The organism is Arthrobacter sp. GQ119, from assembly GCF_059759125.1.
In genome coordinates this window covers 168,978-282,116 of sequence record NZ_JCAXEA010000002.1, presented here as the reverse complement: position 1 = coordinate 282,116, position 113,139 = coordinate 168,978, and the positions used below count along the sequence as shown (strand labels likewise).

The window sequence follows — 113,139 nt, the reverse complement described above, 5'->3', positions numbered from 1 at the left end:
GAGTGCGCCAGCGGCGATAACAGCGAGTGCCGCGTGGCGGCCGAAGCGGAGTGCCTTCACTGGGTGTACCCCTTCCAGGGTTTCTGATGCGATCCGGACCGGAGACGTCCGAATGGGGGATGCGTACGTTCTGTACCTTCATTCAAGGTATGGGTCTGAGGTAACGCGCAATGGGGTCCAAGGTGAACGGAAGATTAACGACGGCGGGATTTTGACTTACATATGCTGGGTCTCCATTGCGTTAGCTGCGCCACAGTCGTAGTGCACCAGCCATGTGGCACGATGTCCCGTATGGAGACCCCCGGACGCCTGGACGCCCACCGTCTGGCCGGCGGCCCGACGGACGCGGACATCGATCTTTACCGCCGGCTGAGCGCCGACATCGCGGCCGGCGTCGCCGTCGTTTCCACCACGCTGCGCAACCGCGACTATGCCGCCACAGTGAGCGGATTCCTCTCCGTCTCCTACGAGCCGCCGACGATGCTGGTCAGCCTTTACGCGGAGTCACGCATCGGCGAGGCCGTTGAGGAGGCGGGTACCTGGGCGTTGAGCCTGCTGTCCGGCAGGCACCGGGGGGCAGCGGACTGGCTCGCGAGTCCGGGGACGCCCCTGCAGGGACTGCTTGCCCAAATCCCGTTCCGGCGGGGCCCCGCCACCGGATCAGCGATCCTCGACGGCGCCCTGGCCTACTTCGAGCTGCGCACTGTCGCCATCCATTCCGCCGCCACCCACCTGCTCGTGGTGGGAGAGGTTCTCGCCATGGGCAGCGGCGCTTCCCCGGCAGAAGCCCCCGATCCGCTGGTTCATTTCGGCTCCGGGTACCGCCATTTGGCACCCTGAATGATGGACGATTGAAGCCTGGACATCGACGAGGGTCAACGAGCACTGATTGAGGAGTAGAACATGGTTCCTGAAATCAACATCTGGGCGGTCCTGGTGGCAACGCTGTCGACCATGGTCGTGGGGTCGATCTGGTACACGCCCAAGGTCTTCGGCAACTACTGGATGCGCACGGCCAAGGTCACGCCCAGCGGCGAGGGAAAAGACGCGATCAAACCGATCCTGATCACTCTCGTTGTCAGCTTCGTCAGTGCCCTCGTTCTTGCCGGCTCGGTTGCCATCGCCCAGGAATTCTACGGGGGCAGCTTCCTCGCCAATTCAGTGATCACCGCCGTCATACTTTGGGCAGGATTCACCGCCGCCCGCTTCATCACGCACGACGCCTTCGAAGGCCGGCCGGCCGGACTCACCATGCTGAATTGCGCCCATGAGCTCGTGACATACCTGGTCATGGCCCTGGTCATCGGCCTGTTCGGCACCTAAGCGCGAAGCTTGAAGCGCGAATGTGCAGCTAATGCCCGCAAATCTCCACTTTGAGGTCATTGCGTGCCAGTTCGCGCCGTACCGGTTCGCGCCAGCCACGCGTACGCAGTCGCGCCACCAGCGTTGCGGCGAGGAACGCCGTCGTCATTTCCAAAGCGATAACCAACAGCATGACGACGGCGGCGGACTCCCCCGCGCCGCCCGCGGACCCTGCCAGGCCGCCCGCCGGAGCGGCCGCCGCGTGGCTGTGGGCTGACCGGCCCGACGCCAACAGCAGGAAGGTATGGACCGCCGCCATTCCGACGGCGGAGGCCATGATCCGGTGGAGCGCCGCGACGTTGCTGCAGCGCCAAAGGTGCAGGGCGCACGGCAGGCAGACCGCCACCATCGCGAGCATCAGGGCACTGAGCCATACCGCGTGATGGTTTCCGGCCGCAAACCACACGTGAGCGATACAGGACGCGGCCGTCACCAGGGCGCAGACGCGGGAGTGGAGCATGCCGCCCAGGACAGTTGGCGGACTCATGCCCGCAAGCAACGCAGCATGATCAGCCATGGCAGTGTCCGCCGGAGGGCCGGGCAGAGGCCGGAACATCCAGGACCGGGCTGCGGTCAAAGAATCCTTCGGGGCGGAGCTTGAACCCGACGGTGTCCACGGGCATGATGGGCCAGTCCTCGACGCGGGGGAAGTGGGTGAGCCCGAACGTGTGCCAGACGACGATGTCCTGGCCGTCGATGTCGCGGTCCTGGGCGACGTAGGCGGGCAGGCCGGCACCGCCGGAGTGCTGGTTGACGAAGTCGCCCGTCGGGTAACGCTCGTCTTCCGAGTAGCGGGTGACCCACAGGTCCTTCGTGGCGAACGCGGCCCGGCGGGCGATGGAGGATTCCGGATCGGCCTGCAGGGTGGGCTGGTTGTGGGAGTGCAGTTTGTAGCCCACCGGCTCGCCCAGTCGGTTGCGGGATTCGGGGTTGGAGATGATCCAGGTCCGGCCCGCCCTGGCGTCGGCCTCGCGGGCACCTTCGGACTCGCGGGCCAGCACGGTGCGCTTGCGGGAGAACGCGTTGCCCCGTTCGTTGCCGGGGCCCATGGCCTGGCGGACCACGTCCTCCTCCTCGACGCGGTTCGTGAATCCGTCGATTGCCATGTCCAGGCGGGCGCTGAAGATGTGCTGGTGGAAGGGTGCCCCCAGCCCCGGCGCGAGCTGGGAGATGTTGTCCGAGCCGCCTTCCGGGAAGGCTGATGTGAAGACGACGCCGGTGGCCTTGGCTTCGAATTCGATGGTGCCGTCGAGGTAGAGGTACCAGTAGAAGCCGTAGTCGTAGTTGCCGATGGTGGTGAAGAAGGAGATCACCAGACGGCGGTTCCGGCGGGTGTAGTTGATGCCGGACCAGAGATCGCTGTGCTTGGACAGGATGCCCCAGTCCTCCTCATGCATGCAGATGCCGTTGCGGATTTCGCGGGGGTTGCCGAAGGCATCGCTGATGACCGGGCTGAGGTAGGTGATCTCGCCGAGGCAGTCGCAGCCGAGCTCCAGGGAGTTGGCATACTGGCCCACCAGGTACTCCCCGGTGTCAAAGTAGTTCTGCCAGGACCGGATCGGGGACGGGTCTCCATACGGAACCACCATTTCGGCGATGGAGGCCCGGTTGATGATGGGACGCAGCCGTTCCCCGTCCCGGAAGGCGAGATTATGCAGCACCACGCCTTCGCGGACATCGAAGCCGACGTCAACGCTCCACTTTTCCCACTCGACATGGTTTCCGCCGGTGACGGTGAAACTGGGGCCCTCGGGCTGGGTGATGCTGATCGGCTTCTGGGTGGCCCGCAGCGGTCCGGTCAGTTCCGGATCCGTGTAGTTGCCGTGCTCGGCGGGCACGGGGAAGATGCCGGTGTCGACCACCTGCGTGACTTCCTTGTTGACCACGTCCACGTAGGCGACCAGCCCGTCTACCGGGTGGGCCCAGGCGCTGTCCTCGGGAAACTCCTGCACGAAGGCCAGTCCGCGCAGGATGCGCCGACCCTTTTCCTCCGGATACTCGAACACGCCGGCCGACAGCGGGGCCACGCGGACCTTGTTGACGTTCAGGTTCCGCGAGGCGAGCGCCTTCAGCCACCGTTCATCCGAGGCCAGGAGCTGCTCGACGACTTCGAATTCCTCTTCAAGGACGGGAAGCTCGCCGGTGGCGGCAGTGTCCAGTTCGACGGCGGAAATCACCTCGCGCGCCGCAAGCGAGACCGTGACGTCGATTGGCGCCGCGCCCGATACGTCATGGAGGAATATCCGGAACCGGCGGTCCGCAGTTTCGGCACCCGCGCCGCGCACCGGATCCAGCAGGCCGAGGTAGGCGGTGCGCTTCTCCGGGCCAAAGAGCCCGGCCGCACGAAGAATGCTTTGCACATCGGTGATTTCAGCGGCCGTTGCCAGGCGGTACGGGGTGGCTACATCTGTGAGGGAGGGCGTCATGGCGGCCTTCTGTCCGGGACTCTTGGCGGGTCGGGTTTTTATTTTCTATAGTTGTAGAGAATAACCGTACGTAAGATGAGTCACAAGGGTCTTGCGCCAAAAGAATTTCCTGGGGAGCGGCTGCGTGCCAAAGATTGTTGATCACGACGAGCGCCGGCTGGAGCTGGTGGACGCCACCTGGCGGATCATCGCCCGGCTTGGGATCGAAGGTGCCACCATGCGCGAGATCGCAACCGAGGCAGGGTTTGCCAACGGTGCCCTCAAGCCCTATTTCCCGACGAAGGACACCCTGCTTACTTTCGCCTTCGGCCATGTCTTCAACAGGACGAACGAGCGCATCGCGGAAGTCACCGCCGGGAAAACGGGCATCGCAGCCCTGAGGGCATTTGCCCTCGAGGTGCTGCCGCTGGACGAGGAGCGCGTCCATGAGGCGCGCATCGTGATTCCCTTTTGGCAAAAGGCCATCATCGACGCAGAAAAGGCGGCCATCCACAGGGACTCCATGGACCAGTGGCATGCCGCCATCCTCGAGCACCTTGCCCAGGCGAGGGAGAACGGCGAGGTAAGCTCCGCCGTCGGGGACCGCGCCATTGCCGGAAGCCTGCTGAACATGCTGCTGGGCGCCCAGATAGCCGCGGCGCTGGCCCCGGAGGGGCAGGTGGACCGCGGCCTAAGCGACGACCTGGAAGGCTTTCTGGCACTACTCCAGGCCGGTCCATAATTTTTTTCAACATATGTGGAAAAAAGATGACAGGAGCGGCGCGGCGGCGCTAACCTGAAATGACTGTGTCCCAGGACACAGCATGGGCACTCCCATTCAGATGGCCTCCCGGCGTCAGGAACACCATGTCTGCAACCACAACCCGCCCCGCGGGCCACGACCTCAAAACCACTGTGGCCACCTCGTTCGACCACTGGCGACACCTCGTGGCGGAATCCTTCGTGCCGCTGGCGGCCGAGACCGGTGACGCCGATGCGTTCCGCGGCAGGATGCGCTCCCGTGTGGTGGACCGCATGTGCATCGTGGAGGTGTCGGCCACGGGCCACACCGTCCACCGGACGCCGGCCCTGCTGGCGCAGTCGGACCAGCGCTACTTCAAGCTCAACCTCCAGCTGGAGGGCACCGGCCTCCTGGTCCAGGACAGCCGCGAGGCCCTGCTGCGCCCCGGCGACCTGGCCATTTACGACACCAACCGCCCGTACACCCTGGCCTTCGAAGACCAGGCCAGGGTGCTGGTGGTCATGTTTCCGCACGATTCACTGTCGCTGCCCTCCGACTATGTGGGGCAGCTTTCGGCCGTGCGGCTGGCCGCCGGCCACGGCCTGACGAGCATAGTGGGGCCGTTCATCACCCAGCTCGCCGCGAACCTTGAAGCCCTCAACGGTCCCAGCGGCACCAGGCTGGCGGCAAACGCCCTGGACCTCGTCTCGACCATGCTCCACTCGGAGCTGGACGTGGCCCAGGACCGCATGAAGCCGCAGACGCTGCTCGCAACCTCGGTCCGCGAATACATCGAAGCAAACCTCGCCGACCCGCAGCTTTCGCCGGCCAGCATTGCGGCGGCCCATTTCATTTCCACCCGCCACCTGCACAACGTCTTCCAGGAATCGGGCACCACGGTTGCCAGCTGGATCAGGAGCCAGCGGCTGGAGCGCACCCGGCGGGATCTTCGTGACCCGCTGCACTCCGGCATGCCGGTGAGTGCCGTCGCCGCCCGCTGGGGCTTCGTGGATGCTGCGCATTTCAGCCGCACGTTCCGCGACGCATATGGCCAGTCCCCCAGCGACTGGCGCCGGGGCGCCTGAATCCCGGCAACCCCGCGCAGCCCTCGGCAGCCTGACCAGCCTGACGCCCCCGCAGCCTTACAAGCCCCGCAGCCTTACAAGCCGCGCAGTTAGCTCCGATCCAACGGATTGCGACTGACGCTCTCAAGGAAGTTCCACCGCACGCCAGTAGCATTTCATATCGTGACCGAAACATTTCACGACATGAAATACAGCCCCGCAGTGGCGCGCCCTAAGGACGCCAGGCCGTGACCCACATCTGCCTTCTTCTCTCCGGCGCCGCGCTCCTGATCAACGGACTGGCACTGCTGGGCACCCTCCCCCGCCGGGACGCCGCCGTCTTCAGTTTGTTGACCGGAAGCATCCAACTGGTCCTGGCCGTCATCCATGTGAGTGCCGCCGGGGTGAGTGCCGGCGGTGGAACGCAATCGCTTCTTGGCGCGTCCGGGATGTTCCTCTTTGGACTGACCTATGTGTACGTGGGATTGGATGTCCTGCTGGCGCTCGGGTCCAAGGGACTCGGCTGCTTTTGCGGGCTGGTGGCCGGTTGCGGCCTCTTTCTTGCTGCCTCCTGGTCCGGCCAGGATCTGCTCCTGGCCGTCCTGTGGGTGTGCTGGGCCTACCTCTGGCTGCTGTTCTTCCTGCACCTGGCCCTCGGCTTCGAACGGCTGGGACCGCTCATCGGCTGGTCGCTGGTCCTCACGAGCCAGGCTTCGGCCACGGCGCCGGCGGTCCTGGGTATCACCGGCCAGTGGCCGGGAGATCCGACGGCGGCGGCGGCAGCGGCGGCGGCATCTCTCCTTGCGCTGTTGCTGCTGGGGCTGTTGCTGCTGGCCGGCGGCCTCGCCAGGCGCGGGCGGCGAATTGCCGCCCGCGCCGCTATCGCCGTCGCTACCGCCGCCGCTACCGGCGACAGCCCCTTACCCGGCCAGCTCAGGCTCTAGGATCCGGACCCGCTTCTCCACCCCGATCTCCACCAGCACGCCGGCGAGGAAAATCACGGGAACAGCCGCCAGCAGCCCCGTGGCCGTTTCTGCACTTCCCCCGATGAGTGAGGTGAAGTTGCTGACCACCAGGTAGAGGACCCATGCCAGCAGCACGGAGGCGAGCGCCGGGGCGATGAGGGTCTGCCAGTGCTGTCCGGCCACCCGCTCCCGGCGGAAATAGCCGACGACGGCGAGCGAGCACAGCATGTACAGCACCAGCAGGGCCGCGACGGCGAGGCCGCTGAACCAGGAGAACAATGTCAGCACGGGGTCCAGTCCCAGCAGCGCAAAGGGCGCCACGAGCAGGGCTGCAACGATGGTCTGGATCCAAGCCGCGGCTGCGGGCGCGCGGTGCCTGTTGGTCCGGGCCACGACGGCCGGCATGGAGCCGCGCAACGCCAATGAATGAAGGTAGCGGTTGATGCCGTTATGGAAGGCAATGATGCCGGCCAGCAGGGAGGTCACCAGCAGGACTCCGGCGGTGACGCCCGCCCACGGTCCGAACAGTTCCACGATGGGGCCTATCACGAAGGACGTGGCGTCGCCCGATTCCAGGGCGGCTCCCGCAGCGGCTACCACCTGTGAAGGTCCGTAGAAGCTGACCAGCATCCAGGTGATGAAGGAGAAGAAAACGGCGATGATGCCCACGGAGAGATAGGTGGCCCGTGCGACCGTGCTGTGCGGGTCCTTGGCCTCAGCGGAGTAGATGGCCGTGGATTCAAAACCGAACATGGAGGCCACGGCAAACATGATGGCAACGCCCGGAGCGCCGCCCGCAATGGCCTCCGGCGCAAACGAGGCGGCGATGTTCAGGCCCTCGGGTCCGCCGCCGCGGAAGAGGACTGAGAAGCCAAACATCACGAGAATCGCCACTTCCAGGCCCACCAGAACAGCCAGCACACGGGCACCAAGTTCGATGTTCATGGAGCCCAGTACCTGGACGCCGGCCATGGTCACGAGTGCGAGCAGCCACCAGGGGACAGCGATCCCGGCAGATGCCAGCAGCCCGGAGAAGGCCGCCCCATACAGCCCGTACATCGCTGCCTGCACGGTGCTGTAGGCCAGCAGGGCAAGCCATGCCGCGCCGGCGCCGACCTTGCGTCCGAACGCCGCCGTGACATAGGCGTAAAAGGCGCCGTTGGTCTGCACCTTCCGGCTCATGGCGACGAAGCCGACGGCGAAGATAACAATGACGAGACCGACGATGAGATAGGCGCCCGGGGCGCCTGCACCGTTGCCGAGCGCGGCGGCCAAGGGGGCTGCTCCGACGATTCCGGTCAGCGGGGCCTGCGCGGACAGGACGAAGAACAGGATGCCCAGAACTCCGATGCTTCCTGCGCGCAGGGCGGTGGAGTGCTCCTGGCGGGAACCTGGTTCTGCGGTCCGGGATTCGGGATTCGAAATACTCATTGGATCCTTCTTGTCGGTCATGAGTGCGGATGTTGTGAGGCGCTGCGAAACGCCTGCCGTGCCGGGCTTCTTTGTCCGTGGCTTAGCTGATGTGGGGGCGCCTGTGAGATGCGCCATGAAATCCAGAATGACACCGGAACCCGGCTGTGCCTTGTCGTGCAGCGATCAGTTGTTGTCCCTGAGCGCAGTCACGCCCGGGGCTGCTGGGCTTGCCAGCAGGGACGCAGCATCGTGGGCAGCTTCCATGCCGCTCTCGATTGCGCCGTCAATAAACCCGCCCCAGCCGTTGGCTATATCGGAGCCGGCAAACAGGACCCTGCCGTGGGCCGCCTGCATGGCGGGGAGGCAGGTCGAGAGGTAGCCGGTCCGGTGCATGGGCCAGGTTTCACCAGACAGCGGGTCATCCACCCAGTTGTGGCTGGCCACTGCAGCAACCTCGGCTCCCGGCACGAGGCGGGTGAGCTGTTCCTGGACTGCGGCCGGATTCTCGACGTCGATCTTTGAAGCGTCAGGGCCGAAACCGACGCCAATCGTGTCGCCGTCGAGCGCGTATTCGACCTGGAAGAAATTCAAGGGCCACTCGGCGCCCCCCAGCGCAATGAAGGGGGCATGTTCGCCGCGGAGCCTGAACCAGACCTTCGCACCCCGGGAGACCTGGCCCAGGCTGGAGCCTTCTGCTTTGGCCGCGGGCAGCGGCGGCTCGAAGGCCACTGCCTTGAGGGCATGCAGCGGAACGGTGACAATCGCCGACCGGGCCAGCACCGTCCGCCCGTCCGTACTGCGGACGCTGACCACGCCGGCGTCTTCCGCGACAGTTTCCACGGTGAAGCCATGCTCGATGCCGGCCCCGGAATCCGCGAACATTGCAGCAGCCAGGGCGGCAGTGCCGCCAACGATCTTGTAGGTGGCGCACGCTTCGAAGTTCACCGCCCAATCGCCGTTGGTCAGGGCAACCCAGCGCAGGGCCTGGGTCAGCGCCGCATTTTCCAGCGGCCCGTTGAAGTTCAGCGCCCAGAAGGATTCGAGGATGTCCCGCGGCGCTCCGGCAGGGAACTGTTCACGGATCCTGTCCTGGACGGACACGTCGTCTATCGCCTTGAACTCGTCGCGTGCCAGTGGGCGGAAGGGCTCCGGGAAATACTTGCGCGCGTCCTGGACGAACTCTCCGTTTGTCTGGCCAATGAGTGCGAGCAGCTCATCCGGCCCTCCCTCATGGCGGCGCCCGTCCGCCCACCAGAACGCCCGTTCCGGCTCGGGGCTGGGCGTGGTGTCCAGCCCGTAGCGCTTCAGTTCGGCCCAGACATACGGCTGTGTCCAGTGCACCCAGGTGCCGCCGATTTCGAGGTCCCGTCCCAGGCGGTGGTCCAGCCAGGTCCGCCCGCCGATCCGGTCCCGTGCTTCGACGATATGGACCGTGAGCCCCTGCCTGCTGAGCTCGCGGGCGGCGGTGATCCCGGCGAAGCCGGCGCCCACCACGACGACATCGTACAGTTCGCGTTTCATCGCGGCCGCCTAGGAGTACACGAAGAATTCGACGGTGGGCGCAAGGACGGCCCATCTGGTGCGCGCGCCCTTGTTGAAGGACGCGGCGCCACCTGCAGTGAGGTCGTAGGTGTCCCCGCCCTCCACTTCGATCCGCAGGTGGCCCTGGATGATGGAAATCGTTTCGTCTGCGTGGATGGCCAGGTCAAACGGCTCCGGCGCCTCCGCGGGCGTCACATGCCAGTAGCCGCAGGCGAGCGAGGGGCGGTCCCCCTCCCCGAAGCGGCGGACCCACTGGACCTTGCCGAGTTCGAAGGGTTCATTCTTGTTCGGGTCGAGGGCAGACGACGTGGTGAAAGCAGGGGTTTCTGACACTGTGGCTCCAGATGTGCGGGGACCCGGCGTTCCGGCCGGGCAGGTTCGGGTTTCCAACGGAGGTGGCGGGTCGGACTGCAGGAACAGTGAGCTGCATCACCACCGGTCCAGAAATCTAAGCAAACGCTTAGTTTTAAGTCAATAGCCCCTCGAAAAGCCGGGAGCACTGGCTAGACTCGGCATATGAAGCCCTCCGCTGCACCTGCCCCGCCGTCCAAATACGGGACGGGAAAGGAAGCGCTGCTCCGCGCCGCCGTCGCCGTGGTGGCCGCGAAGGGGCTGCGTGGCCTCACGTACCGCTCGGTCGCGGAGGCCGCCGGCGTGAACAATACGCTGGTGGCTCACCACTTCGGCTCCCGCGACGCCCTGATCGCGGCGGCCCTGGACTGGGCTGCCGAGCAGTCGATCAGTGCGTCCAAGCTCCGTGAAGCCGCCGCACTCGGCCATTCCTTTACCGAGTCACTTCTGGAGTTGCTGCTCGCTGAACCGGAACTGCAGGTCTTCCAGTACGAGATGATCCTGGAGGCGCGCCGGCGGCCCGAGCTCGCCGCGGCGGTCTCCGCCCTCTACGAGAATTACGTCAGCGCCCTGGCCGACAGCCTGACTGCTTCCGGGCTGACGCATAACGTCCAGGTAGTAGCCCGGACCCTGTTTGCTTGCCTTGATGGCCTGGTTCTCCAGTATCTGGCCGGGGTGGACCGCGCCATCATCGCCGCGTCGCTGGAAGAAGTTCACGACGTGCTGCTGCTCCGGACCGGCGCGGACGGGCGGGCGTAGGCGGCGCCCTCGGCAGCTGTTCGCCTGAGGTCAAGAGCCGTTCGCGGATACACAAGACGGTTCAGGACCAGCCGGGCAGACTCGAGACACAGCCTCCGGCCACGCTGGCCGTGCGCACCACCTACTCGAAGTGGAGTACCCATGGAAACCTACGACGCCCTGCTGGCCTCGATCACCCCGGCCGCCGGCGCGACCCGGACCATCCTTGACCCCGCCACCGGCACCGTTGTCGGTGAAGCCCCCGTCCACACCATTGAAGATCTCGAGGGGGCTATCGCCGCCGCCCAGGCAGCCCAGCCGGCCTGGGCAGCCCTGGGCCACGACGCCCGGTCCGCGGCGCTGCTCAAAGCAGCCGACGCCGTCGAACGGTCCGCCGAAGAACTCGCCCGCCTGCTCTCCCGCGAGCAGGGCAAACCGCTCAACGGCCCCAACGCCCGCTTCGAAGTCGGCGCGTGCGCCGCCTGGCTGCGCGCCGCAGCCACCACCCCGCTGGCACCGGAAACCGTGGTGGACGACGGCCAAACGTACGCCGAACTGCACTACCGCCCCATCGGGATCGTCGGCGCCATCGGCCCCTGGAACTGGCCCATGATGATCACCATCTGGCAGATCGCCCCCGCCCTGCGGATGGGCAACGCCGTCGTGGTCAAACCCTCCAAGATGACCCCGCTGTCCGTCCTGGCGCTGGCCAAGGTCCTGAACGAGGAACTCCCCGAAGGCCTCCTCACCGTCGTCTCCGGCGACCGCAAGGTCGGTGCCCGCCTGGCCGAACACCCCGCCATCGGCAAGGTCATGTTCACCGGCTCCACCGACGCCGGCAGGGAGATCATCAAATCCTCTGCGGGCACCGTCAAACGCCTCACCCTCGAGCTCGGCGGCAACGACGCCGGCATCGTCCTGCCCGACGCCGACCCCAAAGCCATCGCCCAGGACCTCTTCTGGGGCGCCTTCATCAACACCGGCCAGACCTGCGCCGCCCTCAAGCGCCTCTACGTCCACGACGACATCTACGATGCCGTCTGCGAAGAGCTCACCAAGGTTGCCGCGGCCATGCCCATGGGCCTCGGCCTCGACGAGAACAACGTCCTCGGCCCGCTGCAGAACAAAGCCCAGTACGACGTCGTGACCCGCCTCGTCGAGGCCGCCCGCGACTCCGGCGCACGCGTGCTCGTAGGCGGCAACCCCGACCCCGACCAGCCCGGCTACTTCTACCCCACCACGCTCGTCGCCGACATCGACAACGACAACCCGCTCGTCGCCGAGGAACAGTTCGGCCCCGCGCTACCGATCATCCGCTACAGCACCGTGGACGAGGCAGTGGAAAAGGCCAACGCGCTCGACGTCGGACTCGGCGCCTCCGTCTGGTCCCCCAACCTCCCCGAGGCCCGCAAGGTCGCCGCCCGCATCCAGGCCGGCACCGTCTGGATCAACAAGCACGGCGCCGTAGACCCCCGCGTCCCCTTCGGCGGCGCCAAGCAATCCGGCTACGGCCTGGAATTCGGCGTTGAGGGCCTCAAGGCCGTCGCCGTTCCCCAGGTCATCAACGGCTAAGGAGCCGCCCAGCCGGGCAACACGAGGACACCACATACCGGAGCCGCCGTCGCAAAAGCGATGGCGGCTTCTTACTGCCGGCACAATGCGACGTTAATCACATGACGGACCGGATGCAACGGCGCGGCAGACAGGACGTTTGCGCAGGTCACTGGTGGATAGGAGTGGCTGCCGACCCCTGCGGCTCCGAACCGGCCGGTTGGACGCCGGCTTGCGGCCTTTATTACGAATTAGTAACGTAACTGACTGCCTGGCCCGGACATCGGGCCCCGGACGCCCGATCTTTGGGGCCGGATGCGACGAGCGGCACAAGGTTGCTCGGGTCCCCTGACAGGGACTACAAGAAGCTTCAGGCGCGCGTCACCACTTCGATGTGGCTGCCGCGTGCGCCTGTTTACGCCCCGGAGGGGTTTTTTTGTTCAACAAGAAACTAGCCACAGTAATTACGGTTGGCGCGCTGTCCCTGACCGGATGCAGCCTTGCCCCCACAGGCATCGGGGCTTCAGCCCCTGACGCCTCAAGCGAGGGACTTTCCGCCCAGGCCGCGCCGGCTTCCACGGGCGAGGCCACCGCCCCGGCAGTCAAGGCTGCTCCGAAGCCAAGCACCAAGGCTCCGGCCGCCAAGGCTCCCGCTGCCAAGCCTGAGCTGGCACCTGCGAGCGCACCGGAGCCGGCAGCTGCCCCGGCCGCCGCACCCCAGCCGCCGGCACCGAAGCCGGCCCCCAAGCCGGCACCGGCAAAGGCGCCCGTGGCCCCGCAGGGCAAGGCCGTACCCGCTGCCAACGTGGCGGCAGCACCCGCTGCCGGCGACGGGAAGCAGGCCGCGACCACGCTGGGCTGGGGTCCTGTTGTGGCCGGTGACGAATTCTCCAACACCGGTGCGCCGGATCCCGCAAAGTGGGGCGTCTACGACAGCGCCGGCCACGCCGGGAACGGCATCCGCAGCCCCAAGGCATGGTCAGTGGCGAACGGTGTGGCCACAGTTACGGGCGACTCAGCCGGAACCACCGGAGGCATGTCCGCAAAGTTTGCACGGCAGAAGTACGGACGCTGGGAAACCCGTATGAAGACGAACGCCCGGGACCCGCAGTACCACCCGGTCCTGATCCTCTGGCCCACCAAGCCGTCCTCCACGTGTGACGAGATTGACTACGCCGAGGGTGGCAGCAAGACCTCCAAGATCAAGTTCTTCCTGCACTACGAATGCGGCGGCTCGAACTTCCAGACGCAGTCGTCCTACGCCGTTGACACCACGCAGTGGCACAACTACGCGGTCGAGTGGACTCCAGCCGGCATCACCGGCTACGTCGACGGAGTGAAGACCTTCACTGACACGGACCCGGCACACCAGCCCTCCGGCGCCATGCAGCAGACGCTGCAGCTTGACTGGTTCCCCGACGGCGGTGCCCCTGCCACCTCGCAGATGCAGGTCGATTGGGTCCGCGTCTACAAGTAGGCCGGCACAGTACGAGGCAGCACTGCCAAAGCAGCATTACCAAAGCAGCAGAAAGGATGCCGGCGCCCGTCAGGGGCGCCGGCATCCTTTTGTTGGAATGACAGTTAGTGCGTCACAGCCGGCTCAGCCTGCTCCTCCGTGTCTGCTGCAAGGGAAACGCCCTTGGTTTCCTTGACCAGGGTGACTCCGATGAACGAAATTACACAGAGCCCCATGATGTAGAGGCCAATGGAGCCTGACCAGCCGGTCTCCTTGAACAGTGCTTCGGCGAGAAGCGGAGCGAAGGCGCCGCCAAGAATCGAGCCGAGGGCGTAGCCGATTCCGATGCCGGAGTAGCGGACGCTGGCGGGGAACATCTCCGCGTACATGGCTGACATCGGTCCGTAGGAGAGGCCCAGGCCGACGGTGAGGATGAAAATCGCCGCGCCGTAGGCCCAGATGTTGCGGGTGTCGATCAGCAGGAACATCGGGATCATCCAGGCGAAGATGAGCACGTAGCCGATCTGGAAGGTCCGGACCCTGCCGATCCTGTCCGAGAGCGCACCGCCGTACAGCGTGAACACGAGCCACCCGAACGAGGCGAGCAGCGTGGCCAGCAGTACGGGCGACGCTTCCATCTTCAGGGTCTTCTGCGCGTAGGAGGACAGGAAGGCGATCACGAGGTATCCGGCGGCGTTGTTGCCGATGAAGATGACAGCGGCCAGGACGACCTGCACCTTATTCGTCCGCAGCAGCTGTGTGAGCGGCGTGGCCGACTCGCGCTTGCGCTCGACCATTTCCTTGAAGACCGGGCTTTCCGACACCGCGGACCGGATGAAGTAGCCGAGCACAATCAGGGCGACGGACAGCAGGAACGGTATCCGCCATCCCCATTCCAGGAACTGCTCCGGGGACATGGAGAGCCGGAGCAGGAAGAGCACCAGCGTCGCCAGGATCATGCCGACCGGAACACCGATCTGCGGGTAGGCGCCCCAGAAGCCGCGCTTGTTCACAGGCGCGTGTTCCACTGCCATCAGCGCTGCGCCACCCCATTCGCCGCCGGCGGAGAATCCCTGCAGAATGCGCAGGACCATCAGCAGGACCGGAGCCCAGACGCCGATCTGGGCATAGGTGGGGAGCAAGCCGATCAGGGCAGTGGACGCACCCATCATCACCAGGGTGAAGACGAGCATGGCCTTCCGCCCGACCCTGTCACCCAGGCGTCCGGCGATCACCGCGCCCAAGGGCCGGAAGAAGAAGCTGACACCGATGGTTGCCCACGAGACGAGCTGGGCCAGGCCGGGACTGTCGGTGTCCAGAGGTTTGAAGTAGAGGCTGGCGAAGACGATTCCCGCTGCCTGCGCGAAGATGAAAAAGTCATACCACTCAATGGTGGTGCCGACCATGGTGCCGGCGACGACACGGCGGTCGTCCTGGCTCATGCGCTGGCGGCGCGGGGGTGCACCCGCGGTTTGGGACGATGACATTAAAACTCCTATGTTTTAGCGCTGCCGCTCAGGCGGACCGCAGCCGGTCTGGCAGGAGGGGCGCGAAGAATGCGGCGAGCTCTGCAGTCGCCGTCAGGGGCAGGACGTTTGCCACATACTGGTCCGGGCGCACCACCACGACGACGCCGCCGCGGTCGATGCCGCGCAGTTCGAAGATGTCGGACGCCGGGTCGGTGGCGAAGACCTTCTCCAGGTAGGTCAGCTGGAACGGGCCCACCTGCGGCTTGAAGGCCGCCGGAACGGCATTGATGTCGATGTTCGTGTGGTCCTGCTGGTAGATCACCTTCACGTCGAACCATGCGTCAGCGTCAGCGCCCGACGGCGTGGCCGCCAGCGGTGATTCCGGCGAGTTCGCGAGCCACTCGGCGAAGTGATCGGTGGGCGTCCCCGTACCCTGCTGTCCCCTGCCCCGCTGCCCCGTAACGGGGGCTGCGGCGTCGGCGAAGACGTAAATCCGCCACCGGCCGTCGGCCTTGGCCTGGTGGCCGAGGTGCAGCGGGTTGGTGTCGCAGACCCGCACAACGGGCGCGGACTTGAAGCGCTTGCCGACCGGGAAACCGGTGGCCCGGCCCTGGTGCGTGGCCTCGGCTACGATCATCGACGGTGCGTATTCGGTCATGAAGCCCGCGGGGAACTCGGCGGTGCGCACGTAAAAGTCCTCCAGTTCGGAGGGGTTCTCAAACTCCTCCGGCTTCTTCGCCATGAGCGTCGACCACACCTTGTCGAAGTCGATGAGGTTCTTCGCCACCACCTGGCGCTCTGCGGAGTAGGTGGAGAGCAGGCTTTCCGGGCTCCGGCCCTCGAGCACGTGGCCCAGCTTCCAGCCGATGTTGAAGCCGTCCTGCATGGAGACGTTCATGCCCTGGCCTGCCTTGGCGCTGTGAGTGTGGCAGGCGTCGCCGGTGATGAAAACGCGCGGCGTGCGGGTGCCGAGCTCCTCCGGGAGGACGTCGTCGAACCTGTCGGTGAGTCGGTGGCCCACCTCGTACACGCTGTGCCAGGCGACGTCGCGCACGTCGAGTGTGTAGGGGCGGATGATGGCGTTGGCCTTGGCGATGATCTGCTCGATGGTGGTCTTGCGGACGGCCCCGTGGTCATCTGCCGGGACCTCGCCAAGGTCGACGTACATCCTGAAGAGATGGCCGCCCTCGCGCGGGATCAGCAGGATGCTGCCGCCGTCATGCGACTGGATGGCGCACTTGAGGCGGATGTCGGGGAAGTCCGTGGAGGCCAGCACGTCCATGACGCCCCACGCATGGTTGGCCTGGTCGCCGGCCATGGTGCAGCCGATGGACGTGCGGACCTTGCTGCGGGCGCCGTCCGCGCCGACGACGTACTTGGCCCGAACCGTCCGTTCCCGCCCCTCGTCGGGGCCGGCGGTGTGGGCCAGCGTCACGGCGACCGGGTACTCGCCTTGCCCGGTGACCTCCAGTCCGCGGAACTCCAGTCCGTAGTCGGGGGTCATCCGGGTGGGTGACATGGCCATGACCTCGGCGAAGTAATCCAGCACGCGGGCCTGGTTGACGATGAGGTGCGGGAATTCACTGATGCCCGCCGGATCGTCGAGGGTGCGGGCGGTGCGGACGATGTTCGCGGGGTTCTCGGTGTCCGGCTTCCAGAACGCCATCTCGGTGATCCGGTACGCCTCGGCAATGATGCGCTCGGCGAAGCCGAAGGCCTGGAACGTTTCGACGCTGCGGGCCTGGATGCCGTCGGCCTGGCCGATGGCCAGCCGGCCGGGCCGACGCTCCACGATGCGCGTGGTGATGCCCGGGAACTGGGACAACTGGGCGGCAGCAAGCATGCCGGCGGGGCCGGAACCCACGATGAGCACGTCCACTTCGTCGGGAAGCTGCGCGGGCCGGTCGATGCCGACGCCGGCGGCCGGCTGGACTCGGGGGTCACCGGATACGTAACCGTGGTGGTGGAACTGCACGGGCTTTCCTCACTTCACTGTGTGGCTGTCTGTCGCCGCCAAAGGCTGATCGATATTAGAATTCAGAGTTCTATATTCGAAATACGGGATCTGAGTCACCACTGTACGGCAGATGTGACCAGGACGACAAGTGCCTGAATTTTGGGCCTTAGGGCGTTGACGGATTCCACAATCCGGGCCATAGTGTTTCGTATACGATTTCGTACTCGATGAGGAGTAACTCTTGGAACAGGTCAACGACCACCTCCTGGCCGCGGCCCGCAAGGTCATCGCGGTGCACATCAACTACCCCAGCCGGGCGGCCCAGCGCGGCCGCACGCCGGAGCAGCCCTCCTACTTCCTCAAGCCGCCGTCGTCGCTGGCCCTCGGCCCGGCAGCAGCCCCGTCAACCGTGGAGCGGCCGGCCGGTTGCGAACTGCTCGGCTATGAAGGCGAGATCGCCCTGATCATCGGCAAGCCTGCCCGCCGCGTCGGCCTCGAGGACGCCTGGAGCCACGTCGAGTGGGTCACCGCCAGCAACGACCTGGGTGTCTACGACCTCCGTTACGCGGACAAGGGCTCCAATCTCCGGTCCAAGGGCGGCGACGGCTTCACCCCGGTCGGCCCGGGACTGATCCCCGCCGACGCCGTGGATCCCGCCAAACTGCGCATCCGCACCTGGCACAACGGCGAACTCGTCCAGGACGACACCACCGGGGACCTCCTCTTCCCGTTCGCCCGGCTCGTGGCGGACCTGTCCCAGCTGCTGACCCTCGAAGAGGGGGACATCATCCTGACCGGCACACCGGCGGGCGCGTCCGTTGCCAAGCCCGGCGACGTCGTCGAGGTTGAAGTCAGTGCCGCCGGTGCAGAGGACGGGGGGCTGACCACCGGGCGCCTCGTCACCCGCGTGGAGGAAGGTTCGACGCCGTTCGCCGACTTTGGCGCCCAGCCCAAGACGGATGACCTGCAGCGGGAGGAAGCCTACGGCTCGCGGGAAGCGGCAGGTCTCGCCGCCGTCGGGCATGACCAGGCACCGGCGGCGCCGGCCCTCTCCCCCGTGCTGAAGGCGAAGCTCGAAAGCGTCTGCACCGCAACCCTGTCCTCCCAGCTGCGCAAGCGCGGCCTGAATAACGTCAGCATCGACGGCCTGCAGGCTACCCGGCCGGAGAAGCGCGTGGTGGGCCTGGCCCGGACCCTCCGCTATGTGCCCAACCGCGAGGACCTGTTCAAGGCCCACGGCGGCGGTTTCAATGCCCAGAAGAAGGCCATCGACTCCGTCAACGAGGGCGAGATCCTGGTGATGGAGGCCCGCGGAGAAAAGGGCACCGGCACCATCGGCGACATCCTGGCCCTGCGTGCCCAGGTCCGCGGCGCCGCAGCCATCATCACCGACGGCGGGGTCCGTGACTTCTCGGCCGTGGCCGCCATGGACATGCCCACCTACTATTCCAACCCGCATCCGGCCGTTTTGGGCCGCCGGCACATCCCGTGGGACACGGACATCACCATCGCCTGCGGCGGCACCACAGTGCAGCCCGGCGACATCATCGTGGCCGACTCGGACGGCATCCTGGTCATCCCGCCGGCACTCGCCGAGGAACTTGCCGACGATTCCATCGCCCAGGAACGCGAGGAAGTGTTCATCGCCGAGATGGTGCAGCAGGGCCACAGCGTGGACGGGCTCTACCCGCTGAACGCGGAATGGCGTGCCAAGTATGAGGAATGGGAAGCAATGGGAAGCAGGCAAGGCCAATGACTGAGACCGCCACCGCCGCAGGCAGGGCGACTGCCACCGCCACCGGCAGCAAGTCCGAGCAGGCTTACAAAGCCGTGAAGGGCCGCATCGTCGACGGGACGTACTCCCCCGGCTATCGCCTGGTGCTGGCCAAGATCGCCGACGACCTGGGCGTCAGCGTGGTCCCGGTCCGAGAGGCAATCCGCCGCCTCGAAGCAGAGGGGCTGGTGAAGTTCGAGCGGAACGTCGGCGCCACGGTGTCCGGGATCGATCCCACCGAATACCTCTATACAATGCAGACCCTGAGCATTGTCGAGGGCGCGGCCACCGCACTGTCAGCTCCACTGATCGGCGAAGCGGACATCGCCCGTGCCCGTGCGGTGAACGAGGACATGCGAGCCTGCCTGCAGCACTTTGATCCGGTCCGGTTCACGCAGCTGAACCAGGACTTCCACAGCGTCCTGTTCGAGCACTGCCCCAACCCGCACATCCTGGACCTGGTCCATCGGGGCTGGAACCGGCTGGCATCCCTGCGGTCGTCCACGTTCCGCTTCGTCCCCGGCAGGGCGCACCAGTCCGTGGACGAACACGAAGCCCTCCTGAAACTCATTGAAAGCGGCGCCGACGCCGACACCATCGAAAAAGCAGCACGGCTCCACCGCAGCGCCACCCTGGACGCCTATTTGGCCTCCGCAAGCGACCACCAGACCCCACAGCAGTAAGGAAGAAAACGATGACGTTCGCTGCCGAAGCAACCAAGACGCACTACATCCCCGAAAACCTGCCCACCCACATCCAGCACTACATCAACGGCAAATTCGTTGATTCCGTGGGCGGGAAGACCTTCGACGTCCTGGACCCGGTGTCCAACACCAACTACGCCACCGCCGCGGCGGGCCAGAAGGAGGACATCGACCTCGCTGTCGCCGCCGCCCGCGAAGCGTTCACCAGCGGCCCGTGGCCGAAGATGAAGCCGCGGGAACGCGCCCGGGTTCTGAACAGGATTGCCGACGCCGTCGAAGCCCAGGAAGCGCGCCTCGCCGAACTCGAAACCTTCGACACCGGCCTGCCGATCACCCAGGCCAAGGGCCAGGCCCTGCGCGCGGCGGAGAACTTCCGCTTCTTCGCGGACCTTATTGTGGCGCAGTTTGATGACGCCATGAAGGTCCCCGGTTCACAGATCAACTACGTGAACCGCAAGCCGATCGGCGTCGCCGGGCTCATCACCCCCTGGAACACGCCGTTCATGCTCGAATCCTGGAAGCTCGCCCCCGCCCTGGCCACCGGCAACACCGTGGTCCTCAAGCCCGCCGAATTCACCCCGCTCTCGGCCTCGCTCTGGGCCACCATCTTCAAGGACGCCGGGCTCCCGGATGGTGTGTTCAACCTGGTCAACGGCCTCGGCGAGGAGGCAGGCGACGCCCTGGTCAAGCACCCGGACGTCCCGCTGATCTCCTTCACCGGCGAGACCACCACCGGCCAGACGATCTTCCGCAACGCCGCCGCCAACCTCAAGGGCCTCTCCATGGAGCTCGGCGGCAAGTCCCCCTGCGTCGTGTTCGCCGATGCCGACCTTGACGCCGCGATCGATTCGGCCCTGTTCGGTGTCTTCTCCCTCAACGGCGAGCGCTGCACCGCCGGCTCCCGCATCCTCGTCGAGCGCGCCATCTACGACGAGTTCTGCGAAAAGTACGCGGCCCGCGCGAAGAACATCGTCGTCGGCGATCCGCACGACCCCAAGACCCAGGTGGGTGCACTCGTCCACCCGGAGCACTACGAAAAGGTGGCCTCCTACGTGGAGATCGGCAAGTCCGAAGGCCGGCTGCTGGCCGGCGGCGGGCGCCCCGAGCACCTGCCCGAAGGCAACTACATTGCCCCCACCGTGTTCGCCGACGTCGCCCCCGACGCGCGGATCTTCCAGGAGGAGATCTTCGGCCCCGTCGTCGCGATCACCCCGTTCGAGAACGACGACGAGGCGCTCGCCCTGGCGAACAACACAAAGTACGGCCTGGCCGCCTACATCTGGACCCAGAACCTGACCCGGGCGCACAACTTCTCCCAGAACGTCGAGGCCGGCATGGTGTGGCTGAACAGCCACAATGTCCGCGACCTGCGCACCCCGTTCGGCGGCGTCAAGGCCTCCGGCCTGGGCCACGAGGGCGGCTACCGCTCCATCGACTTCTACACCGACCAGCAGGCCGTGCACATCACGCTCGGTTCCGTCCACACGCCGAAATTCGGCGCGTAATTCCAGACCCCCTTTCAACGAAGAGAGAATCCCATGAATAACGTCATCCCCAAGCCCTCCGTCCCGGCCCCGGACATCGTCCGCTGCGCCTACCTCGAACTGGTGGTCACCGACCTGGCCAAGTCCCGCGCGTTCTACGTGGACCTGCTGGGCCTGCACGTCACGGAAGAGGACGAGAACACGATCTACCTGCGCTCCTTCGAGGAGTTCATCCACCACAACCTGGTGCTGCGCAAGGGCCCCGTGGCCGCTGCCGCAGCCTTCGCCTACCGCGTGAAGTCCCCGGAGGAAGTGGACGCCGCTGAGGCCTACTACAAGGAACTGGGCTGCCGGACTGAGCGCCGCAAGGACGGCTTCACCAAGGGCGTGGGCGACTCCGTCCGCGTCGAGGACCCGCTGGGCTTCCCGTACGAGTTCTTCTACGAGGTGGAGCACGTGGAGCGCCTCACCCAGCGCTACGACCTCTACTCCGCCGGCGAACTGGTCCGCCTGGACCACTTCAACCAGGTCACCCCGGACGTCCCCCGCGGCCGCAAGTACCTGGAGGACCTCGGCTTCCGCGTCTCCGAGGACATCAAGGACTCCGACGGCGTCACGTACGCCGCATGGATGCACCGCAAGCAGACCGTGCACGACACTGCGCTCACCGGCGGCAACGGCCCCCGCCTGCACCACATCGCGTTCGCCACGCACGAGAAGCACAACATCATCCAGATCTGCGACAAGATGGGCGCCCTGCGCATCTCCGACCGGATCGAACGCGGCCCCGGCCGGCACGGCGTCTCCAACGCCTTCTACCTCTACATTCTGGACCCGGACGGCCACCGCGTGGAGATCTACACCCAGGACTACTACACCGGCGACCCGGACAACCCCACCGTCACATGGGACGTGCACGACAACCAGCGCCGCGACTGGTGGGGCAACCCGGTCGTGCCGTCCTGGTACACCGAGGCCTCCCTGGTCCTGGACCTCGACGGCAACCCGCAGCCCGTTATCGAGCGCACCGACGCATCCGAAATGGCCGTGACCGTGGGCGCCGACGGCTTCTCCTACACCCGTAAAGAGGAAGGCGCGGCCGCAGGCACCGATCCAGTGGGCTTCAAACTCGGAGCCCAGGTCTAGCCTGACAGCATGGCCGGTCCCGCACCGCAGGTGCGGGTCGGCCGCCTGCCAGCCAACACCGACCCGCAGGACCACTGAGGAGCGCATCAATGCTTGACCCGAAGACAATCGAGGCGATCGCCGACGAACTCGTGGAGGCCGGCCGGTCCCGGACTCCGATACCCCGCCTGACTGCCCGTTATCCGGACATGACGGTGGAGGATTCCTACGCGGTCCAGCAGCTGTGGCGCCGCCGCAACGAGGACGCCGGCCGCAGCCTGGTGGGCCGCAAGATCGGCCTCACGTCCAAGGCCATGCAGGCAGCCACCGGCATCACCGAACCGGATTACGGTGCCATCTTCGATGACATGGTGCTGGAAACCGGCTGCTCGGTGGAGTGGGATCAGTACACCCACCCGCGGGTGGAAGTGGAGCTGGCGTTCGTCCTGAAGGACAGCCTCAAAGGACCCGGCTGCACCATCTTCGATGTCCTGAACGCCACCGACTACGTGGTTCCGGCACTCGAAATCCTCGATTCCCGCATTGAGATGGAGGGCCGGACCATCGTGGACACCATCTCCGACAACGCAGCCATGGGCGCCATGGTGGTGGGCGGCCGGCCGGTGAAGCCGGACGCCGTGGACCTCCGCTGGGTCTCGGCCATCCTCTACAAGAACCAGACCGTGGAGGAAACCGGAGTCGCCGCAGGCGTCCTGGACCACCCGGCCAACGGCGTGCACTGGCTGGCCAACAAGATCGCCGCCCACGGCGACAGCATGAAGGCCGGCGACATCATCCTCGCAGGGTCCTTCACCCGGCCCCTCTGGGTGTACAAGGGCGACACCGTCCACGCCGACTACGGACCGCTCGGGAGTGTGACATGCCGCTTCGTCTAGGAGACACCTTCCGCGACGCCCTCGCCGCGGCCAACCGTCCGCTGGCCGGGATGTGGGTGTGCTCGGGCAGCCCGCTGGTGGCCGAGATCTGTGCCGGGTCCGGCCTGGACTGGCTCCTGGTCGACGCCGAACACAGCCCCAACGGCCTCGAATCCATCCTTGCCCAGCTCCAGGCAACCCACGGCTACCCCGTCCACACCCTGGTCCGCCCGCCCGTGAATGACGTGGTGGTGATCAAGCAGTACCTGGACCTCGGCGTGCAGAACCTGCTGATCCCCATGGTCAATTCCGTATCGGAGGCGGAGGCGGCAGTGGCCGCCACCCGCTACCCGCCCCAGGGGGTGCGGGGCGTCGGGTCCGCGCTGGCCCGCGCGGCCCGCTGGAACCGGGTGCCCGATTACCTCGCCCGTGCCGCGGAGACCATCAGCGTCACCGTACAGATCGAATCGACCGCAGCCGTGGATGCGGTGGAGGACATCCTGAAGGTCGACGGCGTGGCCGCCATCTTCGTCGGCCCCTCCGACCTTGCCGCCTCCATGGGGCTGCTGGGACAGCAGGAACACCCCGAAGTGCGCGCCGCCGTCGAACACTGCCTGGCCGCCGCAAAAGCGGCAGGGAAGCCCGCCGGCGTCAACGCCTTCGCCCCCGCCACGGCCCGCGCCTACCTCGACGCCGGTGCCGCCTTCATCCTGGTGGGCGCCGACGTCGCCCTGCTGGCCCGGGGCTCCGAAGCCCTCGCCGCCGAGTATGTACAGCCGTCCGACGGCGACACTCCGGCCAGCTACTGACCTGCCGACAACAAATCCTAAGGACTCCTCCCTATGACCGTTTCCGCGATCTCCCCTGCCATCTCACCCGAGCGTGAAGCCGCACTCCTCGCCGCTGTCCCCACCGGCCTGCTGATCGGCGGGCAGTGGCGGGACGCGTCCGACGGCGGCACGTTCGACGTGCATGACCCCGCCACCGGGGAGGTACTCGCCACCCTCGCCTCCGCCACCAGCGAGGACGCCCTCGCCGCGCTCGACGCGGCGGAGGCAGCCCAGGCGTCGTGGGCGCGGACCGCACCCCGGGTGCGGGCCGACATCCTGCGGCGCGCCTTTGACCTGGTCACCGCACGCGCCGAGGACTTCGCCCTGCTGATGACCCTGGAAATGGGCAAACCGCTGGCCGAAGCCCGCGGCGAAGTGACCTACGGGGCAGAGTTCCTGCGCTGGTTCTCCGAAGAAACCGTCCGCGACTACGGCCGCTACCTCACCACCCCCGAAGGCAAAAACAAGATCCTCGTCCAGCACAAACCCGTCGGACCCTGCCTGCTCATCACCCCCTGGAACTTCCCGCTCGCGATGGCCACCCGAAAAGTAGCCCCCGCCATCGCCGCAGGCTGCACCATGGTCCTCAAACCCGCCAAACTCACCCCGCTCACCGCCCAATACTTCGCGCAGACCATGCTGGAAGCCGGACTACCCGCCGGCGTGCTCAACGTCGTCGCCTCCTCCAGCGCCTCCGGGATCTCCGGGCCGCTGCTGGCAGATCCGCGCCTGCGGAAGGTTTCCTTCACCGGCTCCACACCCGTGGGCAAGCGCCTCATGGCAGACGCCGCGCAGAACGTGCTGCGGACCTCCATGGAGCTGGGCGGAAACGCGCCGTTCATCGTCTTCGAGGACGCCGACCTCGATGCCGCCGTCGAAGGCGCCATGGCCGCCAAAATGCGGAACATGGGCGAAGCCTGCACCGCCGCCAACCGCTTCCTCGTCCACGAAACCGTCGCACAGGAGTTCACCGCCAAGTTCGCCGCCGTCATGGCCGACCTGGCCACCGGCCGCGGCACCGACCCCAACACGCAAGTAGGCCCGCTCATCGACGCCGGCGCCCGCGCCGACGTCCACGCCCTCGTGGCTGCCGCCGTCGACGCCGGGGCAGTTGCCGTCACCGGAGGTGCCCCCGTGGACGGGCCCGGGTACTTCTACCAGCCCACCGTGCTCGGTGACGTGCCGAACGGTGCCGCGATCCTCCGGCAGGAAATCTTCGGCCCCGTCGCCCCCGTCACCACCTTCGCCACCGAGGCGGACGCCATCCGTCTGGCCAACGCCAGCGAATACGGCCTCGCCTCCTACCTCTACAGCGCGACTTCAACCGCCTCCTGCGCGTGGCCGAACAGATCGAATTCGGCATGGTCGGCTTCAACGCCGGCATCATCTCCAACGCCGCCGCCCCCTTCGGCGGCGTCAAGCACTCAGGCCTTGGCCGCGAAGGCGGCACCGAAGGCATCGCCGAATACACCACCACCCAATACATCGGCATCGCCGACCACAGGGCCGGCAAGGCATAACCGGTGCGGGCCGGGGTGGCGGCGACAGGAGGCGGCCATGACTGAGGGCGAAGCGTTGGCAATTCGGTTCAACGAATGCATCAGTGCGAGGGACGTGGAGGGGCTCGCCCACCTGATGTCGGAGGACCACACGTTCGTCGATACCGCCGGCACGGAGATCGCCGGACGGGCGGCGTGCCTGGATGCCTGGCGCGGTTTCTTCGACGCTTTCCCGGGATACCGGAACGTCTTCGAAGCCGTTACGACGAATGGTCATGTGGTCGCTATTACCGGGCAATCCGTGTGTCCCGGCCATCCCGAACTGGAGGGGCCTGCACTCTGGACAGCTGTCATTCAAGGCGACCAGCTGTCCCAATGGCGCGTCTATGAAGACAGCCCGGAAGCACGCCGTGGCTTGGGCCTGGGAGGCGACTGACGTTTGCCCAGGAAACGCCAGTCGCCAGCGCGGTCGGTAGTCGCCCCAGATAGCTACGGGTTCGCCGGGTACGTTCTCGTTGACGTCTATGCCCAGTCCCGGGACGTTCGGGGGAAGGACCCCTTCCCGGTGAATACTTCATCGACACCCGGAAGGCGCCACCGCGACATCGCACGCGCCGCCGGACTGACGATAAGTGTTCAGGGCGCCTGTCAGCCAGGGAGGCGGCGATGCGCTCGGCATCGAGCGCATCGTCCCCCTTCGCTGTCGAGGGCTCCGATCTTGATGGAATGGCCGAGGTATCCGCGGGCCCGGTGTTCGGCAACCCTACGGCGCATGTCTTCAGGGGCACCCGCGTAGATGGACGAAATCATGGGAGGCGATGTAAGTCGATCCGAAAGGGGTGCTTCCACCCCAACCATGCGTTCCGTCGTCGCAGGTGATCCTGACGATGGACGAGTCGAACGACTCCTTGAAAAGTTCGATGCGTGAGATCTTCACCGCGCGGCCTCCGTTTTGTTGGTGTCGAGCGTTGAGTTTGCGGGCATGACGGACGGTGGGAGGAGGACCAGCTTTCCGGTGTGCTTCTTGGTGAGGAAATCCTGCTGCGCCTGTGAAATCTCAGACAGTGGGTACGTCTTGGAGACCACGGGACGGATCTCGTTGCGCTCGATGTACCCCACGAGGTTTTCGAACACTTCATCGTCCTGGAAAGTACATCCCAGAAGGCTCAGATCCTTCAGGTACACGGTCCGCAGATCAATCTCGACGAGCGGGCCACCGATGGCTCCGGCAATCGCGTACCGGCCGCCCGGGCGCAACAGTTCCAGAAGATCCGCGGTTTGGGATCCGCCCACGATGTCGATTACGACGTCGACGGAGCCCTGTCCCAGCGCGCTGACCGGGTCCGTTCCTCGCTCCAGCGTCAGGTCAGCGCCTTCGGCAAGGACGTCGGCCGCCTTGGCCGGGGAGCAGACTGCGATCACAGTGGCGCCGCGGCGTTTCGCGAGCTGGACGGCGGCGAGACCGACTCCGCCAGATGCGCCCGTCACCAATACCCGCTCCGCCCCGACGCCGGCGCGATGCATCATGTTTTCTGCCGTCGAATAGGCACAGGGAATGGCGGCCAGCTCCGCATCGCTCCAGTCAGACTGCACAGCGTGGGTCTCACGGTCCGGCGCGACCGCGAACTGGGCGAACCCGCCGTCGCAGTCGCCCCCCAGTGTCCAACATTCGAAGGGACGGTACCCTACATAGCTGCGCAGCATGTTCCGCACGAGGACCCGCTCCCCGATCCGTTCCCCGGAAACGCCCTCACCGACAGCGGCGATGCGTCCGCATACGTCCGCACCTTGGATCCGGGGAAATGCCATGGCCTCACCCGACCACGCCGCATCGGCAGTGGTGATTGTCGGAAACCCATCCGTGCCGCCGGCATTGGTATCGGAGGCCACAGCCTTGGAGTACCACCCGATCCGCGTATTTATATCGGTGTTGTTGATAGCCGCGGCGGTGACTTCGATCAGGACCTCACCTTCCCCCGGGCGGGGTACAGGAAAGTCGGTCCGGTAGTCGAGCTTATCCAGGCCGCCATGGCCTGTGAGCACCGCAGCTGCCATAACTTCAGGTAAAGACATTTGGCTCCGTTGCGTAGAGGGTCCACAGTGACCTGTTTGTTGGTTGCATGACGAAGTCGTGATGCGACTCGCTCGTCTTAACGCTCGTTCATTAAATGAACGCTATGGTCAAAACAATGATAGCTGGGACACCGCGTCAATAGTATGCCAAGATGACGCGCCTCCTGCCAGTCACCTATTGACGATGTGACCTCTGCCACTCTATTCTTTTGTTCAGAAGGTAATCAGCTCGTTCAGAAATTGAACGTATAGAAAGCATATCGATGAACCAAATGAGACTCTTCGCATTCGACTTCACTGGTCCGGCCCATCTGTCAGCCGGCCTGTGGAGGCACCCCGATGATCGCGGCAGCCAGTACAAGTCCGTGCAGTATTGGGTGGAGTATGCGTGCATGCTTGAACAGGCGTGTTTCGACGGGATTTTCTTCGCCGACAACGTCGGATATCACGACGTCTACCGCGGAAGCGTCGACGCTGCCCTGAAAGACGCGGCACAGATTCCGGCGAACGACCCTTCGTTCGCTATTCCCGCCATGGCCGCGGCGACGACGCATCTTGGGTTCGGGGTAACCTCCACCACTGCATACGACCACCCGTACTCGCTGGCGCGGAAGTTCGCCACCTTGGACCACCTCACCGACGGGCGAATCGGCTGGAACGTTGTCACGTCGTACGCTGACAGTGCCGCCAAGAATCTCGGAACCGGCGTCCAGCCCGCCCATGACTACAGGTACGAAGTGGCCGAGGAGTTCATCGAGGTGGCCCTCAAGCTATGGGAGGGCTCCTGGGAAGAGCAGTCGGCTGTCGCAGACGCCGCCTCCTCCACCTATATCGACCCGGAGCGGGTCCACGCTATAGAGCACTCCGGCAAGCACTTCAGCGTGCCAGGCATCTTCTTGTGCGAGCCGTCACCGCAGCGCACCCCTGTGATTTTCCAGGCCGGCGGTTCCAGCCGCGGCGTGGCCCTGGCGGCGGCCACTGCCGAAGCCGTCTTCATGAATGCCACCTCCAAGCCCGGACTGAAGCAGCAGGTCGATAAGCTCCGCGAGCAGGCCGCGGATGCCGGACGGAATCCCACCCACATCGCCGTCCTGCAGATGATCACCGTCATCAGCGGGCCCACGGATGCCGACGCCGAGAAGAAGTACGAGGAGTACCGCGAACTGGTCTCCTACGAAGGCGCCATGGCCCGGTACAGCGGCTGGAGCGGGCTGGATATGTCCACGTTTGATCCGGACGTTCCCCTGCGCCATGTCAAGACCAACGCCGGCCAGACCATGGTGGACATCTTCTCCAAAATGGATCCGGACAAGGAATGGACGCCGCGCGACATTGCGGAGTACATCGGTATCGGCGGAACCTCGCCTGTCATTGTGGGAGGGCCCGAGAAAGTAGCCGATGAACTGACCTCCTGGATGGAGGAGACAGGAATCGACGGCTTCAACGTCGCGCACGCAGTCAAGTACCAGGACATCAAGGACTTCACGGACTATGTTGTCCCCGAACTCCAGCGCCGCGGCGTCATGCGCACGGGCTACGAGGGGTCAACACTCCGCGAACACCTCTTCGGTGCCGGCCAGTCCCGGCTTGCCGACGATCACCCCGGAGCCGTCTACCGCGATTCCCTTTCAGCCAAAGCCCTCCAAGGAGAACGGTCATGAGCGTCACCGCATTGGTAACCCCTCCAGGAGTCGACCCCACTGCCTACCGCCAAGTATTCGGACTTCTTCCCACAGGAGTCGTGGCGATCACCGGCCTTGCCAACGACGGGAAGCCCACGGGGCTCGTCGTCGGGACCTTTCAGTCCCTGTCCCTGGAGCCAGCCTTGGTCACCTTCTGCGTCGACAAGTCCTCCAGCACCTGGCCCGCACTGCGCTCCCTGGGAAGATTTACGGCCAACATCCTCTCCACAGCACAACTCAGGGTCTGCAGGACGCTATCACGCAAGGGCGAGGACAAGTTCCAAGGCATCGACTACGAGGAAAGCACCTTGGGCACCCCGCGGATTCTCAACTCCACAGCCTGGATCGATTGCAAGGTTCTCTCCGAAGTTGTCGCCGGTGATCATTACATGATTGTGGGCGCAGTGACGGCGATGGAGGCCGGAACAGGCGACGCACTCGTGTTCCGGGGTGGAAAGTTCGGCGAATACACCCAATGGCCCTCTCCCGCACTCACCGAAAAGGCCTAAGCCGTGAACCCCTGGAACCCCGACGACGAAGTCAGGAGCAACCCGTGAACGCCATGCATCTCGAAGCACCTACACACGATCGCAAGGACGCTATGAATTCTGAAGCCCCCTTCATCAAGGTGGAGCACCTCACCAAAATCTTCTATCCTCCGAGGGCCAGATCCCTGCTTTCTCGCAAGTCTTCCCCTCAGAACGGATTCAGGGCCGTCAACGACGTTTCCTTCGAGGTCAAGCGTGGGGAGATATTCGTCATTATGGGCCTGTCTGGCTCCGGGAAGTCGACGATTATCCGGATGCTGAACCGGCTCATCGATACCACGGAGGGTTCCATCGTTATCGATGGTAACGATGTTGGAGCTCTCGACCCGGCTAAGCTCCGGGCGTTCAGGAACGAAACCATCAACATGGTGTTCCAGCACTTCGGGCTTTTCCCCCATCAATCCTTGTTGCAGAACGTAGCATTCGGTTTAAAGGTGCGCGGCGTGGACAGGCAAACGCGCGAAGCAAAAGCCACGGAGGCCCTGAACCTTGTCGGATTAGGTGACCGGACACACGCAATGCCCGATCAGTTGAGCGGCGGCATGAGGCAACGCGTCGGCCTGGCGCGGGCGCTGGCAACGGACGCCGAGATCCTGCTGATGGACGAGCCTTTCAGTGCCCTTGACCCGCTCATCCGACAGGACATGCAGCAGTTGCTGATCCAACTGCAACGCAACTTCAAGAAGACCATTGTGTTCGTGACGCACGACCTGGACGAAGCGATGTACCTCGGAGACCAGATCATGGTGATGAAGGAAGGCAAGCAGATCCAGCGCGGGACTGCGCTGGACCTTCTGGAAACCCCCGCCGACCCCTATATCGAAAAGTTTGTAGCCGAAGTGAACCGCAGCAAGGTCCTCCATGCCGGCATGCTGGCAGAGCCCTTCTCCGGGGCGGACCATGAAGACGGCTGCAACACGGGAGCGCCGCCCGTCATGACCACGGACGACGCCTCATCGCGCGTAAAGCACGTCACCACCACCACAGTCATTGCCGATCTGCTGCCGGTGTTCGCCGCCGGTTTCGATCGGCTCCATGTCACCGATCAACAGGGTCTGGTCGTCGGCCAACTCACGGCGAAAAAAGTCTTCGCCGCACTCTCTCCAAAGGAGTCTGTCCATGAATCTTGATGTTGGAGGGTGGTTCGAAACCCTCATTGATTGGTTCTTGGCAAACCTTGGCTGGTTCTTCGACGGTGTTGCCTGGCTGACCAGCCAAATAGTTGGCAGCGTTGAATTTGCACTCATCGTCCTGCACCCGCTGGTAATAGTTGCGCTGCTGACCGCCGTGGCTGCATTCATGACCCGAAGCCTGGGGATCATCATCTTCTCGGCCATCGCCTTCCTACTCATCCTCTCCATGGGACTATGGCTCGAAACGATGGCCAGCCTGGCTATCGTGCTCGTTTCGGTCGCTGCTGCCCTCCTGATCGGCATCCCCTTGGGGATCTGGGCGGCTCTGAGTTCCTCCGTGAGCGCCATCATGCGCCCGATCCTGGACCTCATGCAGGCCATGCCCGTTTTCGTGTACCTCATCCCGGCCGTGTTTTTCTTCGGAGTGGGAACGGTGCCCGGCATCGCAGCGACCATCGTTTTCTCCATTCCTCCCGCCGTACGCCTGACCGAGCTCGGCATCCGTCAGCTGGACCATGAACTCCTCGAAGCGGCCCAGGCCTTTGGCGCCAAGAAGAGCCTGATCCTGCGCGATGTTCAGCTTCCCCTGGCCTTCCCATCAATCATGGTCGGCGTCAACCAGGTCATCATGCTTGCGCTATCCATGGTGGTCGTGGCCGGCCTTGTAGGAGCAGGAGGACTGGGAGGCGTCGTTGTCCAGGGCGTCGCCCAACTGGACACCGCCCGAGGCTTCGAAGGCGGCCTCGCCGTCGTCATCCTGGCCGTATACCTGGACCGTGTTACCGGTGGCGCAAGCTCGCTGCCGGGAGTGCTCCGCAAGAGCAAACGGCTCCGGAAGGAACGCGCTGCGGCCAAGGCCGCACCGCGCATCAGTGCCGATGCAACCGCTGCGGTTCAGTAGCAACCAACCCAACACCATTAGGAGGCCATCTTTGAAAAACATGATCAAAACTGCAATAGCCTGCGCTGCCGTCGTCGTCAGCGTCGGCGCTTGCTCCGGGGTCACCCCCGGAGGAAGCGGAGGAAGCGACGGAAGCGACAAGACTGTCAATTTCGCCACTGTTCCCGGCTTCGACGATACCGTTGCAGTTACCGGCCTATGGTCAGTGCTCCTGAAGGAAAAGGGCTACACGGTCAAAACCACCAGCGTGGATCTGGCAGCCGGATTCTCAGGCATCGCCCGCGGCGACCTGGACGGCTACCTCAACGCCTGGCTGCCCTCAACGCACGAGGCCTACATTTCGAAGTACAAAGACGACCTCGTGATCCCGGAGAAGCCGTATTTCGACAACGATCAGAACGTGCTCGCTGTCCCGGATTTCGTCGAGGAAAATACGATCTCCGATCTGGTCCGGAACGCTGACAAATACGAATCCAAGATCATCGGGATCGAAGCCGGCTCGGGCGAAATGAAGATACTCCCGGACGTCCTCGGAAAGTACGAAGCCAAGGACAAGCTGGCGATCATCGAAGGCAGCACGCCCGCTGCCCTTGCCGCACTCAAGAGCGGCGTCAACAGCAAGAAGCCTGTGGTTGTAGCGCTCTGGACCCCGCACTGGGCCTTTGCCTCCATGCCGATCAAAGCCCTTGAAGACGACCGCCAGGGCTGGCCGAAGCCCGATGGCTCCTACGTCGTGCTCTCCAAAGAATTCGCTGAGAAGCACGCAGACGTGCGCGGCTGGATGGAAAACTCCAAACTTACTGACGAGCAGTACGCCTCCCTGATGCTGGCAGTCAGCGAAGCGAAGGATCCCGCCGAAGGAGCCAGCAAGTGGCTGGAGACACCTGCGAATCGGGAAGCAGTGGATGCATGGTTTAAGACCGGCGCATAGTCACTCGAGCGCCAAGAAAGTCCGTAGCACGCCCGTCAGCGTGCTGCGGACTTTTCTGTTCGCCGCAGAAGTACCTTGCATGGGCTCCACTACAGGCGGTTATCCTCGGCCGGCACGGTCTTAATGACCGATGGCTTGTCGGCGCTGCAGATCATGACTCGACCGCGGCCGGCGTCCTGAATGATCCAGAGCACGCTCCGGTCGGCGGCAATCATGTCGATTCGCCCGGAGCTTACTCGGCCGTCTTTGTGGAGCACCCTGACCGCGTCGTTCCGTGCCAGCCTGGACCAGTAAGGGCTGGCAAGGTAGGCGGGTGGGAGCCTCGGCGGGCTCGTCTGATGACGGGGTATGTGTGCATGTCCTGGTCCTGGATCGAACGGCGAGCGATGGAGAAAGAAGGCTCGGACGCGGTCGGCAAGTGAAGAAGCCGCTTGTCACGGAGGGTGAAATGGGACACAATAGAAGAACGTTCATTCTATGAACGTTACGTTCAATTTATACCCGGCAAGCCAAAGGCGGTTTCCGGATCCCTGGAAATCTTCACTGGAACCGCAGGTTCCCAGCTGTACCTGAGGAGCACACCATGAGCACCGTTCACCGAATCCTTTTCTGCGCCTTCGGACATTCCCGCCGCACGCACGGTGTTGGCCACCAGACTCTCGAGCAGGCCACCAGCACGCATCAGCTCAATAGCACTCCCGGCGTGCTCACCTGCGCGCCGTGGGCCGGGCTTTACTTCGAGGACAGTTACCCGGCCTACCCGGCCTAAGCAGGCGACGGCGACTGCGGTCAGCAAGGACTTAAGAGTCCATCACAGGCCGTTGGTGCGAGTGGCAGCGGCGGGACTGAACTTCGCCGGGACAAAGACACTTTCGAAGGACCTTGGACGCGCTGCGCGTCCGCGGCACTCTGGTGCTCTTCGGGGGCGCTTCAGGGCATCTGAACAGTCAAAGTCGACGAATCACTCCTGCAGGAGCTGGAGTGCGCCTGGCCGTCGAGGCGCCTGTGCTTCCTCTCCCGAAACGCCGCTGACGCCCCTCCCAAGCCTGCAGGGCATTCGGGGAGGGGCGTCAGCGACGGTCAGGGATGCGCGTGTTACCGCGCTTTGTTATGCATGACGTGCTTGGTGCGCGAGTAGTCATCCAAGGCGTAGGCCGACAGATCGCGCCCGTAACCGGAGCTCTTGAAGCCGCTCCACGGCATCTCATTGGCCAAAACCAGGTGGGAGTTGATCCAAACTGTGCCTGCGTCCAGGCGCGAGGCGATATCGTGGCCCAACTGCGGATTCTGGGTCCATGCCGAGGCGGCGAGGCCATAAGGCACCTGGTTGGCCCGTGTGACTGCTTCTTCTTCCGTAGCGAAGGTCTCGACGGTCACGACGGGTCCGAAGATCTCCTCGAGTGTGCAGGCCGCGCCCTCCGGGACCTCAGTCAACACTGTCGGGGCGATGAAGTAGCCCGGTCCTTCGAGGGCGCCGCCACCGAGGGCGGCCTTCGCGCCGGCAGCCCTGGCGCGCTCGAGGTGGCCCAGCACGCGTTCGTAGTGGGCTTTCGAGATCATCGGGCCCATTTCGACGTCGGCGCCGGCGGTCGGCTCCCCGACCACCAGGGTTGCCACCTGCTCGACGAGCAGCTGTGTGAAACGCTCGGCGACGGACTCGTGGACCAGCACACGGCAACCGGCGCCACACTCCTGGCCGGAGTTCCAGTATCCGGCGGCGCGCAGCGACTCGGCTGCGGCGGCCAGGTCGGCGTCCTCGAAGATCACTACCGGCGCCTTGCCACCCAGTTCCAGGTGCACGCGCTTGACGCTCTCCGCAGCCGCCCGCGCCACGGCGCGGCCGCTGTTGACCGAGCCGGTCAGCGCGATCATGTCCACGTCGGGGTGCTCGGACAGGCGTGCGCCGATCACCGGTCCAAGCCCGGTGACGACGTTGAAGACACCTGGCGGCAGCAGATCCGCAGTCAATTCAGCGAATTTCAGCGTGGTCAGCGGGGTCTGTTCCGAGGGCTTGAGCACGATCGTGTTGCCCGCTGCGAGGATGGGTGCGATTTTCCATGCTGCCATCAGCAGGGGGTAGTTCCATGGGGTCACGACCCCGACGACTCCCAGAGGTTCGCGCAGGATGACCGAGAGGTGGTCCTCTGCGTACTCCCCGGCTGCCAGGGAGGTTGTGGCACGGACTGCCCCGGCCATGAAGCGGAACGAGTCGATGGACCCGGCGATGTCGTCCTCGGCCACCATCAGGGGCTTGCCGGTGTTCAGTGCTTCCAGTCGGGCCAGCAGGTCTGCGTTCTCGGCCAGACGGTCGGCAATGGCCAGCAGGATCTCTGCGCGCTTCTTGGGCGTGGTGCGGCCCCAGGCCTGCTTTGCCTCGAGCGCCGCGGCAACGGCGGCGTCGGCGTCGGCGGCGGTGCCCTGGGCGACCTCGCAGACAGTAGCCTCGGTACAGGGGTCCACCACGGCCTGCGTCTCATTGGAGGTTCCTGCCCGGAACGCTCCGGCGATGAAGTGCTGGGCCGGCGGCAGTGCGTCGGCGGCCAAAAGCGAGGATGGTTCGTCGGCGCGTCGAACGGTGCCGGAGGTGGTCGTTGCTGTAGACGTCATAGTCTGTTACTCCTCAATAGTTGCTGGATGGTGAAAGGGTCGTTGTGCTGTGGCTGTCGGCCCGGACTGACCACCGGACCTGCGGCGGCCGGCGTTCGGGCTTTCAGGCGTAAGCCGCCTGCAGCTGGAGTTCGTTAATGAGCTCCTCGATGCGGGCCAGGGACGCAGGGTCGAGGTCCGCGGTGGGCCGGCGGGGCGTGCCGACAGGAAGACCGAGCGCTTCCAGGCCCGCCTTAAGCGCGGGCACGTAGGGCGCGGAGACGATGGCACTGATCAGCGGGTAGATGCGGTTCCACTCTTTTCGGGCAGCGGCGAAGTCACCTGCGGCAACGGCCCGCTGGACGGCCACGATCTCGCGCGGCACGAGGTTGGCGGTACCGGCCATCACTGCGGTGGCCCCTTCCACCAGGGCGGCCAGGACCAGGCTGTCCGATCCGATGATGGTGGTGATGTGCTCTCCGTGCTCGTGGATTAGCTGGGTGGCCTGTTCCATGTTGCCGCTGGAGTCCTTGACATACCGGATGTTCTCCACCTCGCGGCCCAGTTTCCCCACTGTTTCGGGGTCGAGGTTGACTCCAGTGGCTGACGGGTAGTTGTAGAGCATGACCGGCAGCTCCACAGCCTCGGCCACGGCGCGGAAATACCCGGTGGTCTCGGGCAGTGTCAGCGGCTCGTAGAAAGGGGTGACCAGCATGAGGACGTCGGCCCCGCGTTCCTGCGCGTGCCGGGACAGTCGGATGGCTTCGGCGGTGCTGGTGGCCCCGGTCTGCGCCACGACCGGCACCCGACCGGCCGCCTGGCCAACGACCGTCTCCACGACCAGGCGTCGTTCATCCGTGCTGAGCGCGGCAAATTCACCAGTGGAACCACACGCCACTACGCCGTCGACTCCCCCGTCGATGGAACGGTCCACGAGCAGGCGCAGTTTTGGCTCGTCGATGCTGCCGTCGGCTGTAAATGGAGTGGCGAGGGCGGTGAGCACACCGCTGAGCTGTGAGGACATAAGGCTTCCTGTCTGCTGGTGGTGGGACGGGCCAGATCGTGAGGTAAGAACTGAGGATGTTTCACTGGCGCCGTCGCGCCATGTTTCCTGCGCTTGGCACTCGGTCCACCGGTGGCTGTTGCCCTACGGAGGTCGCCCAGCCCGGGGCCCAGCCAGATCGGATGGTACTAAGCGATGTTCATTTCTTGAACACTTCGCTCAATTATTGCCCAGGGCTCGCTGTCGCGCAAGGGTCTTTTGTGGCGAACGCCCAGGAAGGGGACGTAGATACGCCACCGAAATTCCTCCGAAACCAAAAGGAAATGCAGCGAGGGGGCCGTGCCTTGCGCGCATACTGTGCCCCATGGCATACTAAATCCACGTTCACTGCTTGAACGTCACGTTCAAAGTGGCTCGCGTTGGAGCCCATCGTCATTCAGAGGGATTGCTTCAGAGAGGAAGCCTCATGACCATCGCCCACAGCGTTCTGTCGATCTCCTTCGGCCGCATACGCAGCACGACCTCGGCGACCCAGCAGGCCCGACACTCAGGGGAACCCTCCGCCTACGTGGCGGCCGGCGGCCTGACCTGCTCGCCATGGGAAGGCCTTTACCTTTACACCGGGGAATCCGAGACCCGAGAGTCAGCAAACCTTCCCAATCCGGAACTTGAGCGCTTCCTGTCAAGTCTTATGTTCGGCGAATAGGGCTGGCTCCACCGTGGCGGGCGGGGCAGAACCGCCGGGGATGTTGCCGCCAGGAGGCCACAGGTGGAAACCGCAAGCGCCTCCTTTGACAGTGATCGGCGTTATACCTAAAATTGAATACGACGTTCAATATGTGAAGATTTACTCGGGCTTTGGTCTGCCACGGGCACCGCACCTATATGTCAGCGCTGCCCACATCAGCAGTTACCCACCTTTAGGAGAAACAATGCCGCTTACCGGACATTCACTGATCGCCGGACAGCAGGTCGCCGGCGAAAATGGGACCACCTTCGGATTCAACCCGGCCACGAATGAACGGCTCGAGCCCGCCTACACGCTGATCACCGAAGACCAGCTCAAAGAGGCAACCGCTGCCGCGGCCGAGGCTTTCCCGTCCTTCAGCACCCTGGACCCCGAAACCCACGCCGGCTTCCTGGACGCGATCGCGGACAACATCGATGCCCTCGGCGAGGAACTCATCGTCCGCGCCGGCCAGGAAACCGGCCTGCCCGCGGCACGGCTGCAGGGCGAACTGGCCCGCACCACCGGCCAGCTGCGCCTCTTCGCGACCGTCGTCCGCCAGGGCGACTTCCGCGGCGTGCGCGTCGACCCCGCGCTCCCGGACCGCACCCCGCTGCCCCGCGCCGACATCCGCCAGCGCCAGATCCCGCTCGGCCCCGTCGCCGTCTTCGGCGCGAGCAACTTCCCGCTGGCCTTCTCGACGGCCGGTGGAGACACCGCCTCGGCCCTGGCCGCCGGCTGCCCCGTCGTCTTCAAGGCCCACAACGCCCACCCCGGCACCGGCGAACTCGTCGCCCAGGCAGTCGTCAAAGCCGTCAAGGACGCCGGGCTGCACCCCGGCGTGTTCTCCCTGATCTACGGCCCCGGCGCCAGCATCGGCCAGGCCCTCGTCTCCGACCCGGCCATCAAGGCCGTCGGCTTCACCGGCTCCCGCGCCGCCGGCGTCTCGCTGATGCAAGCCGCCGCGGCCCGCCCCGAGCCGATCCCCGTCTACGCCGAGATGTCCTCACTCAACCCGGTCTTCGTCTTCCCCGGCGCCCTCAACGGCTCCGCCGAACACATCGACACCGCACACATCGACGCGTTGGCCCAGCAGTATGTCACCGCAGTTACCGGCAGCTCCGGCCAGCTCTGCACCTCCCCCGGCCTGCTCTTCGCCCCCGCGGGCGAGGCAGGAGACAAACTCGCCGCCGCCGTCGCACGCGCCGTGTCCGCCTGCGCCGGGCAGACCATGCTCACCGCAGGCATCGCCGGATCCCGGAACGCCGGCGCCGAAGCGCTCGGCGCCGCAGCCGGCGTCGATCTCGTGGGCCAAGGCACCCAAGGAGGCACCGAGAACGCCCCCGCGCCGGCCATCTTCGGCACCGAGATCAACACCTTCGTCTCCAACCACGTGCTGCACGAGGAAATCTTCGGCGCCGCGTCCCTGGTGATCCGCTACTCCACCACCGAGGAACTCCTCACCGCCATCAGCCGGCTCGAGGGCCAACTCACCGCCACGCTGCAGCTCACCGAAGAGGACTACCCGACGGCGGCGCCCCTGATCCCGGCGCTGGAGCAGAAGGTCGGACGCATCATCGTCAACGGCTGGCCCACCGGCGTCGAAGTCGGCCACGCCATGGTCCACGGCGGCCCCTTCCCCGCCACCTCCGACACCCGCACCACCTCCGTCGGAACCCTCGCCATCAACCGCTTCCTCCGCCCCGTCGCCTACCAAAACCTCCCCCAGGAACTGCTCCCCGCACCCCTCCAGGACACCAACCCCTGGCACCTGAACCGCCGCGTCGACGGCACCATTGAGAAGGCCGAAGCCAAGGTCTAACGAGAACGCTGCTGTGAAGGGAGCGGCGGAGAAATCCGCCGCTCCCTTCGGCGTCCCTCCGGCAGCCCGAAGGGCTTAACGACCGGCAGCCAGCACCCTTTTCAACAGAAGGGGAGCTGGCTGCCAGAACGCGCCTGCCAGTGCTGGCCGGAGCCGGTGGGGGCTTTATGCCTGAGAAACCATCTGATGGCGCATTTCGCCTATGCCCCGCACATAAGTGACCAGTTCGTCTCCGGGCGCCAGGAACCGCTGAGGTACGCGGCCCACTCCCACTCCAGGTGGAGTGCCGGTGAAAATGACGTCGCCGGGAAGCAGCGGCGTGACCTTGGACAGGCGCTCGATGATCTCAGGGACGGAAAAGACCATGTCCATGGTGTTGCCGATCTGGACTTGTTCGCCGTTGATGGCACAACCGAGCTCGATGTTGTCAGGGTCCTCGAACTCGTCAGGCGTGACCACCAACGGCCCGATGGGACCGAAGCCCGGGAACGACTTCGCGAGGCTGTACTGGGGTGCCGGCCCGGAGGCCTGCATGGTGCGTTCTGACAGGTCCTGCCCGACGGCAAGACCTGCGACGTGGCTCCACGCCGTTTCCTGGGGGATGTGCCGGCCTCCGCGGCCAACGACCGCAACCAGTTCCACCTCCCAGTCCACGGTCCCGGGTGGCAGCGTGACCGTCCCGTAGGGTCCGGTCAGGGAGCTGACAAACTTTGTGAACACCGTGAGGTCGTCAGGCACGGCCAGCGAAGCTTCCGCTGCATGGGCGGCGTAGTTGAGACCGACCGCAAAGACCTGGCGCGGCTGCGGTACCGGATTGCCAAAATCCTCCGGCGCAACCTCTGACAGCGCCCTTCCCGTTGCCGACTCCAGTTCGCCAGCGACCTCTTTGAGTTCATCCCAGCGTCCGTAGCATTCCTGGATGCTGGGGCTGAACTTGCCTTTGGTTTGAAGCGAGACGTCGATAACCCGGTCATCGGGGGTGACGAGCATCAGCCTGTTGGAGATGTTGGCCAGACGCATGGGGGTCCTTCCGTTGAGGGGACTCGAGTCGGTTGGTAATCACTGTCTACATAGGTGTGGCCGGCCCTTCCGGACCGGCCACACCGCTACAAATTGCGCTTAGGCAGATACGTCAAATTCGATGCTGCCCCAGCCGTCAAAGATGCCGGACCAATGGCCTGCTTCTCTCATTGGAACTGCCTTAAGGCAACTGCCGGGCAGGATGACCTGTCCGGGTTCGAACTCCACGCCGTATTCCGCCAAACGATTAACCAGCCAGGCCGTTGCGGCAAACGGGTTGCCAAGAATGTTCCTGGTGTTGCCGGATATCACCTCACGGTCATTGAACCGCAGAACGCCGCGGGTATTGCTCAGGTTCACCTCGGTGACCCGTCTGGGGGTGCCGCCCAGCAGGATGGCACCGGTTGAGCCGTTGTCCGCCAAGGTGTCCGGGAGGCTGATGGCCCAGTTCTTGACCCGGGAGTCAATAACTTCGATCGCGGGCAAGACGTACTCGATGGCATTGATGACGTCCGCAACGGTGGTGTTGGGACCGCGGAGGTGCCGCTTCAGCACAAACGCGGGCTCAAGTTCAACGAACGGCTCGATGAATTTGCCCAGCTCGAGCGTGGTGCCTTCGTAGGCGAAGCTGCTCGCAAGCAGATGACCGTAGTCCGGCTGGTCAAGACCGAAGGCGTCCTGCATGACCTTTGCGATGTTCCCTAGCTTGTAGCCCACGAGACGGTCCCCGTTGGCGAGGGCGTGATCAACGTTGATCTTTTGCACTTCGAAGGCGCCGTCAACGTCCAGGGCAGGCCAAGACTCGGTTGGCGCGGCAATGGATTCGCCCTGAAGCCGGGCAGTGCGGAGGGTACCCGCAATGTCCCCGAGTGAGATGGTGGACATGGATAAAGTTCCTTTCGGCTCTTTCCCGGGGCGCTGGTAGGACGTCATTGTGTCAACCTCGCCGATCCGGGTGGTTTAAAGATGTCTGCAGGGTGCTCCCCCTACTTACCGGCGCCCAGGTGCCAGATACCGAGGGCCGAAAGAAGTTCCCGGGGGTCCCAGATGACCCATTCTTCGGCTAGTTTCCCGTCTTCGAAGCGGAGGAAGGACGCACCGGACACGGTGACGCTCCGGCCGGTGGCGGGTACATCCATGAAGGTGCCCTGGTGCGTGCCGCGGGTCTGCCAATGGATTGCTACCCTGTCGCCGTCTTCGATAATCTGCAGGATCTCGATCTCTGAATCCGGGAATGCTGTCTGCATTGCCTCGATGGTCTTCCGCAAACTGGCGTAGTCTTCGGTCCCGGACTTGGACCGGCGGATGTATCCGGGGGCGAGGATTCGTTCGAAGGCGGCAAGGTCGCCGTCCCCCCAAGCGCCGTTCCAAGCCTTGAGAATTGTTTCCTGCCTGGTGCTCATGATGCGCTCCTTGTTACTTCGGGGGTGGGGATTTCGATGGGCAGGTACTGGCCGAACTTACCGCCGCGGAACAGCAGGGCGTCGCCGCTGCCTTCGGTCATGTTGGTGACTGCGCCTACGACCATGTAGTGGTCGCCGACGACGACTTCTGATGTGACGACGCAGTCGATATAGGCTGTGGCGCCGTCGAGATGGGGGGTGCCGAGGGGCCCGATGGTGCAGGGCAGTCCTTCGAACTTCTGGGGGCCTTTGCGTGAGAGCGAACGGCAGATGCTGATCTGGTCCTCGGCGAGGATGTTTGCGGTGAAGTGCTGCAGTTTGCGGAGCTTGGGCCAGGTCGAGGATGACTTGTCAACGCAGAACATGACCAGCGGGGGCTCCAGCGACAGGGACTGGAATGTTCCGACGACCAGGCCGAGTTTCTCGTCGTCGTCGTTGACGCCGGTGATGGCCGTGACTCCGGTGGGCAGCTTGCCCAGGATCTGGCGGTAGTAGGCGGGAGTGATATCCGTTGCCGGAGTTTCGTCCGTGGCTGGGGTGATATCCATGATGGTTTTCCTTTTGACTTTGGTGCGGGCGTCGATGCCCGGTTTACGAAGAAGGGATGGGACTAGTGGGTACTCATGGTTGACTCTTCACTCTTCAGCAGCTCTATATGGATATTCCGGCTCACACGCAGGCCGCTTTCAATGGCGCCGTCAAAGAAGCCGGCCCAGATGTTGGCGATGTCGCTGCTGGCGAAGTGCAGTGCGCCTTCGCTGGCCTGCTGTTCCCGGTGGTACTTGGTGAGTTGGCCGGGACGCTGGATCTGCCAGGTCTCCTCCGCGTATGGGTCTTCGCCCCACTTGTGTCCGGTGACCTCGAGGACTTCCAGGTCGTCGCGCCATACCCTGATGGCGTCCTGGACCTGTTCAGCGTCGGTGACGTCGATGCGGTTCGCGTCGGCACCGAAGCCGACCAGCACGGCGTCGTCCTCTCCGATGAATTCGGTCCGGATCACCGAGAGGGGCTTGTCCTGGGCAGAGTAGGCGAAGAACGGCTTGATGGGTCCCTTCACGCGGATCCAGGCCTTGACGCCCTGGGAGGCGGTCTTTTCCCGGCTGGCGGCGAGCTTGCCGTCGGACAGGGCGGGCTGGACATCGAGCTTGTGCAGGACGTTCTGCGGCAGGGTGATGACGACCTTCCCGGCGTGGATTTCCTGACCGTCGCCGTAGCTGACCGTGGCACCCTCGCTGGTGTGGCGGATGGCGGTCACCGGAGTGTTGAGGCGGATGTCGGCGTCGGCATCTGCAGCGATGGCCTTCACCAGCGTGTCGTTGCCGTCTTTCAGACGGAAGATCGCCGAGGCCTCGTGCATCAGGTGCCAGTGGCCGGACGAGCCGGCGGTCCAGCGCAGGGCGTTGACATAGGCGCACTGGTCCAGGGGCGCGTTGAAGTGGCCAACCCAGGCGGCCTCGTTCGCGTTCCGCTCGTCCTGGGAGAGATCCAGCTTTTCCAGCATTTCCTGCAGGTTGTACTGGTCGACTTCGGCGAGATTCTCCACTGTCAGCGGTGCATCCGGGCGGGGCAACCACTTCATGGTGTCTTCCAATAGCCGGGTCATGCCGGGATCGATAAGCTTCATGAAGTCGTCCAGGTTGCCGCGGCGCACCTCGTCGCCCGCCAACCAGTACGTTTCCTCCGAGCGCGGGCCACGGGAGACTTCCAGTCCGTAGCGGGTGACCTCGGCCCAGACATGGGGCTGGGTCCAATGCAGCCAATTCCCGCCGAGCTCCAGGTTCTGGCCCAGGCGCCGCTCGGTGTACAGGCGGCCGCCAAGGCGGTCGCGGGCTTCCAGGACGACGACGTCGTGGCCGCGGTTGCCGAGCTCACGGGCAGTGATGAGGCCGGCGAGACCTGCACCGATGACGACGACGTCAGTTTGTTCAGTCATTGAAGGATCCTTAAGTGAAATTCCGTTGGGCGGCGCGTTAGCTGGCAGCGTCGCTGAGGTGCTTGGCGCGCTGTGCCGTTGCCGGGTGGCCTGCCAGTGTGTACTTCTGGCCGAAGAGTTTCTCCCGCAGGGTCACCGGCTCCTGGTTCTCCGTCCGCGCCGGGGCAACGATGCCCTGGGCGCGCAGTTCGGGAAGAGCGAGTTCGATGAACTCTTCCCAGCTGCCTGGCTTGGTGGTGTAGCTGAGGTTGATGCCGTCGATGTCGGCCTCGTCGCGCCAGCGGGCAAGTTCAGCGGCGACGGTCTCCGGGGAGCCAATGATGGTGGCGCCGGTCCCGCCTACGGCGAGGAATTCCGCGATCTGACGCGGGGTCCAGTCCCGGTCCGGGTCGGCCTTGGAGAACATGTCCACCATGGACTGCCCCGCCTTGGTTCCGACGGACCGCAAGGGGGTATCGAGGTCGTACTCGGACATATCGATGCCGGTCCAGCCGCTGAAGCGTGCCAGGATTCCGTCGATTGGTGCGGTTTCCACGGCCTTCCGGTACTTGGCCTGGGCTTCCTCATCGGTGGGTGCCACCACAACGGTGAGCAGGATGACCACCTTGACGTCCCGGGGGTCGCGTCCGGCGTCTGCCACGGCCTGGCGCAGCTTGGCCACGGTGCGCTTCGCACCCTCCACGGAGGTGCTCTGGATGAAGACGGCTTCGGCGTGCTTGCCACCGAATTCCATTCCCCTGGAGGACGAGCCTGCTTGGAACAGCACCGGGGTGCGCTGGGGGGAGGGCTCACACAGGTGGAACCCGGGCACCGTGAAGTGCTTGCCGGAATGGTTGATCCGGTGCACCTTTTCGGGGTCGATGTACGTTGCCGATCCAGCGTCCCGAACCACAGCGTCCTCTTCGAAGGAGCCCTCCCAGAGCTTGTAGACGACGTCCATGTACTCGTCGGCCATGTCGTAGCGCTCCAGAGGGGTGAGCTGCTGTTCCTTTCCGAGGTTGCGGGCAGCGGCCTCCGAATAGGAAGTCACGATGTTCCAGCCCAAGCGGCCGGAGGTGAGGTGGTCCAGGCTGCTGAACTTGCGGGCAAGCAGATAGGGCGGTTCATAGGTTGCGGAGCAGGTGACGCCGAAGGTGAGGTGCTTCGTCACAGCGGCCATGCCGCTGATCAGCACCGTCGGGTCGTTGATCGGGAACTGGGCGGCGTCGCGCAATGCAGCATCCCCGTTTCCGCGGAAGACATCGTGGTAGCCGACGTTGTCGGCGAAGAAGATCCCGTCGAAACCGGCATCCTCGAGCTTCCGGGCGATGCCCGTCCAGTACTGAAGATCCGCATAGCGGTGACCCTGATCGCCGTCGTTCCGCCAGGACCCCGATGTCAGGTGGGACGGAGCGAAGACGTCAAAGGCAAAAAGACTCAAAGGTGCGTTTTTCATGGCAGCGGTGCTTCCTTGGACTCGCGCCGAACAGTACGACGGCTGGATTGATAGATAGCTCAAAAATGAACACTGCGTTCAATTTAGAGTGTTGCGTTGCTCACTGTCAAGACTCGCGCAGAGGGGCCATCGCCCAAAGGAGCGCGGCAGCGAAAGCCCAGGGATTTCTCCGCCACGTTTTGAACGCCCAGTTCGCTAAACCGACAGGGCCTAGGATGGAAGTTGCAATCGAGAGTCATGGCCATGCGGCCCTAACCGAACGCAGAGTGGGAGCGGAAATGGCAACGGGAGAAACCGAGGCACCGGAAGCAACACCAACAGGCGAAGAAGCCGCCACGGCCCAGGAGCCCTTTGACCTCATCAACAAATCCGTAGTCAAGGCCACTGTGCTGCTCAGGGAACTCGGACGCCACCGGGAAGGGATCAACGTCACCGAACTCGCGCAATCGGTAAAGATGTCACGTCCGACAGCCTTCCGCCTCCTCCTCAGCCTGGAGCAGACGGGCTTCGTTGAACGCGAAGACAATCGCTACAAGCTCGGATGGCAGCTGGCGCACCTGGGCAGGCTGGCCGATCCCTATGCCGGCGTTGTGGCCAGGATCCAGCCACTTTTGGACGAGTACGCCGAGAGGCTCAAGGAGACATTCAGCTTTGTCATGGTGCGCGGAGAATGGGACCACGAGGTGATCGCCGAAGCCTCCGGCTCACGCTATCTCAGGTCACATCTGTACCTGGGTGGAAGCTACCCGTTGCACGCCAGCGCCACGGGAAAGCTGATTCTCGCCGAACAGAGCGACGAGAAAATCGCAGCGCAGCTGCCTAAGAAACTGGAACGGTTCACGGGGAAGACCATTACCAGCCGGGACGCACTCCTCAAAGAGGTTCGCCAGGTCCGGGAGCAGGGCTACGCAATCCTCGACGACGAACTGGAAGAAGGGCTCTTCGCAGTTGGCTGCCCTGTCCGAGACCCTTCCGGCGCGCTCATCGGCATTTTGGTGATCAACGGACCAACCCAGCGTCTAAAGTCGGACCAGCTGCCGGCCACCATCGACGAGGTGCGCCAAGGCGCGGACGAGGTCGCCAAGATCCTGGCCTAATCCCACCCGGCTACATCCTGGTCAGCGAGGGGTGGGCGTGATGCTGCCTTGAAGCTGCCTCAGGCAGCGGCGCGCGAGGCTTTTGCTGAGCCCGGTGCGTCGGGCGAGTTCGACAGGGCTCGTTCGCGGCGCGCCGTTACGCTGCTCCATTTCTAGGAAAGTGGCGACCCGCTGGACCGCCCAAACGGGAAGCGGTGCTTGCGCGTTCACACTTGGGCCCCCATCTGAGAGTCACTGAAGGCGGGCGCGACAAGCCAGGGATAATACCGGAGCGCCCACTCACGGGTTCGCGCGACGTCCGAGTGCAACTGTTCGACGAGGCCCTCAACCGTGGAAAACGCCTGCTGGCAGCGCAGATGCTCGAAGAGATGTACACGGAGGCGCCGTCCGTAGAGGTTTATGTTGACGTCCAGAAGGTGTGCTTCAAGCAACCGATGACCGTCCTGGGGGTAGAATGTCCGACGCATTCCGATGGATACGGCAGCAACGACAAAGGCGTCGGAGCCGGTCTCTACGAGGCCCGCCCATACTCCGTCGGCAGCCGGAGACGCGGCAATCGGGATATTGGCGGTGGGGAAACCCAGCGTCCGGCCGCGCCGGTCACCGGGCTCCACAATGCCTTCTACGACATACACCGTTCCTCCTTGAGCAGTCACATTGCGTTCGATTAATGAACGACATGTTCAGCTTATATGGTAGCGGCTCCTATTCAGGGCGGCCTGGAGGATTCGCCGCAAACGACCGGTAGACATAAAGTGCCCGCGACCCTGTCAGACGACGACTGGTGCGCAGTCGTCGTCCAACAGGGCCACGAGCCTTGAGCGGCCTATGCCAGGCCGGCCTTAGTGCGTGTAGCCTGCTGCTGCCTCGGTCAAGGTCTTACCCTTGGTTTCCGGAGCCAGCCACTGGGAAAGTGCGGCGCCGGCGAGGGCGACGGCAGCGGCAATCAGCATGGTGGGACCGGAACCCAGGCTCTCCATCGACATCGGCAGCAGGAAGATGCCGATGCCGGCTCCGACACGACTGACAGCTGCCGCGAAACCCGTTCCGAGCCCTCGAATCTCGGTTGGGAGGACCTCACTGGGGTAGACGCCCGTCAACGAGGTGTACATCGCGTTGAAGAACGAGAAGACCAGGAACAGGATGAGCACAACGACGGCGGGCGCTCCGGCCCAAAGGCCGATGAGTCCAAGGACAACGGCGCACAGCCACTGCGGTGGGACGGTCAGAACGCGGCGGCCTGCCTTGTCGATCAGCAGGAATGCGACGACAACCCCGGCCAGGGCGACGGCGGAGAGTCCGACGCCGCCGGCGAGCCCGCCGGCCAGACCGTATTGATTCAGCACGCTGTCGGCGAAGGTGGCGATCGCGAAGTACGGTGTCACGGCGCAGAACCAGAATCCGGAGATGAACAGGGTGGAGCGCCAGTACTGCTTGGAGAACAGCATCCCGAAGCTGCCTTTGCGGACGTCCTCGTGCTGGACGTCGTCAAGAGCGTCGTCGGGCAGGTATTTGGTTGCGAGGGCGCGGGCCTCATCCTTGCGGCCGACGCTCCACAGCCAGCGCGGCGATTCCGGCATGCCGAGGCGGCCGAGGAACAGGGCAACTGCGATGAAAGTGCTCGTACCCAGGATAAAGTGCCAGCTCAGGTCTGTGTACTCGCTGAGCAGGTGGCCAATCAGGAATGCGAGCATGAAGCCGGCGTACCAGGCGATCTGCATTGAGGCCATCAGACGGCCTCGCAGATGCGTGGGAGCGAATTCGCTCATCAGGGGCCACCCAACCGCATACTCAGCGCCGATCGCAACACCCATCAGCAGCCGCACCACGACCAGCCACACTGGTGAGTCAATGAAAAACTGCATGCCCGACGCAACCGCGAACAGACCAATATCGAACATGAATATTGACTTTCGGCCCCACTTGTCGGCGGCCCAGCCACCAAGGGGTGAGCCGACCAGGATGCCGATGAGTGCGGCGGCAGCGATTAGACCCTGCCACAACACCGTGAGCTGCAGATCCTCAGCCATCGTCCCGGCTACTGGTCCGAGTATGCCTAGAACATAGCCGTCCAGGAACATGCCACCGATCAGGACGATGACCATTCTGATCATGAAGCGTCGCTTGCCTGCAGCTGAGGCAATACCCGGATGAGAAGTTGCGCTACCTATGGCTGACATATTGTCACATCCCCATAGTCGGGTACATGGATTCCGCCTTATTCGCGGCACTGAGAAGTTGGCGCTTGTGCATGATTTGACCTCCCGGTCAGTCAGGGCATTGGGCGTGCAATGAGCGATGGGGCATGTAGTGCAGATCGAAGTCCATCCAGTGCCCCCAGGCGCCGTTGCCCGCCCAATACGACAATGAAGTTGTTCTTTTTGGTTAGGCAGGCGGCCTGATCGTGACGGACCTCACATAGATCTCGGTACCGCGCATCCTGCCACCGTTCCGTTCAAGAAGCGAACATCGTGATCAAAATATGACACTCCCTCACAGGCGGGTGTCAAGGCCAGGCAAGCAAAATGACGCGCCGTCGTCGCCAGATTGACAGTGACGGAAATTACACCTAAATTTGAATGCGACGTTCATTAGCTGAACGTTCCAATAGATGGTCGAGGAGATAGGTGCCACCTGCCGGAGTCATCCCCGCGACCAGCAAGGAAGCGGGAGCGCAAATGGCAGCGGTACAAGATGCAGCACCGGAGGAAGCGTCAGAAGACGGCGAAGCGTCAGCTACACCAGAGCCACTTGACCTGACCAACAAGTCCGTCATCAAGGCCACGGTGCTCCTTAAGGAACTCGGCCGCCACCGCCAAGGCATCACGGTCACCGAACTCGCGCTGGCGGGTGAAATGACGCGACCAACAGCCTTCCGCCTGCTCCTTAGCCTGGAACAGACAGGCTTCGTCGAGCGCGTGGACAACTACTACATGCTTGGGTGGCAGGTGGCCCGTTTAGGAAGGCTGGCCGATCCCTATGCAGGCGCCGTTGCAAGGATTCAGCCCGTCCTGGACGAATTTGCAGCCACGCTCAATGAGACACTCAGCTTCGTTATGGTGCGCGCCGAAGGGGACCACAAGGTGATCGCCGAAGCCTTGGGCTCACGCTACCTGAGCGCATCCCACCAGTATCTTGGTGGAATCTATCCACTCCATGCCAGCGCAACGGGGAAGCTGATTCTCGCTGAGCAGGGCGACGATAGAATCGTAGCTGAACTGCCTGAGAAGCTGGACCCCCACACCCCGTACACGATCACCAGCCGCGACGCACTCATCCGTGAACTGGGCAAAGTCCGGGAGCAGGGCTACGCAATCCTCGACAACGAGCTCGAAGAAGGACTCTTCGCGGTCGGCTGCCCGGTCCGGGATCCCGCCGGCGGACTCATTGGCATTGTGACGATCAACGGGCCCACCCAGCGCCTCAAGTCGGACCAGCTGCCCGAAACGATTGAGGAACTGCGACAAGCCGCAGACGAAATAGCCAAAGCCCTGGCTTAACCGCGGCGGCCGGTCTGACTCCGAACCGCCACTTCCGTCGCATTCGCCGTCAGTACTCCCCGGCTTCGCTTGGCCCGGAGGCTCTGACTGTTGCGGCTGCTGGGACAGCAGGAGCACCCCGAGGTGCGCGCCGCCGTCGAACACTGCCTGGGGCAAAGTGACTCCGGCCGAAGCGGCAGTCTCCGCTGGTGGGGCAGAATGGACTGCATGACCCTTACGACGTTCGCCCTTGTCCGCCACGGCCAGACAGACTGGAATGCGGAACGCCGGCTGCAGGGATCCACCGACATTCCACTCAACGACATCGGCCGCGGCCAAGCACGCGACGCCGTCGCCGCCCTGTCCGGCTATGAGTGGGATGCGATCGTGTCCTCGCCGCTGAGCCGTGCCGCGGAAACCGCGGACCTGATTGCCGCCGGGCTGGGGCTCACAGTGACCCGGCGCGTGCCGGAGCTCGTGGAGCGCAGCTTCGGACCCGCGGAGGGCCTGCAGGCCGGCCCGGAGCTGGACGCCCTGCGCGTCGCGGGTGGTTTCCGCGGCGCGGAAAGCGAGGACGAGGCAGCCTCCCGTGGGTTGGCCGCGCTGGAATCACTGGCCGATGAGTTCCGCGGCCGCCGCGTCCTGGTCGTCGCCCACGGCACGCTACTGCGCGTGGCTCTCAGCCGCGCCACCGGCCGCACGCTGGAAAGCATCGACAACGCCGTACTCAACCTGGCCCACCACCACGCAATTGACGGCTGGGAGCTCGAATACTTCAACGGCGAGCCGGTGCTCGCTGCCGTCCAGGGCTGACCGGAACTGTTCCGGGATTACGTCCAAAGGGATGTCTGGTCCCGCTTCTCCCCGCCGGCGACGGCGCCGGCATCAGCTGTCACTCCTACTTTTCCTTTGTGTCATGTCAGCGCGGTGGCGTTGGCAGGTGACCCGGTACCCCCGGTGAGATTCAGGGGTTTGACGCTGATGAAGGCGTCCCAGTTCCCGGTGGTTTTCATGTGCCGGCTGAGGGGTCCAAGCCGCCACAGTTCGCCCAGGGGCATGCCGAGTTTGGCGAGGAGTTGCTGGTGCATCATGCCGTGGTCGTTCGTGGCGGAGCGAAGGAACGGGCTTTCGGGCACGACGGGCAGGCACTCCAGGGCGAAATTGTCGGCGGCGATGAGTGCCAACTGGTTGTCCCAGGCCCAGGCGACGAAATCCTGTGATTGGGCGATGCCAGTGGCCCGTCGGCTGTCGCGGGTCCGTTGTTTTTCCTCGAGTGTCAGGGCCAGGAACCATTCGCACCAGCCGGTGTGGAGCATGAGGATGTCACCCGGACGGATGCTAAGGGACTGGGCCTCGATGGCTACCTGGATCAGGTCAAGGTTGAGGGGTTCCCCGGCCGCATGGTCTATGGGCACGCCCACACCGTTGCGGTATCCGTCGAGGTCGACCAGCACTCCCCTGCCGACGATGGGCGTTTCTGCCCATTCCTGGATTCCGAGGTCCGGGGTGCCTTCCCTGATCCGGTCGTCCGGCGTGCCGTTGTAGAAGCCGACGTCGTCCGCTCGGCGGTGCCGGAGCCCGTCGATCTGTGTGGATCCCTGAAGGTAGTACCCGTCCAGGTAGTCGTCCCGGTGGGCCGGGTGCGAGGAGTAGATAGTGTGGCGCGGGGCTGTGCGTTTGAGGGACATGCCGGGATCAAAGGCGTCGACGGGGTAGTCGAGGCCAAATACGGTCCCGGTCCTGATGCAGTTCCGGGCCTGAAGTACGGCGTTCTGGCTGATGAAGGACGGTGTCCCGCGGTCCGGTTCGGAGAACAGCCCCCACGAGGTCCCGGCGAGCCGGCCCTCCCGTGACAGCAGGTCCGCGAATGTCGGGTAGCTGCGGACACCCGTGGTGTCTGTCATCGTGTCGTCGCTTCCTGGGGCTGCCCTTGCGTCTGGTGGCGCTTGTAGCTGAGAAGGAAGCCGGCGATCGCGCAAATGGAGGCCGCGATGCACATCGGGGTCTTGATGGCTTCGTTGAAGAATTCAAGCCAGTCGCCCTGGCCGGCGATCAGGGCGAGGGCCTGCCCCGTGATGAACAGCACTCCGCCGAGGAGGAGGGCTGAGAGGGTCAGGACGAAGAGGATTTCCAGGGCTCTTCTGGTCGGGTGCATTGTCGTGGCTCCTCTATCTCGGCAGGACTAGATCGGCAGGATGCCGATGATGATCAGCACACCGATGGCCAGCAAGGGCATGGCGTAGTGGGTGAGTAAGCGGGCGAAGGTCTTGAGCGGGTCAACGTCAGCAATGCCGCAGGCGACATACAGTGGCGCCCCGCCGGGTGGGACCGCTGCTTCGCAGGACGAGAACACCAGTACGGCGACGGCCGCCGTCGTCGCAGGGACGCCGGCAGCGACGAGGGTGGCGACGCCGACGGTTCCCACGGCGGCCATGGTGGCGGTCGCCGACAGCGGGGCGGCGACGGCGATGACGATCAGCCCGATCAGGATGGCCAGCAGCCAGAGGGGCAGGTTCATCTGGCTGAGCAGCGACGTCATCTGCTTGGGCAGGCCGGTGGCCGCGAGGGCGTTGGCCCCGGCGAAGGCGAAGACCACTGTCACCCCAACCACACCGAACCTCGGGGCGGAATTCTGCAGCAGCGACCACCAGGCGCGGCCGCTGCCCGGCAGCTGTTTTCTGCCCAGCAGGACCCCGGTGATGATGAGGACCACCGGGATCCAGACGATGACGCTGACGGACTTTGCGACGTCCCCTCCGGTCCAGTCCGACAGGGCGGCGGCAATGGCGCCGGAGGTGATGATCAGCGGGATTGCCACGACGACGAACAGCAGCAGCGTGGCCCAGCCTCGGCCGAACGCTGCCTTCACCGGCAGCCGGTGCGCGGCATCCAAGGGGGTCATCCCGCTCTTGCGGATCAGCAGCCAGGTGACGATCAGCCGGTGCAGGAAGCACCACAGTCCACCGATGAGCAGCGGCAAGACGAGTTCGTTGATGTCCAACAGCGGGCCGACGGTGGCGGATCCGACGAGGACGAACATCGAGGCACTGAAGGGGAAGGTGATGCCCATGCCCGCGTTTCCGGCAACCAGCGTCGCCGCCGCGGGCTTGTCGAGGCGGGACTTTTCCATCCAGGGAATGGTCACGGAGCCAACGGTTGCGGCGATGGCTGCCTGGTTGTGGACCACTCCTCCGAGTCCGGCGGATGCCACGGTTGAGACCCAGGCGGGCCCGCCTTTGACGCCACCCATCAGGGAGTTGAGCAAGTCGATGAGCCTGTCCAGCACGCCGGTTTTGTCGAGCAGGTAGCCCATGAAGACGAACGCCATGGTGGCGTACACGATTTCGTCGGTCACGGCAGAGTAGAGAGCCGTCCATCCCGTCTGTGCCGCGGCTGCCCCCGTGAAGGGAAGAACCACCAGGAAGCCGAGGATCATGGCCTCCCCGACGCTGCGTTTGAGCAGTGTCGTCCAGAGCAGGATGACGGCCAGATAGGCTCCGAGGGCCCAGATGCCGATCATGTTGCCGCTCCTGACGGGATTTGTGTGGATGAGGGGTTTACCGTGTGGTTCCTCTTCCTGATTCTGCCGGATGACGGGGTCAGCGCAAGGCCGGCGCCGCCTGCGAGGTTTCAGCGGCGATGCGGGTAAGCGCGGCCGCGGAGGCTGTGGTCATCTCGGCAGGCACTCCGAGATCCGACAGGTAGTTCGCTGTGTCCTGCATCTCCTTGGAGCGCCGCAGGGAGTGCTTGGCGGTTCCGGTGAGGAACCTGTCGATGACTGCCTGGCCGTCGCCGGCGAGCTGTCGTGCGATCTGGGCGCGGATCCAGTCCTCCAGGCCTGCAGCCCGGCCGGCGGTGACGGCTTCGACGACGACCGATGCCACGCCTTTCATCAGGACGCTGCGGAGCAGTTTGTGGGCCATGGCGGCCCCGGGTTCCCCGTCGGCGATTTCGACGTCGGCGCCGAGCGGGGACAGTAGATCAGCGACGGCCCGGGCTCCGGGTCCGCTGACCATCAGGGGCGTCCTCACGCCCTGGGTGGGGACGGGGCCGAGGATGGCGACGTCTGCGAAGAGCGCCGGGCTGGGCAGCTGCCCCAGTTCCTGCATGGCGTGCGGCGAGGAGGAGGTGAAGTCCGCGTAGCAGCTGCCGGCCGGGAGGACCGGCAGGCATTCCCGGGCCACGCTTCGCGCGGCGGCCGCTCCGGTGAGGACCAGGACGATGTCCGCGCCGGTGCAGGCTTCGGCTGCGCTTGCGGCCCGGATCACGTCGGCCGGAGTGGATGGTGCGACGGGATCGAATCCCGTCACACTGTGGCCTGCGGCCACGAGGGCGGCCGCATAGGTGGCTCCGGCCTCACCGAGGCCGATGACGGTGCACGCTGTCATTTGTCGTGTGTCTTTCTTGCTTAGTGGCGGTCGGCGACAATGGCCGCCCGGCGGTTGGTTTCGTCGGCGAAGACCGCTTCGGCGGCGTCTGCGACCTGGGCTGCCTGTTCCCTGGGGATGACGACGACGCCGTCGGAGTCGCCGATGATGACGTCGCCTGGGAGGACGGGGACGCCTCCGAAGGAAATGGGGGTGCCCAGTCGGGAGGGGCCGTTCTTGTACGGACCGGCAGGGGTGATGGCGCGGGCAAAGACCGGCATGCCGATCTCGCCGAGGGCCTCGGCGTCGCGGGCTGCCCCGTCCAGGGCGAACCCGGCAAGGCCAAGGTTGATGGCGCGTTCGCCGATGAGTTCACCCAGCAGGGCCCGGGATTCGTCCCCGCCGCCGCAGACGACAATCACGTCACCGGGGCGGGCGAGCTGCAGTGCACGGTGGATTCCCTGGTTGTCCCCGGGCCGGGTCCAGACGGTGAACGCGGGTCCGGCGAGGCGGGCGCCGGACCAGATGGCCTGGATGGCCGAGTCTGCGACTCCGAGCCGGTCCATGGCGTCGCCGATATTGGCGGCGGGCAGCTTGGCGAGGCGGTCGATCACGTTCCGGTCGGGGCGGGGGAAGTCGGCGTCGATGTCTTCAAGGACGGGAGTTGTCATGGTGGGGTTCTTCCGTGGTGGTGTGGCGGGAGGACGGTTAGTCTTTTTTCTGGACCAGCGGGAGGACCTTCTTGAAGTCATCCTCCTGTCCGGCCCAGAACGTCTCGTAGTCCTTGCCGGAGAGGTAGCTGGTCTGTAGGCCGAGGTCGTTCATCTTCTGGACGACGGCCGGGTCCTCGATGGCCTTCTGGAGGGCAGCTTCGAGCTTCTTGGCGACGGCGTCAGGCAGTCCGGCCGGTGCGGAGTAGCCGCGGGCGGTTCCGGCTTCCACGTCATAGCCGGATTCCTTGAAGGTGGGGACGTCCGGCAGCGAGGGTGAGCGTTCGGCCGTCATGATGCCCAGGACGCGCGCCTTGCCCTGTTTGGTCAGGTCGTTCACGTCGCTGACGTTGGCCACGAGGATGTCAACGTGCTTGCCCAGGAACGCGGTGGTGGCCTGGGAGGCGCCTTCGGAGAAGTGCACCGGGGCGAATTCGGCGCCGGTGGTTTCCTGGATCTGGGCCAGGGCGAAGTGTTCGCCGGTCTGCAGGCCGGTGGTGCTGGCGGTCATCGACTTCGGCTGGGCCTTGGCGGCGTCAAGGAGTTCCTTGAGCGACTTGTACGGGCTGTCGGGCTGCACAGCGATCACAGCGGGGTCGATGACCTGCCTGCCCAGGGGCTGGAAGCTGGCGCGGGTGTATTTGGCGCCGCGTGCGGGATCCAGGGGTGAGACGACGACGGATGGGGAGCCGGTCGCGCCAATGGTGTAGCCGTCCGGCTTGGCGCTGGTCAGCTGGGTGTAGCCGATCTGCCCGCCGGCTCCGGGCTTGTTGATGACCTCAACGTTGGTGCCGAGTTCCTTCTCCAGAATGGGCTGGACGAGCCGGGCTGCGGTGTCCACGGCTCCGCCGGAAGAGAACGAAACGATCAGGTCGATCGACTTGCCTTTCCTCGGGAAGTCATCCCCGGCGGTGTTGGCGGCGCCAGCGTTGGCGCCGCAGCCAGTGAGGGCGATGAGGGCTGCCGCGGCGAAGGCTGCTGTGATGCGTGTGCGGGTCAAGGTTCTTCTCCTTTGAAGGGGTGAATTTGAAGGGGTGAATCAGGTCTGGGGACGGATTTTGGTATGGGGTGGTTTAGGTTTCGGGGTCTTCGTCCAGCGCCTTGGGCTTACGGAGCTTGAGCAGCGGACTGAAGATGATCAGGACCCCGATGCCGATCAGCACCATGGAGATGGGGCGGTTAACGAAGATGCCGAAGTCGCCTTGGGAGATTTCGAGGGATTCACGCAGGGACCGTTCCATGAGGGGCCCGAGAACGAGGGTGAGCACCATCGGGGCGAGCGGGATGTTTAGGTGCCTCAGGGCCAGGCCGAGGAGTCCGAAGCCGATCATGACGAACACATCGAAAACGCTGAAGTTGATCGTGTAGGCACCGATGACCATGAAAAGCAGGATCAGGGCCGTCAGGATCGATGCCGGCACGCGGAGGATAGAGGTCCACAGACCGACAAGGGGGACGTTCAGGAGCAGCAGGAGCAGGTTGCCGATGAAGAGGCTGGCGATGATCGCCCAGGCGATTTCGGAGTTCTCGGTGAACAGGGTCGGCCCGGGGGTGAGGCCCTGCTGCAGGAACGCCCCCATGAGCACGGCGATCGTCGGCGAGGCCGGGATGCCGAGCGTGAAGAGCGGAATCAGTGCGGCGTTGGCGTGGGCATTGTTGGCTGTTTCCGGCCCGGCGACACCTTCCACTGCCCCCTTGCCGAGTTCGTTGCGGTGACGGGAGAACTTCTTCTCGGCACCGTACGCAAGCAAGGACGACACTGAGCCGGTCATGCCCGGGATGAGGCCGAGGCCGAAGCCGATGCCTGTGCCGCGGGCCATCGACGGTGCGCTGCGCCGCCATTCCGTCCGTGACGGCAGCAGGGACCGCAGGCCCGGAGCGTGCACGGTGCTGGCGTGGGGGTCTTTGCGGTAGGACAGGATCTCCGAGAGCCCGAAGACACCGACGATGACGGCGACGAAACTGACCCCATCGAGGAGCCTGTCCATGCCGAAGGTGAAGCGGGGGGCGCCCGCCACGGGGTCGATGCCGATCATCGAAATCAGCAGGCCCAGCGCTCCGGAGATGAGGGCTTTGACCATCGACCTGCCCGCCAGGGCAACCAGCAGGGAGATGCCCACGACCATCAGGGCAAAGAACTCCGGCGGGCCGACGAGCAGTCCAAGGTCCCCGAGGGGTTTGGCGGCGGCGACCAGTCCGAGCGTGGCGATAGTTCCGCCGACAAAGGATCCGACGGCGGCGATGGTCAGGGCGGCTCCTGCCCTGCCGATCTTGGTCATGGCGTAACCATCGATGGTGGTGATGGCGGACGCCGCTTCGCCGGGAGTGTTCAGAAGGACGCTGGAGATCGTTCCCCCGTAGGCGGTGCCGTAGAAAATGGCGCACAGCATGATGATTGCCCCGGTCGCATCCAGGTTCATGGTGAGCGGGATGAGCAGGGCAACGCCGGCGACGGGGCCGATGCCGGGCAGCACGCCGATGATGGTGCCCAACAGGCAGCCGAGGAAAGCGAAAATCAGGTTCTGCCAGGTCATGGCGGCAGCGAAGCCGCCGAGCAGTTCGTTGAGTGTATCCACGTCTAGAGTCCGATCAGGTTCAGCGGAAGGAGGGCCGAAACGGGCAGCGAGACGTTCAGGCCGTAGTTGAAGGCGTAGAACGCGCCGACGCTACCGGCGAGGGAGATGATCAGTGATGACACCCAGCTCCTGTGGCCGCGCAGCTTCAGGTGGTACATCAGGAACAGGAACATGCTCAGCTGAAAGCCAAGCAGGTCCATGACCGCGGCAAGGATGGCCAGGCTGGCCACCACGGCGATCACGAGGCCCCGGTCAGCGCCGTGGGCTGATTCACTGGGGCACCGCAACTCCTGGATGAGCCATATGGTCGACATCGAAACCAGTACACCGCCCATGGCGAACGGAAACAGCCCGGGCCCAGGTCCCAGCGACGTCCACAGTCCCAGCTCGGTCGAATTGATCAGCACGTAGGTGCCCACGGCGACGAACGCACCGATACCTACAAGCACAGACGGAGCGACACGGGCGGCGCGCTCGGGCTTAGTCACTAGTGACTCCGTTGTCATCATTTCCTTCTTACGTTCCATGGTTCTTCATTTCATACAATGAAAGAATATTGCGTCTGAAGAAATAGTGACAGGAGACACAGTCGCTGTCAAGCGCAAGAAAGTTACATACAATGAAAGAATGACGCTGACTTCCACGCACTCAGCCGGCTCTGCCGAGGACGGCCCGAAGGCCGCCAACATGCGCTCCCTGTCCAGGGCATTGGAGGTCTTTGCCGAGCTCCAACGCGCGGAACGGCCCCAGCGCCTCAGCGACCTGGCCAGGACCTGCGGCATGAGCCCGCCGACCACGCTGCGAATTCTGCGGGTCCTTCAGGAATTCGGCATGGTCAGCCAGACCGACAAGTCCTACCGGATCGGGCCCGCGGTCCTGCCTGCTGCCCGGAGCTACCTGGAGAACGACCCCCTCGTCGTTGCCGCCCGGCCCATACTTCAACAGGTGGCATCCCAGACAGGTCTCACGGCGTCTCTGTATACGAGGCTTGGGCTTGAAAGAATCCTGGTCGCACGCGTAGACGGCGACTCGCCCCTCCGGTACGACCTGCCGCTGGGTAAGCGGCTCCCCCTCACGGTCGGAGCGGCCGGCAAAATCCTGCTGGCCTCAGCCTCCGGGGAAGAACTGCAGCAGGTTGTGGCCGCCGCCGTCGCAGCCGGCCACGAAAAGCCCACGTTTACGGCCGAGGAGCTTCGCTCACGCCTGCCTGAACCGGACGTCGACTACGCCTATTCCGCGGACGAGCGCGCCACCGGTGTGCTCTCCGTCGCCGTTGCCGTACCCAACAGAGCAGGCCGCCCCAGCGAATCCATCGCCCTGACCAGCCCTGTAGAGACAGCCACCGAAGCCGGCCTCAAGGCCGGCGTTCCGGAACTCCGGCGCGCCGCCGGCAGGCTCTCGGAACTGCTGGAAGGATCTGTCTACTAATCTGCGTGGCGCTGCCTCGCTGGAAATCCGAGACAGCTCCGGCAATAGACTGAAGCCATGGCCCAGACAGGACTCTCCGCAAGCAGACGGTTCCTGCGCGGAAGGATCCGCACAGGCATAGTGCGGAGCCGCAATTCATTGATCCCGGCCATCCAGATGACGGTTTGCGCGGTGGGCGCCTACGCGTTCGCGGAGTACGTCCTGGGGCACTCCGGTCCCCTGTTCGCCGCGACCTCATCCCTGATTGCGCTGGGGTTTTCGCGTGACCCTCGGCTGCGGCGGGTGATCGAAGTGGGGCTCGGCTGCACCATCGGCATTGCCGTGGGTGACCTGCTGCTCCACTGGCTGGGCGCCGGAATCTGGCAGGCCGCCGTCGTGCTTCTGTTTTCCATCCTGCTGGCCCGCTTCCTGGACAGCGGCACCATCTTCACCACTCAGTTGGGGCTGCAGTCACTCCTCGTGGTGCTGCTGCCGGCACCGCCCGGCGGGCCGTTCACCCGCAGCATCGACGCGGTGGTTGGCGGGATATTCGCGTTGCTGGTCACCGTCCTGATGCCCAAGGATCCGCGGCGTGAACCGCGCAAGGACGTCCGCAAGCTGCTGCACGAGCTGGCCGAAGTGCTCCGGGAATGTTCCTCGGCACTGATTGAAAGCGATTCCACCCAGGCATGGCATGCTTTGGTGCGCGGCCGGAACTGCCAGCCGCTCGTGGACGGCATGCGGCAGTCCCTCCGGGCATCGGGGGAGGTGGCGACCCTGGCGCCGGCCTACCGCAGGCACCGGGACGAACTGGACCGGCTTGAGCAATCACTGGACTTCATCGACCTCGCGCTGCGCAACAGCCGTGTCTTCGCACGCCGGCTGACCAGCGCCATCAACCACGCCGCCCTGTCCGACGAAGCCATCGGAAACATTGCCGAGGTCCTGCAGGAGACGGCTGCCGCCATCGATGAGCTCTCGCTCGGGCTCGCGGAAGTCAACGACGGCGTCCGCCGCACCCACCTGCGGACGGCCCGGGCGGACCTGAGCGCCATCGCCAGCCGGCTGCATCCGCGGAAGCTGCAGGTGGAGCGCCTTGAGGGCGAGACCGTTGTCATGCTTTTCCGGCCGCTGATGGTGGACCTGCTCGAAGCCACCGGCGTCGATTCCCGCGAGGCCCGCGACATCCTTCCGCCGCTGTAGCCCCGAACTGGAATGTCATACCCGCCGGATAGTGTGGAGCAATGGCTACAAAGACTTCCCGGGCCACCAAGGCGCCGGGCTATAAGTGCGCGGAATGCGGCTGGACCACGGTCAAATGGGTGGGGCGCTGCGGTGAGTGCCAGGCCTGGGGCACCGTTGAGGAAACCGGCACCGCAGTAGCGCGCACGACGGCGGCCACCTCAGTTCTGGAACCGGCCCGCCCCATCGCCGAGGTGGACGCCACCACGGCGGCTTTCCTTCCCACGGGTGTGGACGAACTGGACCGCGTTCTGGGCGGCGGAGTGGTGCCCGGCGCCGTCATCCTGCTGGCCGGGGAACCCGGCGTCGGCAAGTCCACCCTGCTGCTGGACGTCGCCGCCAAATTCGCCCGCACAGGCCAAAGCGTCCTGTACGTCACCGGCGAGGAATCCGCGGCCCAGGTAAAGCTGCGCGCCGAACGGATCGACGCCATCGCGGACACCCTCTACCTGTCTGCCGAGACCGACCTCGGCCAGGCCCTGGGCCAGGTGGAGAAGGTGGAACCGAAGCTGCTTGTGGTCGACTCCGTGCAGACGCTGAGCAGCGCCGACGTCGAGGGAAGTTCCGGCGGCGTCTCCCAGGTCCGCGAAGTGGCGGCCTCGATCATTGCTGCCGCCAAACGCCGCAACATGACCACCCTGCTGGTGGGTCACGTGACAAAGGACGGCTCCATTGCCGGCCCGCGCCTGCTGGAGCACCTCGTAGACGTCGTGTGCCAGTTCGAAGGTGAGCGCCATTCACGGCTCCGGCTCCTCCGGGCGGTCAAGAACCGCTACGGGCCCACGGACGATGTGGGCTGCTTCGACCTCAACGAGGACGGCATCCTGGGCCTGGCCGATCCGAGCGGGCTCTTCGTCACCCGCACCAAGGATCCCGTGTCCGGCACCTGCATCACCGTCACCATGGAGGGCCGCCGGCCGCTGCTCGCCGAGGTGCAGTCGCTGCTGGCGGAGAGTCCCAATTCGCAGCCCCGGCGGGCAACAAGCGGCCTGGACAGCTCCCGCGTGGCCATGCTGCTGGCAGTGCTGCAGCAGCGCGCCGGCTGCCTGCTGCACAAGGACGATTCCTACGTGGCGACCGTGGGCGGCGTGAAGCTCAGCGAGCCCGCCACGGATCTTGCCGTTGCCCTCGCGGTAGCGTCCGCCAAGGCCAAGAAGCCGCTGCCGCAGCGGCTGATCGCCTTCGGCGAAGTGGGGCTGGCCGGCGAGGTGCGGCCGGTTCCGGGCATCAACCAGCGCATCCAGGAAGCACACCGGCTGGGCTTCACGCACGCCGTGGTCCCGGCCAGCCACAACGGCCCTGGGCCCATTCCCTCGGGTTTCTCGGTGCGGGAGGTCGGCCACCTTGCCGAGGCTCTGAGCCTCTTGATCAGTTAAGGGCCTGCTGATGAGGGAGCGCACTTAAATGTCGGTACCCGGTGGCAGACTCTGGCTATGGATGGCATTCAGGAATCCCGGCTGAAGCTGCAGAGGCGCCACATGGCGCTGCCGGTGCCGCTCTCCCAGATGACACCGCTGTCCCCGGCGCGTTGGTCGATAGTGCCGCCGCCTCCTGCACCTCCGTGGAAGACCTTATCGCCGCAGCCGGGTCGCTGCGGCTGGCCGCCGACGGTGCCGGGCTGATCGACCAGCTGCGCGGGCTGGAGGAGCTGAAGTCTGCGGTCGCGGGAGTGCAGGCGAGGATCGCTGTGGCTTTCGATGCCGCCCAGCGCCGCGTCCAGGCCGACCTTGGGGCGCCCGCAGCCGAGCAGGGCCAGGACGTCGCCGCGCAAATCGCCCTCGCCCGGCACGAATCCCCGGCCCGCGGCTCCCGGCTGCTCGGCCTGGCCAAAGCCCTACTGACCGAGATGCCGCACACCCTGGCCGCCTTGGAGACTGGGCCGGCTGAATGAATGGCGCGCCACCCTGCTGGTGAAAGAAACGGCCTGCCTGTCCGCGGCGGATCGGTGCGCCGTCGACGACGAGCTCGCCGCCGACACCGGAACCTTCGACGGTTCAGGCGATAGGGCGATCGTTGCCGCGGCCAGGGCTGCCGCGTACCGCAGGGATCCGCGCTCCGTGACCCAGCGGGCCAGCCACGCAGGGACCGAGCGGTGTGTCAGCCTGCGACCGGCCCCGGACGCCATGACCTACCTGACCGCGCTGCTGCCCGTCGCCCAGGGCGTCGCCGTCTACGCGGCGCTCAGCCGGCAGGCCGATACACTGTGCTCGGACGGGGATGAACGTTCCCGTGGCCAGATCATGGCCGACGCCCTGGTCGAATGGACCACCGGCGCCCCGGGTGGGATCAGCGGGGTCGAGATCCAGCTCGTCATGACCGACCGCACCCTCTTCCGGGCCGACAGCGAACCGGCCCGCCTCACCGGCTACGGCACCGTCCCGGCAGGCTGGGCCCGCACCCTGATCCAGACAAGTGAGGCTACCGGCGGTCAGGAACCCAACGATGGCGGGAGCACCACGGGCCAGGAACCCGACCCGGGCGGGGCCACCAGCCGCCAGGCACTCAAGGTGTGGCTCCGCCGGCTCTACACCGCCCCCGGGACCGGTGAGCTGGTAGCGATGGACTCCCGCGCACGGCTCTTCCCGGCAGGATTGCGCCGGTTCATCCAGGCCCGCGATGACACCTGCCGCACCCCGTACTGCGACGCCCCGATCCGCCACCACGACCACATCATCCCCTGGCACGGCGGCGGGACCACCACCCTGGCCAACGGCGCCGGTCTGTGCGAAGCCTGCAACCACACCAAAGAAAAACCCGGGTGGAAAGCCATCCCACGGCCCGGCCCACGGCACACCTTCAAACTCCAGACACCCACCGGCCACACCTACCACTCCACTGCACCCCCGCTCCCCGGAACCAGCGCCGGAACCAGCACCGGCGCCAGCATTACCGAGCCGTCAGGTCCGTCCGACCAAAATGGCGCGGCGCAAGCAGGGAGATTGCAGCGGCCCTATCGCCGCCGCAGAGTTCGGCCGCGGGCGAAGCCGGCGTTACTGATGACCAGCTGACTTCACCCAGGGACGCGCATCCTGACCAAGCGCGGGCGTCTGATGGCGAGCGCGGCCGTCTGATGACACCGCGCGCGTATGATCACACCGCACGGATACGGGCTTTAGGCGCGGGTTACCGCCAACGCCACGCTGTGCCCGCCGAAACCGAAGGCGTTGACGAGTCCCGCCGTCGCAGTGCTGCCGTGCACGGTTTCGGTGAGGACGTTGAGGTCCACCTCGGGGTCCAGACTGCCGATGTTGTACGTTCCGGGCAGGTCGCCGGTCCTGAGGGCCTGGAGCGCGGCGATGGCGCCAAGCGCACCGGCGCCGCCGAGAAGGTGACCGGTGAGTGACTTGGTGGACGTCACGGGCACCCCGTCTCCGGTCACGGCTCTGATGGCCTGCGCCTCGAGGCGGTCGCCCACCGGCGTGGAGGTGGCGTGGGCATGAACGAAGCCGATGTCCGTGCCGTTGAGGCCGGCGGAGGCGAGCGCTTTCTCCATGACGCGGCGCTGCATGTCCGGGTCTGCCGCCACGATGTCACTGGCATCCGAGGTCACCGCAGCCCCCGCCACCGCACCGAGGATCCCGGCCCCGCGGGCCCTCGCGTGCTCCTCGCTCTCGAGCACCAGGATTGCGGCGCCTTCCGCAAGAACGAAACCGTCGCGCTCCCGGTCGAAGGGACGCGACGCTCCCTGCGGATCGTCGTTGCGCGTGGAAAGGGCACGGATCTGCGCGAAGCCGCTGATGATGAGGTCATTGATGCACGCGTCCACGCCGCCGGCAATAACGACGTCGGCCGCTCCGGACCGGATCATCTCGGCACCCTGCGCAATCGCTTCGGCGCCGGACGCGCAGGCGCTGACCGGCGTGCGCGCGCCGCCGCGGGCACCAAGGTCGATGGAGACCCACGCGGACGGGCCGTTGACCATGAGGCGCGTCAGAGTATGCGGCGAGACCTTCCGCGGGCCATTGCTGTCCAGCTCCCGGGTCTGGGCGAGGGTGGTGTCCAGTCCCCCGTAGCCGGAGCCGATAACCACGGCGAGCCGTTCGGGGTCGACGTCGGGCGTTCCGGCCTGCGCCCAGGCCTCCCGGGCGGCGACGAGCGCGAGCTGCCCGCAGCGGTCCATCCGCTTGAACTCGCGGGTGCTCAGAAGCGCACCCAGGTCAGCCGTGACCCGGCCTGCGATCCGTACCGGAAGCCGCTGCGCCCAGTCCTCGTCGAGCACCCCGATGCCGGACGTCCCGGCCAGCATCGCTGTCCAGGTTTCGCCCACTGTGGACCCGAGCGGGTTGAGCGTGCCCATGCCGGTAACCACGGCCTTGGGAGAAACGGCCCTGGGAGAACCTGCAGACATGACACACACCTTGCTTCCTGGAACTGGAACTGAGTCCCGTGGGTATTCGGATCGGAACCGCTTGCTGACTGCCGCCGCTATTTAGCGGGATTGTGCGTTCCGATCGGCACAAGCGTGAGGTCAGGATGGTTCTTCTCAATGCGGCGCAGCGCCCACACGTCGTTGAACAGGGCGAGATACTCGCCGTCGGACCGCAGCAGCACCTCAGCGCCGATCACATTGGCCAGGGCCGGCATGGCATCCGCCGTCGAAATCCGTGCCATGGAGTACGGCAGGCGCTCGAGGCGCATCGGTGCGCTGAAGTCGTGCGCCATGCGGTCCTCCACCACCTCAAACTGCATGGGGCCGACGGCGGCAAGCACCGGCGCCTGGTCGCCGCGGACGTCGGAGCGCAGCACCTGGATGACGCCCTCGTGCTCGAGCTGCTCGATGCCGCGGCGGAACTGCTTGAAGCGGCTGGGGTCCTTCGAACGGGCCACCTGGAAATGCTCGGGCGCGAACAGCGGGATGGCCGGGAACTCGACCGGCTCCTCAAGGAAGAGGCTGTCCCCCACGCGCAGCGACGAGGCATTCACCAGGCCCACCACGTCGCCCGGGAAGGCCTCATCAATGACCTCGCGTTCGCGGCCGAACACCTGCTGGGCGTACTTCGTGGCAAAGGACTTGCCCGTGCGGGTCTGGGTGACCACCATGCCGCGTTCGAACACACCGGAACAGACGCGGATGAAGGCCACGTGGTCCCGGTGCGCCTTGTTCATGCCCGCCTGGACCTTGAAAACGAACCCTGCGAAGGGCGACTCCACCGCACGCGGCTGGCCGTCCACGTCCGGACGCGGCGCAGCGGGCGGGGCGAAATCGACGAGGGCGTCCAGGATCTCCTTGACGCCGAAGTTCAGCGCTGCGGAGCTGAACAGGATGGGCGTGGCCTTGCCGGCGTGAAAGCTCTCCACGTTGAATTCAAGGTTGGATTCGATGACGAGTCCGGCTTCGTCGACGGCGTCTGTCCAGTTGCTGCCCTGGCTCTCCGCCGCTTCCTCCGGAGTGAAGTACTCGGTCAGTGCGATGCTGGCACCGGCGTTGTTGCGCTGGAATCGTGCAAACCGGTCATTCCGCAGGTCCCACACCCCGCGGAAGTCGCCGGAGATGCCCACGGCCCAGGTCAGCGGCATGGGCTGCAGGCCCGTGCGTTCGGTGATTTCGTCCATCAGCGCCAGCGCATCCAGGCCCGGGCGGTCCCACTTGTTGATGACCGTGATGATTGGCAGGTTCCGCTGCTTGCAGACCTCGAAGAGCTTCATGGTCTGGGTTTCCAGGCCCTTGGCGGCGTCCACGAGCATGACGGCGCAGTCGACAGCAGCCAGCACGCGGTAGGTGTCCTCGGAGAAGTCGGCGTGGCCCGGAGTGTCCAGCAGGTTGATCACAGTGTCGCGGTAGGAGAACTGGAGCGCGGCGGAGCTGATGGAGATGCCGCGGTCCTTCTCCATCTGCATCCAGTCCGAGACCGTCTCTTTCCGGTTGGACTTGCCGCTGGACGCGCCGGCGGTGCCGATCACCTTGGCATGCAGGGCCAGGGCCTCAGTCAGGGTGGACTTGCCGGCGTCAGGGTGGGAGATGACAGCGAACGTCCGGCGCCGGGACGCCTGCTTGTGAATCTCGTGGACCCGGGCGGGGCTGAGGACTTCTTGGGACACGGTGCTACTTTCGCTGGGATCCGCGGAGGACCCTGGGTGTGGAAATGGAAAACTTTTGAACCGGATTCCTGGAAACAGTGCTCTGGAGTCTGGAAGGCGGGCGGCAGCTGGGCGCGCAAGCCAAGGGTTCAAGTTTATCGCAGGGGCGGAAGCCGGACGGAAGGCGGACGAAAATGGGGACTTGCCGGCCGCCGTCGGACGCGTTCCCGAAGCCCTTCCCGCAGGTCTCAAACAGGCCACTTTGAGGCTTGTTCCTGCGGTTGTTGGGGTAATCTACGTCTAGGATGGTGCCTGCGGGAAACCGAGTACTTTTTGATCCTGCCGGCGGACTCCTGAAAACCGGCATACCTGCAGGCCCCACCTGCACCTTTGAAGGGAATGTCTAATGCCTCGCAGCCCTGAAGAATCGCTGAAAGCGACTTTGGGGAGGGTGGCCCCGGGAACCGCCCTGCGGGACGGGCTGGAACGCATTCTCCGCGGCCGCACCGGCGCACTCATCGTCCTGGGCTCGGACCGGACCATCGACTCGATCTGTTCGGGCGGCTTCGACATCGGCATCGACTTCTCCCCCACGAGGCTGCGCGAGCTGGCCAAAATGGACGGTGCCATCATCTGCGACAAGGACGCCGGCAACATCCTCCGCGCCGCCGTTCAGCTGGTCCCGGACCCGAGCATCGAAACCCAGGAATCCGGCACCCGGCACCGGACCGCGGAGCGGGTGGCCATCCAGACCGGCGTCCCGGTGATCTCCGTGAGCCAGTCCATGCAGATCATCGCGCTCTACGTGAACGGGCTGCGGCACGTGCTCGAAGGCTCGGAGAAGGTGCTGGCCCGCGCCAACCAGGCCCTCGCAACGCTGGAACGCTACCGCTCCCGGCTGGACCAGGTCACCAGCTCGCTGTCGGCCCTGGAAATCGAGGCCATGGTCACCGTCAGGGATGTGGCTGTCACCCTGCAGCGGCAGGAGATGGTGCGCCGTATTTCCGAAGAAATCTCCCAGTACGTGCTGGAGCTCGGCGAGGACGGCCGGCTCCTGTCCCTGCAACTGGACGAGCTCACGGTGGGCCGGGGCCCCGGCAGCGACATCATCATCCGCGACTATGCCGGGCCCAACGCCTCTCCCGAGGACATCGACGGCGCCGTCAACGCGCTCCTCAGCCTTGGCCCCACCGAACTGATCGACCTCAGCAAGATCGCCGGAATCATCGGCTTCGCAGGCGGCGTGGAAACGCTGGACGCCGTGGTGCAGCCGCGTGGCTACCGCCTGCTGTCCGGGCTCAAGGCTGTGCCCAAGGCTGTAGCGGACCGGCTTGTGGACCACTTCGGAGGGCTGCAGCACCTGATGGCCGCCACCATCGACGATCTCATGACCGTTGACGGCATCGGCGACCAGCGCGCCCGCACAGTCCGCGAAGGCCTCAGCCGGATGGCCGAGGCCAGCCTGCTGGACCGCTTCCTCTAGTCTTCCCATCGATTGCTCCGTAACTGCCCTTTTGGGCCGCCATAAGGGCAGTTACGGAGCAATCGATTGTGGGTGGCGTCAGCTCAGCTGGAAGACGGCCGGCGGGCTCACTTTGGGGCCGAGTTTGGCGATGAACACGTAGTAACCCGCGCCCACCCCGTCCGGGATCTCCTCGCAGCCCTGCACAGATCGGTTGCGCGGCCAGGGAAAGTTGGCCGTTTCGCTCTTGCCGGGGGCGATCGTCCTGACGAGGTCGTCGCTCTCGGCCTGGCAGTCCTTCGACGAGAAGACCCGGTCCGAACCGCTCGTCACCAGGAACTCCATCTGCGAGGTTCCGATGTTCACCTTGCACGGGAGCTTCCCGCCGTTGGCCACTTTGAGCGTGAGCACCGGCTTCTCATCCGGACCGTACGCGGCTTTGTTCGTGCCCGCCGTGACGGTCACGAGTTTCTGGTCGCACGTGGGTGAGGCCGACGCCGTGGCGGAGGGAGTCGCCGAGGGCGAAGGCTGGCCGCTGGGGTTGGCTGAGCCGCCCGTTCCGGTGGAGGAAGCCTGCTCGCTTGAGGGGTTCAGCGCGCCGGATACCGTGGCAATGCCGCCGGCCGTCAGGCCCACAACCAGCAGCAGCGCTCCCCCGGCAAACTGCCGACGGCGGCGGTAGACGGCGGCGCTCGGCCTGCGGACGGCACCGTGCTGGCCTGAGCTGGGCTGGCCTGCGCGGGGCTGGCCTGCACCGTTGGATGCGTTCCTGCCGGCCGGCTTCTTACCTGGCTGTGCCTTGCCTGAAGGCGGTTTACCAGACTGCGTCTTACCTGAAGGCGGTTTTCCTGACGGTGTTTTCACTGCTTCGTTCCCCATTGTGTTTGCGTTGTTCCTAGGCTAGGGAATGGCTTGTGTTCCCCTGCACCACCACGCCGACCATGGATTAACCATGTCCAATTCGTTGCCCAATTTTCAGTGACAACTATCAGCTTGGCTTACTAAAATTGAATCCCGGTTACCACTTATCGGGGTCGAGTAGGAGAGGACCACTGATGGTAGATCATGTGTCTGGCGGTCACCTTGAACGCGTCGTACTGCCCCTGACGTTTGGAAAGCATCAGAGCCAGGGAGCGGAGTTCACTGTGCTGGCAGTGGAAATCTGGAATACCGGCATCGTGGTGAACCTGCATTTGGCGTCAACCAACGGAACCGAACCGCAAACCCCGGACATCGTCGTCCAGGACCATTTCGGTACCGAGTACAAGCTGGACGAGGTCGCCACGGTAGCGTCCCGGCAACTGCAGTTCTTCTCGCCGTCCATCCCCGAGGGAACGCGGAGCCTGACCATCCGGTCTGTGGATCCGGACGGGGCCAGCTTCGTGGTTACCCTCGCCGTACCGCCTGCGAACGGCCGCGGCGGCGAAACCGTCCACGGACATGTCAAGCGCCTCCGCCCGAGGGTGGAAACCACCCCGGACCTGCAACAAGAGGCCAGCTGACCGCAGCGGCCGGACTTCACCGGCCGGGATTTCAACTACAGTATTGGCATCAAAACCACTACTGATGACTCCGCCGCACCCGCGGGTGCCCGCCCGGAGCTGACCGACATCCACGAGTCCGTGCTGGGCTGGTTCGCGGCCGAAGCCCGTGACCTGCCGTGGCGCCTTCCGGACTGCTCGCCCTGGGGCGTCCTCGTCAGCGAAATCATGCTCCAGCAGACTCCGGTGGTGCGGGTTCTGCCCGTCTGGGAAGAATGGCTCCGCCGCTGGCCTGAACCCGCTGATCTTGCCAGCGAACCTGCCGGGGAGGCCGTCCGCGCCTGGGGCCGCCTCGGTTACCCCCGCCGCGCCCTCCGGCTCCACGCCGCAGCCGCAGCCATTGGACAGGATCACGGCGGAAAGGTGCCGGCCGACTACGCCGACCTGCTCGCCCTTCCCGGCGTGGGCAGCTACACGGCTGCCGCCGTCGCTGCCTTTGCCTTCGGCCGGCGCGAGACCGTGGTGGACACCAACATCAGGCGCGTCCATGCCCGCCTCTTTTCAGGAACGGCACTGCCGTCGCCGGCCCTGACGGCCGCCGAGATGCGTCTTGCGGCACGGCTGTTGCCGGACGACGCCGGAACTTCCGTCCGCTGGAACGCTTCGGTCATGGAGCTGGGTGCCTTGGTCTGCACGGCGCGAGCGCCAAAGTGTTCTGCATGCCCGGTGCGCGAAAAGTGCGCGTGGCGGGCGGCCGGCGCGCCGCCGCCGTCGTACACGCCGAAGGGGCAGGCCTGGCACGGCACGGACCGGCAGGTCCGCGGAGCCGTGATGGCCGTCCTGCGGCTGGCAGACACCCCCGTGCCCGCCGAGATGCTGCAGCGGGCACCCGCCGACCTCGGCTTCGAGCCAGCGGGAATGGGGATCCCGCTCGCCTCCCTGCACAGGCTGAACCCGGCGCCGGAGCAGCTCGAACGGGCACTGGCCGGGCTGCTGAAGGACGGCCTGGCAGAGCTGCATCAGGGCGGGTATCGGCTGCCTGGATAGCGGGCTTTTCCCGGCAGCCGGATTGCCGGGAAAACGGTCACATTTCGGGAGTCACTGACTGCCGGCCATAACGATGTCTGCACCACTTTCGGCCGGGGAGGACCGCCTGCACGGCCCCGGAACTACCCTAAATTATGGGCAAGCCAGGGGTACTTTTAGCCACAATTGCGACGACGGTGCTTCTCTCCGGATGCCACATGTTCCAAGTGGCGTGCCCGGCAATTGCCCAGGCGTCAGGGGTGTCAGTGACGGTGGCGGCCAGCTACGCCCCGGCAGTGAAGGCCCTCCACCTCAAGGCGTGCCAGGACGGAATATGCAGGGAAGCTGACCTGGAGCTGGTGCCGGGCAGCATTTCGGTGGACCAGGGCTGTGTGCCGTACGTTCCGAAGCCGTACGTTCCTGAGCCCGGCATCCCGAAGTCAGGCGTTCCAGGACAAGTCGACCCGGGGCAAGGCGTTCCTGAGCCCGGCGTCCCAAACCAAAGTGTTCCTGAGCCCGGCATGCCGGAGTCCGGCGGCAGCGGACACGACCGCGTCTGCTCAGCCACGGCATCCCCGGACGGGACCAAGCGGGCAATGCTCATGCTGGATACCTTGACGGAGTCGCCGATGGACGTGACGACCACGGGAACTTCCATCGACGGAAGTCCCCTGCCAATGCGCACGCTGCGCTTCACTCCGAGGGGCGACTACCCGTTCGGCGAGCCCTGCGGGCGGTTTATCTCCGCTTCCGTGGTGCTGGATGAGGCCGGGCTCCGGCCGGACCGTTAGCCTGCCAGACCCACCGGGATGCAGCGGTCCGGCCGTCAGGGCTCCCCAAAGCCCGTTCTGACCAGACCGCCCACGTATTCGACCGCGCGTTCGGCATCCGGACCGGACGCCTCGACATGCAGGACCGTGCCCTTGCCTGCCCCGAGGGTCATGAGCCCGGTCATCGAGGCCCCGTCCACACCGTTCACCGTGACCTCAACGTCCATTCCGGCCAGGCCTCCGGCGATCTTGGCCGCCGGCCGGGCATGCATGCCCGCCAGGTTGATGAGCTCGAAGTCGCCGGTCGCGTCCGGCCGCGGGTGGCCGTCAGCAGCAATGATGCCAGCACCTTGTCCCGGGACGGCAGCATCCGGCAGCCCCGGGCCGCCGGGGTGAGCTCCGGCCTGGGCGTGCTCCTCCTTCAGGCCGTGCTCCTCCTTCGGGGCGTGCCCCTCCTTCGGGCCGTGCTCCTCCTTCGGGCCGGGGGCCGGGTAGCCGCGGGCGGCCTCGGCCGCCCGCCGGACAGCGTACACGCTGGCGCCGCCTTGGGCCGCCACGGCCGCCGCGACGAGGCCCTCCACCACCGGTGCATCCGCCAGAAGAACCGTGGCGGCATCATCGGCAAATTCCAGGGCCGATTCGGCCGTCATCACCGCGGATCCCAAGTCGGTAAGCACCACGACGCCATCGCCTCCGGATGCCGCCTCGAGTGCGGCCATCACCTTCTCCAGGCTGGTGCCGATGCGTCCGTCCGACGTGCCGCCGGCCGGCAGCATCGTCACGTCCGGCGCCATCTGAGCCGCAAGTTCCACTGCTCCCTCGGCGATCTTGTCACTGTGGGAAACCACAACGATCCGCACCGTCACGCCGCGGCTCCGGCCGCCGCCCGTAGGATCAGGGCGCTGGACGCCGCGCCGGGGTCACGGTGCCCGGCGCTTCTCTCCCCGAGATAGCTTGCACGTCCCTTGCGGGCCACGAGCGGATCCGTGGCCACAGCGCCAGCCTCTGCTGCCTCTGCCGCCGCGATCAGGACCGACAGCGTGTCGCCGTCAGCTGCTGCCGCCAGGGCCGCCTCGACGGCCGGGGTCCAGGCATCCACCATGGTCTTGTCGCCGGACTCGGCCTTCCCCCGGGCGACGATGCCGTCCCGCGCGGCGGCCAGCGCCGCCGCCAGCGTCGGAGCATCGATGTAGGCCGCATCGCCGAGTGCCGTCGCCGCCCGCAGGAACGCCGTGCCGTAGAGGGGGCCGGCGGCACCGCCCACCTTGGACATCAGGGCCATGGCGGTCAGCTTGAGCGCAGCCCCGGGGGTGTCCGGCGGGGTTTCGGCCAATTTGTCCAGGACAGCCTGGAAGCCGCGGTCCATGTTCTCCCCGTGGTCGGAATCCCCGATTGCCCTGTCCAGTTCAATGAGCTCCACGCGGTGCTCAGCCATGGCCTGTGCGGACAGCGTCAGCCATTTGACGGCCCACGTGACGTCGAGCCCCACGTTATACCCCCCATCGCAGGGCAGCGGTGTGGACGGGCGCATCCCACAGGGCGGTGAGTTCGTCGTCCAGCCGGAGGACCGAAATGGAGCAGCCCTGCATTTCGAGCGAGGTGATGTAGTCACCCACGAGCGAACGCTCCACCTTGGCGCCCCTGTCGGTAAGAACCTGGGCTGCCCGGCGGTACACGATATAGAGCTCGCTCAGCGGTGTGCCGCCCATGCCGTTGACGAACAGGAGCACCTTGTCCCCGGAGGCGACGCCGAGGTCGCCCAGAATCGGTTCCAGCAGGCGGTCGGTGATGGCATCCGCGGCCTCCATGGCAATCCGGTGCCGGCCGGGTTCACCATGGATACCGATGCCGATCTCCATTTCATTGTCCTCGAGGTCGAAACTGGGCGATCCGGCGTGCGGCACAGTGCAGGCCGAGAGGGCCACGCCCATGGTCCGGACGTTCTGGTTCACCCGGTTCCCGACGGCGGCAACGGCGTCAAGGTCATCGCCCCGCTCGGCAGCGGCGCCGGCGATCTTCTCGACCAGCACCGTGCCGCCCACTCCCCTGCGGCCGGCCGTATAGAGGGAGTCCTCGACAGCGACGTCGTCATTGACCAGCACAGTACGGACGTCAACTCCTTCCGCCTGGGCCATCTCGGCTGCGGTCTCAAAGTTCAGGACGTCACCCGTGTAGTTCTTGACGATATGGACCACCCCTGCGCCCGAGTTGACCGCGAGCGTGGCCGGGATGATCTGATCGGGCGTCGGCGAGGTAAAGACGGCGCCGGGCACGGCAGCGTCGAGCATTCCCAGCCCGACAAAGCCCGCATGAAGCGGTTCATGCCCGCTTCCGCCGCCGGAGACGAGGCCCACTTTTCCCGCGACGGGAGCATCCCGCCGGGTCACATACTTCGGGTCTGGATGAACGGTCACAAGGTCGGCATGGGCAAGCCCAAATCCCTCCACTGATTCGTCCACCACAGCGCGCGGGTCATTGATGAGCTTTTTCAAGGCCGGGCTCCTGGGGGCTCTCGGTGCTTCGTCTTGGACATCGATCAGGATGTGCTTTGACCCTACTACCGGCTCCCGCCTGGCGGTAGTTGCCGCCGCAGGTCCCCGGTTGCGCCGATAGCGGCGGGAACGGCGGAAGGGCCAGCCCCCAAAAACTGTCCCTTCCGCTCCCCAAACATTTTATCCAGCAAGTGTACAAAAAGGAAGGGCTGGAAGGGCTGGAAGGGTTGGAAGTGGAACCCGGCTATTTCCCCAGGAGCATCCCAGGGGCCGTGGCAGGATTGTCGGCCGCCTCGCCGGCGGCACGGATGACTTCTGTTCCATCAGCCCGGAGATCCGTGAGGTCGTCCGCAGCGAATCCGTCGTCGGTGATAAACACGTCGAGCTCCTGCAGGCGCAGCACGCGGTATTTCGCAAAGCTGCCGTACTTGCCGCTGGAGGCCATCAGCACCGTGGAGGTCGCAGTCTCGTGCGCTGCCCGTTTGGCTTCGATTTTCGCCTCCACCAGCATCGTTATTCCATGCCGGCCGTCCCAGGAACTGCAGGAGAGGAAAGCAATGTCCAGGGACAGTTCCTGCAGTGTGAGAGCGGCAAGCCGCCCGATCGTTGACTGGTTGTCGGAGTCGACGCGGCCGCCGATGCAGATGAGGTCCGTGCCCGGGTGGTCAAGGAATGCCTGCACGGTCTTGAGTTATACGATTCTAGAATCCGCGGAACATTGGTGCATAGGAAAGCCCGGGCCGCCCCCAAAGGGGCAGCCCGGGCATGGAGCTACTGGCCCCGCATTGCTGCAGGACAGTCGGTGCCTACAGGATCTTGATCATCCGCGTGTTGCCGAGCGTGTTCGGCTTGACCCGCGCGAGATCCAGGAACTCGGCCACGCCTTCGTCATGGGAGCGCAGCAGTTCCGAGTAGACCTGCGGATCCACTGCCGACTGATCAGCCATCACCTCGAAGCCGTGCCGCTTGAAGAAGTCCACCTCGAACGTCAGGCAGAACACGCGCGAGACGCCGATGGCTGCGGCTTCCTCGAGGAGGCTTTCCACCAGGGCGTGGCCCACCCCCCTGCCACGCCAGCCGTCGGAGGCGGCGAGCGTGCGGACCTCCGCGAGGTCTTCCCACATAACGTGCAGGGCGCCGCAGCCGATCACTTCGCCGCTGTCCGACTCTGCAATGCGGAATTCCTGGAGGCTTTCGTAATAGGCCACCGTCTCCTTGGCCATCAGGATCCGCTGCTCGGCCAGGGGCGCCACGAGTCTCTTGATGGAGGCCACATCACTGGTGCGGGCGGGGCGGATGGTGAAGGAGTCGGTCACAGCCCCATCTTACGGCGGAGGCGTGGGACGTCCCGGCAGGCACTCTCACCGGGCCCGTACACGCCGAAGCCCCGCCTGCTCCCTTTCGGGCGCGGGCGGGGCTACTGGAGTGCGGCTGGAGCCTAGGCGCTCGGTGCGATCTCCGGGATACGCGGCTTGGCGTTGCCAGCGAACGTGAACTTGGCATCGTCTCCCTCGCCGTCCACGTCGACCACCACGATGTCGCCGGGGTGCAGCTCGCCGAACAGGATCTTCTCGGAGAGCTGGTCCTCGATCTCGCGCTGGATGGTGCGGCGCAGCGGCCGGGCACCCATGGCGGGATCGTAGCCACGGGTGGCCAGGAGAACCTTGGCCTCCTTGGTCAGCTCGATGCCCATGTCCTTGTCCTTGAGCCGCTTCTCCAGGCGCGTCACGAACATGTCCACGATCTCGATGATCTCGTCCTGCGTCAGCTGCGGGAACACCACGACGTCGTCAACACGGTTCAGGAACTCGGGCCGGAAGTGCTGCTTGAGCTCCTCAGTGACCCGGGCACGCATCCGGTTGTACCCGGTCTGGGTGTCCGTGCCGGACTGGAAGCCCGTGGCGACACTCTTGGAGATGTCCCGGGTGCCAAGGTTCGTCGTCATGATGATGACGGTGTTCTTGAAGTCCACCACCCGGCCCTGGGAGTCGGTCAGGCGTCCGTCTTCCAGGATCTGCAGCAGCGAGTTGAAGAGGTCCGCGTGGGCCTTCTCCACTTCGTCGAACAGAACCACGGAGAAGGGACGGCGGCGGACCTTCTCGGTCAGCTGCCCGCCTTCTTCGTAGCCGACATAGCCCGGAGGGGCACCGAAGAGCCGCGATACCGTGTGCTTCTCGGAGTACTCGGACATGTCCAGCGTGATGAGGGCGTCCTCTTCACCGAACAGGAATTCGGCCAGGGCCTTGGCGAGCTCGGTCTTGCCGACGCCGGTGGGGCCGGCGAAGATGAACGAACCGCCGGGGCGCTTCGGGTCCTTCAGCCCCGCACGGGTGCGGCGGATGGCCTGGGACAGTGCCCTGATGGCCTCGTCCTGTCCGACAACCCGCTTGTGCAGCTCGTCTTCCATCTTCAGCAGGCGCGAGGACTCTTCCTCGGTCAGCTTGAACACCGGGATGCCGGTCGAGTTCGCGAGGACTTCGGCAATCAGGTCCTCGTCAACTTCGGAGATGTCATCCATCCCGCCGGTCTTCCAGTGGCGTTCCTTCTCCGAGCGCTCGGTGATGAGCTTCTGCTCCTTGTCGCGCAGCGCGGCAGCACCTTCGAAGTCCTGCGCGTCAATCGCGGACTCCTTCTCCATCTTCAGCTCGGAGATCCGCTCGTCCATCTCCTTGAGCTCCGGCGGAGCGGTCATGCGGCGGATGCGGAGGCGGGCGCCGGCTTCGTCGATGAGGTCGATCGCCTTGTCCGGCAGGAAGCGGTCCGAAATGTAGCGTTCGGAGAGGTTCGCTGCCGAGGCGAGGGCGCCGTCGGTGATGGTGACGCGGTGGTGCGCCTCGTAGCGGTCACGCAGGCCCTTGAGGATCTCGATCGCGTGGGCGACGGAAGGCTCCTTGACCTGGATCGGCTGGAAGCGGCGCTCCAGCGCGGCATCCTTCTCAATGTGCTTGCGGTACTCATCCAGCGTGGTGGCGCCGATGGTCTGCAGCTCGCCGCGGGCCAGCATGGGCTTCAGGATCGAGGCCGCATCGATGGCGCCTTCGGCGGCACCGGCACCCACGAGGGTGTGGATCTCGTCGATGAAGAGGATGATGTCCCCGCGGGTACGGATCTCCTTGAGCACCTTCTTCAGGCGCTCTTCGAAGTCACCGCGGTAACGGGAGCCGGCCACGAGGGACCCGAGGTCCAGCGTGTACAGCTGCTTGTCCTTGATGGTTTCGGGAACGTCGCCGCGGACGATCGCCTGGGCAAGTCCTTCGACGACGGCCGTCTTGCCGACGCCGGGCTCGCCGATCAGGACGGGGTTGTTCTTGGTACGGCGGGAAAGGACCTGCATGACGCGTTCCATTTCCTGCTCGCGGCCGATCACGGGGTCCAGCTTGTTCTCGCGGGCGGCCTGTGTGAGGTTCCGGCCAAACTGGTCCAGGACGACGGAGCCCGCGGGAGTGCCCTCGGCCTGGCCCTGGCCGACGCCGGCACCGGTGGTCTCTTTGCCCTGGTATCCCGACAGCAGCTGGATGACCTGCTGGCGGACCCGGTTGAGGTCGGCGCCGAGCTTCACGAGCACCTGGGCCGCAACGCCCTCACCCTCGCGGATGAGTCCCAGCAGGATGTGCTCCGTGCCGATGTAGTTGTGGCCAAGCTGCAGGGCCTCGCGCAGCGAAAGCTCCAGCACCTTCTTTGCGCGCGGGGTGAAGGGGATGTGGCCCGAGGGAGCCTGCTGGCCCTGGCCGATGATCTCCTGCACCTGCTCGCGGACGCCGTCGAGCGAAATGCTCAAGGATTCAAGAGCTTTGGCGGCAACGCCCTCACCCTCGTGGATCAGACCCAAGAGGATGTGTTCGGTACCAATGTAATTGTGGTTCAGCATGCGTGCCTCTTCTTGGGCAAGCACAACTACGCGACGGGCACGGTCCGTAAATCGCTCAAACATTTCGCCACACTCCTAGCTACGACGTACTTTGATGCTACGTGGGGGAGGTGCGACTTGGGGAGCTTGTTCGCCACAGGGGAAACCGTACCGGTTGCGCAGAGCCACAATCCACCCGCTGGAAGCAGCTCCAGGCGGGCAGGAACTCACGGTTTCGGCCCGCCGCGGGGCCCCGGAGTCCTAAACGCACCCGCCGCGGACCGGATTTGCCAGGCCATTCCACAATTTCCGCCGCTGAGCTCCCGGGGAACAGGAGCTAATGGGCGCTTTCCTCATGCTTCCCCCGGAAAGTTCTGCCGCAGGTCCGATTCCTGCTTCTCACGTGAATCAAGGGGACAATGAGATTCGTGGGGGTTAGGAGTTTCCTGGCCGGGAAAAATCTTCCTCAAAGGCATCGAGCGCAATAAAGGCTTCGGCGGATGGATTGCGTGATTAAAGGGCGGCGCCCCCGGATTACACCGGGGGCGCCGCCCATTAATGCTCAGAGCCGCAGAAATCTAGGCATTTGCCTTTTGGTACGCTTCCTGGATTTCAGCCTGGATGCGGCCCCGGCTATTAACCGTGTAGCCGTGGTCCCTGGCCCATTGGCGTATCTGCGCTGAGTCCTGGCTCCGTCCGCCGCTTGCCCTGGTGCGGGAAGGGCGGCCGCCGGACGTCTTGCGTCCGGCGGATACAAAGCGTTCCAGTGCAGAGCGCAGTTCTGAAGCATTGGCCGACGACAAGTCAATTTCATAACTGACGCCGTCGAGCCCAAAACGGACGGTTTCGTCCGCCGATCCCCCATCCAGATCGTCCACGAGGACGATATTTACTTTCTGTGCCATCAAAATTCTCTCTTTTGGAAAGGGACGTGTGATCAGATAAGCAGGATGTTTCCACCTAAAGTATCTCCCCGATTAAGGCAACGCGTCAAAACATGTATTGGTTCCTTGGGGATGCCGGAGAAGAAATGGCCGCGGCTATTTGTCTGATTCGGCCGAAGGTCCCGAAGTATCTGCCGGCGGAAATGCCTGCAGGTTGCCCTGCTGCGAATCCGGCACGGCCCCCGGGTGCGATTTATCCTGCTCGACGGCCTGCCCGGCAGCCTGAGGCTCAGCAGTCTGAGCGGGGCGCGCGTCAGCAGCAGAGCGCGCATCGGCTTCTGCCTGCGCCTCTGCCTCGGCCTGTCGTTCGGCCTTGTCAGCGTTGAAGATCGACTTCATGGCGAACCAAAAGAGCAAGCCCACCACCAGGGAAGGCAGAAGTACGGCTACGTACTCCACGGTCAGTGGCCCTCGGGCTTCAGGAGCGGGAACAGGATGGTCTCCCGGATGCCGGCGCCGGTGAAGAGCATCACCAGGCGGTCGATGCCCAGGCCGATGCCGCCCATGGGAGGCGCACCGTACTCGAGGGCCCGCAGGAAGTCCTCGTCCAGCTGCATGGCTTCAACGTCACCGGCGGCAGCGTGCCGGGACTGCTCGGTGAGGCGTTCGCGCTGGATGACGGGGTCGATGAGTTCGGAGAAGGCGGTGCCGCGCTCCATGCCGCCGATGATGAGGTCCCAGGCCTCGATCAGCCGGCCGTCCTCACGGTGCGGGCGGGCCAGCGGCTGGGCCGACGGCGGGTAGTCGTAGACGAACGTGGGGTTCAGCAGCGTGGGCTCCACGATCTCGCCGAAAAGTTCCACGGCGAGCTTCTCGGCGTCCCACTTGGGGTCCACCTTGACCTCGTGCTTCTCCGCCACGGCGCGCAGCTCGTCCAGCGGCGTCTCCGGGGTGATCTCCTGGCCCACAGCCTCGGACAGGCCGGGGTATACGGATACCCAGGCCCAGTCGCCGTCGAGGTTGATCTCGCCGGCCTCGGTCTGCAGGATACGGCCCGCACCCACCGCGTCCGCGGCGTCGAGGATGATCTCCTTGATCCGGTCGGCCATGACGAACTGGTCCGCCCAGGCCTCGTAGCACTCGAGCGTGGTGAATTCGGGGCTGTGGGTGGAGTCGACGCCCTCGTTGCGGAAAACGCGGCCCATGTCGTACACGCGGTCGATGCCGCCCACCACGGCGCGCTTGAGGTACAGCTCGGTGGCGATGCGCAGGGTCATTTTCTGGTCGAACGCATTCATGTGCGTCTCGAACGGGCGGGCCAGGGCGCCGCCGTGGACGAGCTGCAGGATGGGCGTCTCCACCTCCACGTAGCTGTGGCGGTGCAGGCTTTCGCGGATCGAGCGGGTGATCGCGGCACGCGTGTAGACCATCTCGCGGGCTTCGTCACGCACCATCAGGTCCACGTAGCGCTGGCGGACCCGGGTCTCCTCGTTCAGCTCGGCGTGCAGAACGGGCAGCGGGCGCAGCGCCTTGGAGGCCATGGACCAGGACTCCGCCATCACGGAAAGCTCTCCGCGGCGGGAGGAGATGACCTCGCCCTTGATGAACACATGGTCGCCGAGATCAACGAGGGCCTTCCAGTCCGCGAGCGCCTCTTCGCCGACGTTGGCCAGGCTGAGCATGGCCTGCAGCCGGGTGCCCTTGCCGTCGACGCCGCCTTCCTGCAGCGTGGCGAAGCACAGCTTGCCCGTGTTCCGGACGAACACCACGCGGCCGGTCACGCCGACGACGTCGCCGGTGGTGTCGTCCGCTTCCAAGTGTGCGTACTTTTCCCGGATTTCGCTCAGCGAATGGCTCCGCTCAACACCCACCGGATACGCCTCGGTGCCGCGCTCGATCAGCCTGGCGCGCTTTTCCATGCGGATGCGCATCTGCTCGCTGGCGTCGAGCGGCTCTGGGGCATTCTTGGGGGCGGGGGTGTTTTGGGAAGTCACAAGCATCAAGTTTACCGGGAGTTCGCCCTCCGGCGTTCGACCGGACAGAACCTTCCCGATGAGGCGGGGCATAGACTCTGGCTGTGGAGACCTGGACAGTTGAAACGGCCGACGGCGGCGGCCGGCTGGAGCTGCACTCCTTCCGGCCCGCGCGGCCAACTATCGTGGATGGCGGCACTGCTGCCGGCATCTCCGCCAAAGGCGGCCCGCCCCCGGCGGAGGTGCCCGGCGTCGTCGTCATTCACGGCACCCTGGTGACCGACGCTCTGTACCGGCCGTTCGCCCGCAAGCTCAGCCTCCTGCTCAGCCGCCCCGTGCACTGCTACAACCGCCGCGGGCGGGCAGGATCCCCGCCGCAGCCGGACAGCTACTCGGCGGCCACCGAGATCAGCGACCTTGCCGCCGTCATGCGGGCTACCGGGTCCGAGGATGTGGTGGCCCACAGCTACGGCGGATTCGTGGCGCTGCAGGCAGCCCGCAGCATGCCCATCCGGCGGCTCGTGACGTACGACGCCGCGGTGTCCCTGTCCGGCAACCTGGATCACCGGTGGCGTCCGGAGCTGGAGCAGGCCGTCACCGAGGGCCAGCTCAACCACGCCTGGGCGCACCTCGTGCAGGGACTCGCCACCGCGGGGCCGGTGTCCTACCTGCCGCTGGGGGCGCTGCGGATGCTGAGCATCCTGTCTGCCCGGACCAATCTCGGCGCCGAGATGCGGCAGCTCCTGCCTACCGCCGTCGCCGAAATGCGCGCCGTGCTCGACGCCAACGCGGAGATCAATGACTTCACGGAACTGACCACCCCCACACTCATGCTCAGCGGCGGCTGGAGCCCGGGATATTTCGCCGATACCGGCCGCCAGCTGGCGGCAGCCGTTCCGGCCATCGAGTTCGCCGTGGTGCCGGGGCAGCTGCACGAAGGCCCCATCCGCCCCGGGAAACGCCTGGCCGTCCGGATGGCACGCTTCCTGAACGGCACGGATGGCAGCATCCAGTCCCTGGGCAGGCGGCGCCGGCGCCGGTAGGCACCCGCCCGCTCGCGGGGCGTCTCGCAGTACTTGCGGACATGGTCCGGCTGTCAGAGGACCGCCACCTCCGATAGGCTCGGAGCATGACGCGCGAGATCATCAGCACACCCGACGGCGGCACACTTGAGCTGTTCAGCACGGGCGAGGAACTCGCCTCGGCGGGCTCCGGCGTCGTGGTCATCATCTCCTCCATGGTCACGGCGGCCGACTACACCCGTTTCGCCCAGAGACTCAGTGCGGAACTGGGCCGCCCGGTCCACACCTTTAACCGCCGTGGCCGCGGTTCGTCCTCGGAGCAGCCGGGCGATTACACCCTGGACGTGGACATCCGCGACCTCGACGCCGTCATGAAGCACACGTCCAGCACCGATGTCTTCGGCCACAGCTTCGGCGGGGCCGTGGCTCTTCACGCCGCCCGGACGCTTCCGGTGGAACGCCTCGCCGTCTATGACCCCGCGGTGTCCGTGAATCACAGCGTCAAGGCCGACTGGACCACAGAATACGAACGCGCGACGGCGGCGGGAGACGACGACCGGGCCCTCGCGGTGCTGCAGCGGGGACTTGAGGCCGGCGGTCCCTTCTCGTCGCGGATGCCGCTCTCCATGCTGACCCTGGCGAACAAGCTCACGGCGGGCACCACCATGGGCAAGCAGCAGCGCGAGATGATGCGCACCGGGGTGCGCGAGATCAAGGCGATCATTGCCGCCGACATGCCTGCCGAGCCGTTCCTTCAGCTCCCGCTTGAGACGCTCATCATCGTGGGTGAGAAGAGCCCGGCGTACTTCGGAGTGGCCTGCGGCCAGATCCACGACGTCCTGTCCGGATCCAGCTACACCATCCTCCCCGGCTTCGGCCACGACGGCGTCAACCGCGCTCCTGAAAAACTCATCACCGAGCTGAGCGAGTTCTTCGCCGGCTAAGCCTGGTCCCGCCTGAGCCTGTTTCCCCAGAACCTGGTCCCGCCGCCGCGCATTTCCCCGAGCGCTTAGTGGGTGGGGACGGGGGCTGCTTCGGCGCCGGCGGTCTTTCGCATCATGGCGGAAAGGACGATGGCGGCAACGGCTATGACTGTCGCCGTCAGGAAGGCGGCGCTCATTCCCGCAACGGCTCCCGAGCCTGCCGCGACCACCGCGTAGATGGACACCAGCAGCGCCGTGCCCGCCGCGCCTGCGACCTGCTGCAGCGTGCTCATGATGGCCGAACCGTGGGAGTACAGGTGCGGCGGGAGCGGGTTCAGTCCCGTGGTGAACGCGGGGGTGAACAGCAGCGCGAGTCCCAGACTCAGCCCGACGTGCAGCGTGACAATCCACCACACGGCTGTGCCGGCGTCGAGCATGGAGAACTGCCACAGCGCCAGAACCATGAGGGACGAACCCGTCACGGTGAGGGGAAGCGGGCCCACCTTGTCGAACAAGCGGCCGATCACCGGGCCGAGCAGGCCCATGGCAAGTCCGCCAGGCAGCAGCGCGAGGCCGGTCTCGAGGGATTTCAGGCCGCGGATCTCCTGCAGGTACAGCGGCAGCAGGATCACGGCGCCAAAGAGGGCAATCATGGCCACCACCAGCAGCAGCACCGACACCGTGAACATCCTGAAGTTGAAGGCCCGCAGGTCCAGCAGCGGCGCCTGGGCCTTCTGCAGCCGCAGCTGGCGCAGCACGAACGCCACGAGTCCGGTGACGCCGAGGGCCAGCGCAACCAGTGCACCCGTGCTGGGGCCGCCGCCGGCACCATGGCCGCCGCCAATCTGGCTGAGTCCGTACACGAGTCCGCCGAATGCAGGGACGGTCAGCACCACGGACAGGAAGTCGAGCCTGGACTTTTCGGTCTCGCCGACGTTCGTCAGGTAGCGGGCACCGATCGCCAAGGCTGCCAGCGCGATCGGCAGGACGAAGACAAACATGAAGCGCCACGAGAAGTGCTGGAGGATCAGCCCGGAAACCGTGGGGCCCATGGCCGGCGCCACGGAGATGGCGATGCTGACGTTGCCCATGACGGCGCCGCGGCGGGCCAGCGGAACAAGGGTGAGGATGGTGGTCATCAGCAGGGGCAGCATGATCGCGGTTCCGCCTGCCTGGATGACCCTTGCCAGCAGGAGGATTCCGAAGCCCGGTGCCAGCGCCGCCAATGCGGTTCCGCCGGAGAACAGCCCCATGGCCAGCAAAAATACGGCACGGGTGGAGAGCCGCTGAAGAATGAAGCCGGTAGTGGGAATCACCACGGCCATGGTGAGCATGAAGCCGGTGGACAGCCACTGCACCGTGGGGGCGTCCACGCGGAGGTCCACCATGAGCCGCTGCAGGGCAACGTTCATGATGGTTTCGTTGAGGATCACCACGAAGGTGGCCACGAGCAGCGTGACGATGACCGTTACGGACTCGCGTGACATTTTGTCGCCAACGGGCGGCAGTTTGTGGGCGTCCGGTGTGGGGGCACCGGGCTTCAGGCCCGCCGGGGCGTCTGTCTGCTGAATGGTCGTCCGGGCACCGCCGGCAGGCTCGCGCCCGGGCTCGCCGGAGGAATTTGACGTGACTTCAGTAGACATGGAGAGACCCTCAGGGAGTTGGGGAAGGATTGCCGGCGGCAGCGCCGCTGCAGACTCCAACAGTCTAGTGCCCCCCGACATTCCCGCTCTAGGAACTCAGCGGGAGGTTGTCGATGAGCCGCACCGGACCGACCTTGGCCGCGACGATGGCCAGCGCCTCGCCGCGGAACGGAGTCTCCCGGCAGTTCTCGGCCAGCGGTTCCAGGGTCCGGGGATCCACCACGTCAAAGTAGTCCAGCTCCACCAGGGGCTGGGAGTCGATCAGGGCACGGGCAGACTCGACCTCCAGTGGCTTGCGGGCGGTGGCCCGCTCCTCGAGGAGGCGCAGCGCCCGCGACAGGACCAGCGCAGCGTCGCGCTCCTCGGCAGACAGAAAGCGGTTGCGGCTGGACAGCGCCAGCCCGTCCGATGACCGGACCGTGGGAACCCCTACGACCTCCACCGGAAAGTTCAGGTCCGCGACCATCTGCCTGACCAGGGCCAACTGCTGGGCGTCCTTCTGCCCGAAGTAGGCGCGGTAGGCGGGCAGGCCTCCCCCGGAGCCGGTGACGAAGGCGTTCGCCCCCGGCAGTCCGGTGGCGGGAATCCCCAGGTGCAGCAGTTTCGCCACCGCGGTGAGGGCGCCGTCGAAATGCCCCGGGCGGGACGCTCCCTCCCACTTGTCGCCGAGGCGGCCGGACGTGATGCGGACCGTCGGCTGCCCGTCCGGGTACATTTCCTCCAGCGAGGGGGCGAACACCAGGTCGACCCCCTGCGCCTCAAGCAGTGCCAGATCATCCTGCAGCGTGCGCGGATAGCGGTCGAGGTCCGCCGAGTCGCCGAACTGGAGCGGGTTCACAAAGATGGAGGCCACCACCACGTCGTTCTGTTGGACGGCGGTGCTGGCCAGCCGTGCGTGGCCCTCGTGCAGGGCGCCCATGGTGGGAACGAGTCCCAGGGATGAGCCCTCCTTTTGGGTCAGAAGCAGGCGGCTCTGGGCTCTCAGGGAAGCTGCCGTCGTAACGAGTCGGATTGCCATGTCAGTGTCCTCCCTTGGCCCCGGGGCCGTTTTCGTCTGGTTCGTCGTCAGCCGTGGCCGTGAGGGCTTCGCGGATACCGTCCAGCTGATCCGGCTTCAACAGCCCCCTGCCCTCAGCCCGCCGCGCCGTTGCCCGCGCCATCGCCAGGTACGCCGCGAGGATGTCGCCGCCGGCACCGCCGTCGTGCTCGCCGAGCGCACGCGCATGCGCCGCGACGGTCCCAGTATCTCCCCGCGCCACGGGACCGGTCAGCGCCGACTCGCCGGAGGCGAGTGCATTCTCCAGCGTGGCCCTCAGCAACGGTCCGAGCATGCGTTCCGGGGCGTCCACGCCCACCTCGCGGAGCAGCTGCGACGCCTGTGCCACCAGGGTGACCAGATGATTCGAGCCGTGCGCCAGCGCGGCGTGGTAAATGAGCCGGTCGGCCTCGGCAATCACCACCGGCTCCGCCCCCATCTCCACCACCAATGCCTGGGCAATGGGCAGCATGGCAGCGTCCGCCGTGACGCCGAACGTGCAGTCCAGGAGGCGTGTCAGGTCCAGGCTCATGCCGGTGAACGTCATGGCCGGGTGCAGGGCCAACGGCACGGCACCGGCCGCACGGACCGGATGCAGGACGCCGACGCCGAAGCGGCCTGACGTGTGGGCCACGAGCTGCCCGGGCTGCCACGCGCCGAGCTTAGCCAGCCCCTTCACGAGCCCGCCCAGGGCGTCATCCGGCACGGCCAGGACCACCAGCTCCGAGCGCTCCACAATGTCCTGCACCTCCAGGACGGGAACGCCGGGGAGCAGCGTCTCGGCCCGTTCCCGGCTTGCTTCTGACACCGCGGAAACCCCGACGACGGCGTGTTCGGCCGCGCGCAGCGCGGCTCCCAGCACTGCACCTACCTTGCCGGCGCCAATGATTCCAACGCCAAGGCGTCCGGGCTTAGCCACGTTGCGGGCCTTCCTGTTGGGGCTGGTGGGGAGCGGGATCGGTTTCGGCGGGCCCACGCCAGCCGGGTTCCCTGGGCGAGCTTGCGAGCTTAGGGGGCTGGTGGGGAGGCCCAGCCACCGGCGGCTGCCCAACCAGCGGCGGCTGCCCAACCAGCGGGGCCACCTGCGCCAGCCACTGCTCGCTGGTCTGGCGCCGGCGCGCGGCCCGGGCGCGGGCGGCCTGCTGGTCGAAGAGCTCCCGTGCCTCGTCCACGCCGGCCTGGATCACGCGCGGTATCACGGGGCCGGCGGTGGTGTGCAGCACCAGATCGGCGACTCCGAATCTGCGCGCCAGCGGACCCTGGTGCAACGCCATCGACTGTGTGCGCTGGTGCGGCACCACCACAAGCTGCCGCCACCAGCGGCCAGACCGCATCAGCAGGGCGGTGTCCGTGGCCGTGAAGCCGTTCCGCCGCCACCCCAGCGGGGCAAGGAAACGGCCGCGGCGCGGCGTGGTGACAAAACCTCCGGCGGAATCCAGGCCGTCCAGCCCGCCACGGAAAACCCCCACGGGGTCGGCGGTTCCCGGGTCCGGCAGGACGATGGCCAGCATGTTCAGCACGTCGCCGACGCCCCCGACGGGCAGCAGCGTGGTCCGCGATCCCCCCTCGCCGTTGTTTCCGACGAGGCCGTACCCGGCCACGTTGACCTGCATCCGGTACCAGCCGAAGATGCGCCACAGCGGCGGCTGCACCACCCTCAGCGCCTGAATCCGGCCCGGCGGCAGGGTCTGCGCCTGGGTGTCCAGCAGGCCGTAGCGCAGCCGGATGCCGTCCGGGGAGATGGCCGCCGTGAAGTTGTATCCCTTGTGGAACGATCCCCAGTAGGCGGCGAACAGGCCCAGCGCCGCAGGAATCAGGTAGAGGAAGAATCCCCTGTTTCCGGTGACCGCGGACAGCACGACGGACACCACGCCGCCGAGGATGATGAAGGCACTTTGCTCGCTCAGCAGCAGGGATCCGATAAGGCGTGACGGCGGGACGCGCAGCACCTGGTGTTCGGGCGCCTCCGGTGCGGCTGCTTCGGTCTGCCCGGGCTCCAGCTGCACGCCCGAGGCACGGGCCAGGATGGTGGCGCGCAGCTGCCGGGCGTCAGCCAGCCGGAGATAGGCCAGCCGCACCGCGGATTCGCTGGCGTCCGCCACCTCGAACTTCAGTTCCGCAAGCCCGAAAATCCTCGCCAGGAGCGGCTGGACGATGTCGATCGCCTGGACGCGGTCCAGGCGGGCCTGGCGCTGCTGCTTGAACAGGAAGCCCGTGTTGACCCGGACATAGCCTTCGGCCACCTGGTATCGGGTGAAGTACCAGGACAGGATGAACCCGGTAACCGCCAGCAGCAGCATGATGGCACCGCCGGCGAGGAGAAACGGGGTGCGGCCCGCTATCCGGTCGTCAACCAGGGACTCACCCTGCAGCATCCGCTCGAACGACTCCCGCCCGAAGAAATACCCGATGGCAGCAAGCGCCACCCAGCCCCGCACAAAAGGTGACGCCGGATGCACCCGCAGCCACTCGCCGTCGGGCGTTCCTGAAGAGTGCCCGGCGGCGGTCACAGCCCGGCCAGCCTGGCTTCACCGCGCGCCGAAAGCTGTTCCCGCAGGCGCGCGCCCTCATCGGTGGGCAGGCCCGGGATCGTGGCGTTGGTCCCGGCGGATGCCGTGTGGAGCTTCAGCGTGCACAGTCCCAGGCTCCGTTCAATCGGGCCCACACTGATGTCCACGTACTGCATCCGGCCGTAGGGGACCACCATGACGCGCTGGAAGAAGATGCCGCCGCGGATCAGCAGGTCGTCGTCGCGCTCCGCGTAGCCGATGGCGCGGACCTGCCGCGGGATCAGGACCAGGCGCCACAGCGCGAGGACAAGGACGAACGCCGGTACCGCGACGGCGAACCACAGCGGCGGCCAGCTCCACCAGTCCAGCAGCAGGAAGGCAAGGGGCAGGCTCAGGACGGCCACCGTGATCAGGTTGCCCACAGCCCATTCCACGAGGCGGACCGTGACATATTTGGGCGAAACGCGCAGCCAGGAAACCCCGGGCGGATCAATCGCCGCGGTAGGCATATTCGCCTTCCCCCTTGGCCTTGCCGGGACGGGGCCGGCCCGGAAGTCCGTTACCCTCGGCATCGCCGTCTTCCGGCGGAATCCTGCAAAAGCGTTCGACGACGAGCCCCACCACGATCATGACCAGGCCGCCGCCGGCCATGCCGAGCGCGAGCCACGTGAGCTGCTGGCCGTTCCGCAGGCTCCAGATCTGCAGCAGCTCAACGAAGATCCCCGCGTGCCAGCCGAGCAGCATGGCCCCCGTGTAGGCACAGGCCTGTGCGAGGACCAGGGTCCAGGCGGCCAGGATCGGGTTGAGCAGTTTTTTCTTCTTGCCGTTCCGCCACCGGAGCACGCGGATGCCCAGCACCAGGGTGAGGACCACGATCACGCCCATGGTCACCAGCCCGGTAGGCGGCAGCACCGGGGTGGCCAGTCCGTACCGGCCGGTCAGGACAGCTGCCGACCAGCCGGCTATGGCCAGAGCCAGGCCGACCGCCGCGAGCAGCAGCGGGTTCATGGGCTTCACTGCTATTCCACCGCCCCCGCCGTGGGAATTCCGTTGAAGTCGCCAAAGCCGTCAAACGGCGTGAGGTCCGCGAAGTCGGCGGCCCGGGCTGCCAGCGCGCCGATCCGCTCCCCGTTCAGGATTGCCGTTGGCTCGATGAGAGACCAGGGGTAGAGCACGAAGGCCCGTTCCGCCGCGCGCGGGTGCGGCAGAGTCAGTTCGGGGTCCGAGCTTTCCAGGTCCCCGTAGACGATGATGTCCACGTCAAGGGTCCGCGGCCCCCACCGCACCTCCCGGACCCGGTGGTGCTTGTTTTCCACCGACTGGCAGTGCCTCAATAGGTCGAGGGGTTCCAGGGAGGTCTCCACGGAAATCACCATATTGAGGAAGTCAGGCTGGCCTTCCGGACCGCCCACTGCCTTGGTCTGCACGACCGGTGAGACGGCGAGGAGCCGCACCTCCGGCCGGTCCACGAGGTCAGCCACGGCCCCGGACAGCGTGTCGTTGCGCGCCCCCAGGTTGCTGCCCAGGGCGAGGACGGCCCGCGTGTACCGGCCGCTGGTGGGCGCCGTGCTCATGTCCGCTCCCGGTAGACGCTCACGGCGACGTCGCCGAAAGGAACCTCGATGGGCGCCTGCGGCTTGTGCACCGTGATCTCCACGGCCTGAATGTTGAATTCCTTGAGCAGGCCCTCTGCCATTCTCACGGCCAGGGCTTCGATCAGGTTCAGGGGCTCACCGGTGATCCACTCTTTGATCCGCCCTGCCACTTCCCCATAGTGGGCGGTATCCCTGACGTCATCCGATGCTGCAGCCTGGCCAAAGTCCAGGTGCAGCACGGCGTCAACCACAAACGGCTGTCCCTCGCGGCGCTCAAAGTCGAACACCCCGTGATAGCCGGTGGCCGTGACACCACGCAGTGAGATCCTGTCCATCGTTTTCCAGCTCAGCCTTTCCTGCTCAGTCTTTCCTGCTCAGTCTTCCTGATCAGTCTTCCTGATCAGTGGCCGGGATTCGGTGCGCCCAGGCGGGCGGCCACCTTGACAGCGTCCAGGCTGGGGCCGACGTCGTGCACCCGCACGGCCCAGGCGCCGCGGGCGGCGGTGATCGCGGTGATCGCGGCGGTGGCGGCGTCACGCTCCTCCGGGAGCGCCGCCTTGCCTGACACCGTCAGCAGGGTGCCGAGAAAGCGCTTGCGCGAAACCCCGATGAGGACCTTGTGGCCCATCGCCTCGAGCCGGTCGAGGTTCCTCAGGAGCTCCCAGTTCTGCTCGTCCGTCTTGGAGAAGCCGATGCCCGGATCGATGATGATCTGCTCCGGCTGCACGCCTGCGGCATAAAGCTTGTCCCGCACGCCCCTGAGCTCCGCGACGACGTCATTCGCGACGTCCTGGTAGTCGGTCAGGGAGGACATGGTCTTCGCGTCGCCGCGGCGGTGCGTCAGGACGTACGGCACTTTGGTCCGGGCCACGAGTTCGGCCATTCCCGGCTCGAGGGTCAGGCCGGAGACATCATTGATGATCGCGGCTCCCGCCTCAAGGGCAGCTTCCGCGGTGGAGGCGTGGGTGGTGTCGATACTGACCAGGGCGCCGGCCTTGACCAGGGCCGCGACGACGGGCAGCACACGGCGCTGTTCCTCTTCGGGGCTGACGTCTTCTGCACCCGGGCGGGTGGACTCGCCCCCGACGTCGATGATGTCCGCTCCGGCGTAAAACATCCGGAGGCCGGCGGCGATGGCGCTGTCCGCCGTCGAGTGCTTGCCCCCGTCGCTGAACGAATCCGGAGTGACATTCAGGATGGCCATGACGAGTGAGCGGCCGGTGGGCAGGTCTTCAAATTTGGCAGCCGGCCGCGGTTTGCGCAGAACGGGCAGCGGGGATGTTGCGGGTCCGGTTCCAGGTGCTGCAGCTAGGGAATCCATAGTCTGTTGTTTACCTTCCGAGTATGAGGCTCATGGCTTCGGCACGGGTGGCCGGGTCATGAAGTTGCCCGCGGACCGCGCTTGTGACGGTTTTGGCCCCGGGCTTGCGGATGCCGCGCATGGACATGCACATGTGTTCGCATTCCACCACCACGATGGCTCCGCGCGGCTTGAGATATGTGACCAGTGCCTCGACGATCTCCGTGGTGAGCCGTTCCTGTACTTGGGGCCGGCGGGCGTAGATGTCCACCAGGCGTGCCAGCTTGCTCAGCCCCGTGACCTTGCCGTCATGTGACGGGATGTAACCCACGTGCGCCATGCCGTGGAACGGCACCAGGTGGTGCTCGCACGTGGAGTAGAACGGAATGTCCTTGACCAGCACCAGCTCCTCGTGTTCGAGGTCGAAGGTGGTGGACAGGACAGTTGCCGGGTCCTGGTGCAGGCCGGCAAAGACCTCGGCATAGGCCTTGGCGACACGCTTGGGCGTATCCTGCAGGCCCCCGCGGTCCGGGTCCTCCCCGATGGCCAGCAGGATTTCCCGCACGGCCGCTTCAATCCGTGGCCTGTCCACCTTGTGGTGGTGCTTGCCGGATCCGCCCGCCGCCGAGTGATCGGCGGAGGCAGCAAAGTCGTCGTCGTCGAAGTGAGTCACAGCAAAGAGCTTAGCCGCGATGGCCGTCCGGGCCCGCTTCCGTGACTCCGCCCTGGAAGGTGGCATCCTCGGGGACACCCTGCGGATGCGGCGGCAGGGCGTCGAGCGGTTCCTCCAGCCGCGCCTCCTTTGCTTCTTCCTGGGCCTCGCGTTCGGCGCGTTCCTGCCGCGACTCCACCGGACCTGCGGTCTGGACCGGCCGGGTCTCCTTGGACAGCCATACTTCGCGGAAGTCGCGCTTGCGGATGTCGCGGAAGACGTCGGCGATCTCGGCTTGGTTCAGGGTTTCGCGCTCCAGCAGTTCCAGGGCCAGACGGTCAAGGACGTCGCGGTTCTCGGTAAGAATGGCGTAGGCCTCGTCGTGCGCCTGGTCGATCAGGCGGCGGACCTCCTCATCGACGATGTAGGCGATCTGGTCGGAGTAGTTGCGCTCGTGGCTGGCGTCGCGGCCGAGGAACGGCTCACCGCCGCCCTGCCCCAGGCGCACCGCGCCGACACGTTCGCTCATGCCGTACTGCGTGACCATCTGGCGGGCCGTGGACGTGGCTTTTTCGATGTCGTTCGAGGCGCCGGTGGACGGATCGTGGAAGACGATCTCTTCTGCGACGCGGCCGCCCATGGCGTACGCCATCTGGTCGAGGAGCTCGTTGCGGGTGATGGAGTACTTGTCGTTTTCCGGGACCACCATGGTGTAGCCCAGTGCACGCCCGCGGGGCAGGATGGTGATCTTGGTGACCGGCGCCGAGTTGCGCAGCGCCGCCGCCACAAGGGCGTGGCCACCTTCGTGGTAGGCCGTGATCTTGCGCTCGTGTTCCTTCATGACGCGGCTGCGCTTCTGCGGGCCGGCCATCACACGGTCAATGGCCTCGTCCAGGGCGCGGTCATCGATCAGGTTGGCGTTGGAGCGGGCGGTCAGCAGCGCGGCCTCGTTCAGTACGTTGGCGAGGTCTGCGCCGGTGTAGCCCGGGGTCTTCTTGGCCACGGCCTTGAGGTCCACGCCCTGCGCGATCGGCTTGCCCTTGGCGTGCACCTGGAGGATCTGGTCGCGGCCCACGAGGTCCGGGGCCTCGACGGAAATCTGCCGGTCAAAGCGTCCGGGCCGAAGCAGCGCCGGGTCCAGGACGTCGGGACGGTTGGTTGCAGCGATCAGGATGACGTTGGTCTTGACGTCGAAGCCGTCCATTTCGACGAGCAGCTGGTTGAGGGTCTGCTCGCGTTCGTCGTTGCCGCCGCCGATGCCCGCACCCCGGTGGCGGCCGACGGCGTCGATCTCGTCGACGAAGATGATGGCCGGCGAGTTGGCCTTGGCCTGTTCGAAGAGGTCGCGGACACGGGAGGCGCCCACACCGACGAACATTTCAACGAAGTCCGAACCCGAGATCGAGAAGAACGGCACTCCGGCCTCGCCTGCGACGGCGCGGGCCAGCAGGGTCTTGCCCGTGCCCGGAGGACCGTACAGGAGCACGCCCTTCGGGATCTTGGCACCAACAGCTTGGAACTTGGCCGGCTCGGCCAGGAATTCCTTGATTTCCTGCAGCTCTTCAACGGCTTCATCGGCGCCGGCGACGTCCGCGAAGGTCACCTGCGGCATGTCCTTGCTGACCATCTTGGCCTTGGACTTACCGAACTGCATGACCTTGGAACCGCCGCCCTGCATGCGCGAGAGCAGGAACCAGAACAGGAGGCCGAGCAGCAGCACGGGGATCAGCAGGGAGAACAGCCCGGAGAGCCAGTTGCTCTCTACCGGCTGGTCCGTGTAGCCCTTGGAGGGATTGGAATCTGTGACGGCTTTGACCACGTCCGGCCCACGGTCGTTGACGAAGAAGAACTGGACGTTTTTGCCCTTGTCCTGCCCGTCGATGACCAGGTTGTCCTTCAGGACCAGGTCCACGCGGTTCTCGCCGTCGAAGATCTTTGCCTGTTCGACCTTGCCGCTCTCGGCCAGCAGCTCGAGGCCCGGCTGGGTGTCGATCCGCGTCGCACCGCCCGGAGCCAACGTTGCAAAGGCCAGCAGGAGCATGCCGACCACAACAATGATCCAGATGCCCGGGCCCTTGAAGAAACTCTTAGCTTTCATCTGTTCGGGGGCTGGCCCCGTCCCTCCTGGTAGTGCTGCACGGCGCGTGGCTGCGCGCGTGTGGTGCTGCTTCAGCTTCTAGCATTACACCGCCGGACTAATTCACGCACGGTGTACGGCAAAAGTTCCCTATGGGCGTAGTCCCGGGTGCGTGTGGCGGGGAAGTCGGCCTGGCCTGTCATTTTTGCACCACTTTAGCGCCGCGCCGGATCCTGCCCCCGCGGAATGCTTTTGGAGCACGGAGCGGACTCGCTGCTGGAAACGGTGGCCCGTGTCCTCTTTCGACGGCACGGATTCGAGGTCCGGACCCAGGTGTTCCTTGAGGGCATGGGTTATGTGGACTTCCTGATCAACGGATGCCTGATTGTTGAGATTGACGGCGTGGGTTTCCACTTCAACAAGGCCCAGTTCAAGAAGGACATCCGGCGGAACAATGTTGGCGCGGCCGCCGGCTACCGGGTGCTGCGGTACCTTTACGAGGACGTGCTGCACCGGCCCGAGCAGATGCTGGAACAGATCAGGCTGGCTCTCGCCACTCCCCCGCGGACAACCCGCTAACGCCGCGCAGCCCGCACCACCCGGGGCCCGCGCGGCATTTCTGCTCGTCTTTAGGCGGCCTTAACACAGTCGCGCCGCCGCCGGACCCCCATTTCAGGCGGCCCGACGGCGGCGCGGCCACCGAAAGCGGTGCAGAAATGCGAAGCCCCGGCGGGCTGCAGAGATTACTCGTAGACGTGCGGCGCCAGGGTGCCCACGAAGTCCAGGTTGCGGTACTTTTCGGCGTAGTCCAGGCCGTAGCCCACCACGAACTCGTTGGGGATGTCGTAGCCGACGTACTTGACGTCGATCTCCACCTTGGCGGCCGTCGGCTTGCGGAATGCCGTGCAGACTTCGACGGAGGCGGTGCCGCGGGACTCCAGGTTGGTCTTGAGCCAGGAGAGCGTGAGACCGGAATCGATGATGTCCTCGACGATGAGCACGTCCTTGCCCATGAGGTCGGTGTCGAGGTCCTTGAGGATGCGGACCACGCCGGAGGACTGCGTGCCGGAGCCGTAGGAGGAAACGGCCATCCAGTCCATGGACACGTGGCTGTGGAGGGCACGCGCGAGGTCGGCCATGACCATGACCGCGCCCTTCAGCACGCCGACGATGAGGAGTTCGCGGCCTTCATAGTCCTTGTCGATCTCCGCCGCGAGTTCAGTGATGCGCTGTTGAATCTGTTCTTTGGTGTAGAGAACGTGCTTGAGGTCTGCCTGGACGTCGGATGAATCCACCAAATGCTCCTGTGTAGATGCGGGTGCGGCTATGAACGGATCGGTTTGTGAGGCCGGAATACTAGCTTCCCACAGCGGGCGCCCCCTCGGGGAACCCCAGCCTCGCCCGTGGCCGGCCCGCTTGGGGCTTCTGCCAGCAGCTGCGCCAGCGAAAGGCGGTACACGCTCACTCCGCCGGGCAATTCCACCGGGCCCGCCGAGCCCTTCCGCCGCAGCAGGGCCTCGGCAGCGAGCAGCCGCTGGTAGCTGGGCTGTTGACCGCCGACGTCGGCCGCCGCCTTCGCGATCACCCGGAACCTGATGGCCGGGGGCAGTCCGTTCAGGGCTTCTTCGGGCAGGCTGAGGTCCCGGTCGGACCGCTCCGCGAGCGCGGCGAACGTGCTGTCCGCCACCTCCTCCAGGTAGTCAGCGTCCAATTGGAGGATGGCCGCGGTCCGGGCGAGGGACTCCGCGACTCCGGGACCGAGTTTTTCCTCGAGCAGGGGCATGACCTCCACCCGGGTCCGCGAGCGTGCAAAGGAAGGGTCAGCATTGGTGGGGTCGTGCCACGGATCGAGTTCCTCGGCCCGGCAAATTTCCAGCGTGTCTGCCCTCCGCAGTCCGAGGAAGGGCCGCAGCAGTTTTCCCCGCGCCGGCCTCATCCCGGCCAGGGACCTGGTTCCGGAGCCGCGGGCCAAGCCCAGCAGAACCTGCTCGGCCTGGTCATCGAGGGTATGCCCAAGAAGGACCGCGTCCGCCTCCCACTCCGCCGCGGCCGCTTCCAGTGCCGCGTGCCTCGCATCCCGGGCTGCCGCCTCCGGCCCGAATCCGCTCGCCGCAACGTGCACCGCGCGCACCAGTACCGGGTTGAGGCCAAGTTCCCTGAGTGTTTCGGCAGTACGGGCCGCCACGTCCGCGGAGCCTGGCTGCAGTTGGTGGTCCACCACCACGGCGCCCACGGCCACAGCGTGGCCGTCCACATGGCCGCGGCGTGCGAAGTAGGCAGCCACGGCAGCCAGCGCCAGCGAATCAGGCCCGCCGCTGCAGGCCACGAGCACCCGCTCCGGATAGCCTGCCTGGGCCAGCGCGTCCTGCAACATTTTCCGCGCGCTGCCGACGACCGGCGCCAGGCGCCCGGGCCGCCGTCGTCCGCTTCGCAGTGGCTCGCCGCTTCGCACTGGCTCGCCGCTTCTGAGCGGCTCGCTTCTGGATGGCTCTCCGCCGGGGGCCGGTCGGCCCGAAACGCCCTGCACGGAAATTAGAGCCCCATCCTGTCGAGCCAGATTTTGGCGTCGTGGATTTCCGGCTCGGTGGGGAGGTTCCCGGCGGCGTCCCAGACGCGGTTGAAGCCGTCCATCCCGGCGACTTCCACCACCGCGCGGACAAACTTGGCGCCGTCGCTGTACTGGCGCATCTTGGCATCCAGACCCAGCAAGTTGCGGATGAATTTCTCGATGACGCCGCGGTCCTTCCCGCGGTCGTTGAAGCGCTGCCGGATGGTCTTCACGGACGGGACGATGCTGGCATCCACCTCGTCCATCACCACGTTGGCGTGCCCTTCCAGCAGGCTCATCACAGCCGTGAGGTGGGACAGTGCAGCTTTTTCCTCGGGTTTCTGCAGGAGATCGAGGATCGCGCCCCTGCCGGGGGTGGTGTCACCCGACGCCGTGCGGTCCCTCAGGGACCGGGCTGCCGCGGACGCCCGCTCCATCAGTGAATCGACGTTGCCGAGGAGATGGCTGCTGAGGTTGTCGATTTCGTTGAGCATGTGGTGCCGCAGCCAGGGCGCCGCCGCAAACTGCACACGGTGCGTCTGTTCGTGCAGGCAGACCCAGAGCCGGAAATCCTCCGGCGTCACATTGAGCTCCCGCTCGACGGAAATGATGTTCGGCGCAACGAGGAGCAGCCGGCCGCCCGACGGGGCGGTGGAACCTTCGGCAAGCGCGGCGAAGGGATCGTACTGGCCCAGGACCTTGCTGGAAAGGAACGCCAGCACCGCGCCGAGCTGGCTGCCGGTGATGGCGCCGCTGACGCTGGCGGCACCGGGGCTGATGGTGCCCTTGCGGTTCTCCAGCATCCGTTCCATGGCGGGTTTGAGCATGACGGCGAAGCTTTGGGTGTTTGCCCTGGCCCAGGAGGCGCGGTCCACCACGAGGACGGAGGAATCCCTGAGATCCCGGGCAGCATCCAGGCCGGTGATGTGGTGCACGTGCGCCACCGACGCATCAGCAGCCCCGCGCAGCTGGTCAACGGCTTCGCCGATCTCTTGGGCGCTGAGGGACGGGCCAGGGGGAGTCAGCCGGGCGGCGGCGGACGCGGCCAGCTCCCAGTTGATCAGGGACTGGGCGGAGGTCTGGCCTGCGGCCGAGGTCTTACCTGCTGTTGGCTCCATACGCTCCATCACACCACACGCTTCCGGCTCTGCGCCTTAAGTTCGCCGACCGGCGAACAGCAAGCGGGCACCCCTCGTGCGGCTGTTCGCCGTCGGCAGTGAAGCCTAGCTGCAGCCGCAGGCCGCGAGCACCGTGGCCGAGGCGTCCAGCGCGGGCTTGTTGCCCGCCGCACCCGGTGTCAGATCATTGCCGATGAAGGAGAACACCAGCAGCCTTCCGTCTGCATCCACCACATACCCGCTCAGCGCAATGACGGTGTTCAGGGTTCCGGTTTTGGCGCGGACCAGCCCCGCGCCCTCGGCGCTCGAATCGTCGACGTACCTGTCGCCCAGCGTCCCGGTGAGGCCTGCCACGGGGAAGCCACCCAAAGCGGCACGCAGCCGGGTGTCCGGCCCGGAGGTGATGGCACGCACCACTTCGGCAAACTGGCGGGCGGAAACCTGGTTCGCGAGGGCCAAGCCGGAAACATCCGCCACCGTCATGCCGCTCGTAGGGATACCGAGGTCCGTGAGTTGCCGCAGCACAGCGGCCGTGGCGCCCTCGTTGCTTCCCGGCTCCCCGGCAGCCACCGCCGCCATCCGCCCCAAAGTTTCGGCGAGGTAGTTGTCCGAGTCCCGCAACATAAGGTCCACCTGCTGGCTGACCGTTGCCGACTCCACCTGGCCCAGAACCGCGGTGTCCGCCGCCGGTTTCCCTTCCAGACGTCCGACGCCGGCGCCCACCTTGAGGCCTGCGGCGGCACCTGCCGCTTTGAGTTGCGCAGCGAACGCCTCCCCCGCGAGGATGGCGGCGTCTTGAGGGCGGGGCCCGGTGGTGACGGCGGGATCGAAGCGCGCCGAATTCAACGCCAGCGGGAAGAGCGGGGCCGCCTCCCCGGCGGCGACATCATTCGGGTTCCACGCCGGGTTAAGGGAAGGTCCGGTGAACAAGGAGTCGTCTACGAGCACCTGCACCGGCCCGGCGAAGCCCTCCTTGCGCAGGGACTCGGCGGTCAGTTTCGCAAGCGTGGCAAGCCCGGCATGGCCCAGGACCTTGTCCTCGGCGGACTCGCCGGCGCCAAGGAGGACGTCCCCGCCGCCCACCAGCACAACGGTCCGTGACGCGCCGCCTGCCGGCCCGGGTACTGGCCCCGCGACGGCTTTGGTGGCGAAACGCGAATCCGGCCCGATCGCCCGCAGCGCCGCGACGGCCGTCAGCAGCTTCATGTTCGAGGCAGGGACCCTGTTGGCCATTCCGTCCCGGTCGAACAGCACCTTGCCTGTGGCGGCGTCTTGGACAACCCCCGTAAAGCTGCCGCCGCCGTCGGTCCTGAGGACGGGATCCAGCCTGGCGGCCACCTCGGCAGGCACCGGGACAGGAGCCGTAGTGCTCAACGGGCCGATGCCCTGGGGAACTGACAGCCACTCCGGCTCGAGCTGCCATCCAGGGGTCTGGGACGGCCCCGGCGCGGACTGGGCCGCACCGCTCAGGGCCGGGGCAATCAGCATCCCGGCAGGAAGGGCCAGGGCGGCAAGAAGCACGGTGAGAAGCATGCTGGGCCAAGCCCGCACCAGCGTATGGTACTGCGCGGTAAGTCTTTCGCGGCCCGTTGCCGTGCCCGTGGTGCCCCTCATGCTGTTGGTCCTCAAAGTTCTGAAATTACCCCATTAGTTCCTGAAACCTGGGACTCTCGCTATATCCTCAATAGTAGTCGGCGGCAATGACTGTCCTTTCAGCGTGCCGCGAACACCCAGCAATTGTCGAGGAGCCATTCCATGAAGCATGACGTGACCATCGAGATCCCCAAGGGTTCGCGCGTCAAGTACGAAGTCGACCACGAGACCGGGCGAGTCCGCCTGGACCGCGTCCTCTTCACGTCCATGCAGTACCCCACGCACTACGGTTTCTTCGAGAACACCCTCGGCGAAGACGGCGATCCGCTGGACGCACTGGTGCTCCTGCAGGACTTCGACCTGATCCCGGGCGTCATCGTTGAAGCCCGTCCCATCGGCGTCTTCAACATGACCGATGACGGTGGCGGGGACGCCAAGGTCCTCTGCGTGCCGGCCGATCCCCGGTTCGACCACATCCAGGAAGTCAGCGATGTCAACGAGTTCCTGATCAAGGAAATCGAGCACTTCTTCACCCGCTACAAGGACCTTGAGCCCGGCAAGTGGGTCAAGGCCGAGGGCTGGGCCGACCGCGCAGCGGCCGAGGCCGAGCTCGAAGCTTCCATCAAGCGGTACGTGCCCGCGGCACACTGACGCCGCCACCGGGCAGGGCCCACGCCGCCCGGGTCCCCTGGCCGAGCGCAGCGAGGTTAGGGATGCGGTGGGGGGCCCACGCCGCCCGGGTTCCCTGGCCGAGCGCAGCGAGGTTAGGGATGCGGTGGGGGCCCACGCCGCCCGGGTTCCCTGGCCGAGCGCAGCGAGGTTAGGGATGCGGTGGGGAGGGTGCGGTTCGTTGAACCGCACCCTCCCTTTTGCGTTTTCCGGCACTTGCCTCCGAGCTACCACCGGGTAGTCTGATGTCCACCATGTTCACGCTGACTATCAACCAAACAGACAGCCGGCGCGACGGCGACCGGGTCCCGCACCTCCTCAAGGACCTCCGGCATATCCCGGCGCGCCTGGACTTCGACCGCTCCGTGGAGGACGAGGTTCAGGGCATCCTGGACTCTCCGCATCAGACCGTGGAAGCCGCCATGATTGCACTGCGGTGCGGGAGCTGGTACGTGGGAATCGGCGTAGGGCCGGTGAACGAGCCGCTGCCCAACCAGATCAAGGACGCCTCCGGGCACGGGCTGGTCTATGCGCGCCGCGCAGTGGACCGGCTCCACAACAGCAAGGACCGGATTCCTGTGGCGGTCGAAGGGCCGCTGGTGGATCTGGCCGCGGAGGCCGAGTCGGTGCTCCGCATCCTGGGCCATATTGTCCGCGACAGGAGCGAGGCCGAATGGCGGGTCCTGGACCTGCTGACCCCGGGTGTTCGCGGCCAGCAAAAGGCGGTGGCTGCGGAACTCGGCATTACGGCCCAGGCCGTCAGCAAGGCCGTGGCACGCTCGCAGTGGAACGAGGAGCACGCCGCCCGGCCCGCCGCGGCCCGGCTGCTCTCCCTCATACTCGAGGTGCGCTAGAGGTTTTCACCCCGGCGCCACAGCACCCCGGCGTTACAGCAGGCTGCGCAGAACGAGCGCTGCGCCGTCGTCGTACACGGACTTGGTGACCTCATCTGCGACGGCGACCACCTCTTCCGGAGCCTGGCCCATCGCGACGCCGCGACCCGCCCAGGTGAGCATTTCAATATCGTTGCGGCCGTCGCCGATGGCCACCGTGCTGGACAACTCCATGCCGAGCCTGCTGCGGAGGTTCTCAAGGGCGCTGGCCTTGGTGACACCGGCCGCGGCAATGTCCAGCCAAGCGGTCCAGCCCACCGAATAGGTGACGCCGGCGAGGCCGATGTGCTGGATGGCCTCGTTGAATTCCTCGGGGGTGTTCTCCGTACTGAACACCACGACACGGACGGCGGTGGCTTCAAGCATGGTCTGGAAGTCGACGCCGACGGCTTCGACCCCGAAGCTCGCGTCCTGGAAGCGTTCTGTGGACAGGAAGTTGCCGTCCGCGTCCTCGAGCGCGTATTTGGCCGTGGGAAGACGCTTGCGGAGGGCGCGGAGGGCGGGGCCGGGATCGAAGGTGGCCTTGTGGATAATTTCGTAGCCGTCCGGCAGTTCAGGGTGCAGGCGCAGCGTGACGCCGCCGTTGCAGCAGACAGCATAACCGCGGTCCATGCCGATCTGCTCAATCACCGGCAGGGTTGCGTTGAGCGAACGGCCCGTGGCGATCATGACCTCGTGGCCTGCCGCCACCACGGCCTGGGCGGCCTCACGGACGGGGGCGGACATGTGGCCGTCGTGGTCCACGAGGGTGCCGTCCACATCCAGGGCAATCATGAGCTTCTGTGCGGTTTCCCGCCGGTCTTCGGTTTCTCGCTGGTCTTCGATGCCAGCGGCTGAGGATTCAGTCAGTGTAGTCATGCCTATTAGTAGACCAGACACCCCTGACACCCTGCTAGGACTCAGGCCACAGGCCGCATGAACACCGGGTAAATATTCACAGGCTCATCCCCAGTGTGAGTGTTTACCCAAGTGCCATATATCGCTCCCGGCTGCAGGCGTGTCCTGGCTACAGGACGGGCAGGACCTGGAGCCCGCCGAGGTACTTCTGCAGCGCCGCGGGCACGTTCACAGAGCCGTCCGGGTTCTGGTGGTGTTCCAGAATGGCGACAATCCAGCGCGTGGTGGCCAGGGTGCCGTTGAGCGTGGCCACCGGCCGGGTGCCCTTCGGTGCGCCGTCCTCATTCAGGACGCGTTCACGGATGTTCAGGCGGCGGGCCTGGAACGTGGTGCAGTTGGAGGTGGAGGTGAGTTCGCGGTAGGCGCCCTGCGTGGGGACCCAGGCTTCGCAGTCGAACTTGCGGGCGGCGGACATGCCGAGGTCGCCGGCCGCGGTGTCGATCACGCGGTACGGCAGCTCGCACTTGGCCAGCATTTCCTCTTCCCAGGCGAGCAGGCGCTCGTGTTCCGCGGCGGCCTCTTCGACCGTGGTGTAAATGAACATCTCAACCTTGTTGAACTGGTGCACGCGGATGATGCCACGGGTGTCCTTGCCATGCGACCCCGCTTCGCGGCGGTAGCAGGAGCTCTGGCCGGCGAAACGGATGGGACCTGCCGTGAGATCCAGGATCTCGTCCGCGTGGTACCCCGCCAGGGGCACCTCCGAGGTACCCACAAGATACAGGTCGTCTTCGGCGAGACGGTAGATCTCGGCGTCGTGCTTTACGTCGAAGCCCGTGCCCTGCATGGTCTCGGGGCGCACCAGCGTGGGGGTGATCATGGGGATGAAGCCGGCCTCGATGGCCTGGTCCATTGCCATCTGCAGCAGGGCCATTTCCAGCCGGGCGCCGACGCCGCGGAGGAAGTAGAACCTTGCACCGGAGACCTTGGCGCCGCGCTCCATGTCGATGGCGCCGATCAGCTCACCGATTTCCAGGTGGTCCCGCGGCTCGAAGTCGGGAAACTCGCGCGGGGTGCCGACGCTCTTGACCACCACGTAGTCGTCCTCGCCGCCCGCGGGCACGCCGTCCTCGATGAGGTTGGGGATGGTGCGCAGCAGTTCTTCTTGCTTAGCCTGCGCGGCATCCGCTTCGGCGGAGGCTGCCTTGACGGCACCGGCGAGCTCCCTGACCTCAGCGAGCAGCGCCTGCTTTTCCTCGCCCTTGGCCTGGGCCACCTTCTTGCCGAACACGTTCTGTTCCGCACGGAGGTTTTCGAAACGGATCAAGGCCGAGCGGCGGGCCGCGTCCGCATCGATGATCGCGTCCACCACGGTTTCGTCCGCCCCACGGGCACGCTGGCTGGAGCGGTACTTTTCCGGATTTTCGCTGAGGTCTTTTACGTCGATCACCACACAAGAGTATCGAATGCGGAGGGCAGGCCGCGGCGAGGTCCGGCGGGATAGTGTTGAAGCACCATGAGCGACCTGTTTCTGTACGTCCTGATCGTTGGAGCCCTGGCATTCGCCGTCTCCAGCTGGTGGGGCGTGCGCAGCCTTAAAGCGCTGCACGCGCGGAGCGCGGTGCGGGAGGATCCACACGCCCATGGCCTGGAACGCCAACGGGTTGCGGTAGTTTTGAACCCCATCAAGGCGAAAGCTGCCGAGGCCCGCGCCGGCATCCAGCACGCCTGCCTCACGGCCGGTTTGGAGGCCCCGCGGTTCTTTGAGACGACGGCGGAGGACCCCGGCCACTCACAGGTCCGGGCGGCGCTGGAATACGGGGCCGACGTCGTTCTCGTGGGCGGCGGCGACGGCACGGTGCGCGTGGTGGCCGAGTCCCTGGCCCACACCAATGTCGCAATGGGCCTGATTCCCCTCGGAACGGGGAACCTGCTCGCCCGCAACGTCGACCTGGATGTCTATGACCTCCAGGGCAACATCCAGACGGCGCTCTTCGGACACCAGCGCTACATCGATACGGCACGGATGGCCATCGAGAATGCCCAAACCGGCCGCACATCGAAACATGCGTTCCTGGTGATCGCGGGCATCGGCATGGACGCCGAGGTGGTGGGCGATACGAGCGACGGCCTCAAGCGGGCTGTGGGCTGGCTCGCCTACACCGAGTCGGGAGTACGTCATCTGCAGGGGCGCAGGAAGAAAGTGTCGATCTCGCTGGACGGCCAGCCCGAACAGTCACGCAAGATCCGCAGTGTCCTGTTTGCCAATTGCGGGCTCGTCCCGGGCGGCATTGACCTGATTCCCCAGGCCATGATCGACGACGGGATGCTTGACGTGGTGGTCATGAGCCCGCGGAGCGCCGTCGGGTGGCTGGCGATGTACGCCAAGATCCTGTTCAAGCACAAGCGGCACCTGCCCGTGATGAGCGTGTACCGTTCCGGCAGGGTGGTCATCAAGTGCCCGGAGCCCATGCCAACCCAGCTGGACGGCGACATCACAGGGGAAGCCACTAAGGTCACGGTTCAGGTCGATCCCAGATCACTGCTCATCAGGGTCAGGGCACTGCCCGGCTTCGGCGCGGGTGGCGTGGCCTAGGCGGATTTGGCGGTACCAGTTTGCTTGGCGGCCTCTGCAGCTTTGGCTGCGGCGCGGGCCTCGGACTGCTCGCGGATCATGGCCTGCTCCTCTTCGAAGCGCAGGCGGTCGGCCCGGTCCGCGTCGTCTCCGTCCCAGTCCTGGTTTTCTGCGGTCGGTTTGGGATTGACGATCATTCCCTGGCCGTCGTTGTCGGTTCTGGCGTTATCTGACATGACCCGCTCCCTTCGTTTGGGCCACCCACCCCCCATGTTGATCAGGCAAGCATACGCACAGTCCTAGGGGCAGGGAAGTACCGCCAGCGGCATTTGTCTACGCTGTGGGCGAAGCATTCGCGGCCATTTCTGACCCCAGAGTTTCGGCAGCCAGAATTTCTCCGACCCAAGCATGCGCAGCACGGAATGCTTCGTCGGACGTGTGCGGCGCCACCACCGGGCTTTGTTCGTCTGCCCGCCCGTACGATCCCAGGAACCGCGTGGCCGGACTGATGCGGTGCAACCCGGCGAGGGCGTCCGCCACACGGGCGTCCGCGACGTGGCCGTCGGCGTCGATGCTGAAGAAATAGTGGCCGAGGTATTGACCCGTGGGGCGGGATTCGATCCGGCTGAGGTTCACGCCGCGGGTGGCGAACTGGTCGAGGATCTCCATGAGCGCACCGGGGCGGTCTTCGGGCAGCGGCACAACCACTGTGGTCTTGTCGGCGCCGGTGCGGGCCGGCAGGACGCCGGGGCGGCTGACGAGGACAAAGCGCGTGACTGCCCCAGGGTTGTCCCCGATGTTCTCGGCCAGCACCTGGAGCCCGGGCTGTTCCGCCGCGACAATCGGGGCGCAAATCGCTGCATCGTAGTGTGCGTCGTCCTCCAGCAGTTCCATCGCCGCGGCGGCGGTGGAGGAGGCGGGAAAATATTCAGCACCGTGAATATTCGCATCGACCCACAGGCGGCACTGGGCCCAGGCATGGCCGTGGGTGGAAACCCGCCGGATCTGCGTGATGTCGACGCCGGGGCGGGCCACCAGCACGAAGCTGATGGGGACCAGCGCCTCGCTGATGATCCGCAGTTCCTGGCCGGTGGCGATGGCGTCGAGCGTGGCCGTAACCCCGCCTTCGACCGAATTTTCGATCGGGACCATGGCGGCGTCGGCCGAACCGTCGCGCACCTTGTCCAGCGCCGTGTTGACGTTGGAGGACGGTATGCGGATGGCTGTGGCCGAGCCCGGAACCTGCATCAGCGCCGCCTCCGTGAACGTGCCTTCCGGGCCAAGGAAGGTGTAGGTGGGGCGTGGGGCGGGCATCAGTATTCCTTCTGGGTTATGAGTGAAAAGGCATGGGATACCGCAGGGCCGGAAATGTCCGGGCACCTGGGAACCACGGCGTCAAAAAAATCAGAGAACCACGGGCTTGAGGCCGTTGTCCGAGACCAGCGGCTTGCCGGACTCGAGCCACTGGTCCATGCCGCCGGCCACATTGACGGCCGAGTAGCCTTGGCCCACCAGCCACTTGGCAGCGCGGAAGGACCGACCGCCGGTGCGGCAGATGACGTAGAGATCCTCGTCAGGGTCCAGGTCATCGAGTCGGCCGGGCAGCTGGTCCAGTGGAATGTGCACGGCGCCCTCGGCGTGCCCGGCCGCCCACTCGTAGTCTTCACGCACGTCCAGTATGGCTGCGTCCGACGGAACGTCGTTGACGGTGACAGTTTCATAGTCGCTCATGGAAGTCCTCTCCTTGGCCGCAAGCTCTTAGCACCAGCGTATCGCCAGCGGGCGGGGCGCGCCCCTTGGGCGGCACGTTAGGCTTCTTGAACCATGCACGAAGCGAGCACCCTTGACTGAGATCCATTACCTCTCCGCCGTCCGCCTCAGGGACGCCCTGCGGTCCGGTGACCTGTCCGCACGGGAGACCGCGGACCACTTCCTGCGACGGATCGAGGCCGCCAATCCCCGGCTGGGCGCCTTCATCACAGTCACTGCGGATATGGCCATGGCCGAATCTTCTGCCGCGGACGAAAGGCACGCACGGCTTCCTCCGGAAGACCTTCCCGCGCTCCATGGCGTTCCGGTTGCCTATAAGGACCTGACAGACGTGGCGGGAGTGGTCACCACACACGGCAGCGCCGCCCTGGACCGGCGTCCCGCCCCCGTGGACGGCGCCCTCGCGGCAGCCCTGAAGGCATCCGGAACGGTATCGCTCGGTAAGACCCAGGTCCCGGAGTTCGGGCTCACGGCCTACAGCGAGAACCGCATCGCCCCGCCGTCGCGCAATCCGCACGCCCTGAGCCGCGGCTCGGGCGGTTCCTCCGGCGGCAGCGCCGCGGCCGTGGCCGCGGGACTCCTGCCGTTCGCGCCGGGTTCCGACGGCGGAGGCTCCGTGCGGATTCCCGCTGCCGCCTGCGGGCTGCTGGGGCTCAAACCCGGACGCGGCCTGGTTCCCGCCGGGGAAAGCAGCCGCGATCCGGCCAGCCTGGTAGTCGCCGGACCGCTGGCGCGCACCGCCGCGGATGCCGCGCTCCTGCTCGATGCGCTGACCTCGGATGTTGGCTGCAGCGTGGGAACCGTGGGGCATGTTGGCTCCGGGTACCTTGACGCCGTCGCGGAGTCCCCGCCCAGGCTGCGGATCGGCCTCAGCCTGGACAGCCCGTGGTCCGGCATCTTTCCGTTCACCCCGGAGCCCGAAGCGCTTGATGCGCTGGCCGCCGGCGTCCGGCTCCTGACGGCGGCCGGTCACGACGTCGTCGAAACGACCATCCGCTACGACAACCGCTATCCCGATGCCTTCACCACCGCCTGGACCGCCGGCGTCGGAGCGGCACGGATAGCACCGCAGCGCGAGGCGTTGCTGACTCCGCTGACGCGCACTTTCCGGCGCCGGGCACAGCAGCGGAGTGCCGCAAAGCTGAATGAATCGCTGGCCTTCCTGCGCCAGTTTCAGCGGGACACCGTGACGCAGTACGCCGCCTGGGACCTGATCCTGACGCCGTCGCTCGCCCAGACGCCCCGGCCGGTGGGCTGGTTCACGGGTTCCGCCCACGGGGACGGCCACTGGCCGGTGTCGGAATGGGCAGGAGATGCCGACGGTGACTACCGGAAACAGTGCGAGTTCGCTCCATGGTCATCCATGGTGAACGTCTGCGGCCTGCCTGCCGTCAGCATCCCGGTGCACTGGACGGGCGCTGACGGCGGACTTCCCATGGGCATTCAGCTGATCGGCCCGATGGGATCCGAGGCGCTGCTCCTGCAGGTTGCGGCGCAGCTCGGGTACTAGCCGTGTCTACCGGCGCGGAGACCGTCAGGCGTACGCTGGCCGGATGACCCCAGCCCCACGCCTCCCGGTCGAGCAGCGCCTCTACCTCCCCCCGCCCGGCGAGGCATCCGACGTCGAACTTCTGCCGGCAGGGGATGTCACCGAAGGTGTGCTGCGGGTGGGCGGAACGGTCCGCCGGCCGCACCAGCCGCAAAGCTACGCGGTGGCTGACTATCTGGATTGGCTGGAGAACGCCGGTTTCGAAGGCTCCCCGCGGTTCCTGGGCCGTGACCCGTCCGGCCGGGACGTCCTCACTTTCCTGCCGGGTGACTGCGCCGGCGCCATGCCTGAACAGTGGGTGCAGTCAGAGGAACTGCTGGTCTCCGTGGCCCGTTTGGTGCGCCGGCTGCACGCCGTTTCAGCCGGCTTCGTCCCAGCCGCCCACCCGTTTCCGCCGCGTCCCCTGCCCGCGGACCATGAAGCGCAGGACCATGAAGAGCAGGACGGGCTTGTCTGCCATCTGGATGTGACCCCGCAGAACGTCGTGGTCCGCGGAGGCCTGGCGGTGGGGCTCGTCGACTTTGATCTCGCCGGCCCCGCCACCGGGTTCAAGGACTCCTACAACACGGCCATGCACTGGGCGCCGCTCCGTCACCCGGCCGACTCGTGGCCGGGGTGGGAGACGGTGGACCCGTTTAGGCGGCTGCGCGTTTTCGCCGACGCCTACGGCTGGACCGAAGAAGAACGACGGCGGCTGCCGGAGTTCGGCGCGGATGCCGCCCTCCTTTCGTATCACCGCATGGAGCACCGTGCCCGCAACCTCGGCGGCGGCTGGGCGCGGATGTGGGCCGAAGGCGCAGGGGGCAAGATCGAACGCCGGCGTGCCTGGCTTGAGGCCAACGGCAGCCGCATCATCCGGGCCCTGACAGACTGACGGGGTCAAGCGGGCGTTGACGGCGACCCTGGCCCGTTTAAGCGGGCCAGGACGTTGCGGCTCAGGCGGGCCTGGTCACCAGCGCGGCGTCGTTGCCCGGATCCGCGGCTGGCGCCGGCGTGTCGCTGAACACCCTGTACCCGAGGTCGGGGTCGTAGCCGTGGACTTCCCGGGTATCGAGGGCGGCCATGAATGCCAGTGCGTTGGCGGTAATCACCTGGCCCGGCACCAGAATAGGGAAACCCGGTGGGTACGGCGTGACGAAGCCGGCAGACACCACTTCCGTCCCGGAGGCGACCATGCGCGCCAGCTCATCCGGGCCAAGGTATTCGGTTGCCCCCGGCTTGTACGTCTCGAAGTACGCGGCCCGAAGGTTGCCGTCCGGCGTCAGGTCGTCGTTTCGGAAGCGGCGGGCGAACCTGCTGAAGTCCGGCAGCGCCGGCGGCGCGCTGCTCAGTGCGCGCACCCGGGCATCGCGGGCACGCCGCCCCCGCGGCCCGAGCGTCCTCTGTTCGGCGTCAAAGGATTCGGCGAGCTTGACCAGCACCTCCACCAGGTACGCCACGGCGCTGCGGGACGTCCCGATGTTGGTCATGAAAAGCACGCTGTTGCGTGAGGTTTTGTTGACCTGGATCCCGTATTTGTCCATCAGGTGATCGTGTTTGAACGTGTCCCCGTCGATTCCCGTCAGCGCGATGTTCAGCGTCAGTCGGCTGGGATCGACCACAAATTCGTCCCTCCGCCACGCCTCATCAAGCACCGACAGGCCCTGGCTCAGCGGCATGGAGCAATCCGTTTCCCTGTAGGCGGCCGGGATGAGCTCCCGCGAGCCGAGCACGCGGAAGTACTTCTTCAGCAAGGGGTTCCGCGCCACGGCCTGGGCAATGCTGACCGCGAGGTCCGCCTGTTTCTGCACCAGCCCGAACCCTTCCAGCTCCACCTGGCGCCTTCCGATGTCCAGCGAGGCCAGGATCTGGTAGTTCGGCGACGTGGAGGTGTGGGTCATGTACGCCTCACGGAATGCCTCTTCGTTGAGATGCTCGAAGTCCTGGTCGAACACATGGACCATGGATCCCTGCCGCAGGGACGTGAGGGTCTTGTGCGTCGACTGGGTGGCATAGACGCGCAGGCGGGCGCGGGCCGGATCCGGGATGAGCCGCGTCCGGAGCCACACGTCGTCGTCGGCCAACTCGCCGGTTTCCGGATCCCTGAGTGCTTCGGTCTGCCCGGCGTGCCGCAGCACAAAGTCGGGGTCCCGGAACCGGGCCTCAAGCTTCCGCGCGGCCGCCATCGCCGTCCGGCGCCGGTACACCGGGTGGAACCCGGCGAACGCGAACCATGCTTCATCCCAGAGGAACACCAGGTCCGGCTTGATGGCCAGGCACTCCTCCATGACCCGTTCGGGGTCGTAGACGATGCCGTCGAAAGTGCAGTTGGTCAGGGTGATCATCTTGACGTCGTCCAGGCGGCCGGCCCGCCGGTAGTCAAGGAGCATCTTCTTGATGCTGGCCAGCGGCACGGCCCCGTAAAAGGAGTGCTGGTCCAGCGGGTAGGCGTCGAGGTAGGCCACCTGGGCGCCGGAGAGCATGAGGGCGTAGTGATGCGACTTGTGGCAGTTGCGGTCCACCAGGACCACATCACTGGGTGCCACGATCGACTGGTGGACGATCTTGTTCGCCGTGGACGTCCCGTTGGTGACGAAGAACGTTTTTTCCGCCCCGAACGCCCTGGCAGCGAGCGTCTGGGCTTCCTTGATGGAGCCGTGGGGGTCGAGCAGCGAATCGAGCCCGCCGGAGGTGGCCGAGGTTTCGGCCAGCAGCAGGTTCAGTCCGTAGAAGTCCACCATGTCCTTGGTCCAGGGCGAGCTGCCGACAGAGCCGCCACGGGAGATGGGGAGCGCGTGGAACACGCTGGCCGGACGCTGGCTGTACTCCTGCAGGGCGGTGAAAAAGGGCGTGTCGAAGCGCTGGGTGACTCCGGCCAGCAGGGAAAGATGAAGGTCCAGGCGGTCCTCGCGCCTGAAGATCCTCGCGAACGGGCGCGTCAGTGATCCGGCAAGGCCTTCGATGCCAACACCGGCCACCAGGTAGATGTCCAGCTCCGGCCGCAGTTCGGCAATGCTCGCGGCGAGCCGGAGGATCCGGTCGATCGGACGCAACCCCTCCAGTCCGTCGTCGATGTACCGGCCAAGGAACGTTTTGAGGTCAGATCCCAGCGGCCCGTCAGCCCTGATCCCAAGCCCGGGCCGGAGAACGCAGGCCTGGATGTCCGGGTTGATGAGGACTGCCACCAGGGCATCCTCAAAGGAAGGCACCACGTTGACGTCATAGCTGAAGGCGTCCGCCGGCCGGCGCTGCTCCAGCATGTCTTTCTTCAGCGTCTCCGCGTCCAGCTCCGTGATGTCATCCACCACCAGCACCTCAAACCGTGGCCGCTCATCCCGCACTACGGAGGATTCCGGTGCCGGGCTGTCGGCGTGGGCGAGATGTTCCTGCCTGGACTGTTCCGGTCCCGGCCGGGTGCGGCAGCGAGCCTGCTTGACTGCTTCCACCAGCCTCAGGGCCTCGCCGTACGCTTCAGCGTGGATGCAGCTGCGCAGGCGCCCCATGGTCTCCGTCCCGGGCAATGCCCAAAACTTCTCGATGGACCCGAGCAGCCCAAGGGCCCGGCGGACCTGGCTTTTCAGCCCGCTTTGGTTCCCAAGCGGCGGTGCCGCCGAAGCAAGCTGCTTCATGGCGTACCCGAGGAATTCCCAGGCATCAGCCCGTACGCGCCAGGCCCGGCTCGGCGTACCAATTTCAGGTCCGAGTCCGGATGCCGGGGAGGCGCCGTCGTTATTCATATCTTGAGTTCTCATGCTTTCTCGTAGTGCGGGTGATGTTGTGAGGGGGCCTGTTACAGGGATTCCCTAGGGCGTCTTCTGCAGCCTCGGAGCGGCCGAGGCGGCCCGACGTATCCGCCGCCGCGACGAGTACCAGCCGAGGCACAGCAGTGGAATGAGGACCAGAATGGATGCCAGCACCCACCGGCCGGTTTCGGAGAAGCCCATCGTCACCAGGACGAAGGCCAGGAAACCGAGGGTGAGGTAGGACGTGTAGGGGGCGCCGAAAAGGCGGAACGAGGGGCGCTGTGCTTTGCCCTGCTGCACCCATTTCTGCAGTTTGATGTGGCAGAGCATGATGGTGCCCCAACCGCCGATGATGCCGACGGCGGATATCTCCAACACGATTTCGAAGACGTGCGAGGGCACCAGGGCGTTAAGGCCGACGCCGATCAGCGTGATGACGGCGGTCAGCAGGATTCCGCCGTAGGGCACGCCTTTCCGGCTCATCCGGGCCGTGAACGCCGGAGCGGAGCCGTGGACTGCCATCGACCGCAGAATCCGGCCGGTGGAGTAGAGTCCGGCGTTCAGGCTGGAGAGGGCTGCGGTCAGGACCACGAAGTTCATGACCGACGCGGAGACTGCCCCGGCCTCTGCGGAGCCCAGATGGGAGAAAAAGGTCACGAAGGGCGATTCGCCGGCCTTGTATGCGGTGAAGGGAAGCAGCATGGACAGCAGCAGCACAGATCCGACGTAGAAGATGGCGATCCGGACCACCACGGTGTTGACGGCCTTGGGCATGACTTTCTCAGGGGCTGCTGTTTCCCCGGCGGCCGTGCCCACCAGTTCAATGGCAGCGTAGGCGAACACCACGCCGCTGATGGCCAGCAGCGGCGCTACCGCGCCGGTCGGGAAGAGCCCACCGTTGTCCAGGATGACCCCGAATCCCGGTGTTCCGGCGTCGGTTCTTCCGCCCAGCACGATGAAGCACACTCCGACGATGAGGAAGGCGACGAGAGCCGCCACTTTGGTCAGGGCAAACCAGAATTCCATCTCGCCGAAGACCTTGACCGAGACCAGATTCAGTCCGAGCACCACAACCAGGGCCACCAGCGCAATGAGCCACTGCGGAACGTCCCGGACGGGCTCCCAGTAGGGCGCCCAGAACTTCACGTACAGGGCCACGGCCGTCACGTCCACGATGGAGGTCATGGCCCAGTTGAGGAAATACAACCACCCTGCCGTGTGGGCCATTTTTTCGCCGTAGAACTCCCGGGCGTAGGAAACAAAAGATCCCGACGACGGCCGGTACAGCACGAGCTCCCCGAGCGCGCGCAGGATAAGGAACGCGAAGAAGCCGCAGATGGCATAGACCAGGATCAGCGCGGGTCCGGAGCCGTTCAGCCGGCCGCCGGCGCCCATGAACAGGCCGGTGCCGATGGCACCGCCGATGGCGATCATCTGAATCTGCCGGGGCTTGAGGGTCTTGTGATAGCCGGTTTCTTCCGTGGAGAAGTCCTGCGCGGCTGCCATCCGGTCGCCCAGCAACTCCCGGCCGTTTTCAAGGGCGTCTGCGGGGTCTAACGTCGTGTCTGACTCTGTGGTTTTCATGGCAATCCCAAATTGTGTTGGCGGAGACGAGGCTGCGGCAGTCCGCTCCCAGGCAGGTGAAAGTACAGGCAGGTGAACGTTCCGGGCAGGTGAAAATACAGCCACGGACGCCAGGCCCGATGGCCGCAGTGTTAGGTGGGGTTGGGTGCGTGCAGTGCCCGGTTAAAGCCGCTCAGTTCAAATCCGCTCAGTGAACGCGCCGGCGGTCAAGGACCAGTCGGCTCATGCACAGTCGGCTAATTCACGTCTGCTGGCTGAGGGGGTCGAACGCTGTCTAAAGCATTTCCGGCGACTCCGGAGGCGAGGCTGTCACTGTGGGGTCTCCTTTGACTCCTGTATCGCCGGGCTCCTCGCAACGAGGCCAGCAATGAAATGACGGTGAATGGTGAAGTGTTCCTGCCGATACCAGCGCGACGCTGCGCCGGGGCGACGGTATCCAACTCTAGATCCCGGGCGATAAATTTAGCTTGGTTGCCCTGACAAATTCACGAATTCAGAATTGTGCCCGGCGCCAACTTTGCCGGAACCAGGGACGAGTATTGTTCATGGCTGTGGCATCCGCCATGACAACTTCAATGAAGAAGGGCCTGAACGCTGCGTGAAATCTGAGGAACTCGACGGAGCCGCCGCCAGTGTCACGCTCAGCGACATTCTTGAAGACATCGGCGTGGACAACGGCCAGTTGCTGATAGCGCCGTCGCCCACCAACGAAAGAGTCAGCGAAACCGTCATCCTGGACGCCGAGGACCAGAACTCTGTCCGGCCCGGGGCGCTGGTCCTGCTCATCGGTGCGCGGGGGCGCGCTGCCCTGCCAAAAATCCGGGAGCTGATCCGGGACAACCCCGTGGCGGTTGCCGTCAAGGGCGCGGAATCTGATCTTGATGCTGTCCAGGAACTCCTTCGTCCGACCGGAATCGGCCTCATCGCGATTTCGCGGTCGGCGCGGTGGGACCAGATAGAAAGCATTGCGATCGACCGGATCCGGGAATCGCTCCCTTCCGAGGACGCGTCAACGCTCATCCAGCGCGACCTGTTCGGCATTGCGCAGACAACCGCAACGCTGACTCACGGCCACGTTGTCATTGAAGATCCCGCAAACAGGGTCCTGGCCTACTCCCCCGCATCCAACGACGTGGACGAACTGCGCAGGCTGTCCATCCTCGCGAGGCGCGGCCCGGAGCGGTACCAGAAACTGCTCAAGGAGTCCGGTGTCTACAAGCACCTGCAGGCCGGCGAGGGTCCGATCCACATCCCGGCAAACCCGGACGAAGGCCTCCGCGAGCGCGTCGCCATAGCCATCCATGCCGGCAGAAGAGTTCTGGGCTACATCTGGCTTCAGGAAGGAACCGAACGCCTGGCGCCGAACACGGACCGGATCCTCATCGGATCCGCCCGGCATGCAGCGATAGAGCTGGTGCGGCACCGCAACGAACAGTCCCAGTCCATGCGCCGGGACCGCGTTTCAAGCCTCCTGAGCGGCACCGCGCAGATCCATTCGCAGGCCCAATCGGCCGGGCTCGATCCCGCCAGGCCCGCGGCCCTGGTCCTGGTGTCGTCAGGCGGTCCCAACCAGGGTGCCCCCGGCATGCAGCTGCAGCGGGGAGAACTGGCCAACCTCATCTCGATTCACGCCGCTGCGTACCGGCCCGGTGCAATAGTGGGCGCGTTGGGACTCGAAACAGCGATCATCCTGCCAGACCTCGACCCCATTAAGTCGCCCGCGGCGATCAGCCGGCTGGTGAACGTCATTGTTAGGGATGCGGAGGCGCACCTGGACCTGGAAGTGCAGGCGGCCATTGGGCCTGTGGTTGACCGGCTGGACCGCCTGCACACCTCGCTCGAGCATGTCCGCAATGTCCTGAAGGTCCTGGAAGCCACCCCCGCGATGCGCGTTGCCGCATTCAGCGAGGTGGAAACCACCGTCCTGGTCAACGAGTTGCTGGAGCTGATCGGCTCCAACGACCGTCTCCGGCACAAGGGGATAGCACTGCTGTGTGAACGGTACCCGGAATTCGCCGTCACCCTGCTGGCTTATCTGGAGTCCTTCGGCGACGTGAACCGATGCGCTGAAGAGCTGCTGATTCACCGGAACACTGTCCATTACCGCCTCCGCCGCTCCTGCGAGGTTGCCGGAATCGACCTTCAGGATCCAGGCCAGCGGCTGCTCGCCCATCTCCAAATCCGGTTGT

Annotated in this window: 105 protein-coding genes and 2 pseudogenes (2 of these 107 running past the window's edge); 44 read left to right on the top strand and 63 right to left on the bottom strand. The window is 65.7% G+C overall.

Annotated elements, in window-relative coordinates; translation table 11 throughout:
* Positions 1-60: the start of a phosphate ABC transporter substrate-binding protein PstS gene (gene pstS, locus AC6CH3_RS03225; protein WP_498131082.1), read on the bottom strand. It extends 1,059 nt beyond the left edge of the window; the window shows 60 of its 1,119 coding nt (coding positions 1-60); the start codon lies at positions 58-60; its stop codon lies off the left edge, out of view.
* 231 nt (positions 61-291) lie between these two features.
* On the opposite strand from pstS, the gene AC6CH3_RS03220 reads away from it, so the two are divergent.
* Positions 292-840, top strand: coding sequence for a flavin reductase family protein (locus tag AC6CH3_RS03220; RefSeq protein ID WP_498131081.1), 549 nt, complete (start codon positions 292-294; stop codon positions 838-840).
* 63 nt (positions 841-903) lie between these two features.
* On the top strand, positions 904-1,323 hold the full coding sequence (locus AC6CH3_RS03215) for a DUF1761 domain-containing protein (RefSeq protein ID WP_498131080.1): 420 nt from the start codon (positions 904-906) through the stop codon (positions 1,321-1,323).
* Positions 1,324-1,351: 28 nt separating this feature from the next.
* Here the strand turns inward: AC6CH3_RS03215 and AC6CH3_RS03210 are convergent, their stop codons facing one another.
* Both AC6CH3_RS03210 and AC6CH3_RS03205 read right to left on the bottom strand, forming a co-directional pair.
* Positions 1,352-1,849, bottom strand: a complete 498-nt coding sequence (locus tag AC6CH3_RS03210; protein WP_498131079.1) for a hypothetical protein — start codon at positions 1,847-1,849, stop codon at positions 1,352-1,354.
* A gap of 22 nt (positions 1,850-1,871) precedes the next feature.
* Positions 1,872-3,788, bottom strand: a complete 1,917-nt coding sequence (locus AC6CH3_RS03205) for a primary-amine oxidase (RefSeq protein WP_498131078.1) — start codon at positions 3,786-3,788, stop codon at positions 1,872-1,874.
* 124 nt (positions 3,789-3,912) lie between these two features.
* Here AC6CH3_RS03205 and AC6CH3_RS03200 point away from each other — a divergent pair, with 124 nt between their 5' ends.
* From AC6CH3_RS03200 to AC6CH3_RS03190, 3 genes are all read left to right on the top strand, one after another.
* Positions 3,913-4,509: a TetR/AcrR family transcriptional regulator gene (locus tag AC6CH3_RS03200; RefSeq protein ID WP_498131077.1), complete on the top strand. Its 597-nt coding sequence runs from the start codon at positions 3,913-3,915 to the stop codon at positions 4,507-4,509.
* A gap of 125 nt (positions 4,510-4,634) precedes the next feature.
* Positions 4,635-5,594, top strand: coding sequence for an AraC-like ligand-binding domain-containing protein (locus AC6CH3_RS03195; RefSeq protein ID WP_498131076.1), 960 nt, complete (start codon positions 4,635-4,637; stop codon positions 5,592-5,594).
* 227 nt (positions 5,595-5,821) lie between these two features.
* Positions 5,822-6,517, top strand: coding sequence for an AmiS/UreI family transporter (locus AC6CH3_RS03190; protein WP_498131075.1), 696 nt, complete (start codon positions 5,822-5,824; stop codon positions 6,515-6,517).
* Here the strand turns inward: AC6CH3_RS03190 and AC6CH3_RS03185 are convergent.
* The 3 genes from AC6CH3_RS03185 to AC6CH3_RS03175 all read right to left on the bottom strand — a co-directional run bounded on the left by AC6CH3_RS03185 (position 6,494) and on the right by AC6CH3_RS03175 (position 9,826).
* Positions 6,494-7,969, bottom strand: a complete 1,476-nt coding sequence (locus tag AC6CH3_RS03185; RefSeq protein ID WP_498131074.1) for an APC family permease — start codon at positions 7,967-7,969, stop codon at positions 6,494-6,496. The genes AC6CH3_RS03190 and AC6CH3_RS03185 overlap by 24 nt on opposite strands.
* 165 nt (positions 7,970-8,134) lie before the next feature.
* Positions 8,135-9,472 (bottom strand): flavin monoamine oxidase family protein, encoded by a 1,338-nt coding sequence (locus tag AC6CH3_RS03180; RefSeq protein WP_498131073.1) that lies wholly within the window; start codon positions 9,470-9,472, stop codon positions 8,135-8,137.
* Positions 9,473-9,481: 9 nt separating this feature from the next.
* The gene (locus AC6CH3_RS03175; RefSeq protein WP_498131072.1) at positions 9,482-9,826 is read right to left on the bottom strand and encodes a cupin domain-containing protein; all 345 of its coding nucleotides are present in this window, start codon (positions 9,824-9,826) and stop codon (positions 9,482-9,484) included.
* A 183-nt stretch (positions 9,827-10,009) separates the two neighbouring features.
* Here AC6CH3_RS03175 and AC6CH3_RS03170 point away from each other — a divergent pair, with 183 nt between their 5' ends.
* The 3 genes from AC6CH3_RS03170 to AC6CH3_RS03160 all read left to right on the top strand — a co-directional run bounded on the left by AC6CH3_RS03170 (position 10,010) and on the right by AC6CH3_RS03160 (position 13,610).
* Entirely contained in the window at positions 10,010-10,603 is a 594-nt protein-coding gene (locus AC6CH3_RS03170; protein WP_498131071.1) for a TetR/AcrR family transcriptional regulator, read from the top strand.
* 141 nt (positions 10,604-10,744) lie between these two features.
* On the top strand, positions 10,745-12,154 hold the full coding sequence (locus AC6CH3_RS03165) for an aldehyde dehydrogenase family protein (protein WP_498131070.1): 1,410 nt from the start codon (positions 10,745-10,747) through the stop codon (positions 12,152-12,154).
* A 415-nt stretch (positions 12,155-12,569) separates the two neighbouring features.
* On the top strand, positions 12,570-13,610 hold the full coding sequence (locus AC6CH3_RS03160) for a glycoside hydrolase family 16 protein (RefSeq protein ID WP_498131069.1): 1,041 nt from the start codon (positions 12,570-12,572) through the stop codon (positions 13,608-13,610).
* 104 nt (positions 13,611-13,714) lie between these two features.
* On the opposite strand, the gene AC6CH3_RS03155 is transcribed toward AC6CH3_RS03160, so the two are convergent.
* Both AC6CH3_RS03155 and AC6CH3_RS03150 read right to left on the bottom strand, forming a co-directional pair.
* The gene (locus AC6CH3_RS03155; protein ID WP_498131068.1) at positions 13,715-15,076 is read right to left on the bottom strand and encodes an MFS transporter; all 1,362 of its coding nucleotides are present in this window, start codon (positions 15,074-15,076) and stop codon (positions 13,715-13,717) included.
* Between the two features lie 28 nt (positions 15,077-15,104).
* On the bottom strand, positions 15,105-17,033 hold the full coding sequence (locus AC6CH3_RS03150) for an FAD-binding monooxygenase (protein WP_498131067.1): 1,929 nt from the start codon (positions 17,031-17,033) through the stop codon (positions 15,105-15,107).
* 223 nt (positions 17,034-17,256) lie between these two features.
* Here AC6CH3_RS03150 and AC6CH3_RS03145 point away from each other — a divergent pair, with 223 nt between their 5' ends.
* The 8 genes and pseudogenes from AC6CH3_RS03145 (at position 17,257) to AC6CH3_RS03110 (ending at position 25,742) form a co-directional block, all read left to right on the top strand.
* Entirely contained in the window at positions 17,257-18,771 is a 1,515-nt protein-coding gene (locus AC6CH3_RS03145; protein ID WP_498131066.1) for a fumarylacetoacetate hydrolase family protein, read from the top strand.
* Entirely contained in the window at positions 18,768-19,472 is a 705-nt protein-coding gene (locus AC6CH3_RS03140) for a GntR family transcriptional regulator (protein ID WP_498131065.1), read from the top strand. Before AC6CH3_RS03145 ends, AC6CH3_RS03140 begins: the two co-directional genes overlap by 4 nt.
* A gap of 11 nt (positions 19,473-19,483) precedes the next feature.
* A complete protein-coding gene (hpaE, locus tag AC6CH3_RS03135) occupies positions 19,484-20,998 on the top strand; it encodes a 5-carboxymethyl-2-hydroxymuconate semialdehyde dehydrogenase (protein WP_400577380.1) in 1,515 nt (504 codons plus the stop codon).
* A 33-nt stretch (positions 20,999-21,031) separates the two neighbouring features.
* Positions 21,032-22,123, top strand: coding sequence for a 3,4-dihydroxyphenylacetate 2,3-dioxygenase (hpaD, locus tag AC6CH3_RS03130; RefSeq protein ID WP_498131064.1), 1,092 nt, complete (start codon positions 21,032-21,034; stop codon positions 22,121-22,123).
* Positions 22,124-22,212: 89 nt separating this feature from the next.
* On the top strand, positions 22,213-22,998 hold the full coding sequence (hpaH, locus tag AC6CH3_RS03125; RefSeq protein ID WP_498131063.1) for a 2-oxo-hept-4-ene-1,7-dioate hydratase: 786 nt from the start codon (positions 22,213-22,215) through the stop codon (positions 22,996-22,998).
* On the top strand, positions 22,983-23,786 hold the full coding sequence (locus AC6CH3_RS03120) for an HpcH/HpaI aldolase family protein (protein WP_498131062.1): 804 nt from the start codon (positions 22,983-22,985) through the stop codon (positions 23,784-23,786). Before hpaH ends, AC6CH3_RS03120 begins: the two co-directional genes overlap by 16 nt.
* A 33-nt stretch (positions 23,787-23,819) precedes the next feature.
* A pseudogene (locus AC6CH3_RS03115) lies at positions 23,820-25,327 on the top strand (NAD-dependent succinate-semialdehyde dehydrogenase).
* A 37-nt stretch (positions 25,328-25,364) separates the two neighbouring features.
* Positions 25,365-25,742, top strand: coding sequence for a nuclear transport factor 2 family protein (locus tag AC6CH3_RS03110; RefSeq protein WP_498131061.1), 378 nt, complete (start codon positions 25,365-25,367; stop codon positions 25,740-25,742).
* Between the two features lie 497 nt (positions 25,743-26,239).
* Here the strand turns inward: AC6CH3_RS03110 and AC6CH3_RS03105 are convergent, their stop codons facing one another.
* Positions 26,240-27,379 (bottom strand): alcohol dehydrogenase family protein, encoded by a 1,140-nt coding sequence (locus AC6CH3_RS03105; protein ID WP_498131060.1) that lies wholly within the window; start codon positions 27,377-27,379, stop codon positions 26,240-26,242.
* Positions 27,380-27,642: 263 nt separating this feature from the next.
* Here AC6CH3_RS03105 and AC6CH3_RS03100 point away from each other — a divergent pair, with 263 nt between their 5' ends.
* Genes AC6CH3_RS03100 through AC6CH3_RS03080 form a run of 5 tightly spaced genes read left to right on the top strand, consistent with a single transcriptional unit; the run spans position 27,643 to position 32,574 of the window.
* Positions 27,643-29,040: an LLM class flavin-dependent oxidoreductase gene (locus AC6CH3_RS03100; RefSeq protein ID WP_498131059.1), complete on the top strand. Its 1,398-nt coding sequence runs from the start codon at positions 27,643-27,645 to the stop codon at positions 29,038-29,040.
* Positions 29,037-29,570 carry a flavin reductase family protein gene (locus AC6CH3_RS03095; RefSeq protein WP_498131058.1) on the top strand — a complete coding sequence of 178 codons (534 nt, stop codon included), beginning with the start codon at positions 29,037-29,039 and terminating at the stop codon, positions 29,568-29,570. Before AC6CH3_RS03100 ends, AC6CH3_RS03095 begins: the two co-directional genes overlap by 4 nt.
* Positions 29,571-29,623: 53 nt before the next feature.
* Positions 29,624-30,739 carry a quaternary amine ABC transporter ATP-binding protein gene (locus AC6CH3_RS03090; RefSeq protein WP_498131142.1) on the top strand — a complete coding sequence of 372 codons (1,116 nt, stop codon included), beginning with the start codon at positions 29,624-29,626 and terminating at the stop codon, positions 30,737-30,739.
* Positions 30,729-31,643, top strand: a complete 915-nt coding sequence (locus AC6CH3_RS03085; RefSeq protein WP_498131057.1) for an ABC transporter permease — start codon at positions 30,729-30,731, stop codon at positions 31,641-31,643. The genes AC6CH3_RS03090 and AC6CH3_RS03085 overlap by 11 nt, the downstream gene beginning before the upstream one ends.
* A gap of 40 nt (positions 31,644-31,683) precedes the next feature.
* Positions 31,684-32,574, top strand: a complete 891-nt coding sequence (locus tag AC6CH3_RS03080) for a glycine betaine ABC transporter substrate-binding protein (RefSeq protein WP_498131141.1) — start codon at positions 31,684-31,686, stop codon at positions 32,572-32,574.
* Positions 32,575-32,663: 89 nt separating this feature from the next.
* Here AC6CH3_RS03080 and AC6CH3_RS03075 read toward each other — a convergent pair whose 3' ends face one another.
* Entirely contained in the window at positions 32,664-32,789 is a 126-nt protein-coding gene (locus tag AC6CH3_RS03075; protein WP_498131056.1) for a hypothetical protein, read from the bottom strand.
* 368 nt (positions 32,790-33,157) lie between these two features.
* Between AC6CH3_RS03075 and AC6CH3_RS03070 the strand changes: the two genes are divergently transcribed.
* Entirely contained in the window at positions 33,158-33,343 is a 186-nt protein-coding gene (locus AC6CH3_RS03070; protein ID WP_498131055.1) for a hypothetical protein, read from the top strand.
* Between the two features lie 326 nt (positions 33,344-33,669).
* Here the strand turns inward: AC6CH3_RS03070 and AC6CH3_RS03065 are convergent, their stop codons facing one another.
* Both AC6CH3_RS03065 and dapA read right to left on the bottom strand, forming a co-directional pair.
* On the bottom strand, positions 33,670-35,181 hold the full coding sequence (locus AC6CH3_RS03065; protein WP_498131054.1) for an aldehyde dehydrogenase family protein: 1,512 nt from the start codon (positions 35,179-35,181) through the stop codon (positions 33,670-33,672).
* Positions 35,182-35,284: 103 nt separating this feature from the next.
* Positions 35,285-36,184, bottom strand: coding sequence for a 4-hydroxy-tetrahydrodipicolinate synthase (dapA, locus tag AC6CH3_RS03060; RefSeq protein ID WP_498131053.1), 900 nt, complete (start codon positions 36,182-36,184; stop codon positions 35,285-35,287).
* 445 nt (positions 36,185-36,629) lie between these two features.
* On the opposite strand from dapA, the gene AC6CH3_RS03055 reads away from it, so the two are divergent.
* Complete coding sequence (locus AC6CH3_RS03055) at positions 36,630-36,869, top strand: hypothetical protein (RefSeq protein WP_498131052.1); 240 nt, start codon at positions 36,630-36,632, stop codon at positions 36,867-36,869.
* Between the two features lie 226 nt (positions 36,870-37,095).
* Positions 37,096-38,712, top strand: coding sequence for an aldehyde dehydrogenase (NADP(+)) (locus AC6CH3_RS03050; protein WP_498131051.1), 1,617 nt, complete (start codon positions 37,096-37,098; stop codon positions 38,710-38,712).
* A gap of 165 nt (positions 38,713-38,877) precedes the next feature.
* On the opposite strand, the gene AC6CH3_RS03045 is transcribed toward AC6CH3_RS03050, so the two are convergent.
* The 6 genes from AC6CH3_RS03045 to AC6CH3_RS03020 form a co-directional block, all read right to left on the bottom strand.
* A complete protein-coding gene (locus tag AC6CH3_RS03045) occupies positions 38,878-39,732 on the bottom strand; it encodes a fumarylacetoacetate hydrolase family protein (protein ID WP_498131050.1) in 855 nt (284 codons plus the stop codon).
* 99 nt (positions 39,733-39,831) lie between these two features.
* Positions 39,832-40,617: a 2-keto-4-pentenoate hydratase gene (locus tag AC6CH3_RS03040; protein ID WP_498131049.1), complete on the bottom strand. Its 786-nt coding sequence runs from the start codon at positions 40,615-40,617 to the stop codon at positions 39,832-39,834.
* Positions 40,618-40,718: 101 nt separating this feature from the next.
* Positions 40,719-41,135, bottom strand: a complete 417-nt coding sequence (locus tag AC6CH3_RS03035) for an ester cyclase (protein WP_498131048.1) — start codon at positions 41,133-41,135, stop codon at positions 40,719-40,721.
* Complete coding sequence (locus AC6CH3_RS03030; protein ID WP_498131047.1) at positions 41,132-41,683, bottom strand: flavin reductase family protein; 552 nt, start codon at positions 41,681-41,683, stop codon at positions 41,132-41,134. The genes AC6CH3_RS03035 and AC6CH3_RS03030 overlap by 4 nt, the downstream gene beginning before the upstream one ends.
* 62 nt (positions 41,684-41,745) lie before the next feature.
* On the bottom strand, positions 41,746-43,068 hold the full coding sequence (locus tag AC6CH3_RS03025; protein ID WP_498131046.1) for a flavin monoamine oxidase family protein: 1,323 nt from the start codon (positions 43,066-43,068) through the stop codon (positions 41,746-41,748).
* Positions 43,069-43,105: 37 nt separating this feature from the next.
* Positions 43,106-44,503, bottom strand: a complete 1,398-nt coding sequence (locus AC6CH3_RS03020) for an LLM class flavin-dependent oxidoreductase (RefSeq protein WP_498131045.1) — start codon at positions 44,501-44,503, stop codon at positions 43,106-43,108.
* Positions 44,504-44,781: 278 nt separating this feature from the next.
* On the opposite strand from AC6CH3_RS03020, the gene AC6CH3_RS03015 reads away from it, so the two are divergent.
* The gene (locus AC6CH3_RS03015) at positions 44,782-45,600 is read left to right on the top strand and encodes an IclR family transcriptional regulator (protein ID WP_498131044.1); all 819 of its coding nucleotides are present in this window, start codon (positions 44,782-44,784) and stop codon (positions 45,598-45,600) included.
* Between the two features lie 21 nt (positions 45,601-45,621).
* Here AC6CH3_RS03015 and AC6CH3_RS03010 read toward each other — a convergent pair whose 3' ends face one another.
* The 3 genes from AC6CH3_RS03010 to AC6CH3_RS03000 form a co-directional block, all read right to left on the bottom strand.
* Positions 45,622-45,750 (bottom strand): winged helix-turn-helix domain-containing protein, encoded by a 129-nt coding sequence (locus AC6CH3_RS03010; protein ID WP_498131043.1) that lies wholly within the window; start codon positions 45,748-45,750, stop codon positions 45,622-45,624.
* 56 nt (positions 45,751-45,806) lie between these two features.
* Positions 45,807-46,235: a riboflavin kinase gene (locus AC6CH3_RS03005; RefSeq protein ID WP_498131042.1), complete on the bottom strand. Its 429-nt coding sequence runs from the start codon at positions 46,233-46,235 to the stop codon at positions 45,807-45,809.
* A 207-nt stretch (positions 46,236-46,442) separates the two neighbouring features.
* A complete protein-coding gene (locus tag AC6CH3_RS03000) occupies positions 46,443-47,714 on the bottom strand; it encodes an MFS transporter (protein WP_498131041.1) in 1,272 nt (423 codons plus the stop codon).
* Positions 47,715-48,278: 564 nt separating this feature from the next.
* On the opposite strand from AC6CH3_RS03000, the gene AC6CH3_RS02995 reads away from it, so the two are divergent.
* A complete protein-coding gene (locus AC6CH3_RS02995; protein ID WP_498131040.1) occupies positions 48,279-49,100 on the top strand; it encodes an IclR family transcriptional regulator in 822 nt (273 codons plus the stop codon).
* 207 nt (positions 49,101-49,307) lie between these two features.
* The gene (locus AC6CH3_RS02990) at positions 49,308-49,892 is read left to right on the top strand and encodes a histidine phosphatase family protein (RefSeq protein WP_498131039.1); all 585 of its coding nucleotides are present in this window, start codon (positions 49,308-49,310) and stop codon (positions 49,890-49,892) included.
* Between the two features lie 101 nt (positions 49,893-49,993).
* Here the strand turns inward: AC6CH3_RS02990 and AC6CH3_RS02985 are convergent, their stop codons facing one another.
* The 8 genes from AC6CH3_RS02985 to AC6CH3_RS02950 form a co-directional block, all read right to left on the bottom strand.
* Entirely contained in the window at positions 49,994-50,983 is a 990-nt protein-coding gene (locus AC6CH3_RS02985) for a cyclase family protein (RefSeq protein WP_498131038.1), read from the bottom strand.
* Positions 50,980-51,234 (bottom strand): hypothetical protein, encoded by a 255-nt coding sequence (locus AC6CH3_RS02980; RefSeq protein ID WP_498131037.1) that lies wholly within the window; start codon positions 51,232-51,234, stop codon positions 50,980-50,982. The genes AC6CH3_RS02985 and AC6CH3_RS02980 overlap by 4 nt, the downstream gene beginning before the upstream one ends.
* Before the next feature lie 27 nt (positions 51,235-51,261).
* On the bottom strand, positions 51,262-52,599 hold the full coding sequence (locus AC6CH3_RS02975; RefSeq protein WP_498131036.1) for a TRAP transporter large permease subunit: 1,338 nt from the start codon (positions 52,597-52,599) through the stop codon (positions 51,262-51,264).
* A 79-nt stretch (positions 52,600-52,678) separates the two neighbouring features.
* Positions 52,679-53,467, bottom strand: coding sequence for an NAD(P)-dependent oxidoreductase (locus AC6CH3_RS02970; RefSeq protein WP_498131035.1), 789 nt, complete (start codon positions 53,465-53,467; stop codon positions 52,679-52,681).
* Between the two features lie 20 nt (positions 53,468-53,487).
* The gene (locus tag AC6CH3_RS02965; protein WP_498131034.1) at positions 53,488-54,117 is read right to left on the bottom strand and encodes an RraA family protein; all 630 of its coding nucleotides are present in this window, start codon (positions 54,115-54,117) and stop codon (positions 53,488-53,490) included.
* Between the two features lie 37 nt (positions 54,118-54,154).
* Positions 54,155-55,156, bottom strand: a complete 1,002-nt coding sequence (locus AC6CH3_RS02960; RefSeq protein ID WP_498131033.1) for a tripartite tricarboxylate transporter substrate binding protein — start codon at positions 55,154-55,156, stop codon at positions 54,155-54,157.
* 73 nt (positions 55,157-55,229) lie between these two features.
* Positions 55,230-56,732: a tripartite tricarboxylate transporter permease gene (locus tag AC6CH3_RS02955; protein ID WP_498131032.1), complete on the bottom strand. Its 1,503-nt coding sequence runs from the start codon at positions 56,730-56,732 to the stop codon at positions 55,230-55,232.
* Between the two features lie 2 nt (positions 56,733-56,734).
* A complete protein-coding gene (locus tag AC6CH3_RS02950) occupies positions 56,735-57,238 on the bottom strand; it encodes a tripartite tricarboxylate transporter TctB family protein (protein ID WP_498131140.1) in 504 nt (167 codons plus the stop codon).
* A 121-nt stretch (positions 57,239-57,359) separates the two neighbouring features.
* On the opposite strand from AC6CH3_RS02950, the gene AC6CH3_RS02945 reads away from it, so the two are divergent.
* From AC6CH3_RS02945 to AC6CH3_RS02930, 4 genes and pseudogenes are all read left to right on the top strand, one after another.
* The gene (locus AC6CH3_RS02945) at positions 57,360-58,160 is read left to right on the top strand and encodes an IclR family transcriptional regulator (RefSeq protein WP_498131031.1); all 801 of its coding nucleotides are present in this window, start codon (positions 57,360-57,362) and stop codon (positions 58,158-58,160) included.
* A 57-nt stretch (positions 58,161-58,217) separates the two neighbouring features.
* Positions 58,218-59,342 carry an FUSC family protein gene (locus AC6CH3_RS02940; RefSeq protein WP_498131030.1) on the top strand — a complete coding sequence of 375 codons (1,125 nt, stop codon included), beginning with the start codon at positions 58,218-58,220 and terminating at the stop codon, positions 59,340-59,342.
* A 41-nt stretch (positions 59,343-59,383) separates the two neighbouring features.
* Positions 59,384-60,757, top strand: a complete 1,374-nt coding sequence (gene radA, locus AC6CH3_RS02935; RefSeq protein ID WP_498131029.1) for a DNA repair protein RadA — start codon at positions 59,384-59,386, stop codon at positions 60,755-60,757.
* A 185-nt stretch (positions 60,758-60,942) separates the two neighbouring features.
* Positions 60,943-62,389 (top strand): annotated as a pseudogene (locus tag AC6CH3_RS02930) (HNH endonuclease).
* Positions 62,390-62,493: 104 nt separating this feature from the next.
* Here the strand turns inward: AC6CH3_RS02930 and AC6CH3_RS02925 are convergent.
* Together AC6CH3_RS02925 and AC6CH3_RS02920 are read right to left on the bottom strand one after the other, a co-directional pair.
* On the bottom strand, positions 62,494-63,729 hold the full coding sequence (locus tag AC6CH3_RS02925; protein ID WP_498131028.1) for a beta-ketoacyl-[acyl-carrier-protein] synthase family protein: 1,236 nt from the start codon (positions 63,727-63,729) through the stop codon (positions 62,494-62,496).
* 77 nt (positions 63,730-63,806) lie between these two features.
* Positions 63,807-65,420 (bottom strand): peptide chain release factor 3, encoded by a 1,614-nt coding sequence (locus AC6CH3_RS02920; protein WP_498131027.1) that lies wholly within the window; start codon positions 65,418-65,420, stop codon positions 63,807-63,809.
* Between the two features lie 385 nt (positions 65,421-65,805).
* On the opposite strand from AC6CH3_RS02920, the gene disA reads away from it, so the two are divergent.
* Entirely contained in the window at positions 65,806-66,882 is a 1,077-nt protein-coding gene (disA, locus tag AC6CH3_RS02915) for a DNA integrity scanning diadenylate cyclase DisA (protein ID WP_400577367.1), read from the top strand.
* 78 nt (positions 66,883-66,960) lie between these two features.
* On the opposite strand, the gene AC6CH3_RS02910 is transcribed toward disA, so the two are convergent.
* Positions 66,961-67,740 carry a hypothetical protein gene (locus AC6CH3_RS02910; protein WP_498131026.1) on the bottom strand — a complete coding sequence of 260 codons (780 nt, stop codon included), beginning with the start codon at positions 67,738-67,740 and terminating at the stop codon, positions 66,961-66,963.
* 176 nt (positions 67,741-67,916) lie between these two features.
* Here AC6CH3_RS02910 and AC6CH3_RS02905 point away from each other — a divergent pair, with 176 nt between their 5' ends.
* The 3 genes from AC6CH3_RS02905 (at position 67,917) to AC6CH3_RS02895 (ending at position 70,159) form a co-directional block, all read left to right on the top strand.
* Entirely contained in the window at positions 67,917-68,363 is a 447-nt protein-coding gene (locus AC6CH3_RS02905; RefSeq protein ID WP_498131025.1) for a hypothetical protein, read from the top strand.
* Between the two features lie 120 nt (positions 68,364-68,483).
* On the top strand, positions 68,484-69,389 hold the full coding sequence (locus tag AC6CH3_RS02900) for an A/G-specific adenine glycosylase (RefSeq protein ID WP_498131024.1): 906 nt from the start codon (positions 68,484-68,486) through the stop codon (positions 69,387-69,389).
* A 197-nt stretch (positions 69,390-69,586) separates the two neighbouring features.
* The gene (locus tag AC6CH3_RS02895; protein WP_498131023.1) at positions 69,587-70,159 is read left to right on the top strand and encodes a hypothetical protein; all 573 of its coding nucleotides are present in this window, start codon (positions 69,587-69,589) and stop codon (positions 70,157-70,159) included.
* A gap of 35 nt (positions 70,160-70,194) precedes the next feature.
* Here AC6CH3_RS02895 and dhaM read toward each other — a convergent pair whose 3' ends face one another.
* From dhaM to lysS, 9 genes are all read right to left on the bottom strand, one after another.
* Positions 70,195-71,004, bottom strand: coding sequence for a dihydroxyacetone kinase phosphoryl donor subunit DhaM (gene dhaM, locus AC6CH3_RS02890; protein WP_498131022.1), 810 nt, complete (start codon positions 71,002-71,004; stop codon positions 70,195-70,197).
* Entirely contained in the window at positions 71,001-71,627 is a 627-nt protein-coding gene (gene dhaL, locus AC6CH3_RS02885) for a dihydroxyacetone kinase subunit DhaL (RefSeq protein ID WP_498131021.1), read from the bottom strand. The genes dhaM and dhaL overlap by 4 nt, the downstream gene beginning before the upstream one ends.
* A gap of 1 nt (position 71,628) precedes the next feature.
* Positions 71,629-72,630, bottom strand: coding sequence for a dihydroxyacetone kinase subunit DhaK (gene dhaK / locus AC6CH3_RS02880; RefSeq protein WP_498131020.1), 1,002 nt, complete (start codon positions 72,628-72,630; stop codon positions 71,629-71,631).
* A 244-nt stretch (positions 72,631-72,874) separates the two neighbouring features.
* On the bottom strand, positions 72,875-73,312 hold the full coding sequence (locus AC6CH3_RS02875; protein WP_498131019.1) for a DeoR/GlpR family DNA-binding transcription regulator: 438 nt from the start codon (positions 73,310-73,312) through the stop codon (positions 72,875-72,877).
* A gap of 124 nt (positions 73,313-73,436) precedes the next feature.
* Positions 73,437-73,946 (bottom strand): amino-acid N-acetyltransferase, encoded by a 510-nt coding sequence (locus tag AC6CH3_RS02870; RefSeq protein WP_498131018.1) that lies wholly within the window; start codon positions 73,944-73,946, stop codon positions 73,437-73,439.
* 122 nt (positions 73,947-74,068) lie between these two features.
* A complete protein-coding gene (locus tag AC6CH3_RS02865) occupies positions 74,069-76,561 on the bottom strand; it encodes an AAA family ATPase (protein ID WP_494033476.1) in 2,493 nt (830 codons plus the stop codon).
* 494 nt (positions 76,562-77,055) lie between these two features.
* Positions 77,056-77,382: a histone-like nucleoid-structuring protein Lsr2 gene (locus AC6CH3_RS02860; protein ID WP_498131017.1), complete on the bottom strand. Its 327-nt coding sequence runs from the start codon at positions 77,380-77,382 to the stop codon at positions 77,056-77,058.
* A gap of 135 nt (positions 77,383-77,517) precedes the next feature.
* On the bottom strand, positions 77,518-77,820 hold the full coding sequence (locus AC6CH3_RS02855) for a hypothetical protein (RefSeq protein WP_498131146.1): 303 nt from the start codon (positions 77,818-77,820) through the stop codon (positions 77,518-77,520).
* Between the two features lie 2 nt (positions 77,821-77,822).
* On the bottom strand, positions 77,823-79,361 hold the full coding sequence (gene lysS, locus AC6CH3_RS02850) for a lysine--tRNA ligase (RefSeq protein WP_498131016.1): 1,539 nt from the start codon (positions 79,359-79,361) through the stop codon (positions 77,823-77,825).
* A 77-nt stretch (positions 79,362-79,438) separates the two neighbouring features.
* On the opposite strand from lysS, the gene AC6CH3_RS02845 reads away from it, so the two are divergent.
* Complete coding sequence (locus tag AC6CH3_RS02845) at positions 79,439-80,377, top strand: alpha/beta fold hydrolase (RefSeq protein ID WP_498131015.1); 939 nt, start codon at positions 79,439-79,441, stop codon at positions 80,375-80,377.
* A gap of 86 nt (positions 80,378-80,463) precedes the next feature.
* Positions 80,464-81,300 carry an alpha/beta fold hydrolase gene (locus tag AC6CH3_RS02840; RefSeq protein WP_498131014.1) on the top strand — a complete coding sequence of 279 codons (837 nt, stop codon included), beginning with the start codon at positions 80,464-80,466 and terminating at the stop codon, positions 81,298-81,300.
* A gap of 65 nt (positions 81,301-81,365) precedes the next feature.
* On the opposite strand, the gene AC6CH3_RS02835 is transcribed toward AC6CH3_RS02840, so the two are convergent.
* From AC6CH3_RS02835 to ftsH, 11 genes are all read right to left on the bottom strand, one after another.
* The gene (locus AC6CH3_RS02835) at positions 81,366-82,922 is read right to left on the bottom strand and encodes an MDR family MFS transporter (RefSeq protein WP_498131013.1); all 1,557 of its coding nucleotides are present in this window, start codon (positions 82,920-82,922) and stop codon (positions 81,366-81,368) included.
* Positions 82,923-83,010: 88 nt separating this feature from the next.
* The gene (locus AC6CH3_RS02830) at positions 83,011-83,940 is read right to left on the bottom strand and encodes a 4-phosphopantoate--beta-alanine ligase (protein WP_498131012.1); all 930 of its coding nucleotides are present in this window, start codon (positions 83,938-83,940) and stop codon (positions 83,011-83,013) included.
* A gap of 1 nt (position 83,941) precedes the next feature.
* Entirely contained in the window at positions 83,942-84,877 is a 936-nt protein-coding gene (locus AC6CH3_RS02825) for a Rossmann-like and DUF2520 domain-containing protein (protein ID WP_498131011.1), read from the bottom strand.
* Positions 84,870-86,468 (bottom strand): PH domain-containing protein, encoded by a 1,599-nt coding sequence (locus AC6CH3_RS02820; protein ID WP_498131010.1) that lies wholly within the window; start codon positions 86,466-86,468, stop codon positions 84,870-84,872. The genes AC6CH3_RS02825 and AC6CH3_RS02820 overlap by 8 nt, the downstream gene beginning before the upstream one ends.
* Complete coding sequence (locus AC6CH3_RS02815) at positions 86,465-86,977, bottom strand: PH domain-containing protein (protein ID WP_498131009.1); 513 nt, start codon at positions 86,975-86,977, stop codon at positions 86,465-86,467. The genes AC6CH3_RS02820 and AC6CH3_RS02815 overlap by 4 nt, the downstream gene beginning before the upstream one ends.
* Positions 86,958-87,485 carry a DUF3180 domain-containing protein gene (locus tag AC6CH3_RS02810; RefSeq protein WP_498131008.1) on the bottom strand — a complete coding sequence of 176 codons (528 nt, stop codon included), beginning with the start codon at positions 87,483-87,485 and terminating at the stop codon, positions 86,958-86,960. Before AC6CH3_RS02810 ends, AC6CH3_RS02815 begins: the two co-directional genes overlap by 20 nt.
* A gap of 2 nt (positions 87,486-87,487) precedes the next feature.
* Positions 87,488-88,042 (bottom strand): 2-amino-4-hydroxy-6-hydroxymethyldihydropteridine diphosphokinase, encoded by a 555-nt coding sequence (gene folK / locus AC6CH3_RS02805; protein WP_498131007.1) that lies wholly within the window; start codon positions 88,040-88,042, stop codon positions 87,488-87,490.
* Positions 88,039-88,398, bottom strand: a complete 360-nt coding sequence (folB, locus tag AC6CH3_RS02800; RefSeq protein ID WP_400577329.1) for a dihydroneopterin aldolase — start codon at positions 88,396-88,398, stop codon at positions 88,039-88,041. Before folB ends, folK begins: the two co-directional genes overlap by 4 nt.
* Positions 88,399-88,463: 65 nt before the next feature.
* A complete protein-coding gene (gene folP, locus AC6CH3_RS02795) occupies positions 88,464-89,384 on the bottom strand; it encodes a dihydropteroate synthase (RefSeq protein WP_498131006.1) in 921 nt (306 codons plus the stop codon).
* A 10-nt stretch (positions 89,385-89,394) separates the two neighbouring features.
* Complete coding sequence (gene folE, locus AC6CH3_RS02790) at positions 89,395-90,036, bottom strand: GTP cyclohydrolase I FolE (RefSeq protein WP_400577325.1); 642 nt, start codon at positions 90,034-90,036, stop codon at positions 89,395-89,397.
* 10 nt (positions 90,037-90,046) lie between these two features.
* Positions 90,047-92,113, bottom strand: coding sequence for an ATP-dependent zinc metalloprotease FtsH (ftsH, locus tag AC6CH3_RS02785; protein ID WP_498131005.1), 2,067 nt, complete (start codon positions 92,111-92,113; stop codon positions 90,047-90,049).
* A 225-nt stretch (positions 92,114-92,338) separates the two neighbouring features.
* Between ftsH and AC6CH3_RS02780 the strand changes: the two genes are divergently transcribed.
* Positions 92,339-92,671: an endonuclease domain-containing protein gene (locus AC6CH3_RS02780; RefSeq protein ID WP_498131004.1), complete on the top strand. Its 333-nt coding sequence runs from the start codon at positions 92,339-92,341 to the stop codon at positions 92,669-92,671.
* 164 nt (positions 92,672-92,835) lie between these two features.
* Here AC6CH3_RS02780 and hpt read toward each other — a convergent pair whose 3' ends face one another.
* The 4 genes from hpt to dacB form a co-directional block, all read right to left on the bottom strand.
* Positions 92,836-93,387, bottom strand: a complete 552-nt coding sequence (hpt, locus tag AC6CH3_RS02775) for a hypoxanthine phosphoribosyltransferase (RefSeq protein WP_205655128.1) — start codon at positions 93,385-93,387, stop codon at positions 92,836-92,838.
* Positions 93,388-93,416: 29 nt separating this feature from the next.
* Positions 93,417-94,466 carry a tRNA lysidine(34) synthetase TilS gene (gene tilS, locus AC6CH3_RS02770; RefSeq protein WP_498131003.1) on the bottom strand — a complete coding sequence of 350 codons (1,050 nt, stop codon included), beginning with the start codon at positions 94,464-94,466 and terminating at the stop codon, positions 93,417-93,419.
* A 158-nt stretch (positions 94,467-94,624) separates the two neighbouring features.
* A complete protein-coding gene (locus AC6CH3_RS02765) occupies positions 94,625-95,758 on the bottom strand; it encodes a zinc-dependent metalloprotease (protein WP_498131002.1) in 1,134 nt (377 codons plus the stop codon).
* Positions 95,759-95,863: 105 nt separating this feature from the next.
* The gene (gene dacB, locus AC6CH3_RS02760) at positions 95,864-97,372 is read right to left on the bottom strand and encodes a D-alanyl-D-alanine carboxypeptidase/D-alanyl-D-alanine endopeptidase (RefSeq protein ID WP_498131001.1); all 1,509 of its coding nucleotides are present in this window, start codon (positions 97,370-97,372) and stop codon (positions 95,864-95,866) included.
* Between the two features lie 141 nt (positions 97,373-97,513).
* Here dacB and AC6CH3_RS02755 point away from each other — a divergent pair, with 141 nt between their 5' ends.
* Entirely contained in the window at positions 97,514-98,002 is a 489-nt protein-coding gene (locus tag AC6CH3_RS02755) for an inorganic diphosphatase (RefSeq protein ID WP_307099078.1), read from the top strand.
* A gap of 272 nt (positions 98,003-98,274) precedes the next feature.
* Positions 98,275-98,874 (top strand): hypothetical protein, encoded by a 600-nt coding sequence (locus AC6CH3_RS02750; RefSeq protein ID WP_498131000.1) that lies wholly within the window; start codon positions 98,275-98,277, stop codon positions 98,872-98,874.
* A 33-nt stretch (positions 98,875-98,907) separates the two neighbouring features.
* Here AC6CH3_RS02750 and AC6CH3_RS02745 read toward each other — a convergent pair whose 3' ends face one another.
* Both AC6CH3_RS02745 and serS read right to left on the bottom strand, forming a co-directional pair.
* On the bottom strand, positions 98,908-99,771 hold the full coding sequence (locus AC6CH3_RS02745; RefSeq protein WP_498130999.1) for an HAD family hydrolase: 864 nt from the start codon (positions 99,769-99,771) through the stop codon (positions 98,908-98,910).
* Between the two features lie 148 nt (positions 99,772-99,919).
* Entirely contained in the window at positions 99,920-101,200 is a 1,281-nt protein-coding gene (gene serS, locus AC6CH3_RS02740; RefSeq protein ID WP_498130998.1) for a serine--tRNA ligase, read from the bottom strand.
* Between the two features lie 66 nt (positions 101,201-101,266).
* Between serS and AC6CH3_RS02735 the strand changes: the two genes are divergently transcribed.
* Positions 101,267-102,346, top strand: a complete 1,080-nt coding sequence (locus AC6CH3_RS02735; protein ID WP_498130997.1) for a diacylglycerol/lipid kinase family protein — start codon at positions 101,267-101,269, stop codon at positions 102,344-102,346.
* Here the strand turns inward: AC6CH3_RS02735 and AC6CH3_RS02730 are convergent.
* The 3 genes from AC6CH3_RS02730 to AC6CH3_RS02720 form a co-directional block, all read right to left on the bottom strand.
* The gene (locus AC6CH3_RS02730; protein ID WP_487444448.1) at positions 102,343-102,561 is read right to left on the bottom strand and encodes a hypothetical protein; all 219 of its coding nucleotides are present in this window, start codon (positions 102,559-102,561) and stop codon (positions 102,343-102,345) included. The genes AC6CH3_RS02735 and AC6CH3_RS02730 overlap by 4 nt on opposite strands.
* 97 nt (positions 102,562-102,658) lie before the next feature.
* Complete coding sequence (gene pheA / locus AC6CH3_RS02725) at positions 102,659-103,639, bottom strand: prephenate dehydratase (RefSeq protein WP_498130996.1); 981 nt, start codon at positions 103,637-103,639, stop codon at positions 102,659-102,661.
* Positions 103,640-103,729: 90 nt separating this feature from the next.
* Positions 103,730-104,056: a rhodanese-like domain-containing protein gene (locus AC6CH3_RS02720; protein ID WP_498130995.1), complete on the bottom strand. Its 327-nt coding sequence runs from the start codon at positions 104,054-104,056 to the stop codon at positions 103,730-103,732.
* A 112-nt stretch (positions 104,057-104,168) separates the two neighbouring features.
* Here AC6CH3_RS02720 and AC6CH3_RS02715 point away from each other — a divergent pair, with 112 nt between their 5' ends.
* Both AC6CH3_RS02715 and AC6CH3_RS02710 read left to right on the top strand, forming a co-directional pair.
* Positions 104,169-105,605 carry an amidase gene (locus AC6CH3_RS02715; RefSeq protein ID WP_498130994.1) on the top strand — a complete coding sequence of 479 codons (1,437 nt, stop codon included), beginning with the start codon at positions 104,169-104,171 and terminating at the stop codon, positions 105,603-105,605.
* A gap of 43 nt (positions 105,606-105,648) precedes the next feature.
* Positions 105,649-106,518 carry an aminoglycoside phosphotransferase/kinase family protein gene (locus tag AC6CH3_RS02710; RefSeq protein WP_498130993.1) on the top strand — a complete coding sequence of 290 codons (870 nt, stop codon included), beginning with the start codon at positions 105,649-105,651 and terminating at the stop codon, positions 106,516-106,518.
* A 61-nt stretch (positions 106,519-106,579) separates the two neighbouring features.
* Here AC6CH3_RS02710 and AC6CH3_RS02705 read toward each other — a convergent pair whose 3' ends face one another.
* Complete coding sequence (locus AC6CH3_RS02705) at positions 106,580-109,375, bottom strand: aminotransferase class I/II-fold pyridoxal phosphate-dependent enzyme (protein ID WP_498130992.1); 2,796 nt, start codon at positions 109,373-109,375, stop codon at positions 106,580-106,582.
* A gap of 51 nt (positions 109,376-109,426) precedes the next feature.
* Positions 109,427-110,872 carry an amino acid permease gene (locus AC6CH3_RS02700; RefSeq protein ID WP_498131139.1) on the bottom strand — a complete coding sequence of 482 codons (1,446 nt, stop codon included), beginning with the start codon at positions 110,870-110,872 and terminating at the stop codon, positions 109,427-109,429.
* A gap of 676 nt (positions 110,873-111,548) precedes the next feature.
* On the opposite strand from AC6CH3_RS02700, the gene AC6CH3_RS02695 reads away from it, so the two are divergent.
* On the top strand, positions 111,549-113,139 hold the 5' portion of the coding sequence (locus AC6CH3_RS02695; RefSeq protein WP_498130991.1) for a PucR family transcriptional regulator. Its footprint extends 41 nt past the window's final position; 1,591 of the gene's 1,632 nt are visible here — the first part of the coding sequence; its start codon is at positions 111,549-111,551; its stop codon lies beyond the right edge, outside the window.

Excerpts from the sequence above, each read along its gene's own strand:
- AC6CH3_RS03220 (WP_498131081.1), top strand. The coding sequence starts at position 292 with ATGGAGACCCCCGGACGCCTGGACGCCCACCGTCTGGCCGGCGGCCCG.
- AC6CH3_RS03215 (WP_498131080.1), top strand. The coding sequence starts at position 904 with ATGGTTCCTGAAATCAACATCTGGGCGGTCCTGGTGGCAACGCTGTCG.
- AC6CH3_RS03210 (WP_498131079.1), bottom strand. The coding sequence starts at position 1,849 with ATGAGTCCGCCAACTGTCCTGGGCGGCATGCTCCACTCCCGCGTCTGC.
- AC6CH3_RS03205 (WP_498131078.1), bottom strand. The coding sequence starts at position 3,788 with ATGACGCCCTCCCTCACAGATGTAGCCACCCCGTACCGCCTGGCAACG.
- AC6CH3_RS03195 (WP_498131076.1), top strand. The coding sequence starts at position 4,635 with ATGTCTGCAACCACAACCCGCCCCGCGGGCCACGACCTCAAAACCACT.
- AC6CH3_RS03185 (WP_498131074.1), bottom strand. The coding sequence starts at position 7,969 with ATGAGTATTTCGAATCCCGAATCCCGGACCGCAGAACCAGGTTCCCGC.
- AC6CH3_RS03180 (WP_498131073.1), bottom strand. The coding sequence starts at position 9,472 with ATGAAACGCGAACTGTACGATGTCGTCGTGGTGGGCGCCGGCTTCGCC.
- AC6CH3_RS03170 (WP_498131071.1), top strand. The coding sequence starts at position 10,010 with ATGAAGCCCTCCGCTGCACCTGCCCCGCCGTCCAAATACGGGACGGGA.
- AC6CH3_RS03165 (WP_498131070.1), top strand. The coding sequence starts at position 10,745 with ATGGAAACCTACGACGCCCTGCTGGCCTCGATCACCCCGGCCGCCGGC.
- AC6CH3_RS03155 (WP_498131068.1), bottom strand. The coding sequence starts at position 15,076 with ATGTCATCGTCCCAAACCGCGGGTGCACCCCCGCGCCGCCAGCGCATG.
- AC6CH3_RS03140 (WP_498131065.1), top strand. The coding sequence starts at position 18,768 with ATGACTGAGACCGCCACCGCCGCAGGCAGGGCGACTGCCACCGCCACC.
- hpaE (WP_400577380.1), top strand. The coding sequence starts at position 19,484 with ATGACGTTCGCTGCCGAAGCAACCAAGACGCACTACATCCCCGAAAAC.
- hpaD (WP_498131064.1), top strand. The coding sequence starts at position 21,032 with ATGAATAACGTCATCCCCAAGCCCTCCGTCCCGGCCCCGGACATCGTC.
- hpaH (WP_498131063.1), top strand. The coding sequence starts at position 22,213 with ATGCTTGACCCGAAGACAATCGAGGCGATCGCCGACGAACTCGTGGAG.
- AC6CH3_RS03120 (WP_498131062.1), top strand. The coding sequence starts at position 22,983 with ATGCCGCTTCGTCTAGGAGACACCTTCCGCGACGCCCTCGCCGCGGCC.
- AC6CH3_RS03110 (WP_498131061.1), top strand. The coding sequence starts at position 25,365 with ATGACTGAGGGCGAAGCGTTGGCAATTCGGTTCAACGAATGCATCAGT.
- AC6CH3_RS03105 (WP_498131060.1), bottom strand. The coding sequence starts at position 27,379 with ATGTCTTTACCTGAAGTTATGGCAGCTGCGGTGCTCACAGGCCATGGC.
- AC6CH3_RS03100 (WP_498131059.1), top strand. The coding sequence starts at position 27,643 with ATGAACCAAATGAGACTCTTCGCATTCGACTTCACTGGTCCGGCCCAT.
- AC6CH3_RS03095 (WP_498131058.1), top strand. The coding sequence starts at position 29,037 with ATGAGCGTCACCGCATTGGTAACCCCTCCAGGAGTCGACCCCACTGCC.
- AC6CH3_RS03090 (WP_498131142.1), top strand. The coding sequence starts at position 29,624 with ATGCATCTCGAAGCACCTACACACGATCGCAAGGACGCTATGAATTCT.
- AC6CH3_RS03085 (WP_498131057.1), top strand. The coding sequence starts at position 30,729 with ATGAATCTTGATGTTGGAGGGTGGTTCGAAACCCTCATTGATTGGTTC.
- AC6CH3_RS03080 (WP_498131141.1), top strand. The coding sequence starts at position 31,684 with ATGATCAAAACTGCAATAGCCTGCGCTGCCGTCGTCGTCAGCGTCGGC.
- AC6CH3_RS03075 (WP_498131056.1), bottom strand. The coding sequence starts at position 32,789 with ATGATTGCCGCCGACCGGAGCGTGCTCTGGATCATTCAGGACGCCGGC.
- AC6CH3_RS03070 (WP_498131055.1), top strand. The coding sequence starts at position 33,158 with ATGAGCACCGTTCACCGAATCCTTTTCTGCGCCTTCGGACATTCCCGC.
- AC6CH3_RS03065 (WP_498131054.1), bottom strand. The coding sequence starts at position 35,181 with ATGACGTCTACAGCAACGACCACCTCCGGCACCGTTCGACGCGCCGAC.
- dapA (WP_498131053.1), bottom strand. The coding sequence starts at position 36,184 with ATGTCCTCACAGCTCAGCGGTGTGCTCACCGCCCTCGCCACTCCATTT.
- AC6CH3_RS03055 (WP_498131052.1), top strand. The coding sequence starts at position 36,630 with ATGACCATCGCCCACAGCGTTCTGTCGATCTCCTTCGGCCGCATACGC.
- AC6CH3_RS03050 (WP_498131051.1), top strand. The coding sequence starts at position 37,096 with ATGCCGCTTACCGGACATTCACTGATCGCCGGACAGCAGGTCGCCGGC.
- AC6CH3_RS03045 (WP_498131050.1), bottom strand. The coding sequence starts at position 39,732 with ATGCGTCTGGCCAACATCTCCAACAGGCTGATGCTCGTCACCCCCGAT.
- AC6CH3_RS03040 (WP_498131049.1), bottom strand. The coding sequence starts at position 40,617 with ATGTCCACCATCTCACTCGGGGACATTGCGGGTACCCTCCGCACTGCC.
- AC6CH3_RS03035 (WP_498131048.1), bottom strand. The coding sequence starts at position 41,135 with ATGAGCACCAGGCAGGAAACAATTCTCAAGGCTTGGAACGGCGCTTGG.
- AC6CH3_RS03030 (WP_498131047.1), bottom strand. The coding sequence starts at position 41,683 with ATGGATATCACCCCAGCCACGGACGAAACTCCGGCAACGGATATCACT.
- AC6CH3_RS03025 (WP_498131046.1), bottom strand. The coding sequence starts at position 43,068 with ATGACTGAACAAACTGACGTCGTCGTCATCGGTGCAGGTCTCGCCGGC.
- AC6CH3_RS03020 (WP_498131045.1), bottom strand. The coding sequence starts at position 44,503 with ATGAAAAACGCACCTTTGAGTCTTTTTGCCTTTGACGTCTTCGCTCCG.
- AC6CH3_RS03015 (WP_498131044.1), top strand. The coding sequence starts at position 44,782 with ATGGCAACGGGAGAAACCGAGGCACCGGAAGCAACACCAACAGGCGAA.
- AC6CH3_RS03010 (WP_498131043.1), bottom strand. The coding sequence starts at position 45,750 with ATGGAGCAGCGTAACGGCGCGCCGCGAACGAGCCCTGTCGAACTCGCC.
- AC6CH3_RS03000 (WP_498131041.1), bottom strand. The coding sequence starts at position 47,714 with ATGATCAGAATGGTCATCGTCCTGATCGGTGGCATGTTCCTGGACGGC.
- AC6CH3_RS02995 (WP_498131040.1), top strand. The coding sequence starts at position 48,279 with ATGGCAGCGGTACAAGATGCAGCACCGGAGGAAGCGTCAGAAGACGGC.
- AC6CH3_RS02990 (WP_498131039.1), top strand. The coding sequence starts at position 49,308 with ATGACCCTTACGACGTTCGCCCTTGTCCGCCACGGCCAGACAGACTGG.
- AC6CH3_RS02985 (WP_498131038.1), bottom strand. The coding sequence starts at position 50,983 with ATGACAGACACCACGGGTGTCCGCAGCTACCCGACATTCGCGGACCTG.
- AC6CH3_RS02980 (WP_498131037.1), bottom strand. The coding sequence starts at position 51,234 with ATGCACCCGACCAGAAGAGCCCTGGAAATCCTCTTCGTCCTGACCCTC.
- AC6CH3_RS02975 (WP_498131036.1), bottom strand. The coding sequence starts at position 52,599 with ATGATCGGCATCTGGGCCCTCGGAGCCTATCTGGCCGTCATCCTGCTC.
- AC6CH3_RS02970 (WP_498131035.1), bottom strand. The coding sequence starts at position 53,467 with ATGACAGCGTGCACCGTCATCGGCCTCGGTGAGGCCGGAGCCACCTAT.
- AC6CH3_RS02965 (WP_498131034.1), bottom strand. The coding sequence starts at position 54,117 with ATGACAACTCCCGTCCTTGAAGACATCGACGCCGACTTCCCCCGCCCC.
- AC6CH3_RS02950 (WP_498131140.1), bottom strand. The coding sequence starts at position 57,238 with ATGACAACGGAGTCACTAGTGACTAAGCCCGAGCGCGCCGCCCGTGTC.
- AC6CH3_RS02945 (WP_498131031.1), top strand. The coding sequence starts at position 57,360 with ATGACGCTGACTTCCACGCACTCAGCCGGCTCTGCCGAGGACGGCCCG.
- AC6CH3_RS02940 (WP_498131030.1), top strand. The coding sequence starts at position 58,218 with ATGGCCCAGACAGGACTCTCCGCAAGCAGACGGTTCCTGCGCGGAAGG.
- radA (WP_498131029.1), top strand. The coding sequence starts at position 59,384 with ATGGCTACAAAGACTTCCCGGGCCACCAAGGCGCCGGGCTATAAGTGC.
- AC6CH3_RS02925 (WP_498131028.1), bottom strand. The coding sequence starts at position 63,729 with ATGTCTGCAGGTTCTCCCAGGGCCGTTTCTCCCAAGGCCGTGGTTACC.
- disA (WP_400577367.1), top strand. The coding sequence starts at position 65,806 with ATGCCTCGCAGCCCTGAAGAATCGCTGAAAGCGACTTTGGGGAGGGTG.
- AC6CH3_RS02910 (WP_498131026.1), bottom strand. The coding sequence starts at position 67,740 with ATGGGGAACGAAGCAGTGAAAACACCGTCAGGAAAACCGCCTTCAGGT.
- AC6CH3_RS02905 (WP_498131025.1), top strand. The coding sequence starts at position 67,917 with ATGGTAGATCATGTGTCTGGCGGTCACCTTGAACGCGTCGTACTGCCC.
- AC6CH3_RS02895 (WP_498131023.1), top strand. The coding sequence starts at position 69,587 with ATGTTCCAAGTGGCGTGCCCGGCAATTGCCCAGGCGTCAGGGGTGTCA.
- AC6CH3_RS02865 (WP_494033476.1), bottom strand. The coding sequence starts at position 76,561 with ATGTTTGAGCGATTTACGGACCGTGCCCGTCGCGTAGTTGTGCTTGCC.
- AC6CH3_RS02860 (WP_498131017.1), bottom strand. The coding sequence starts at position 77,382 with ATGGCACAGAAAGTAAATATCGTCCTCGTGGACGATCTGGATGGGGGA.
- lysS (WP_498131016.1), bottom strand. The coding sequence starts at position 79,361 with ATGCTTGTGACTTCCCAAAACACCCCCGCCCCCAAGAATGCCCCAGAG.
- AC6CH3_RS02840 (WP_498131014.1), top strand. The coding sequence starts at position 80,464 with ATGACGCGCGAGATCATCAGCACACCCGACGGCGGCACACTTGAGCTG.
- AC6CH3_RS02835 (WP_498131013.1), bottom strand. The coding sequence starts at position 82,922 with ATGTCTACTGAAGTCACGTCAAATTCCTCCGGCGAGCCCGGGCGCGAG.
- AC6CH3_RS02830 (WP_498131012.1), bottom strand. The coding sequence starts at position 83,940 with ATGGCAATCCGACTCGTTACGACGGCAGCTTCCCTGAGAGCCCAGAGC.
- AC6CH3_RS02815 (WP_498131009.1), bottom strand. The coding sequence starts at position 86,977 with ATGCCTACCGCGGCGATTGATCCGCCCGGGGTTTCCTGGCTGCGCGTT.
- folK (WP_498131007.1), bottom strand. The coding sequence starts at position 88,042 with ATGAGCACGGCGCCCACCAGCGGCCGGTACACGCGGGCCGTCCTCGCC.
- folB (WP_400577329.1), bottom strand. The coding sequence starts at position 88,398 with ATGGACAGGATCTCACTGCGTGGTGTCACGGCCACCGGCTATCACGGG.
- folP (WP_498131006.1), bottom strand. The coding sequence starts at position 89,384 with ATGGATTCCCTAGCTGCAGCACCTGGAACCGGACCCGCAACATCCCCG.
- ftsH (WP_498131005.1), bottom strand. The coding sequence starts at position 92,113 with ATGAAAGCTAAGAGTTTCTTCAAGGGCCCGGGCATCTGGATCATTGTT.
- AC6CH3_RS02780 (WP_498131004.1), top strand. The coding sequence starts at position 92,339 with ATGCTTTTGGAGCACGGAGCGGACTCGCTGCTGGAAACGGTGGCCCGT.
- tilS (WP_498131003.1), bottom strand. The coding sequence starts at position 94,466 with ATGTTGCAGGACGCGCTGGCCCAGGCAGGCTATCCGGAGCGGGTGCTC.
- AC6CH3_RS02765 (WP_498131002.1), bottom strand. The coding sequence starts at position 95,758 with ATGGAGCCAACAGCAGGTAAGACCTCGGCCGCAGGCCAGACCTCCGCC.
- dacB (WP_498131001.1), bottom strand. The coding sequence starts at position 97,372 with ATGAGGGGCACCACGGGCACGGCAACGGGCCGCGAAAGACTTACCGCG.
- AC6CH3_RS02755 (WP_307099078.1), top strand. The coding sequence starts at position 97,514 with ATGAAGCATGACGTGACCATCGAGATCCCCAAGGGTTCGCGCGTCAAG.
- AC6CH3_RS02750 (WP_498131000.1), top strand. The coding sequence starts at position 98,275 with ATGTTCACGCTGACTATCAACCAAACAGACAGCCGGCGCGACGGCGAC.
- AC6CH3_RS02745 (WP_498130999.1), bottom strand. The coding sequence starts at position 99,771 with ATGACTACACTGACTGAATCCTCAGCCGCTGGCATCGAAGACCAGCGA.
- AC6CH3_RS02735 (WP_498130997.1), top strand. The coding sequence starts at position 101,267 with ATGAGCGACCTGTTTCTGTACGTCCTGATCGTTGGAGCCCTGGCATTC.
- AC6CH3_RS02730 (WP_487444448.1), bottom strand. The coding sequence starts at position 102,561 with ATGTCAGATAACGCCAGAACCGACAACGACGGCCAGGGAATGATCGTC.
- pheA (WP_498130996.1), bottom strand. The coding sequence starts at position 103,639 with ATGCCCGCCCCACGCCCCACCTACACCTTCCTTGGCCCGGAAGGCACG.
- AC6CH3_RS02720 (WP_498130995.1), bottom strand. The coding sequence starts at position 104,056 with ATGAGCGACTATGAAACTGTCACCGTCAACGACGTTCCGTCGGACGCA.
- AC6CH3_RS02710 (WP_498130993.1), top strand. The coding sequence starts at position 105,649 with ATGACCCCAGCCCCACGCCTCCCGGTCGAGCAGCGCCTCTACCTCCCC.
- AC6CH3_RS02705 (WP_498130992.1), bottom strand. The coding sequence starts at position 109,375 with ATGAGAACTCAAGATATGAATAACGACGGCGCCTCCCCGGCATCCGGA.
- AC6CH3_RS02700 (WP_498131139.1), bottom strand. The coding sequence starts at position 110,872 with ATGGCAGCCGCGCAGGACTTCTCCACGGAAGAAACCGGCTATCACAAG.